This window comes from Vibrio sp. CCB-PB317, from assembly GCF_022808245.1.
In the GTDB taxonomy this organism is placed as follows: Bacteria; Pseudomonadota; Gammaproteobacteria; order Enterobacterales; family Vibrionaceae; genus Vibrio; species Vibrio diabolicus.
Genome location: NZ_JALGNU010000001.1, coordinates 1,038,089 through 1,153,431, shown reverse-complemented (window position 1 = coordinate 1,153,431; position 115,343 = coordinate 1,038,089). Strand labels below are relative to the sequence as shown.

At 45.3% G+C, this 115,343-nt stretch carries 103 protein-coding genes, 7 tRNA genes and 1 pseudogene (2 of these 111 running past the window's edge); 49 read left to right on the top strand and 62 right to left on the bottom strand.

Going from position 1 to position 115,343, the window contains the following annotated elements; translation table 11 throughout:
- A protein-coding gene (locus MTR11_RS05445; protein WP_005390576.1) for a PLP-dependent cysteine synthase family protein crosses the window boundary here: on the top strand, positions 1–440 show its 3' end. Its footprint begins 655 nt before the window's first position; only the last 440 of its 1,095 coding nucleotides appear in the window; its start codon lies off the left edge, out of view; it ends in the stop codon at positions 438–440.
- A 64-nt stretch (positions 441–504) separates the two neighbouring features.
- Here the strand turns inward: MTR11_RS05445 and MTR11_RS05440 are convergent, their stop codons facing one another.
- Complete coding sequence (locus tag MTR11_RS05440; RefSeq protein ID WP_005390574.1) at positions 505–822, bottom strand: DUF1244 domain-containing protein; 318 nt, start codon at positions 820–822, stop codon at positions 505–507.
- 213 nt (positions 823–1,035) lie between these two features.
- On the opposite strand from MTR11_RS05440, the gene MTR11_RS05435 reads away from it, so the two are divergent.
- Complete coding sequence (locus tag MTR11_RS05435; RefSeq protein WP_243327104.1) at positions 1,036–1,611, top strand: porin family protein; 576 nt, start codon at positions 1,036–1,038, stop codon at positions 1,609–1,611.
- 73 nt (positions 1,612–1,684) lie between these two features.
- Here the strand turns inward: MTR11_RS05435 and MTR11_RS05430 are convergent, their stop codons facing one another.
- From MTR11_RS05430 to MTR11_RS05420, 3 genes are all read right to left on the bottom strand, one after another.
- Positions 1,685–1,885: a type II secretion system protein gene (locus MTR11_RS05430; RefSeq protein ID WP_170902309.1), complete on the bottom strand. Its 201-nt coding sequence runs from the start codon at positions 1,883–1,885 to the stop codon at positions 1,685–1,687.
- 222 nt (positions 1,886–2,107) lie between these two features.
- Positions 2,108–5,221, bottom strand: coding sequence for a multidrug efflux RND transporter permease subunit VmeF (gene vmeF, locus MTR11_RS05425; RefSeq protein WP_046874696.1), 3,114 nt, complete (start codon positions 5,219–5,221; stop codon positions 2,108–2,110).
- A complete protein-coding gene (locus MTR11_RS05420; RefSeq protein ID WP_243327103.1) occupies positions 5,221–6,330 on the bottom strand; it encodes an efflux RND transporter periplasmic adaptor subunit in 1,110 nt (369 codons plus the stop codon). Before MTR11_RS05420 ends, vmeF begins: the two co-directional genes overlap by 1 nt.
- 284 nt (positions 6,331–6,614) lie before the next feature.
- Here MTR11_RS05420 and MTR11_RS05415 point away from each other — a divergent pair.
- From MTR11_RS05415 to MTR11_RS05390, 6 genes are all read left to right on the top strand, one after another.
- A tRNA-Tyr gene (locus MTR11_RS05415) sits at positions 6,615–6,699 on the top strand.
- An 84-nt stretch (positions 6,700–6,783) separates the two neighbouring features.
- Positions 6,784–6,868: transfer RNA gene (locus MTR11_RS05410), tRNA-Tyr, on the top strand.
- A gap of 84 nt (positions 6,869–6,952) precedes the next feature.
- Positions 6,953–7,037 (top strand) — tRNA-Tyr (locus tag MTR11_RS05405).
- Positions 7,038–7,121: 84 nt separating this feature from the next.
- Positions 7,122–7,206: transfer RNA gene (locus tag MTR11_RS05400), tRNA-Tyr, on the top strand.
- Between the two features lie 84 nt (positions 7,207–7,290).
- A tRNA-Tyr gene (locus MTR11_RS05395) sits at positions 7,291–7,375 on the top strand.
- An 84-nt stretch (positions 7,376–7,459) separates the two neighbouring features.
- Positions 7,460–7,544, top strand: a tRNA-Tyr gene (locus tag MTR11_RS05390).
- Positions 7,545–7,975: 431 nt separating this feature from the next.
- Here MTR11_RS05390 and MTR11_RS05385 read toward each other — a convergent pair.
- The gene (locus MTR11_RS05385) at positions 7,976–8,848 is read right to left on the bottom strand and encodes a Tim44 domain-containing protein (protein WP_046874203.1); all 873 of its coding nucleotides are present in this window, start codon (positions 8,846–8,848) and stop codon (positions 7,976–7,978) included.
- Between the two features lie 378 nt (positions 8,849–9,226).
- Between MTR11_RS05385 and MTR11_RS05380 the strand changes: the two genes are divergently transcribed.
- The 3 genes from MTR11_RS05380 to MTR11_RS05370 all read left to right on the top strand — a co-directional run bounded on the left by MTR11_RS05380 (position 9,227) and on the right by MTR11_RS05370 (position 12,757).
- Entirely contained in the window at positions 9,227–9,817 is a 591-nt protein-coding gene (locus MTR11_RS05380) for a TetR/AcrR family transcriptional regulator (RefSeq protein ID WP_006743255.1), read from the top strand.
- A gap of 13 nt (positions 9,818–9,830) precedes the next feature.
- A complete protein-coding gene (locus MTR11_RS05375; protein WP_046874204.1) occupies positions 9,831–11,705 on the top strand; it encodes an MFS transporter in 1,875 nt (624 codons plus the stop codon).
- Between the two features lie 116 nt (positions 11,706–11,821).
- On the top strand, positions 11,822–12,757 hold the full coding sequence (locus MTR11_RS05370) for a YeiH family protein (protein WP_006743254.1): 936 nt from the start codon (positions 11,822–11,824) through the stop codon (positions 12,755–12,757).
- Here MTR11_RS05370 and MTR11_RS05365 read toward each other — a convergent pair.
- The 7 genes from MTR11_RS05365 to MTR11_RS05335 form a co-directional block, all read right to left on the bottom strand.
- Positions 12,747–12,935 carry a hypothetical protein gene (locus tag MTR11_RS05365; protein WP_012842016.1) on the bottom strand — a complete coding sequence of 63 codons (189 nt, stop codon included), beginning with the start codon at positions 12,933–12,935 and terminating at the stop codon, positions 12,747–12,749. The two genes, MTR11_RS05370 and MTR11_RS05365, sit on opposite strands and share 11 nt — an antisense overlap.
- 100 nt (positions 12,936–13,035) lie before the next feature.
- Positions 13,036–14,463, bottom strand: coding sequence for an o-succinylbenzoate--CoA ligase (gene menE / locus MTR11_RS05360; protein WP_243327102.1), 1,428 nt, complete (start codon positions 14,461–14,463; stop codon positions 13,036–13,038).
- A complete protein-coding gene (gene menC, locus MTR11_RS05355; protein ID WP_005390552.1) occupies positions 14,448–15,437 on the bottom strand; it encodes an o-succinylbenzoate synthase in 990 nt (329 codons plus the stop codon). Before menC ends, menE begins: the two co-directional genes overlap by 16 nt.
- Before the next feature lie 126 nt (positions 15,438–15,563).
- Entirely contained in the window at positions 15,564–16,430 is an 867-nt protein-coding gene (gene menB, locus MTR11_RS05350) for a 1,4-dihydroxy-2-naphthoyl-CoA synthase (protein ID WP_005390550.1), read from the bottom strand.
- Positions 16,423–17,250: a 2-succinyl-6-hydroxy-2,4-cyclohexadiene-1-carboxylate synthase gene (gene menH / locus MTR11_RS05345; protein ID WP_243327101.1), complete on the bottom strand. Its 828-nt coding sequence runs from the start codon at positions 17,248–17,250 to the stop codon at positions 16,423–16,425. Before menH ends, menB begins: the two co-directional genes overlap by 8 nt.
- Positions 17,237–18,955 carry a 2-succinyl-5-enolpyruvyl-6-hydroxy-3-cyclohexene-1-carboxylic-acid synthase gene (gene menD / locus MTR11_RS05340; RefSeq protein ID WP_006743249.1) on the bottom strand — a complete coding sequence of 573 codons (1,719 nt, stop codon included), beginning with the start codon at positions 18,953–18,955 and terminating at the stop codon, positions 17,237–17,239. Before menD ends, menH begins: the two co-directional genes overlap by 14 nt.
- On the bottom strand, positions 18,952–20,259 hold the full coding sequence (locus MTR11_RS05335) for an isochorismate synthase MenF (protein ID WP_243327100.1): 1,308 nt from the start codon (positions 20,257–20,259) through the stop codon (positions 18,952–18,954). The genes menD and MTR11_RS05335 overlap by 4 nt, the downstream gene beginning before the upstream one ends.
- A gap of 217 nt (positions 20,260–20,476) precedes the next feature.
- On the opposite strand from MTR11_RS05335, the gene MTR11_RS05330 reads away from it, so the two are divergent.
- The 3 genes from MTR11_RS05330 to MTR11_RS05320 all read left to right on the top strand — a co-directional run bounded on the left by MTR11_RS05330 (position 20,477) and on the right by MTR11_RS05320 (position 23,704).
- Positions 20,477–21,691: a pyridoxal phosphate-dependent aminotransferase gene (locus MTR11_RS05330; protein WP_005390543.1), complete on the top strand. Its 1,215-nt coding sequence runs from the start codon at positions 20,477–20,479 to the stop codon at positions 21,689–21,691.
- Between the two features lie 90 nt (positions 21,692–21,781).
- Positions 21,782–22,366, top strand: a complete 585-nt coding sequence (yfbR, locus tag MTR11_RS05325; RefSeq protein WP_031780152.1) for a 5'-deoxynucleotidase — start codon at positions 21,782–21,784, stop codon at positions 22,364–22,366.
- Positions 22,367–22,381: 15 nt separating this feature from the next.
- A complete protein-coding gene (locus tag MTR11_RS05320) occupies positions 22,382–23,704 on the top strand; it encodes an anti-phage deoxyguanosine triphosphatase (RefSeq protein ID WP_243327099.1) in 1,323 nt (440 codons plus the stop codon).
- A 6-nt stretch (positions 23,705–23,710) separates the two neighbouring features.
- Here MTR11_RS05320 and MTR11_RS05315 read toward each other — a convergent pair whose 3' ends face one another.
- The gene (locus tag MTR11_RS05315; protein WP_005390535.1) at positions 23,711–24,325 is read right to left on the bottom strand and encodes a tRNA-uridine aminocarboxypropyltransferase; all 615 of its coding nucleotides are present in this window, start codon (positions 24,323–24,325) and stop codon (positions 23,711–23,713) included.
- A gap of 3 nt (positions 24,326–24,328) precedes the next feature.
- Here MTR11_RS05315 and rrtA point away from each other — a divergent pair, with 3 nt between their 5' ends.
- On the top strand, positions 24,329–24,880 hold the full coding sequence (gene rrtA / locus MTR11_RS05310) for a rhombosortase (protein WP_005390532.1): 552 nt from the start codon (positions 24,329–24,331) through the stop codon (positions 24,878–24,880).
- 98 nt (positions 24,881–24,978) lie between these two features.
- Here rrtA and MTR11_RS05305 read toward each other — a convergent pair whose 3' ends face one another.
- The 8 genes and pseudogenes from MTR11_RS05305 to MTR11_RS05270 form a co-directional block, all read right to left on the bottom strand.
- Positions 24,979–25,263, bottom strand: coding sequence for a ComEA family DNA-binding protein (locus tag MTR11_RS05305; RefSeq protein WP_031780151.1), 285 nt, complete (start codon positions 25,261–25,263; stop codon positions 24,979–24,981).
- A gap of 255 nt (positions 25,264–25,518) precedes the next feature.
- Positions 25,519–27,378 (bottom strand): peptidylprolyl isomerase, encoded by a 1,860-nt coding sequence (gene ppiD, locus MTR11_RS05300; RefSeq protein WP_243327098.1) that lies wholly within the window; start codon positions 27,376–27,378, stop codon positions 25,519–25,521.
- 201 nt (positions 27,379–27,579) lie between these two features.
- On the bottom strand, positions 27,580–27,852 hold the full coding sequence (locus MTR11_RS05295; protein ID WP_005382341.1) for an HU family DNA-binding protein: 273 nt from the start codon (positions 27,850–27,852) through the stop codon (positions 27,580–27,582).
- A 191-nt stretch (positions 27,853–28,043) separates the two neighbouring features.
- Positions 28,044–30,395 carry an endopeptidase La gene (lon, locus tag MTR11_RS05290; RefSeq protein ID WP_005390529.1) on the bottom strand — a complete coding sequence of 784 codons (2,352 nt, stop codon included), beginning with the start codon at positions 30,393–30,395 and terminating at the stop codon, positions 28,044–28,046.
- A 129-nt stretch (positions 30,396–30,524) separates the two neighbouring features.
- A complete protein-coding gene (gene clpX, locus MTR11_RS05285) occupies positions 30,525–31,805 on the bottom strand; it encodes an ATP-dependent protease ATP-binding subunit ClpX (RefSeq protein ID WP_005390528.1) in 1,281 nt (426 codons plus the stop codon).
- A 70-nt stretch (positions 31,806–31,875) separates the two neighbouring features.
- Entirely contained in the window at positions 31,876–32,502 is a 627-nt protein-coding gene (gene clpP / locus MTR11_RS05280; RefSeq protein WP_005382347.1) for an ATP-dependent Clp endopeptidase proteolytic subunit ClpP, read from the bottom strand.
- Between the two features lie 105 nt (positions 32,503–32,607).
- Positions 32,608–33,915: a trigger factor gene (gene tig / locus MTR11_RS05275; protein ID WP_005390526.1), complete on the bottom strand. Its 1,308-nt coding sequence runs from the start codon at positions 33,913–33,915 to the stop codon at positions 32,608–32,610.
- 273 nt (positions 33,916–34,188) lie between these two features.
- A pseudogene (locus MTR11_RS05270) lies at positions 34,189–34,401 on the bottom strand (hypothetical protein).
- A 40-nt stretch (positions 34,402–34,441) separates the two neighbouring features.
- Between MTR11_RS05270 and MTR11_RS05265 the strand changes: the two are divergent.
- The 3 genes from MTR11_RS05265 (at position 34,442) to MTR11_RS05255 (ending at position 37,850) form a co-directional block, all read left to right on the top strand.
- Positions 34,442–36,247 carry a sensor histidine kinase gene (locus tag MTR11_RS05265; RefSeq protein ID WP_243327097.1) on the top strand — a complete coding sequence of 602 codons (1,806 nt, stop codon included), beginning with the start codon at positions 34,442–34,444 and terminating at the stop codon, positions 36,245–36,247.
- A gap of 4 nt (positions 36,248–36,251) precedes the next feature.
- Positions 36,252–37,589 (top strand): sigma-54-dependent transcriptional regulator, encoded by a 1,338-nt coding sequence (locus MTR11_RS05260; protein ID WP_005390512.1) that lies wholly within the window; start codon positions 36,252–36,254, stop codon positions 37,587–37,589.
- Positions 37,590–37,667: 78 nt separating this feature from the next.
- A complete protein-coding gene (locus MTR11_RS05255; RefSeq protein ID WP_041853050.1) occupies positions 37,668–37,850 on the top strand; it encodes a hypothetical protein in 183 nt (60 codons plus the stop codon).
- Positions 37,851–37,892: 42 nt separating this feature from the next.
- On the opposite strand, the gene MTR11_RS05250 is transcribed toward MTR11_RS05255, so the two are convergent.
- From MTR11_RS05250 to MTR11_RS05210, 9 genes are all read right to left on the bottom strand, one after another.
- The gene (locus MTR11_RS05250) at positions 37,893–39,254 is read right to left on the bottom strand and encodes a TRAP transporter large permease (RefSeq protein ID WP_114322558.1); all 1,362 of its coding nucleotides are present in this window, start codon (positions 39,252–39,254) and stop codon (positions 37,893–37,895) included.
- A 3-nt stretch (positions 39,255–39,257) separates the two neighbouring features.
- The gene (locus MTR11_RS05245; protein ID WP_243327096.1) at positions 39,258–39,932 is read right to left on the bottom strand and encodes a TRAP transporter small permease; all 675 of its coding nucleotides are present in this window, start codon (positions 39,930–39,932) and stop codon (positions 39,258–39,260) included.
- A 70-nt stretch (positions 39,933–40,002) separates the two neighbouring features.
- A complete protein-coding gene (locus MTR11_RS05240) occupies positions 40,003–41,001 on the bottom strand; it encodes a TRAP transporter substrate-binding protein (RefSeq protein WP_005390503.1) in 999 nt (332 codons plus the stop codon).
- 212 nt (positions 41,002–41,213) lie between these two features.
- Entirely contained in the window at positions 41,214–42,683 is a 1,470-nt protein-coding gene (locus tag MTR11_RS05235; protein WP_243327095.1) for a protein adenylyltransferase SelO, read from the bottom strand.
- A 176-nt stretch (positions 42,684–42,859) separates the two neighbouring features.
- Positions 42,860–43,672: a hypothetical protein gene (locus tag MTR11_RS05230; RefSeq protein WP_005390499.1), complete on the bottom strand. Its 813-nt coding sequence runs from the start codon at positions 43,670–43,672 to the stop codon at positions 42,860–42,862.
- Positions 43,673–43,846: 174 nt separating this feature from the next.
- Positions 43,847–46,831 carry a M6 family metalloprotease domain-containing protein gene (locus MTR11_RS05225; protein ID WP_243327094.1) on the bottom strand — a complete coding sequence of 995 codons (2,985 nt, stop codon included), beginning with the start codon at positions 46,829–46,831 and terminating at the stop codon, positions 43,847–43,849.
- A 356-nt stretch (positions 46,832–47,187) separates the two neighbouring features.
- Positions 47,188–48,555 carry a TrkH family potassium uptake protein gene (locus tag MTR11_RS05220; protein ID WP_182019042.1) on the bottom strand — a complete coding sequence of 456 codons (1,368 nt, stop codon included), beginning with the start codon at positions 48,553–48,555 and terminating at the stop codon, positions 47,188–47,190.
- Complete coding sequence (locus MTR11_RS05215; RefSeq protein WP_104974339.1) at positions 48,552–49,214, bottom strand: potassium channel family protein; 663 nt, start codon at positions 49,212–49,214, stop codon at positions 48,552–48,554. The genes MTR11_RS05220 and MTR11_RS05215 overlap by 4 nt, the downstream gene beginning before the upstream one ends.
- 253 nt (positions 49,215–49,467) lie before the next feature.
- Positions 49,468–50,676 carry a DEAD/DEAH box helicase gene (locus tag MTR11_RS05210; RefSeq protein ID WP_243327093.1) on the bottom strand — a complete coding sequence of 403 codons (1,209 nt, stop codon included), beginning with the start codon at positions 50,674–50,676 and terminating at the stop codon, positions 49,468–49,470.
- A 176-nt stretch (positions 50,677–50,852) separates the two neighbouring features.
- On the opposite strand from MTR11_RS05210, the gene MTR11_RS05205 reads away from it, so the two are divergent.
- Entirely contained in the window at positions 50,853–52,157 is a 1,305-nt protein-coding gene (locus MTR11_RS05205; protein WP_164666897.1) for a hemolysin family protein, read from the top strand.
- Positions 52,158–52,166: 9 nt separating this feature from the next.
- On the opposite strand, the gene MTR11_RS05200 is transcribed toward MTR11_RS05205, so the two are convergent.
- The 4 genes from MTR11_RS05200 to MTR11_RS05185 form a co-directional block, all read right to left on the bottom strand.
- On the bottom strand, positions 52,167–52,907 hold the full coding sequence (locus tag MTR11_RS05200) for a transglycosylase SLT domain-containing protein (protein ID WP_079855598.1): 741 nt from the start codon (positions 52,905–52,907) through the stop codon (positions 52,167–52,169).
- Positions 52,908–53,127: 220 nt separating this feature from the next.
- A complete protein-coding gene (locus MTR11_RS05195) occupies positions 53,128–54,372 on the bottom strand; it encodes an NAD(P)/FAD-dependent oxidoreductase (RefSeq protein ID WP_243327092.1) in 1,245 nt (414 codons plus the stop codon).
- A gap of 7 nt (positions 54,373–54,379) precedes the next feature.
- Positions 54,380–55,447 carry a methyltransferase gene (locus MTR11_RS05190; protein WP_243327091.1) on the bottom strand — a complete coding sequence of 356 codons (1,068 nt, stop codon included), beginning with the start codon at positions 55,445–55,447 and terminating at the stop codon, positions 54,380–54,382.
- Positions 55,448–55,474: 27 nt separating this feature from the next.
- Positions 55,475–55,873 carry a hypothetical protein gene (locus MTR11_RS05185; RefSeq protein WP_005390458.1) on the bottom strand — a complete coding sequence of 133 codons (399 nt, stop codon included), beginning with the start codon at positions 55,871–55,873 and terminating at the stop codon, positions 55,475–55,477.
- Between the two features lie 77 nt (positions 55,874–55,950).
- Here MTR11_RS05185 and MTR11_RS05180 point away from each other — a divergent pair, with 77 nt between their 5' ends.
- From MTR11_RS05180 to MTR11_RS05100, 17 genes are read left to right on the top strand one after another with little or no spacing between them, the layout of a single operon-like run.
- Positions 55,951–56,679 (top strand): beta-ketoacyl synthase chain length factor, encoded by a 729-nt coding sequence (locus tag MTR11_RS05180; protein ID WP_167426786.1) that lies wholly within the window; start codon positions 55,951–55,953, stop codon positions 56,677–56,679.
- Positions 56,676–57,443 (top strand): lysophospholipid acyltransferase family protein, encoded by a 768-nt coding sequence (locus MTR11_RS05175; protein ID WP_047009495.1) that lies wholly within the window; start codon positions 56,676–56,678, stop codon positions 57,441–57,443. The genes MTR11_RS05180 and MTR11_RS05175 overlap by 4 nt, the downstream gene beginning before the upstream one ends.
- Positions 57,444–57,456: 13 nt before the next feature.
- Positions 57,457–57,717 (top strand): phosphopantetheine-binding protein, encoded by a 261-nt coding sequence (locus MTR11_RS05170; RefSeq protein ID WP_005382278.1) that lies wholly within the window; start codon positions 57,457–57,459, stop codon positions 57,715–57,717.
- Between the two features lie 15 nt (positions 57,718–57,732).
- A complete protein-coding gene (locus MTR11_RS05165; RefSeq protein ID WP_005382279.1) occupies positions 57,733–57,990 on the top strand; it encodes an acyl carrier protein in 258 nt (85 codons plus the stop codon).
- Complete coding sequence (locus MTR11_RS05160) at positions 57,990–58,550, top strand: hypothetical protein (RefSeq protein WP_203346531.1); 561 nt, start codon at positions 57,990–57,992, stop codon at positions 58,548–58,550. The genes MTR11_RS05165 and MTR11_RS05160 overlap by 1 nt, the downstream gene beginning before the upstream one ends.
- A 4-nt stretch (positions 58,551–58,554) precedes the next feature.
- A complete protein-coding gene (locus tag MTR11_RS05155; protein ID WP_243327090.1) occupies positions 58,555–59,955 on the top strand; it encodes an AMP-binding protein in 1,401 nt (466 codons plus the stop codon).
- 10 nt (positions 59,956–59,965) lie between these two features.
- The gene (locus tag MTR11_RS05150; RefSeq protein ID WP_021449611.1) at positions 59,966–60,334 is read left to right on the top strand and encodes a hypothetical protein; all 369 of its coding nucleotides are present in this window, start codon (positions 59,966–59,968) and stop codon (positions 60,332–60,334) included.
- Positions 60,327–62,033, top strand: coding sequence for a glycosyltransferase family 2 protein (locus tag MTR11_RS05145; protein ID WP_243327089.1), 1,707 nt, complete (start codon positions 60,327–60,329; stop codon positions 62,031–62,033). The genes MTR11_RS05150 and MTR11_RS05145 overlap by 8 nt, the downstream gene beginning before the upstream one ends.
- Positions 62,017–63,570, top strand: coding sequence for an HAL/PAL/TAL family ammonia-lyase (locus MTR11_RS05140; protein ID WP_017448720.1), 1,554 nt, complete (start codon positions 62,017–62,019; stop codon positions 63,568–63,570). The genes MTR11_RS05145 and MTR11_RS05140 overlap by 17 nt, the downstream gene beginning before the upstream one ends.
- Positions 63,570–64,016, top strand: coding sequence for an acyl-CoA thioesterase (locus MTR11_RS05135; RefSeq protein WP_152812733.1), 447 nt, complete (start codon positions 63,570–63,572; stop codon positions 64,014–64,016). The genes MTR11_RS05140 and MTR11_RS05135 overlap by 1 nt, the downstream gene beginning before the upstream one ends.
- Complete coding sequence (locus MTR11_RS05130; RefSeq protein ID WP_243327088.1) at positions 64,016–64,636, top strand: LolA family protein; 621 nt, start codon at positions 64,016–64,018, stop codon at positions 64,634–64,636. Before MTR11_RS05135 ends, MTR11_RS05130 begins: the two co-directional genes overlap by 1 nt.
- Positions 64,608–66,950, top strand: coding sequence for an MMPL family transporter (locus tag MTR11_RS05125; protein ID WP_243327087.1), 2,343 nt, complete (start codon positions 64,608–64,610; stop codon positions 66,948–66,950). Before MTR11_RS05130 ends, MTR11_RS05125 begins: the two co-directional genes overlap by 29 nt.
- Positions 66,947–67,558 (top strand): DUF3261 domain-containing protein, encoded by a 612-nt coding sequence (locus MTR11_RS05120; protein ID WP_243327086.1) that lies wholly within the window; start codon positions 66,947–66,949, stop codon positions 67,556–67,558. Before MTR11_RS05125 ends, MTR11_RS05120 begins: the two co-directional genes overlap by 4 nt.
- Positions 67,559–67,578: 20 nt before the next feature.
- Entirely contained in the window at positions 67,579–68,766 is a 1,188-nt protein-coding gene (locus MTR11_RS05115; RefSeq protein ID WP_243327085.1) for a beta-ketoacyl-[acyl-carrier-protein] synthase family protein, read from the top strand.
- Complete coding sequence (locus tag MTR11_RS05110) at positions 68,759–69,223, top strand: hotdog family protein (protein ID WP_047009504.1); 465 nt, start codon at positions 68,759–68,761, stop codon at positions 69,221–69,223. The genes MTR11_RS05115 and MTR11_RS05110 overlap by 8 nt, the downstream gene beginning before the upstream one ends.
- A complete protein-coding gene (gene fabG / locus MTR11_RS05105; protein WP_167426793.1) occupies positions 69,220–69,945 on the top strand; it encodes a 3-oxoacyl-ACP reductase FabG in 726 nt (241 codons plus the stop codon). Before MTR11_RS05110 ends, fabG begins: the two co-directional genes overlap by 4 nt.
- Entirely contained in the window at positions 69,942–71,165 is a 1,224-nt protein-coding gene (locus MTR11_RS05100) for a beta-ketoacyl-ACP synthase (RefSeq protein ID WP_021452981.1), read from the top strand. Before fabG ends, MTR11_RS05100 begins: the two co-directional genes overlap by 4 nt.
- Positions 71,166–71,210: 45 nt before the next feature.
- Here MTR11_RS05100 and MTR11_RS05095 read toward each other — a convergent pair whose 3' ends face one another.
- Both MTR11_RS05095 and MTR11_RS05090 read right to left on the bottom strand, forming a co-directional pair.
- Positions 71,211–71,801: a DUF1471 domain-containing protein gene (locus MTR11_RS05095; RefSeq protein WP_243327084.1), complete on the bottom strand. Its 591-nt coding sequence runs from the start codon at positions 71,799–71,801 to the stop codon at positions 71,211–71,213.
- A gap of 109 nt (positions 71,802–71,910) precedes the next feature.
- Positions 71,911–71,987: transfer RNA gene (locus MTR11_RS05090), tRNA-Arg, on the bottom strand.
- 203 nt (positions 71,988–72,190) lie between these two features.
- Here MTR11_RS05090 and folD point away from each other — a divergent pair.
- On the top strand, positions 72,191–73,051 hold the full coding sequence (gene folD / locus MTR11_RS05085; RefSeq protein WP_005396027.1) for a bifunctional methylenetetrahydrofolate dehydrogenase/methenyltetrahydrofolate cyclohydrolase FolD: 861 nt from the start codon (positions 72,191–72,193) through the stop codon (positions 73,049–73,051).
- Positions 73,052–73,118: 67 nt separating this feature from the next.
- On the opposite strand, the gene MTR11_RS05080 is transcribed toward folD, so the two are convergent.
- The 4 genes from MTR11_RS05080 to MTR11_RS05065 all read right to left on the bottom strand — a co-directional run bounded on the left by MTR11_RS05080 (position 73,119) and on the right by MTR11_RS05065 (position 76,913).
- The gene (locus tag MTR11_RS05080) at positions 73,119–74,318 is read right to left on the bottom strand and encodes a NupC/NupG family nucleoside CNT transporter (RefSeq protein ID WP_031780514.1); all 1,200 of its coding nucleotides are present in this window, start codon (positions 74,316–74,318) and stop codon (positions 73,119–73,121) included.
- A 257-nt stretch (positions 74,319–74,575) separates the two neighbouring features.
- Positions 74,576–75,520, bottom strand: coding sequence for a LysR family transcriptional regulator (locus tag MTR11_RS05075; protein WP_005396032.1), 945 nt, complete (start codon positions 75,518–75,520; stop codon positions 74,576–74,578).
- A gap of 91 nt (positions 75,521–75,611) precedes the next feature.
- Complete coding sequence (locus MTR11_RS05070) at positions 75,612–76,583, bottom strand: lytic transglycosylase domain-containing protein (protein ID WP_047009509.1); 972 nt, start codon at positions 76,581–76,583, stop codon at positions 75,612–75,614.
- A gap of 48 nt (positions 76,584–76,631) precedes the next feature.
- Positions 76,632–76,913, bottom strand: a complete 282-nt coding sequence (locus tag MTR11_RS05065) for a YcgL domain-containing protein (RefSeq protein ID WP_005382303.1) — start codon at positions 76,911–76,913, stop codon at positions 76,632–76,634.
- 197 nt (positions 76,914–77,110) lie between these two features.
- Between MTR11_RS05065 and minC the strand changes: the two genes are divergently transcribed.
- Genes minC through minE form a run of 3 tightly spaced genes read left to right on the top strand, consistent with a single transcriptional unit; the run spans position 77,111 to position 78,869 of the window.
- Entirely contained in the window at positions 77,111–77,773 is a 663-nt protein-coding gene (minC, locus tag MTR11_RS05060) for a septum site-determining protein MinC (RefSeq protein WP_243327083.1), read from the top strand.
- Between the two features lie 17 nt (positions 77,774–77,790).
- Positions 77,791–78,603, top strand: a complete 813-nt coding sequence (gene minD, locus MTR11_RS05055; protein ID WP_005388331.1) for a septum site-determining protein MinD — start codon at positions 77,791–77,793, stop codon at positions 78,601–78,603.
- A gap of 2 nt (positions 78,604–78,605) precedes the next feature.
- On the top strand, positions 78,606–78,869 hold the full coding sequence (gene minE, locus MTR11_RS05050; protein WP_005396037.1) for a cell division topological specificity factor MinE: 264 nt from the start codon (positions 78,606–78,608) through the stop codon (positions 78,867–78,869).
- A 76-nt stretch (positions 78,870–78,945) separates the two neighbouring features.
- Here the strand turns inward: minE and rnd are convergent, their stop codons facing one another.
- The 7 genes from rnd to MTR11_RS05015 form a co-directional block, all read right to left on the bottom strand.
- Positions 78,946–80,064, bottom strand: a complete 1,119-nt coding sequence (rnd, locus tag MTR11_RS05045; protein WP_082244853.1) for a ribonuclease D — start codon at positions 80,062–80,064, stop codon at positions 78,946–78,948.
- 79 nt (positions 80,065–80,143) lie between these two features.
- Complete coding sequence (fadD, locus tag MTR11_RS05040; RefSeq protein WP_006743343.1) at positions 80,144–81,835, bottom strand: long-chain-fatty-acid--CoA ligase FadD; 1,692 nt, start codon at positions 81,833–81,835, stop codon at positions 80,144–80,146.
- Positions 81,836–81,941: 106 nt separating this feature from the next.
- Positions 81,942–82,796, bottom strand: a complete 855-nt coding sequence (locus MTR11_RS05035; RefSeq protein WP_006743344.1) for an alpha/beta fold hydrolase — start codon at positions 82,794–82,796, stop codon at positions 81,942–81,944.
- A 6-nt stretch (positions 82,797–82,802) separates the two neighbouring features.
- Positions 82,803–83,360 carry a Slp family lipoprotein gene (locus tag MTR11_RS05030; protein ID WP_048626136.1) on the bottom strand — a complete coding sequence of 186 codons (558 nt, stop codon included), beginning with the start codon at positions 83,358–83,360 and terminating at the stop codon, positions 82,803–82,805.
- A gap of 41 nt (positions 83,361–83,401) precedes the next feature.
- Positions 83,402–83,707, bottom strand: coding sequence for a hypothetical protein (locus MTR11_RS05025; RefSeq protein ID WP_005396047.1), 306 nt, complete (start codon positions 83,705–83,707; stop codon positions 83,402–83,404).
- A gap of 60 nt (positions 83,708–83,767) precedes the next feature.
- The gene (gene tsaB / locus MTR11_RS05020) at positions 83,768–84,469 is read right to left on the bottom strand and encodes a tRNA (adenosine(37)-N6)-threonylcarbamoyltransferase complex dimerization subunit type 1 TsaB (protein WP_005396049.1); all 702 of its coding nucleotides are present in this window, start codon (positions 84,467–84,469) and stop codon (positions 83,768–83,770) included.
- Positions 84,470–84,498: 29 nt separating this feature from the next.
- Positions 84,499–86,439, bottom strand: coding sequence for an ATP-dependent DNA helicase (locus tag MTR11_RS05015; RefSeq protein ID WP_243327082.1), 1,941 nt, complete (start codon positions 86,437–86,439; stop codon positions 84,499–84,501).
- A gap of 218 nt (positions 86,440–86,657) precedes the next feature.
- Here MTR11_RS05015 and purU point away from each other — a divergent pair, with 218 nt between their 5' ends.
- The 3 genes from purU (at position 86,658) to MTR11_RS05000 (ending at position 89,687) form a co-directional block, all read left to right on the top strand.
- Positions 86,658–87,491, top strand: a complete 834-nt coding sequence (purU, locus tag MTR11_RS05010; protein WP_005382206.1) for a formyltetrahydrofolate deformylase — start codon at positions 86,658–86,660, stop codon at positions 87,489–87,491.
- 206 nt (positions 87,492–87,697) lie between these two features.
- Positions 87,698–89,314, top strand: coding sequence for a serine protease (locus tag MTR11_RS05005; protein WP_243327081.1), 1,617 nt, complete (start codon positions 87,698–87,700; stop codon positions 89,312–89,314).
- Between the two features lie 4 nt (positions 89,315–89,318).
- The gene (locus tag MTR11_RS05000; RefSeq protein ID WP_243327080.1) at positions 89,319–89,687 is read left to right on the top strand and encodes a hypothetical protein; all 369 of its coding nucleotides are present in this window, start codon (positions 89,319–89,321) and stop codon (positions 89,685–89,687) included.
- A gap of 72 nt (positions 89,688–89,759) precedes the next feature.
- Here MTR11_RS05000 and MTR11_RS04995 read toward each other — a convergent pair whose 3' ends face one another.
- The gene (locus MTR11_RS04995) at positions 89,760–90,356 is read right to left on the bottom strand and encodes a VOC family protein (protein WP_243327079.1); all 597 of its coding nucleotides are present in this window, start codon (positions 90,354–90,356) and stop codon (positions 89,760–89,762) included.
- A gap of 220 nt (positions 90,357–90,576) precedes the next feature.
- Between MTR11_RS04995 and argS the strand changes: the two genes are divergently transcribed.
- Together argS and MTR11_RS04985 are read left to right on the top strand one after the other, a co-directional pair.
- The gene (gene argS, locus MTR11_RS04990) at positions 90,577–92,310 is read left to right on the top strand and encodes an arginine--tRNA ligase (RefSeq protein WP_046874243.1); all 1,734 of its coding nucleotides are present in this window, start codon (positions 90,577–90,579) and stop codon (positions 92,308–92,310) included.
- A gap of 126 nt (positions 92,311–92,436) precedes the next feature.
- Positions 92,437–92,865: an HIT family protein gene (locus tag MTR11_RS04985; protein WP_046874244.1), complete on the top strand. Its 429-nt coding sequence runs from the start codon at positions 92,437–92,439 to the stop codon at positions 92,863–92,865.
- 93 nt (positions 92,866–92,958) lie between these two features.
- On the opposite strand, the gene MTR11_RS04980 is transcribed toward MTR11_RS04985, so the two are convergent.
- From MTR11_RS04980 to znuA, 5 genes are all read right to left on the bottom strand, one after another.
- Positions 92,959–93,189, bottom strand: coding sequence for a FeoC-like transcriptional regulator (locus tag MTR11_RS04980; protein ID WP_005396058.1), 231 nt, complete (start codon positions 93,187–93,189; stop codon positions 92,959–92,961).
- Positions 93,186–95,462, bottom strand: coding sequence for a Fe(2+) transporter permease subunit FeoB (feoB, locus tag MTR11_RS04975; protein ID WP_243327078.1), 2,277 nt, complete (start codon positions 95,460–95,462; stop codon positions 93,186–93,188). The genes MTR11_RS04980 and feoB overlap by 4 nt, the downstream gene beginning before the upstream one ends.
- Positions 95,462–95,689, bottom strand: a complete 228-nt coding sequence (locus MTR11_RS04970; RefSeq protein WP_005382190.1) for a FeoA family protein — start codon at positions 95,687–95,689, stop codon at positions 95,462–95,464. The genes feoB and MTR11_RS04970 overlap by 1 nt, the downstream gene beginning before the upstream one ends.
- 828 nt (positions 95,690–96,517) lie before the next feature.
- The gene (locus MTR11_RS04965) at positions 96,518–99,895 is read right to left on the bottom strand and encodes an AraC family transcriptional regulator (RefSeq protein WP_243327077.1); all 3,378 of its coding nucleotides are present in this window, start codon (positions 99,893–99,895) and stop codon (positions 96,518–96,520) included.
- A 201-nt stretch (positions 99,896–100,096) separates the two neighbouring features.
- Positions 100,097–100,984 (bottom strand): zinc ABC transporter substrate-binding protein ZnuA, encoded by an 888-nt coding sequence (znuA, locus tag MTR11_RS04960; RefSeq protein WP_243327076.1) that lies wholly within the window; start codon positions 100,982–100,984, stop codon positions 100,097–100,099.
- 78 nt (positions 100,985–101,062) lie between these two features.
- Between znuA and znuC the strand changes: the two genes are divergently transcribed.
- Together znuC and znuB are read left to right on the top strand one after the other, a co-directional pair.
- The gene (gene znuC, locus MTR11_RS04955; protein WP_006742704.1) at positions 101,063–101,851 is read left to right on the top strand and encodes a zinc ABC transporter ATP-binding protein ZnuC; all 789 of its coding nucleotides are present in this window, start codon (positions 101,063–101,065) and stop codon (positions 101,849–101,851) included.
- Positions 101,844–102,629, top strand: a complete 786-nt coding sequence (gene znuB, locus MTR11_RS04950; protein WP_005396067.1) for a zinc ABC transporter permease subunit ZnuB — start codon at positions 101,844–101,846, stop codon at positions 102,627–102,629. The genes znuC and znuB overlap by 8 nt, the downstream gene beginning before the upstream one ends.
- Before the next feature lie 71 nt (positions 102,630–102,700).
- Here znuB and sucD read toward each other — a convergent pair whose 3' ends face one another.
- The 8 genes from sucD to sdhC all read right to left on the bottom strand — a co-directional run bounded on the left by sucD (position 102,701) and on the right by sdhC (position 112,409).
- On the bottom strand, positions 102,701–103,573 hold the full coding sequence (sucD, locus tag MTR11_RS04945; protein WP_005382181.1) for a succinate--CoA ligase subunit alpha: 873 nt from the start codon (positions 103,571–103,573) through the stop codon (positions 102,701–102,703).
- Positions 103,573–104,739: an ADP-forming succinate--CoA ligase subunit beta gene (sucC, locus tag MTR11_RS04940; protein ID WP_005393009.1), complete on the bottom strand. Its 1,167-nt coding sequence runs from the start codon at positions 104,737–104,739 to the stop codon at positions 103,573–103,575. Before sucC ends, sucD begins: the two co-directional genes overlap by 1 nt.
- Before the next feature lie 213 nt (positions 104,740–104,952).
- Positions 104,953–106,161 (bottom strand): 2-oxoglutarate dehydrogenase complex dihydrolipoyllysine-residue succinyltransferase, encoded by a 1,209-nt coding sequence (gene odhB / locus MTR11_RS04935; protein WP_243327075.1) that lies wholly within the window; start codon positions 106,159–106,161, stop codon positions 104,953–104,955.
- A 28-nt stretch (positions 106,162–106,189) separates the two neighbouring features.
- Positions 106,190–109,015, bottom strand: a complete 2,826-nt coding sequence (gene sucA / locus MTR11_RS04930) for a 2-oxoglutarate dehydrogenase E1 component (RefSeq protein ID WP_005393014.1) — start codon at positions 109,013–109,015, stop codon at positions 106,190–106,192.
- A 170-nt stretch (positions 109,016–109,185) separates the two neighbouring features.
- Positions 109,186–109,896, bottom strand: a complete 711-nt coding sequence (locus MTR11_RS04925; protein ID WP_005382174.1) for a succinate dehydrogenase iron-sulfur subunit — start codon at positions 109,894–109,896, stop codon at positions 109,186–109,188.
- 15 nt (positions 109,897–109,911) lie between these two features.
- Complete coding sequence (gene sdhA, locus MTR11_RS04920) at positions 109,912–111,678, bottom strand: succinate dehydrogenase flavoprotein subunit (protein ID WP_005393016.1); 1,767 nt, start codon at positions 111,676–111,678, stop codon at positions 109,912–109,914.
- Positions 111,679–112,023, bottom strand: a complete 345-nt coding sequence (sdhD, locus tag MTR11_RS04915) for a succinate dehydrogenase, hydrophobic membrane anchor protein (protein ID WP_005382169.1) — start codon at positions 112,021–112,023, stop codon at positions 111,679–111,681.
- Positions 112,017–112,409: a succinate dehydrogenase cytochrome b556 subunit gene (sdhC, locus tag MTR11_RS04910; protein ID WP_017634811.1), complete on the bottom strand. Its 393-nt coding sequence runs from the start codon at positions 112,407–112,409 to the stop codon at positions 112,017–112,019. Before sdhC ends, sdhD begins: the two co-directional genes overlap by 7 nt.
- Positions 112,410–112,805: 396 nt before the next feature.
- Here sdhC and MTR11_RS04905 point away from each other — a divergent pair, with 396 nt between their 5' ends.
- Positions 112,806–114,095: a citrate synthase gene (locus tag MTR11_RS04905; RefSeq protein ID WP_005382163.1), complete on the top strand. Its 1,290-nt coding sequence runs from the start codon at positions 112,806–112,808 to the stop codon at positions 114,093–114,095.
- A gap of 92 nt (positions 114,096–114,187) precedes the next feature.
- Here MTR11_RS04905 and MTR11_RS04900 read toward each other — a convergent pair whose 3' ends face one another.
- A complete protein-coding gene (locus tag MTR11_RS04900) occupies positions 114,188–114,946 on the bottom strand; it encodes a Nif3-like dinuclear metal center hexameric protein (protein WP_104971392.1) in 759 nt (252 codons plus the stop codon).
- A gap of 232 nt (positions 114,947–115,178) precedes the next feature.
- Between MTR11_RS04900 and MTR11_RS04895 the strand changes: the two genes are divergently transcribed.
- A protein-coding gene (locus MTR11_RS04895) for a DUF1853 family protein (protein ID WP_243327074.1) crosses the window boundary here: on the top strand, positions 115,179–115,343 show its beginning. Its footprint extends 609 nt past the window's final position; the window shows 165 of its 774 coding nt (coding positions 1–165); its start codon is at positions 115,179–115,181; the stop codon falls past the right edge of the window.

The window sequence follows — 115,343 nt, the reverse complement described above, 5'->3', positions numbered from 1 at the left end:
CGGTGTTTTACGACGCTTTCCAGTCAGGTAATCACTCATTAAAAGGTGAGACCGGCAGCAAAATTGAAGGCATTGGTCGACCACGTGTCGAGCCAAGCTTTATTGCAGGTGTCATTGATGAAATGCGCAAAATTCCAGACGCTGCCAGTGTGGCAACTGCACATTGGGTTTCTCAACTCATTGGGCGTAAAGTCGGTGCATCAACGGGGACGAACCTCTACGGTGTGCTTCAGCTGGCCTGCGAAATGAAACAACGCGGTGAAACAGGCTCTATCGTGACACTTTTATGTGACTCTGGTGAGCGTTACTTAGATACGTATTACGACTTAGCATGGGTAAAAGAGAACATCGGTGATATTCAACCTTACCTCGCGCAACTTGAAGTCATTCAAGCGAAAGGCTGTGTCGAACCTGCATGTTGCGGTCCAATTACCGCTTAATATGTAAATTCGAATGTAAAAAAACAGCCCGCTGATGTGCGGGCTGTTTTTTTGGAAATGAGTATTACTTTTTCTGACGCGCTTCAAACGCCGCCAATTGTTCTGGCGTTGCCGCTGGCTGATGATTTTGTTTCCATTCATCGTAAGTCATGCCGTAAACACGTTCGCGAGCGTCATCAATATCTAAATCCACACCGAGATTTTCCGCTTCAGCTTTGTACCATTTGCTAAAGCAGTTGCGACAGAAGCCCGCAAGGATCATGAGGTCGATGTTCTGCACGTCTTTATTCGCGTCTAAATGCGCCAATAAACGACGAAATGTCGCCGCGTCTAACTTATCTTGTTCTTCTTGAGTCAGATTTTTATATTTGAATTCAGCCACTTTCCTTTCCTTCTCTCTTATTTGATTGACGTTAGTCACCATACTGAATAGTAAGTTTTCCAGTCTAGGAAGTCTGCTTTAGCGCAACAATTCCCAGTCTAAATGACTACCTTTGCGCAAAAGCTGATATGATAAACGCCATCTATCTTATTGATTAAATTAATATTAACACAACTCATTACAACGGTCTTTTACAAAGGTTATCGTCAAGTTATGAAAAACGCCATTCTATTATTGTCTGCCTTGACCATCAGTGTGCCGACTTTTGCTGCTCAAGAACAAACTCATCAATCTTATTTTTATCTGGGTACTGGTAACGTCGGTTTTGATACACCCTATTTTGGCTCAGACAGAGACAATGAGTGGTCCACACCACATATCACTGTTGGTTGGGGCTATCATGTCAATCAATACCTTGCGTTTGAAGGTATGCTTCGCTATTCCCAAAACGAACTTAAGAACGACACACTGAAAACAGATTTGGATTTGCACTATTACCAAGCGGGTATGTCAGCAGTATTGACCAGTGATAACCTTGGCGATACGCCACTTTCTTTGTTTGGCCGCGTGACCGCGTTAGGGACTCAGGCAGAAATGTACGTTCCAAACCAACAAAAAGTCACCGATGATTCTGGAGCACTATTCAATATCGGTGCTGGTGTCCATTGGGATATGAGCAAAGACATCTGGTTGCGCGCAGAGTACATCTATAATGTCGCAGATATGGGCTTTGAAGATTTTTACGACAGCTACGAAGGTGTGCAAGTTAGCTTAGGGAAACGCTTCTAACATTAGATAGCACCAAGTTACCAGAATTGAAATACAAACAAGCCGAGGTTTTTACCTCGGCTTGTTTTACAATCTACGGTGTGTCGGAGAACTTTTCTGTTGTCTCTTGATTCACATGGCTACTTGGTTGCCCGGCATCGAGAGAGTGTAAAATGCCATCTTGACGATCTTTTAGTGCATTCGTTAACGTCGGAAGTGCAGTGGTCGCTAACAACGCCATAACACCCGCAACTAAAACCATTTCTACCATGTAACTACCACGTACTTTTTTCAAGAGAACACCTCAAATAATAATAGGTATATGCTGCTTTCCCGGCATGACACCTAACAAGACCCGACATTCAGTCAATACGATGAGCGAGTCCTGTGCCCCTCGAAGAAGTGGCGAAATAATAAACAAAAATAATCATTAGATCTATAAGTAATCACGCTCAATATAAAAAAACACCGAACAACTTTTGTTCGATGTTTTCAATCAAAGCTTTACGTACAGCGGCTAAGGATGAGCAATACGGCCTTTTGTATCGTGGCTGAGTGCTTTGTTCAATTCTGCTTCTACATGACCTGGCGCCTGTGTTTTCGCCGAAATCAATCGGTACATAGCCGGGATGACAAACAAGGTCACCAATGTCGCAAATCCCATCCCGAAAAAGATCACGGTACCCACGGCAATACGGCTCTCATAACCTGCCCCTGTCGATACAATCAACGGGATAGCACCAGCAAGCGTGGTAAATGCTGTCATCAAGATCGGGCGTAGACGTCGCGCAGCTGCATCAATAACCGCTTTTTCGAATTCAACACCGCGGTCTCGCAACTGGTTGGCAAACTCAACAATCAAAATGCCGTTTTTCGTCACCATGCCGATCAACATGATCATGCCAATCTGGCTGTAAATGTTCATGCCTTGCCCCATCACAACCAAGCCAAGGAAGCCACCAAATACGCCCATCGGCACCGTAAACATCACCACTAACGGGTTCACGAAGCTTTCAAACTGAGCCGCTAACACGAGATACGCCACAAGCAATGCCAACGCAAACACGACAGCAACACTCGCCTGGTTCTCTTTAAAGTCTTTTGACTCGCCAGAATAACTCACCGAGATGTCACCTGGTAAGTTGTCTATCGCTTGTTGATCAAGGTAATTCAGCGCGTCTCCTAATGTGTAGCCTTCTGACAGATTAGCCGTAATAGTGATGGATTTCTGTTTGTTGTAGTGAGATAGACGAATAGAAGCTGCCACTTCTTCAATTTTAGTGACCGCGTCTAACGTCACTAACTGCCCACTATTGGTTCGCAGATAAATCTGGCTTAAATCCGCAGCATTATTAAAGCTGTTTTCATCACCACGAAGATACACATCATACTCTTCGCCACGCTCAACATAAGTCGTCTCACTTTTACCACCAAGCATGATTTCTAGCGTATCAGAGATGTCTTTGACACTGACCCCTAGTTCTGCGGCACGCTGTCTGTCGACCGTAACCAATAGCTCTGGCGTTTTCTCTGAGTAATCGATCTCAGCGCCTTCCATCATTGGCGATTCTTCTGCTTTGTTTTTCAACATTTCAGCCCAGACGAGAAGTTCATCGTAATCAGAGCCACCTAATACAAACTGAACAGGCTCACTCGAACCACCTTGGAAACCAGGCATGAATGGGAACACTCTAACATCAGGTATGCCAGCCAGTGCGCCACGCACTTTGTTAAGCGCTTCCTGAGCTGTTACATCTCGCTCGTTCCAGTCTTCTAGAATCATGATAACAAAGCCGGTTTGATCGCCTGCCTGTCCACCAAATGCAGGCGTTTGGATACTAAACGACTTCAGATACCCTTGCCCGAGTAATGGCATCAATCGGTCTTCAACAATGTCCATATTGGCTGACATACGATTGTATGACGTGGCATCAGCCCCGCGCACAAACGCAAACATCACGCCGCGATCTTCTTGAGGGGTCAACTGGGCTGGCACTTGGTTCATCAAGAAGTAACTGCCGCCCAAACACGCCAGAATCACCAGCGGTGCAGCCCAACGCATTTTCAATGCGCCTTTCAATAATGAGCGGTAACCACTCTCCAGTTTACTAAATAGGCGATCGACCACTTGATTAAATCGATTTGGTTTTACATTCGCCTTCAAAATCTGACTACCCAATACAGGAGTTAATGTTAGGGCGATCAAAGACGAGAAAATCACAGACATCGCCAACAAGACAGAAAACTCAGTAAATAGCAGACCTACCATGCCATCCATAAAAGAAATCGGCAGGAATACCATCACCAGCACTAGCGTTGTCGCGATAACGGCAAAACCTACTTCCCGCGTGCCTTTATAGGCCGCAAGCAAAGGTGATTCACCACGTTCTATATGGTGGAAGATGTTTTCAACAACCACAATCGCGTCATCCACTACCAATCCGATAGACAGGATCAACGCCATCAAGGTGATTAAATTGATAGAAAAGCCAAAGTAATAAGCGGCAATGAATGAGGAAATCAGCGATACAGGAACCGTAACAGCTGGGATCAAGGTTGCACGAGCTTGACCAATGAAGATGTACAACACCAAAATAACCAAACCGCCCGTAATAAATAGCGTGCTATATACCTCTTCTATCGAGCGCTCGATAAACACCGTCGCATCGTAGTCGATAGCAAGCCGCGTTCCTTCCGGCAAGAACTTCTGGATGTTATCAACTTCAGCTCGAACTAATTTTGCTACTTCTAACGGGTTCGCATCAGACTGAGGAACAACCCCCAAACTAACATTGACAACGCCATCGCTTTTAAAGGTCGAGTTTTCGTTTTCTGCACCGATAAAAACATCAGCGACATCTTTCAAATAGATAGGCGTGTTGTCGCTTGCCCTTTTAATCACGAGGTACTGAAAATCTTCCGGCGTGTTATAGCTACGCGCTGTCCGTACCGACATGACTGTCGAGTCATTACGAACTTCACCACCCGGACTTTCTAAGTTTTCACTTCGCAGTGCCGATGTAATGTCCGAAGCCGTGACTGATCGCCCCGCCATCAGCTCTGGCTTAAGCTTCACGTACATCACCTTGTACAAACCACCAGAGAGATCAATGGAGCTCACCCCTGAGATCAAGCTAAAGCGATCCATCAGTACACGTTCTGCATAATCCGTCAATTGAGTGCGGTCCATCTCTGCAGAGCTGAGGTTAATATAGAGGGAGGCCTGACCTGAACCGTTATTCTTGTAGACAATTGGATCGTCCGCTTCATCAGGTAGTGAACGTTGAGCGCGAGCCACCGCGTCGCGAACATCACTAACACCCGTATTGAGATCGTAACCTAGCTCAAAAGTGATCGTGATACGCGAACTGCTGTTTCGCGTCGTCGAACTGATCTCATCGATTCCGCTGATACCTGAAAGCTGATCTTCTAATACAGAAGTAATTTGACTCTCGATAATCGTCGCGGAAGCGCCCTCGTAACGCGTACTAATGGAAACGACCGGACTTTCAATGTCCGGCATTTCTCGCACCGCTAGTTTCGTAAAGGATACAAAGCCAAATACACACAGCAGCATACTCAATACCAACGCTGCGACTGGGCGTTTTACAGAAACGTCAGAAAGTAACATTAGTTTGCTTCCTTAGCCGCTTCGTCTTGCGTGCTTTGAACACCTTGATTACCAGTTGCGCTAGCTGTTTCTGACTTTCCTGGTGCGACAATTTCCTTAACTTCAACACCATCTCGCATATTAACGATGCCCTGTACAACAATTTTGTCGCCAACTTCAACGCCTGATTCAATAACGACTTCGTTATCGACACGAGCACCGAGAATGACTTCTTGTCGAGTCGCTTTATTGTTGCCATCGATGACGTATACGTAACGCTTGGTGCCAGAGTATTCTAGTGCTTGAACCGGGATAATTGGCGCTTCAATCGCAGGGAAGGCCAATGATGCATTCATTAACATGCCCGGCTTTAAGCGGTTTTCAGGGTTCTCAAACTCAATACGTACACGCAGGTTCAGCGTTTCTGAGCTAATCCGCGTATCAATGCCTGTGACTTGACCAGTAAACGTCTGTTCACCCCATGCACTGGTTTTGGCAATGACTTCCATACCAATAGAAAGCATCGATAAATAGCGCTCCGGTACTTGTAGATCCAGCTCCATGACGGAAAGGTCATCCAAGGTCAACAGCTCTGTACCCGCGCTAACCATTTTACCGCGACTAAAATCGATGAAACCAACAGTGCCAGAGAATGGAGCCGTAATATGAAGATCGGCCAAATTTGCTTGAGCGGCGTCCAGCCTTGCTTGTGCAATTTCAACGCTTGCTTTTTGTGCGTCGATCTCAGTTTGGGTGATAGCATTTCGCTTAACCAAACGTTGAAACTCTTTTAGCTTACGTTGTTCATCTTTAAGGTACGCCTTTGCCTCAATCAAAGCGGCTTGAGCCTTATCATCATCCAACTTGATTAACAGCTGACCTTGTTGGACATTTTGATTCGCTTTAACAGCGATTTGATTCACTTTGCCGGCGACTTCCGATGCAACAACCACAGACTCCGCCGCTTCTAATTTACCGATAAGCGATAAGGATTGATTGATCTCGTGCGTTTCTACTTGCTCAGTTACGACGGTAACTGCTGAGCCTCGCATAGCTGCGAAAGCTGATGGAGAACTCATTAATATAGAAAGCGTTAAAACAGATAACGATAACGTGGCTTTCATGCTCATGATATTGACTTCTAAACGAATAAACTTATGTCATTAAACTGCTTACATTTTATCAGTAGATACGTGGTTTAACGTCAAGTAGTGTAAATTCAAGTAAAAAGAGCGTTTCTCTTCTGTTCAAAGGACACACAAAACGCTGACTTTCTACCATCTTTGCCCAAAAAGACAGCATTCAACGTAAAAACGCAAGAAAAACGCTTTACAGCCTGAGCGAGTTTGCTATGATTCGCTCCGCACTTGGGAGATGAGTTGGGAAAACATCTTGCTAAGTATAAAAATCCTCTGGAGGGGTTCCCGAGTGGCCAAAGGGAGCAGACTGTAAATCTGCCGGCACTGCCTTCGATGGTTCGAATCCGTCCCCCTCCACCATATTCTTTCTTGTGTTTTTCCTTTAAACATAAGAACAACTTGGAAGTTAGGTTGGGAAACTATCTTTTAAGTATAAAACACCCTGGAGGGGTTCCCGAGTGGCCAAAGGGAGCAGACTGTAAATCTGCCGGCACTGCCTTCGATGGTTCGAATCCGTCCCCCTCCACCATATTCTTTCTTGTGTTTTTCCTTTAAACATAAGAACAACTTGGAAGTTAGGTTGGGAAACTATCTTTTAAGTATAAAACACCCTGGAGGGGTTCCCGAGTGGCCAAAGGGAGCAGACTGTAAATCTGCCGGCACTGCCTTCGATGGTTCGAATCCGTCCCCCTCCACCATATTCTTTCTTGTGTTTTTCCTTTAAACATAAGAACAACTTGGAAGTTAGGTTGGGAAACTATCTTTTAAGTATAAAACACCCTGGAGGGGTTCCCGAGTGGCCAAAGGGAGCAGACTGTAAATCTGCCGGCACTGCCTTCGATGGTTCGAATCCGTCCCCCTCCACCATATTCTTTCTTGTGTTTTTCCTTTAAACATAAGAACAACTTGGAAGTTAGGTTGGGAAACTATCTTTTAAGTATAAAACACCCTGGAGGGGTTCCCGAGTGGCCAAAGGGAGCAGACTGTAAATCTGCCGGCACTGCCTTCGATGGTTCGAATCCGTCCCCCTCCACCATATTCTTTCTTGTGTTTTTCCTTTAAACATAAGAACAACTTGGAAGTTAGGTTGGGAAACTATCTTTTAAGTATAAAACACCCTGGAGGGGTTCCCGAGTGGCCAAAGGGAGCAGACTGTAAATCTGCCGGCACTGCCTTCGATGGTTCGAATCCGTCCCCCTCCACCATATTGAAAAAGCCAGCTCATTGAGCTGGCTTTTTTCGTTTCGGACTCTTGATAAAGTAAAGTAACAAGCCCTTCCTTATTTAACCCAACTTCTTCGCTATTCTACCTCTGTTTGGATCCTACTTTAACAACTGGGCCGAAGCGAATCTCCGATGGCCAAAGTTCGGATCTGGTCGTTGTAATACAAACAATGAACTAGCACTTTGTCCTTGTTTTATCGCAATGACCATAATGTGAATGCTAAAAACATTCAGTAAAACACTTGAGGACTGACTAGCAAAAAGATATTCGGCAGAGTTAAGCGCGAGCCATGATGAAGTCTCCATCTGGCAGGTTTTATAAAAACACCTTTCGTAAATACAAACGACAGATACAAAAAATCCCGCAGGGGGGGCGGGATTTTTATTAGTGACTAAATTGGTTTAAAGGTGACTAGCCTTGAATACCAACGATTAACCATGGTGCATTAGGCACAGTCAGGTCACGCTCTAGGTGCCAGATATCTTCGATTTCTTCTTCAACACCTTCTACTGTGTCACGGTAACGACCGCTAAACTGCAGGCTAAGCTGTGCTTTATTTGCATCGTAATCGGCACGGACGATCTCTGCATCAACGTACATTACATCAGTATGCTGCTCACCGTCGAGCTTCGCGCGCTCTGCTTTCAGATCTTCAAACAAGCTTGGAGAAACATATTCTTCAATGGTTTCCAGTTGATTGTGATTCCACGCTCCTTGCAGGATTCGGTAGTGTTCACGAGAGCCGTTAATGAACGCTGCTTGGTCAAAGCCCGGTGGGTAGTTATGTGGTACGTCCGTTTGAGCGCCGAAACCACCAAAGCCACCATTATTTGTGTTTGGCTGTTGCTCAAAGTTTTGCATGTTTGGTTGCTCAAACTTAGATGCGTTACCACCAAATGCAGGTTGCTGGCGATGCTGGTTCATACTGCCTTGCTTCGCACCTAGCATACCGCGCATTAATTTAAAGATGACAAAGGCAATCAAACCAATAATTAAGATATCCATAAACTGGATACCTTCAAAAGCACCGCCAAAGAATGCAGCAAGTAGACCACCAGCAAGAAGTCCGCCTAGCAGACCACCCATTAAGCCTTTTTTACTTGAAGACTTCGCCGTCTGATCTTTGCCGACCGTATTGGTGTTTTGTTGCTGTTGTTTTGGTGCTGGCGCTGTTTTGTAGCTCTTACCGAAAGACTTACTGCCACCAAACTTCTTCGCTTCCGCGATAGGCGTTACAGCAACGGTAAACATCAACAGAGCAACAATAGAAAATAAACGTTTCATCGTTATCCTTAAAGTTAGCTATCTAAGATTGTGCTCTATCAGACGAAACAACGATTGTTTCAAACAGTAGCACGCCAAAGATGATTGTTACGTCATCATACTCTGTATGCCTGTTGATGAAAACAGCTTACAGAAGCTGACATGTATCAGAATATTGCCAAAGATACAGACTGCTCTCGGTTAACTTCGAGATATTTGGTTCGTTTAGAAATGCTGGGAATGAACTCGCTACTACTCGGGGATGTTTTACTTGAATTAGAATCAGTGACACAGCTCAGAATCCTGGACCTTGACGTCACTTGAGTATATTGCCTTGTTGACGGTTAATAGGTAGCTGACTATCATATTGAACGATGTTCAATAAAGCAGTTTGAGAGTATGGCGCGCAGAAACGATCACACCAGAGAAGAGTTAGTGAATTTGACTTTAACAACAGTCAAAAACTTTTTAGATGAGAATTCTTACCACGAACTCAGTCTTCGTAAAATCGCTAACATGATTGGTTACGTGCCAAGCACATTAGTCAACATTTTTGGCAACTATAACCTGTTACTTTTACACGTAGTCGCGCAAACTTTAGACGAACTCTCCCAAGAAGCACTGAAGGCGACCAATAGCAGTAAAGACGCTCATCAAGCTCTATTTGAGCTGGCTTATTGCTACCACGATTTCGCTCAAAAGCACCCTTACCGTTGGCAGTTAGTGTTCGAGCACAACATGAATGGTGCAGAACTTCCAGAATGGCATGCCAAACGTATCGACGGGATGACAGGAATGCTGGAGTCACTATTGGCTCAAATCGCACCACATCGTACCGAGTCCGAAGTGATTCAAGCAAGTCGAGTGCTTTGGTCTGGCGTACACGGTATTACTTTACTCAGTGTTGATGATAAATTTTTCTCTAGTGAACCAATTGATGGTAAAGAATTAATCAGTAACCTGCTTTCTAACTACCTCACAAACTGGTAACAAAGGATTATCCATGTCGTCCGACAGACAGCCGTCCTTACTTACACAAAGAAAGTTCCTACCCTATTTCATTACTCAGTTTTTTGGCGCTTTCAACGACAATATTTTTAAAAACGTTTTGCTGCTGTTTGTCGCCTTCGCGGGATCCAGCGCACTACCTATTTCGAGCAACTTGTTCATCAATTTAGCGGCTGGCTTGTTCATTCTACCGTTCTTTCTATTCTCCGCTTCAGCTGGCGTATTAGCCGATAAATATGAAAAATCATGGTTTATTCGCAAGGTAAAGCTGTTTGAAATCGCCATCATGCTTTTGGGCGCCATTGGTTTTATAACCGAAAGTTATGGTGTGCTTTTGCTGCTACTGTTCTTAATGGGCACACAGTCAGCATTCTTTGGACCGGTTAAATATGCCCTTTTGCCCCAAAAATTAAACGCAAAAGAGTTAGTGCCAGGCAACGCCCTTGTTGAAGCTGGTACCTTTATCGCCATCCTTATTGGTACCCTAGGTGCTGGAATTATCGCCTCAGCAGACAACGCAAAATACCTTGCCGCATTTTGTGTCGTACTCTTTGCATTATTGGGATATTTGTCGAGCCGCTCAATACCCTTTGCAGCCGCCAGCGCACCTAATCTTTCTTTTCGTTGGCAACCGTACAAACAAACTAAACACACGCTATCCATCGCAAAATCAGATCGTGTTGTTTTTCAATGTATTATGGCGATAAGCTGGTTTTGGTTTTTAGGCGCCGCCTATCTAACCCAGTTCCCGAATTTCACCAAGATTTACTTAAATGGCACCGAGAGTGCGGTGTCTTTCTTGCTAGCTCTGTTTTCCATTGGTATCGCGCTGGGGTCGCTACTTTGCAATTGGATCTCAAATCATCGTATCGAAGTCGGTATTGTGCCTATTGGCGCACTTGGCATTACGGTATTTGGGTACTTGATGGCAACCTCCATTCCAAGTGACCTACCTATCTTCCATAACTTTGTAGACTTCTTTAGATATGAGCCTTTTTGGCCATTATTTTTCTATCTATTGATGATTGGCGCCTCTGGCGGGCTGTTTATCGTACCGCTTTACGCATTAATGCAACATAGAGCAAAGGAAACCGAGCGCGCACAAGTCATCGCAGGGCTCAACATCTTTAACTCTCTGTTTATGGTCGGCAGTGCTGTCTTAGGTATTGTGTGCCTGAGTGTCATCAAGATGACAATTCCTCAGTTGTTTGCATTGTTAGCCATTTTGAATTTCTTGGTCGCTGCTTACATTTTTTTGCAAATACCGATATTCGTTGTCCGTTTTGTGGTTTGGATGCTAACTCACACTATTTATCGAGTGAAACATAAAAACCTACATAACTTGCCAGAACAAGGCGGTGCATTAATCGTATGTAATCACGTGAGCTATATGGACGCCTTGCTACTTAGCGCAGTATGCCCAAGGTTGATTCGTTTTGTGATGGAGGAAGATTACGCCAACCTACCTCCACTAAGACGCTTTTTACGCAGAACTGGGGTAATTCCAATTTCAGCGAGTAACAGAAACTCCATCAGGCGTGCATTTAATGATGTAGAAACCGCATTAAGCGAAGGACATATTGTCTGTATTTTCCCTGAGGGGAAATTAACCTCAGACGGTGAAATGAATGAATTCATGCGTGGCATTGATATTATTCTGCGTCGCAGCCCGGTACCTGTCATACCCGTGGCACTCAAAGGCTTATGGGGAAGCTATTTCAGCCGCGCGAAAGGCCGAGCATGTTGTGGCTTACCAACTCGATTTTGGTCAAAGCTAGAAATTGAAGCCGGACAGCCGGTTCCACCAAATGAAGCAACGGCAAAAACGATGTTCGATAGAGTGCATCAACTCAGAGGCGACTGGCGATAAAAATACATTTGAACACATGTTTAGAATAACTGAACATGTGTTCAAATCATTAAGACAAACTGACCACACTCAGTGCGATATACTCGCGCTTTCATTCACAACAGCGAATAAAAACCTTGAATAGAAACTACCTCTTGTTTGGATTGGCGTTACTCTTTTGCTTAACCCCTTTTGTCTCCTCTCCTATTGCCCTAGTTATTGGTTTTCTACTCGCAAGTTTTGGTTTTGTGCCTTCAGAACTGCCCATTGCTTCTTTTACTAAAAAGCTGTTGTCCTACTCGATTATTGGTTTAGGCTTTGGCATCAACTTTGAGCAAGCACTCTCTGTTACATCGGATGGTATCGGTCTGATTATCGCCACGATTACGGGCACACTGATCATAGGCACTATCATTGCCAGAATAATTAAGTTGGAGCGAGTAACCGCATACTTAATCTCGTCAGGTACAGCAATTTGTGGTGGTAGTGCAATTGCCGCGGTGGCACCAGCGATTAAAGCAAAAGACGAACAGATTGGATTAGCACTGGCAACGGTATTTGTCCTAAACTCCATCGCACTATTCGTGTTTCCTGTGGTTGGGCATGCTTTAGGGCTAGATCAACACACATTTGGTACATGGGCCGCGATTGCTATTCATGACACTTCTTCTGTTGTTGGGGCTGCCTCAGCGTACGGTGAAGAAGCACTAACTACAGCAACAACGTTAAAACTCGCACGAGCTTTGTGGATCATCCCTGTTGCACTGATCAGTGCCGTGATCTTTTCGAGAGACCAGAAAGAGAATGGAACGAAAAAGTTAGTTATTCCTTATTTCATTTTTTGGTACTGTGCAGCCATCGCGTTTAGCGACTTCTTCCCTCAATTTGAAATGGTCTATCACGGTATTTTCGTTGGAGCGAAACAAGCTTTGGTGGTGTGTCTGTTCCTGATTGGTTGCAGCATTTCAATTTCGAAGCTGAGGTCTGCTGGAGCTAAGCCACTGTTGTTTGGTGTAACTCTGTGGGTGTTAATTTCAACCACTTCTCTAAGTTGGTTATTGTTTAGATATTAGTGGTCTTCTCATCGTGTTGAGATGACGACGGCTCAAGTTTGCTGTTTTTGTATGTAACAACCAATGCGATAGCGATCAAAAAGGCCGTCAGCTCTGCAAGAGAGCGGGCGAGCCCTTCACTGCTTATTGCAATACCAATTTGTAGTGCTACCGCCGTAATTAATACTAGCTTTACCATCCTGAACTTTATGCCTTTTCTCTCTTCGAAGAAGCATAATTATGATTCAGAGTTATAAGGATACGAAATTCCCTTTCTGACTAATACATAGCAAAATTGACTAATGCTGAATTGATGGCAATAGCCACTCCTTCACTGCCTTCCGAGAAACCTTGATCCCACTTTCTAGTAGCACTTGTGGCATTAAATGGTATTCCACTGGCCATTTAAACTTCTCTAATTTGGGTTGCAAATGCAGGTCATATTCCGCTTTGCTGCGCAAATCATTGGTCTGAATCACAGCAACAGGGCGATGACCAAATTCCGCATCTTCGACTGGAACCACTATGCTCTGCACCACGCCATCAATTTGGTTCAATGCTGCCTCAATCTCTTCACAATGAATGTTCTCACCACCAGAGATAAATTGATTGTCGGCACGGCCGATGATCTTTAACTCGTCACCTTGCCACTCACCGAGATCCTTGCTATCGAACCAGCCTTTCTCATCCAGAAACGGAGTAACATGACCTTGATGAAAATACCCTGCCGCTAATGTTTTACCACCGACAAAAATGCGTTGGTCAACCAACTTTATCTTACGATGATTCAATACGTGTCCAGCATTACTGATACTGTCAATTCTCTTTGCGGTAACGGTAGAGGCTGCTTCCGTCATCCCATAACCTAACCACGCCTCAATCCCTCGTCCTGTTGCTCGCAACGCCAACTCGTGAGCAACGTGGCTGCCGCCCAATAGCACATGCGTCAATGACAAGTGAGCATCATCATCCAATAGCCGTTTGAGCTGCGTGGCAACCAAAGATGCGTGTGACACGCCCTGAATATCTTCGACAAGTTTTCCTGTACCGATTTTCAATGTCGCTCCGACATATAGCCAACGATATACAATCGCCAATCCAGAGACGTGATAAAGCGGAAGCGACAATAGCCAAGAATCTTGCTGAGTGAAAATGAACTCTTGCAACAAGCCTTCTGCGGATGCAAGGTGTTGTCGATGTGTATGAACCACAGCTTTAGGCTCCCCTGTAGAGCCAGAAGTAAATACTACTGAAGCGAGCCGGTCATGATGATAGCTATCTTCAGTCAACGAGTCACTCTCTTGCTGTGATACTACAGGCGGTGAAAGCAATGTTGCCTTGAGTTTTTGTATATCATGTTCAGAAAAGGTCGAAGCGCACTCCTGAGCAAACCAGATAAACCGAGTTTGTTCAGGTTTATAAAGGGTCGCAAGTTTACTCTGTAGCGTATCGAGTGGTTGTACCATGGTCAGCGCAGCAAGTGCGCCTAACTGCTTGGAAGCAAGATAAAACAGCAGAGTTTCGACTTGGTTTTTACCTACCAAAGTCAGCACATCTCCCCGCGTTACGCCCAAGTCATTCAAATAGTGAGCGTATTGGTCAATACGTACTGAGAGTTGTTGCCAGTTTAATGTTTCTGTTGGTGTCTTGAGTGCAATAGAAAAAGGGCTCGTTTGAGCCCAATATTTCCACGGTGCCTTCGCAACATTATCTATGCAGAATGCCACACAATCTCCTGATCTTTCAGAGGAAGAACGGGAAGTTCACACTTAGGCCAGCCTTGCTCTAACTGAGCTTTGAATAGGCCAATCGTATCCAAACCTGGAACTTCATCAGGCAGCTGCCATTGGGCAAAGCGCGCTAATTGCGTTAAACCGAGACTGGATTCAATGCTCGAGCTAATAACCGCTTTCATCCCCAGTGACTTCGCCTTCTCTATCAGTGTAATACAAAAATCGACCGAACCAATGAGTGTGGGTTTGATGATGATCGTTTTCACACCAGTTAGATCTTCAAGACGGAAATCCTCTCGACGAACCGCATCTTGCAACGTTTCATCCCAAGCAATCGCAATACCAGTATTGATAGCAAAAGAGAGACTATCGCCAGGAGAGCGGCACGGCTCTTCCAAAAAGGTAATGCGCTGACGCAGAGACGGAGTAATGTATTTAGCAAACTGTTGCGCTTTTTCTGGTGTCCAAGCGCGGTTTGCATCAAGTCGAAGCGTTAATTGAGGGATAGATTCAAGGAAAAGGTTCACAAGCATGCCATCGCGAATTGGCTCATAAAGCCCGACTTTTACTTTCGCGACTTTCTCGCCTTCCATTTCGTTCAGCTTTGGAATGAGCTCGTCTGGGTCACCAGTACACAGCGGCGCTGTTTGATACTTACCTTGTTGGGGTAAGCCACCAGCTAACTCTAACTGTGCCATCGATAAACCAAACGCGACCGATGGATACATGTTGGCGTAATCCACATCCAATCCTGCTACCCAACGCTCCGCTTGTTCTTGTAGCTGAATACCAGCATCTTCGGTGCTCTCTAAACTAAAACCAGGAAGAGGAGCGACTTCTCCAAGCCCTATTTGGTCACCTTCAGAAAGCGCGACAACATAACCAACACGTTCTGTTAGCTTATTGTCTCGCAGGATGACACCACTATCCATGGGCAAGCTATAACGATAAATTTTCGCTTCACGCATAATTCGAGTCCTATGTAATGCCGTATATTTGAGCGTTCTGGCGAGCAATCCCACCAGCCTCCCAGAGGGCGAGGCGCTCAGGAAAAATGGAACAGAGGAGCTGAAACACTCCTCTTTTTATACGGATTATGGGTTACGAGGGAATTTGTCGAAGTCTGGGCGACGTTTCTCGTTGAATGCGTTACGACCTTCTTGGCCTTCATCGGTCATGTAGAACATCATCGTTGCGTTACCCGCAAGCTCTTGAAGACCTGCTTGACCATCACAGTCCGCATTCAATGCAGCTTTCAGGCAGCGTAGCGCCATTGGACTATGCTGAAGAACTTCACGACACCAACGAACAGTTTCTTTCTCTAGCTCTTCTAGCGGCACAACCGTGTTGACCAAGCCCATGTCTAACGCTTCTTGCGCGTTATAGAAACGACATAGGAACCAGATTTCGCGAGCTTTCTTCTGGCCTACGATACGAGCCATGTAAGACGCGCCCCAACCACCATCAAATGAACCTACTTTAGGGCCCGTTTGACCAAACTGTGCGTTGTCCGCTGCAATTGTTAGGTCACACATCATGTGCAGTACATGACCGCCGCCAACAGCCCAGCCGGCAACTGATGCGATCACAGGTTTTGGACAAGTTCGAATATCGCGTTGGAAGTCCAATACGTTTAGGTGGTGTGTACCTTGCTCATCTTTATAGCCGCCGTAGTCGCCACGGATCTTCTGGTCGCCGCCAGAACAGAATGCGTCTTCACCTAGACCTGTCAGAATGATCACGCCAACACCAGAGTCATAACGCGCATCTGCCAACGCATCAATCATCTCTTTTACTGTTTGAGGGCGGAATGCATTACGCACTTGTGGGCGTGCAATGGTAATTTTCGCGATACCATCTTCAGATTTATGGTAGTGAATATCCTCGTATTTCTCGCTGCAATCTTTCCATTGAACCGGAGCGTAAAGTTCTTCTTCAGAAATGCCTACTGTTTTAGCCATGGTGATTCCCATTGTTCTCGTTACTCTCACCAAAGTGAGATTGAATTATTTGCTTAATATGCATCGCAAATTGTTGGGGCTGCTCTTGATGAACGTTATGTCCTGCGCCTTCAACTTGTCGATACGCCAACCCGCTACGTTGTGCCAGTTGGCTAAATTTTTGGTCTTTCGCGCCACACAAGTAATACATCGGTATATTCTGCTTTTTCAGTGTGGGCAACAAATACGCCTGCTTGGCTAACGATGTTGCCATCAGCATGCTCGCGACCGCCGAGCCAAGATTATCACTTCGCTTCGCAATTAATGTTTGTCTTTGCTCATGGTTTAGTGAAGAAAACACCGCTTGCTGATACCAATCGTTCAAAACACGTTCAAGTGGTTCTGTTTTGAAACGCTTTGCCCAGCGAGCATCATTCTCCAATCTCACCTGTTTCTCTGACTCAGTTTGAAGCCCGAAGTTTCCCCCTTCAACAATTGCGCCCACAATATTGAGATCTGAGAAGCATTGATTGGCAATACCATGCATCGCAATACGGCCGCCCATCGAGTAACCAATCAAAATAAGTGGTTGTTGCGGAGGAAATAATAAAGATAGTGTGGAATTAAGAAGTTTGCAGCAATCATCGAGATCGTTGCACTTTGTAAACTGGCTACGACCATGACCAGGAAGGTCTATAACAATTCGTTCAAACCGAGTCAGCTCATCCAAACAAGCTTGCCAATCAGCACCACTTCCTAAAAAGCCATGCAAAAACACCAGAGTGGGAAGATCACCACTTTGGTGTTTTTCAGTTGAAGAGAGACGCTCAGAGTGAAGCATGCAGGCTCTTATTAAATGCCTTTATCAACTCTGCGGCTTGACTTGGTGGGGTTTGAACTTCCACCAGCAGTGTGCCTTGACCGCTCGACAGGTGCTCGGCAACCATTGCTTGATACATTTCTAACGTAGTTGGCTTCTCATACTTTAAACCAAACTGTTTGGCTGCATGTTCAAACTGATAACCGTGGGGCATTTGGTAGTACGCAGTGCGATGCTCCTGAGGCACCGGTAACATATCGAAAATTGCGCCACCATCATTGTTTGTGACCACAAGTACCGTCGGCAATTTATTGTGAGAAAACAGCGCTAGTGAATTGAGATCATACAGTGCTGATGTGTCACCAATATACATCAGTAACGGATTACCTCTTGCTCGCTGCACACCTGATGCGGTAGCAAACAAACCGTCAATTCCTGACGCGCCTCGGTTAGTGAACACTTCTACATCATCAAGTTTGCCGTACATATCGACAAGTCGAACAAACAAACTGTTACCCAAAAAGACATCAGCGTTTTTAGTGCGCTCGTTGATGTCTGCTGCCAACGCAATTTCGTCAATGGCAGACGCTGAATCAGATAGGAAAGCTTCTTCGATACGTTGATGAACTCGCTTAACTCCATTCGCTAACCTATCAGCCCACCCAGCAAATATTGGCTTCTCAAAGCTAATGCGAGAAATCCAAGTTTGAGGAAGCTCGACCCAGTGCATTTGCGCCAGATGATTTTGGTTATTACGGTCCATACGCGGCGAGATATACCAGTATTGAACGTCTTTATCTTGTTGACTCTGCGAAACTTGTTTATCAATCCACTGGTTCAAACGTTTGGAGATGATTCGGCTACCAAATTGGATAATAAGTTCACAAGATTCAAGCTCGTTTGCGAACTCGGGAAGTTGAAGCCATACATCGTAATGCGCCCAATCCGAACTGAGACCACTTTGCGGGTCTGCAAGTACTGGCCATCCCATCTTTTGTGCAAATGCCTGCGCCGACTTCGCTTGTTCAAGCGGTAAGCTGCCAATCACAACCAAGCCTTTTTTATCCGCACAAGACGGGATTTTCGCCTGTGACAAGTGGCTAAAACGCTGGGTATAACTACCACTTCCTTTTCGCCATCCGGCTACCGAGTCTAAGTAGGTTTGATAATCCGCTTTTGCACCATTGGAATACAAAGGTTCTGGAAATGCACAGTTAATATGAACAGCACTGCCTTGCAGCTGCTGAGTAAACATCACTTCGTCAACAGAGGTCAGCAACCAATTAAGCGATGTTGTTAAAGTTGGGCTTGGTAAATTCAAGCTGGCCGAGACATGATGTGAAAAAATACCCAACTGGTTAATCGCTTGGTTTGCGCCACAGCCAACGAGCTCCATCGGACGATCCGCAGTGAGCAGCACCAGCTTTTCACCAGTAAGCCTAGCCTCCGCAACGGCTGGTAATAAGTTCGCCACTGCCGTACCAGAGGTAACGATGATTGCCACTGGCTCTTGAGTAGCTTTCGCTAAACCAAGAGCCATAAAGCCGAGACCACGCTCATCAAAGTGAGTATGAATAGAAACATTGGACCGTTCTGCCACCTCTAAAGTTAAAGGAGTAGAACGAGAGCCAGGAGCGATACAAACATGCTTAACGCCAAATCGCTGAAGCTCAATCAATATGGTTTCTGACCAAATTCGATTGAGCACCGCTTGGTCATGATTCATGATGCGACTCCCAACGGGGGGTGATCAGAAATCAGCGTGAGCAACGTCGACATTTTCTTATCAAGTTCCGCCCACTCATGCTCTGCCACAGAACCTGGCACAATACCTGCGCCCGCAAACAGTTGTACTTGGTCACCGAGAACAAGCGCGCTTCTGATCGCGACACAAAACTCTGCTCGTTCATGGCTTATGTAACCCATTGACCCCGCGTACCAGCCGCGTGCAAAGGGCTCATTATCAAGAATAAACTGCATGGACTCTTGTCGGGGTAAGCCAGCAACCGCCGCTGTTGGCTGAAGCGCCGATAACAACTGAACACCATTTATCCCCGCTCTTAGACTAGCGTGAATATTTCGCTTAAGGTGCTGCACTTTTCGTAGTCTGACCAAACTCGGTTCAGCTTCCACTTCAACCATTTCAGAATGCGGTGATAGACGGTCAATGATGTCGTCCACCACATACTGGTTTTCGTTCAGGTTCTTTTGGTCTTGGGATAACCAATTCGCCAACTCCATATCTTGAGTGGCATTGTCTCCCCGACCAATCGTACCTGCTAACGCTTCGGTATGTAGCTCATGCCCTACGCGAGAATACAAACGTTCTGGCGTAGACCCCATAAAACTGTGCTTACTGTCTAAGCTCAGCATGAAATGGAAGCTATGATGGTTATTTAAGTAACTTGCTTTAAGTAGCTGTGCAGCACTTAATGTGTTATCAAGCTGCACGGTAGAGCGACGCGCTAAAACCACTTTCTTAAAATCATCATTCTCTATACCAGTCAGAACCTTATGAACTAACTCATTCCATTGAGGCTGACTTGGCGTATGAACAATAGAGCAGATGTGAGACGAAATTGGAGCTAAGGTCGCGACCTCACAAACCAGTTTATTCAACCCAGCTAGAGTTCGCGCTTTGTCTTCTGAAATATTAACTGCGAGAGACCACTGTTGGTCAAAACGAATTAACTCAATTTGAGGCAAAAAGAAGAAAGAAGGCATACAGCGACTATTCTTCTCATGCTGGCCGTCAAAAGAGCGCCCGCCCCAAACTCGTTGCCCTTCACCTAGAATGGTATAAGCAGGGCCTGGCTCAACAAAGGCGTGTAATTGCCCTAATGCAACGACCTCTTCACGAGTATCGCGGGACTGCCAGTAGAATTTAGGGAAAAGTGGTTGTGCATCAAGCCAATCAATAAATGAGAAATTAGGTTTCTCGCTCAGGGGCTCGACCAGACGTGTTTGATTGCCTTCCGCTTGCTGAACTCGCTCGATAATTCTCTTTACGGCTTGATGGAACTGTGACAAATCAACCTCGTAGTATGTGAGGATAAATGGTAACTGACGGCTACTCTAAGTTTAGACCCAAAGCAAATCAAGGTCGTATGCGATCTTTTGCAAAATCCTGTGATAGCAAACGAGCAAAACTTAGCCAGCAAACAGATAATTTACAGATATATATTCTAATAAAAAACAAATTATTGTATTTTAATAAAGAAATTAACGAATTTTTAGGAATTATACAATGCAAAATATCGGGATGTCGTCAAAACTCGATAATGTCTGCTACGACATTAGGGGTCCTGTACTCAAACATGCTAAGCGCATGGAGGAAGAAGGGCATAAAATCCTAAAGCTAAACATTGGTAACCCTGCCCCATTTGGTTTTGACGCCCCTGATGAGATTTTAGTCGACGTGATTCGTAATCTGCCAACTTCTCAAGGCTATTGTGATTCCAAAGGCATTTACTCTGCTCGTAAAGCCGTGGTCCAACACTATCAACGTAAAGGTATCCGCTCGCTAGATGTCGAAGATGTGTATGTGGGTAACGGCGTGTCTGAGCTGATCGTGATGGCCATGCAAGCGCTATTAAACAATGGCGACGAAATGCTGATCCCAGCACCTGATTACCCGTTGTGGACAGCTTCAGTTGCACTATCAGGCGGTAAGCCGGTTCATTACCTATGTGATGAAGGTGCAGACTGGTACCCAGACCTTGAAGACATCAAAAAGAAAATCACACCAAAGACACGTGGCATTGTTCTGATCAACCCGAACAACCCGACAGGTGCGGTATACAGCCGTGACTTCCTACTTGAAGTGATTGAGATAGCACGCCAGCACAAACTGATCATTTTCGCAGATGAGATCTACGACAAAGTGTTGTACGACGGTGCAACACATACCTCAGTCGCCACACTCACTGAAGATGTGCTAGTCATGACATTCAATGGCCTTTCAAAAGCCTACCGTGTTTGTGGTTTCCGTGGTGGCTGGATGTTCCTAACGGGACCTAAACACCTAGCTCAAGGGTACGTGAATGGCTTGGAGCTGCTTTCATCGATGCGTTTATGTGCAAACGTACCAATGCAACATGCGATTCAAACTGCGCTAGGTGGATACCAGAGTATCAATGAACTGATTTTACCTGGCGGACGCTTATTAGAGCAGCGCAATAGAGCGTATGAACTGATCAATCAGATTCCTGGTGTTTCTTGTGTCAAACCTAAGGGTGCGATGTACCTCTTCCCGAAAATCGACACAAAAATGTACAACATCAAGAACGATCAGCAGATGGTTTTAGATTTCTTAAAACAAGAGAAGGTCTTACTGGTGCAAGGTTCCGGTTTCAACTGGCCAAAACCAGACCATTTCCGCATCGTGACACTGCCACACGTTGAAGATCTAGAAATCGCCATTGGACGTTTTGAGCGATTCCTATCAACCTACAGCCAGTAATGAATCACTGGTAGTAATTAGTGCTGATCTCTCATATGCTTAGAGGAACTCCTAGTGAGTTCCTTTTTTACACCAGAAACGGAGAAAGCCATGAAAGAAAGCCATTTTTTCGCCCACCTGGCTCGAATGAAGCTGATCCAACGCTGGCCTTTAATGCGGTCCGTCTCACCAGAAAACGTTTCAGAGCATAGCTTACAAGTTGCTTTTGTCGCTCATGCCCTTGCCCTAATTAAAAACAAAAAGTTCGGCGGCAACCTTAACCCAGAACGCATCGCGATTCTTGCCATGTACCATGACTCCAGCGAAGTATTAACGGGGGACCTTCCAACCCCAGTGAAGTATTACAATCCTGAAATTGCCAAAGAATATAAGAAGATAGAATCGGCAGCGGAACAAAAATTACTCTCAATGTTACCGGAAGAGTTCCAAGATGAATTTGCCCCCTACCTTCTTTCTCACTCTGCACACGAAGAGGACGCAAAAATCGTCAAGCAAGCCGACTCCATCTGTGCCTATTTAAAATGTCTCGAAGAACTAAGCGCAGGCAATCATGAGTTCGCTCTGGCAAAAAAACGCTTAGACATCACTTTGCAAGAACGTAGAACGCCTGAAATGGATTACTTCCTCAATACCTTTGCCCCAAGTTTCGAATTATCGTTAGATGAAATCAGTTAGCTTACGGAGATAATCGTGTCGTTTGAATTACACCCGCAATGGCAAGAGCGCCATGATGATGAGCATAAAATACGTCGTGACGACCATCGGAGCCCGTACCAACGAGACCGAGCGCGCATTCTTCACTCGGCTGCATTTCGACGCTTACAAGCAAAAACCCAAGTACACGGCAATAGCTTGGAAGACTTTCACCGCAGCCGGTTAACACACTCCTTAGAAGCGTCGCAACTCGGGACCGGTATCGTCGCCCAGTTAAAGAAAAAACAACCAGAGTTCCGTGATCTATTACCATCAGACAGCTTAATTGATTCATTATGTTTGGCGCACGATATCGGGCATCCTCCATACGGTCATGGGGGAGAAGTCGCTCTAAACTACGTAATGCGCGAACATGGCGGCTTCGAGGGGAACGCCCAAACCTTTCGTATCGTCACTAAGTTAGAGCCTTATACCGAGCATTTCGGAATGAATTTATCACGCCGCACACTGCTTGGTTTGATTAAGTACCCTGCCCTCATTAGTCAAACACGCTCCGTCAAGTTGCCTCAACCAGCTGAGCATCAACGTAAACTAAAAGCAAAAGATTGGAGCCCAGCTAAAGGCATTTATGATTGTGACAAAGACTTATTTGATTGGGTAATTGCGCCGCTTTCTGACAACGACAAGGCATTGCTTAGCTTAATGCGCTCAAAACCAGAATCGGAGTTTGAGCACAGTAAAACGCGCTTTAAATCACTCGATTGCTCAATCATGGAGCTAGCGGACGATATCGCCTACGGCGTTCATGATTTAGAAGATGCAATCGTGCTTGGTATGGTGACACGTCAGCAATGGCAAGAAGGCGCAGCAAGTCAATTAGCGGACTGTGGCGACCCGTGGTTTGAAGCACATATCGATTCCATCGGACAGATGCTATTTAGTGGTAAGCATCATGAGCGGAAAGATGCCATCGGTGGTATGGTTAACGCCCTGCTGACCAGTATTTCAATTAAGGCGGTGGATGAGCCTTTCAATAATCCATTACTGTCTTGGAATGCGTGTTTAGAGCCACAAATGGCACGTGCACTTGACGTACTCAAGCACTTTGTCAGTGCCTTTGTTATCCAAGTCCCGCAGGTCCAGATCGTTGAATATAAAGGTCAGCAAATTATTATGGACATTTTTGAAGCGTTAACAGCGGACCCAGAGCGCTTGCTGCCTGTTCATACAAAAGAACTGTGGTGCCAAGCGAAAAGCGAGAGCAATAAGATGAGAGTCATCACCGATTACATTTCTGCAATGACCGATGGTCACACACAAAAGCTACACCGCCAACTTTTCTCTTCCATCGTTCTTTAGTAACACTCAACCTTTCAAGTAATTCTTTTCAAATACGCCCGGCGGCATCTGGGCGATTTGGAATTCGATCATCTTTTCAAAGGCATGCATAAGCGGTGTAAAGTCTCTCTCGGGTTCAAGCAAGCGAAGCGAATGATAACCTGCCTCGACTGTCGATAAGCTATTCTCAGAGGGCGCTTTACGAATGGTGTAATGCCCTTGTAATTGCTTCGGTAATTGCACGGTTGGGAGTGGATGTAAATTGCTAGAAAGCTGCCACATTTTGTACGCTTTTTTCCACGTCCCATCGAGCAAAATCAAACGTATTTTCTTAGATACACTACGGCTCGCTTGATTAATTTCAGAGATGCATCGTGACTGTTCCGATGGGTAAAGAACAAAATGTTGATATGATTCATCCGCCAACAAGTGATTTAAGACATCATCACCAGAAAAGTCCTCTCCTATCAGACAAATACAGTTATCTAAACTCAAATTGAGAATCCGTGCCGTACCAAGCGGACGATGTTCTTCACTCGTGTGCTGAAGAATGATAAGTTCTACCTCGCTTGCCAACGGTACAATCCATTGGCAAATACACGCTTTTTGCGATTTTCCACAACGAGAACAATAACGAGACATAGAGTGAACCTTTATACCTTGCTGAGTATTATCAGCGTGATCTGTTTGATACTTCAATTCGAACCAATGGCAAGCCTAACCGAGTGGCACAGCTACAATATACGCCATGGCGAATGGTGGCGAATCGTAACAGGAAATCTCACACATACCAACTTTGCGCACTTAGGGATGAACCTGGCAGGATTGTGGATCATTACTTTTATTTTTCGTCCAAGCACTCGCAACTTCCTTATCGTTTTCTCACTCTTGTGCGCATTTGTTGGCGCAATGAATTTGTTTACCAACATGTCGGTGTACGTGGGATTATCTGGCGTACTACACGGACTATTTGGATTCTGGGCACTCAGAGAAGTCTTTGAAAGCAGAAGAAGCAGCTTGTTGTTGGTCGGCGGGCTTATTGCCAAAGTAGCATGGGAGCAGATCTATGGTCCATCAAGCAGCACTGCTGCGCTTATCGGCGCAAACGTTGCTATTGATGCTCATTTATTTGGCGCACTCGGTGGGTTAACAATGGCTCTAATGGAAAAAGGCTTTCGCCGTCGTTTATTCGGTTAAAAAATCCCGAACCACGAAAGAGGGGTTGGTTCGGGAAAGCAGTAATAGGGAAACAGATATTGTTCTGAATTCAGACTCAATATCTGAAATACATCAAGCTACAGTAAAATGCGGTCTTCGTTTTTCTTAACTGTCGCTTCACCAATGCCTTTTACGCTCTTCAAATCTGCTGCCGTTTTAAAAGGGCCATGCTCCTCGCGGTAGTCCACGATACTCTGCGCTTTCTTCTCACCAATACCTTTCAACATGGTCGCTATTTCTTCAGCAGAGGCCGTGTTGATATTTACGGTAATTTCAATTCCTTCATATTTGTCAGTGGCTGAATCCGCAGCCATGCTAAAAGGCGCAAAAACAAATAAGCACAATGTCAAAATCCATTTCATATTGAACATACAATCTCCAAAATAGTAGGCTAAAACCAGTCATCGGGAGCAAGTAACTACCAAGTTCGTAGTGAAAAGCAACGTGATTATGCATTTAACAAACTTAGATGACCCGATATTCGCAATGACTGGTATCACTTAAACGCGCACTAATTTAAGTAATGCTTATTGATGATTGAAGTTAATAAAGACAAAAATAAAACGGACCGCTTATGCGGTCCGTTTTAGTTAACATGCAAATTACACTAATTGTGCTTAGTTGCTCACAATAAAGTACTCAATGTCAGTGTTTGCGCGCAGTACAGCTAGCACAGATGATAGGTCTTGCTGAGAAGATGCTCGCTGCATTTGCATCGCAACTTGCTCTTCTAAATCACTATCTAGCTCAGCATTTACAGCATCAAGCTCGATGATAACAATGTTACCTTCAAGATCTTTAGACTGACCATATACTGGCTTACCATCGACTGGTTTTGCCATCGCGAATACCGTTGTTGCCAACGGAGAACGGCGATCTACTGTCTCTTGTTCACCAAATGCAAGGTTGTTTTCAGTAAGCACATCTGTCTTACCTTCTTTCAATGCAGCAACAACCTGTGTACCAAGTTCCATCGCATCTTGCTCACCCTTAACGCGAGAAAGCTCTGCAATAACCTGATCTTTCACTTCTTCTAGTGGAAGAACCGTCTCATCACGTGCATCTTCAACACGAACAACAATAATATGTTCAGGTGCAACTTCGATAGCTTCAGAGTTTAAGCCATCTTCTTTTACTTCAGGGCTAAGGATTGCTTGCATTACCGCAGGGTTACGAAGCACTTCAGGTGCGTCAACCTGAGAAATAAAGTCCGTTGTCTTCACTTCTTGGTTAACGGCTTGAGAAGCGTCATACAATGAGTCTGGGTATTCAAACGCTACGCGCTCAAGTTCGCTTTGTAGCTCGTAGAATTGATCAACCGCTTGTTGGTCAACCATTTCTTGTTTGATTTCAGCGGCTACTTCTTCAAATGGCTTCGCCACAGAGTCTTTTAGCTCTTCAAGCTTGATAATATGGTAACCAAAGTCCGACTTTACTAGACCCGACGTATCGCCTGGATTCTTCAACGCGAATGCCGCATCTTCAAAAGCAGGGTCCATCACATCACGCTCTATCCAACCTAAGTCACCACCGTTTTCAGCGCTGCCAAAATCGTCAGATTTCTCTTGAGCAAGCGTCGCAAAATCTGCACCCGCATTTAGCTCATCTAGGATAGCCTGCGCTTTTGCTTCATCGTCCCCTTCTACAAGAATATGAGCGACACGACGCTGCTCTTCTGAAGAGTATTTGTTTAAGTGCTCTTCGTAGTACTTTTTCACCTCAGCATCAGAAACATTAACTTGTTCCTTTAGCGCTTCAGCAGACAGTTCGATATACGCGACTTTAACCTGCTCTGGGCGAGTAAAGTTGTCAGGGTTTGCTTTGTAGTACTGTTGAATTTCTTCGTCAGTCAATTCAATGTTTTTCGCAAACTCTGCTAAGTCGATTTTAATCGTGCGAATATCACGAGTTTGAGTGAACAGCTTACCTTCTGCCTGTACTTCACCTGGCAGAATAAATTCACTGTTTTGTAGTGCATTCAGCAGTTGTTCACGAACCAATTCACGACGCATGTACTCAGCAAAAGAGTCTGGCGAAAAGCCTGCACGACGCAGAGAAGCTTGATAGATCTCTTGATCGAACTGACCATTAGATTGGAATTGAGGCATGTCTAGAATCATGCTACGAACTTGGGTGTCGCTGATTCGCAGACCTAAAGCTTCTGCTTGTTGGTCAAGCAACACGTCATTGATCATTCGATCTAAAACGGATTTGCGGAAAGATTCAACATATGCAGGGTCAGCCAGCATTTGAGAGAAGTAGTCACCCAACTGAGCTTGCATACGGTTACGCTCATTTTGGTATGCCATCTCGAACTCACCACGAGGAATCTCAGTGTTACCGACTTTCGCTGCAGAGTTGTTGTTACCACTAACGATGTAGCTACCTACACCTGCAAATACGAAAGACAGGATGATAAGCCCAAGGATAATTTTGACCGCGATGCTATTCACGCCTTCGCGTAGTCGATCCATCATAATTTAACTGCTCTCCACAATTGAAGCCTACTGCTTCTATCTAATAGAAATAATGGCGCAATAATATCAGAAAAAGAAATGCGCATCAGTATGATGCGCATAATTTAAGAAAGTTCGGCTCGAAGTTTGTAAATTTTTGTTCGAAACTTATTGTTTGAGCAAAAGTTAAGCAAATGGCCGGTTACAGAATTAACGCTGTGATTAGTTACAAGCGTCTTTCAGTGCTTTACCAGCTTTAAAAGCTGGTACTTTTGCTTCTGCGATTTGGATTTCTTCACCAGTTTTTGGGTTACGACCAGTACGTGCAGCACGAGTACGAACGCTAAATGTACCAAAGCCAACTAGAGCAACTTGATCACCAGACTGAAGAGTACCGCTTACTGCTTCGATGAATGCATCTAGAGCACGACCCGCTGACGCTTTAGAAATGTCTGCATTTTCTGCGATTTGTTCTACTAACTGAGTTTTATTCACTGTAATTTCCCCTTTGTGTCATCTGTGATTATTTTTGTGATGACTTTCGTTCCATTGTTAAGAAAATATGCTCCATCCCTTATTCGTCAAGGGCTGGCAGCTATCGAAACTAACTTAGCGCCCAAAAAAAACGCTGACAAGCCTTTTTAGACTTATCAGCGTAAACTTTTACTTATTTTTGCTGCACATCACTATTTTTGAGACTCAAACTCAACGCCCGTCGGGTCTCGCTCTAGTGCGACTTTCAGTACTTCATCAATCCACTGTACAGGGATGACTTCCAGATCAGCGATAACATTATCAGGAATCTCTTCCAAATCACGCTCGTTGTCTTTTGGAATTAGCACAGTCTTAATGCCGCCACGGTGTGCCGCAAGTAACTTCTCTTTTAGGCCACCGATAGGTAGGACTTCACCACGCAGTGTGATTTCACCCGTCATCGCTACCTCTGCTTTCACAGGGTTACCTGTCAGAGCTGAAACCAAAGCAGTACACATTGCAGTACCCGCACTTGGGCCATCTTTTGGCGTCGCGCCTTCCGGTACGTGCACGTGAATATCTTTCTTCTCGTAGAAGTCAGTGTTGATACCCAGTTTTTCTGCACGAGAGCGAACGACTGTCATTGCGGCTTGGATAGACTCTTGCATCACGTCACCAAGAGAACCCGTTTGCGTCAGCTTACCTTTACCTGGCATGGATTGAGTTTCAATCGTTAGCAGATCGCCACCCACTTCTGTCCAAGCTAGACCTGTCACTTGACCAATTCGGTTACTTTCATCCGCTTTACCGTAATCGAAACGTTGAACACCCAAGTACTCTTTTAGGTTGTCCATCGTTACCGTTACTGACTTGATGTCTTTATCCAACAAGATGTTCTTCACGGCTTTACGGCAGATCTTAGAAATCTCACGCTCTAAGTTACGAACACCCGCTTCACGAGTGTAGTAACGGATGATGCCAATAATCGCAGAGTCTTCAATGATGATTTCATCCGGTTTTAGACCATTGCGCTTCACTTGCTTATCAACAAGGTGACGTTTTGCAATGTTCAGCTTCTCGTCTTCGGTGTAACCAGATAAACGAATAACTTCCATACGGTCTAACAATGGACCTGGAATGTTCATTGAGTTCGAGGTTGCAACGAACATAACGTCAGAAAGGTCGTAATCCACTTCTAAGTAGTGATCGTTGAACGAGTTATTCTGTTCAGGATCAAGTACCTCTAGTAGCGCTGATGCCGGATCGCCGCGCATATCTGAAGACATTTTGTCGATTTCGTCCAATAAGAACAATGGGTTCTTCACGCCAACTTTCGACATCTTCTGGATTAATTTACCTGGCAATGAGCCAATGTAAGTACGGCGGTGACCGCGAATTTCTGCTTCATCACGTACACCACCCAGCGCCATACGAACGTACTTACGACCTGTAGCAGAAGCAATTGAACGACCAAGAGACGTTTTACCCACACCTGGAGGACCAACAAGACAAAGGATTGGACCTTTTAACTTATTGATTCGGTTTTGAACCGCCAAGTATTCAAGAATACGCTCTTTTACGCGCTCTAGACCGTAGTGGTCTTCATTAAGAATCTCTTCTGCTTTCGCTAAATTTTTCTTAACTTTTGAGCGTTTAGCCCAAGGCACGCTGACCATCCAATCGATGTAGCTACGAACCACTGTTGCTTCGGCAGACATTGGAGACATCATCTTAAGCTTTTGCAGCTCTTGCTCAGTCTTTTCACGTGCCTCTTGAGGCATTTTTGATTCGTCAATCTTCTTCTGCAGCGTTTCGAACTCGTCTGGTGCGTCTTCCATCTCACCAAGTTCTTTCTGAATCGCTTTCATTTGCTCATTCAGATAGTACTCACGCTGAGATTTTTCCATTTGCTTTTTAACGCGACCACGAATGCGTTTTTCAACTTGCAGCAAATCGATCTCTGATTCCATCTGGCCCATTAGGAATTCCAGACGCTCAGTGACATCAACAATTTCAAGTACTTGCTGCTTATCCACCAGCTTCAACGGCATATGAGCTGCAATAGTATCCGCTAAGCGAGCCGCTTCGTCGATACCGTTGAGTGAGGTGAGAACTTCTGGTGGAATCTTCTTGTTTAGCTTAATAAAGCCTTCAAACTGATTGATCGCACTGCGAACAATCACTTCTTGCTCACGCTCATCCAATTCTGGCGTAACCACAAATTCCGCTTCCGCTAGGAAGAAGTCACTCTCTTTAAAGTGATTGATTTTCGCACGTTGCTGGCCTTCAACCAGTACTTTTACTGTGCCATCCGGAAGCTTCAGTAGCTGGAGAATGGTGGCTACCGTACCTACTTCAAATAGGTCGTCAACCGTAGGCTCATCAGTATCAGCTTGCTTTTGTGCCACAAGAAGAACTTGTTTGTTGGTTTCCATCGCCGTTTCTAAACAGCTAATCGATTTCTCACGACCAACAAACAATGGAATAACCATGTGCGGGTAGACCACTACGTCACGTAGAGGTAGTACCGGGATCTCGATACGCTCGGAACGTTCCAAGTTCATATAATTCTCTCTTCCGCTTTCACGTTTACGTATTACTTATCGATTTATATGGGGGCTAATTGTTTGGATTCAATAAGAGAAATAAAAAAAGGAGGTAATTACTTACCTCCTTTTTCATTACGGCTGAATTTATTCTGCTCCAGCGGCCTGATTGTCTGAGTTGCTATAAATAAGCAATGGCTCTGACTCACCATTGATGACGGACTCATCAATCACGACCTTACTTACGTCTGTCGCAGATGGCAGTTCGTACATGGTTTCCAGTAATACGCCTTCAAGGATCGAGCGTAAACCACGAGCACCTGTTTTACGCTCCATTGCTTTCTTAGCGATAGCGCGCAGCGCATCTTCTCGGAACTCAAGTTCGGCGTTTTCAAGCTCAAACAATGCTGCGTATTGCTTGGTTAATGCGTTCTTCGGTTCACATAGGATCTGAATCAACGCTTCTTCATCAAGCTCAGTCAGTGTTGTTGTCACAGGAAGACGACCAATGAATTCTGGAATGAGTCCGTACTTCACTAAATCCTCAGGCTCAACCTGAGTAAATAGCTCACCCACGGTCTTCGATTCGTTTTTAGAACGAACTTCAGCACCGAAGCCAATACCTGTACCTGTTGCAACACGCTGCTCAATCACCTTATCTAGGCCAGCAAATGCACCACCACAGATGAACAGGATCTTCGACGTGTCCACTTGTAGGAATTCTTGCTGAGGGTGCTTACGACCACCTTGAGGTGGAACCGAAGCAACCGTACCTTCGATAAGTTTTAGTAGCGCCTGCTGAACACCTTCACCAGATACGTCACGCGTAATAGATGGGTTTTCAGCTTTGCGTGAAATTTTATCAATTTCATCAATGTAAACGATGCCGCGTTCAGCTTTAGCTACATCGTAATCACATTTTTGCAGAAGCTTTTGGATGATGTTTTCAACGTCTTCACCCACATAACCAGCCTCGGTTAGTGTGGTTGCGTCTGCCATTGTAAATGGCACATCCAAGAATCGAGCTAATGTCTCAGCAAGTAGTGTTTTACCGCTACCTGTTGGGCCAATTAGAAGGATGTTACTTTTACCAAGCTCCACACCTTCACTCGTTGTATCACCATTGCGTAAACGCTTGTAGTGGTTATATACCGCAACTGCGAGCACTTTTTTCGCGTAATCTTGCCCGATCACATAGTCATCAAGGTGTTCACGGATCTGTTTTGGCGTTGGTAACGCTTCAGATTCTTTCTTAGGGAGAACATCCTTGATTTCTTCGCGAATAATATCGTTACATAAGTCGACACACTCGTCGCAAATGTACACTGACGGACCTGCGATTAGCTTGCGAACTTCGTGCTGACTTTTGCCGCAGAAAGAACAGTACAGCAATTTACCGCTGCCACTTTCTTTGCTTTTATCTGTCATTCGCTAACCTCTTAGCCTTTACTCTTCATGAATGAGTGTATATCAATTTTTGCCAAAATGCGCTGGCTAATTACTCGCCGCGGTGGCTTAACACTGCATCCACGATACCGTATTCCACAGCCTGCTCTGATGACATGAAGTTATCACGATCAGTATCGCGCTCAATGACTTCAAGAGGTTGGCCAGTATGTTCTGCTAACAACTTGTTTAGCTTCTGCTTAATGGTCAGGATTTCCTGAGCATGGATTTGGATATCAGAAGCTTGACCCTGGAAACCACCCAATGGTTGGTGGATCATTACACGAGAGTTAGGCAGTACGTAACGCTTACCTGGCGCACCACCTGCTAACAGGAAGGCACCCATTGAACATGCTTGACCCATACATACAGTGCTCACATTTGGCTTAATAAACTGCATGGTATCGTAGATAGACATACCAGCTGTTACGCTGCCACCTGGCGAGTTGATGTATAGGAAAATATCTTTATCTGGATTTTCAGATTCTAGGAAAAGTAGCTGAGCCACGACAAGGTTTGCCATGTGGTCTTCCACTTGACCCGTTAAAAAAATCACGCGCTCTTTCAGCAGACGTGAGTAGATGTCGTAAGAGCGTTCGCCGCGGGAAGTTTGTTCAACCACCATTGGTACTAGCGCGTCCATAATTGGCGACATTGCATTTTTTTCTTGGTAGCTCATATTCTTATGTCCCTAAAATAAATGGCCCGGATGATGACTATCATACGGACCATTGTTAGCAGAATAGTTAACGTTAAGTCAACCTTCTACGCAAGATATTGCTTATTAAGCAGCAGGTTGTTGTTGGTTAAGTAGCTCGTTGAAGCCTACTTCTTTCTCAGAAACCTGTGCTTTAGCGATGATCGCGTCGATTGCTTGCTCTTCTAGAGCTACATTGCGCATGTTGTTCATCATTTCTTCGTTTTGCTCGTAGTAAGCAATAACTTCTGATGGGTCTTCGTATGCAGTAGCCATTTCTTCAATTAGAGCTTTAACTTTCTCGTCGTCCGCTTTTAGCTCTTCAGACTTGATTACTTCACCTAGTAGAAGACCAACTACTACGCGACGTTTAGCTTGCTCTTCGAACAGCTCACGTGGAAGCTGAGCAGCAGCTTCTGGGTTACCACCGAAGCGTTGTGCAGCTTGTTGACGTAGAACTTGGATTTCTTGCTCGATAAGCGCTGATGGTACGTTGATGTCGTTTTGCTCAACTAGACCGTCAATCGCTTGCTCTTTGATGCGGTTCTTAACAGCTTGCTTAAGCTCGCGTTCCATGTTTTTACGAACTTCAGCTTTAAGTGCTTCAACACCGCCTTCAACAACACCGAACTTAGCAACGAACTCGTCGTTTAGTTCTGGTAGTTCACGAGCTTCAACTTTGTTCACTTTGATTGCGAACTTAGCTGCTTTACCTTTTAGGTTTTCAGCGTGGTAATCTTCTGGGAAAGTCACATCGATGTCGAATTCCATACCTGCAGTTTTACCTGCGATACCGTCTTCGAAACCAGGAATCATGCGACCAGCGCCCATTTCTAGTGGGAAGTTCTCAGCTTTACCGCCCTCGAATTCTTCACCGTCGATAGAACCAACGAAGTCAATGCTTACGCGTTTGCCATCTTCTGCTGCTTCTTCAACTTCAACCCAAGTAGCTTGTTGCTTACGTAGAGTATCGATCATCTCTTCTACGTCTGCGTCTTTAACTTCAGTTAGCGGTTTTTCAACAGTGATGTTTTCTAGGCCTTTAAGCTCAACTTCTGGGTAAACTTCAAAAGTTGCAGTGAAAACTAGGTCTGAACCTTCTTTGTTTTCTACAGGAGCGAAAGTTGGAGCGCCAGCTGGGTTGATTTTCTCTTTAACGATAGCTTCGATGAAGTGGCGTTGCATAACTTCACCAAGAACGTCTTGACGTACTGCTTTGCCGTACATCTTAGCAACCATTTTTAGAGGCACTTTACCCTTACGGAAACCATCGAAACGACGGTTTTTAGCGATGTTGCGTAGTTCAGCTGTTACAGCGTCTTCGATGTTTGCAGCTGGAACAGTAATGTTTAGACGGCGCTCTAGGCCCTCTAGCGTTTCAACAGTAACTTGCATTATATATAAACCTCTAAAGTGGCTCGGTTTTCCGAGCGTATGAGCGAAACTCAGCGGAGCTTACGCTTCATCCTTGTGTAGTGTTCTGTCCGAACACCTAATTTAAATCGAGTATCGATACTGTTTGTCAGTACCGGACTAATCAGTGATATCTTCGATAAAATTACCAAAGGTATCTCCTATTAGCCTCAGGACAGAATTTTTAGACGCGACATTCTAGCGATCTGTCGCAACCCTGTCGAGCCAATAGCCACTATGTGGACATTGTCTGCGCTAAATTCTCGAATGCTGACCCATTTTTTCTTCAAAAATGCGATTCAAACACCATCTAAGTATCGTCAGCATATCTAGAATGGGGACAATAGCGACTTTTTCAAGAGAATCGACCGGTTTTTTTATCGAAAAGCCTAAAAAGAGATCTTGCTCTTGTTTTACTCCACAGAGTTGAAAACTAAATCCCTAATCCTCCCTACAAACTATTAACATTTTCTTACGTGACCAAAGGAAAGGTTTAAGGAGTGTAAGGATGTCGCAAAAAAACCGGATTCTGCTGACTTTTTTTGCCTTCTATTTCCTTTGCGCAATCATAGGTGGTCATTGGGTTTGGCAGACTAGTTATCAATCATTGCTTGATAAACACCAGTCCCAACTTGAGCAATTTTCTAGTCATATTAAAAACAAACTCGATAAATACGCCCATATCCCTAACCTTCTGGCCAAAGATGACCCTCTCCATCAAGCGTTACTGCATCCAAATAACAGTGCCCAACTGGAACTCACCAATCGGTATTTAGAATCCGTTAATGACGTGATTGAAGCGGCAGATACCTATTTAATCGATCAATGGGGTACGACGGTCGCGGCCAGCAACTGGCGTAAAGAGCGATCTTTTATTGGACGAAATTTTGCGTTCCGCCCTTATTTCAAACAAGCAATCGTTGGGGAACGAAGCCAATACTACGCGCTTGGTTCGACTTCGGGTAAGCGTGGCTACTACTATTCTTATCCGATCATATACGCGGGCGGCGTCCTTGGTGTGGTCGTGGTTAAGATGGACTTGAGTAAGATAGAAGACAACTGGCAGCAGCCAAATAGTGTGTTCGTCGCGAGCGATCCGCACGGGATTGTTTTCATGAGTAGCCGAAGTGATTGGCTACTCAAAAGCTTACAACCACTGACTGAGAATGAAAGAAAACAAGTTTGGGCAAGCCGACAATACCTTGATGAGCCAATTGAAACTCTAGGATTGGTGGGCAATGTGGAGGAAACGCATTCTGAGCTAAAACAAGGTTACCCATATAACAAAGGGACCTTGGTGGTCTCTTCGTTGCCCCTACCAGAGCTCAAGCTGACCATCCGTGTACTATCTCCTAAGCAGTCTATCGTCTGGCTCACAATGGGTTACATTTTTGTACTTACTCTTGCATTCACCGTGTTGTTTTTAATTGGCCAGCTCATCTATCACCGTCAACAACGCCACTTACAACTTGAGAGAATTCAACAAGAGGCCAATCAAAAACTTGAATATCAAGTCATGGCTCGCACCGCAGAATTGCAAGCAGAAATCGCCCAGAGAATAGAAACCGAACAAACACTTCGCCTAACGCAAGACGAACTCGTTCAAGCTGCGAAACTAGCAGTATTAGGGCAAATGTCAGCCAGTATCAGTCATGAACTGAATAATCCACTTGCGGCCATTCGCAGCTTTGCTGAAAACGGCAAGCTGTTCCTCCAAAAAGAAAAATATGAGCGAGTGGAAGATAATCTAACTCGCATCTCAGCCCTCACTGATCGTATGGCAAACATCAGTCAGCAGCTTCGTTCTTTCGCTAAAAAAACCAGTGGAAACGAGCTGGCTCAATCTCGTTTGTTTCCAGTAATTGCCTCAGTCAAAGAACTGATGAAACCCGCACTTAAATCTGCACGTGTCACACTAGAAATGCAGGTACCAGAGCACGATGTTGAAGTTCAGATCAATATCATTCAACTTGAACAAGTGTTGGTTAATCTGCTGACCAATGCGATAGAGGCTCTCAAAGAGCAACAAGACAAACAAGTACAGTTATCCGTAGAGCAAGACGAACATGCCGGTTTGATTTGGATTCATGTAGATGACAATGGTCCAGGGCTTGGAGATTTCTCACTTTCGGACTTATGTGAGCCTTTCCTAACTACCAAACAAAATGGGTTAGGTTTAGGGCTCTCTATCTCGCAACAAATCTTAGCCAGTATGAACGGAAGATTATGTGCCCAAAATCGAGAACAAGGCGGAGCTCGATTTTCATTGTGTTTACCTATCGCTCCTAACAACACAGAACAATCAAAAGGATGAGATCATGTGTCAGGTGTTTTTTATTGATGATGAAGCCGATCTTAGACTGGCAATAGAACAAACGTTTGAATTGGCAGATATCGATGCCACATTCTTTCCAGACGCTGAATCTGCCTTACTCGCCATTAAGCAGGGAGCCGAGCCAGGTGTGGTGATTACCGATATTTGCTTACCCGGTATTTCAGGGATGGATTTACTGAATACCCTTGTACGAAAAGACACCCATCTTCCCGTGATTATGATTACTGGTCATGGCGATATCTCAATGGCGGTTAATGCGTTACACCAAGGAGCGTATGATTTTATCGAAAAGCCATTCCCACCAGAGCACCTAGTTGAAACCGTCAAGCGCGCCATTGAGAAGCGCCAATTAACGGTTGAAAACGAGAAGTTACGCCTGTCTCTCAAGGCAAGTAAAACGCTCGGACCTCGTGTTATCGGAGAAACGTCTAGCATTCAAATGTTACGCGAAACCATTGCTCACATCGCCGATACTGATGCAGATATCTTATTGTTTGGCGAGACTGGTACAGGTAAAGAGTTAATCGCCCGCTCTTTGCATGAGCAAAGCTCTCGGCGGAACCAAAACTTTGTCGCAGTAAATTGTGGTGCAGTACCAGAGAATTTGATTGAGAGCGAACTCTACGGGCATGAAAAAGGCGCATTTACTGGCGCAGAAAGCCGCCGTATCGGTAAGTTTGAATTTGCTCAAGGCGGTACACTTTTCTTGGATGAAATCGAGTCAATGCCAATCCAAGCCCAAATCCGTTTACTGAGAGTACTGCAAGAGCGTGTGATTGAGCGTGTCGGCTCGAATGAACTCTTGCCCTTAGATATTCGAGTAATTGCCGCAACCAAAGTCGATTTGAAACGCGCTGCTGAAGAGGGAACCTTTCGCCAAGATCTTTACTATCGACTGAATGTGGTTACCTTAGATCTCCCGCCACTGCGTGAACGGAAAGAAGACATCCCTGCCCTCTTCCATCATTTCCTATTGGTAGCGGCTTCACGTTACGGTAAAAGCTCTCCTAGCTTGTCATCCCACGACCTCGCCCAACTGATGAACCATGACTGGCCAGGCAATGTTCGCGAGCTAAGAAATGCAGCAGAGCGTTTCGTGCTATTGGGTAAATTAATTCAGTTAGGAGAATCGACTCCGGTTGCCAAGCCTTCTTCAAGTCTTGCAGAACAAGTAGCAGAGTTCGAGAGAGCAGCCATTGAAGGCGCATTACTGGAAAATAACGGCAGCATTAAACAGACAATGGCACAATTGAATGTGCCTAGAAAAACTCTGTATGACAAAATGCAACGCTATCAAATAGATAAAGAGCTCTATAAATAAAACGATTCTCAAGGATTGGTATTATATCCAACTTGAATCATAATTTTTAATAATTGATTCATCATGGTTGTTACGGATATGAACGAGAAAGTGAGAATACCGATCATTACAGATACCGTGATGGTAGACGGGCAATATCAAGAAGAGAGACGTTCAGGCGAGGAGCGGCGCAAGAATAAAAAGAAGTGGCGAAGCTACGAGCGGCGAGTCCACCCAGACCCTCGTAGGCCTAGCTACAAACCCATAGACGAAGAGGTGTGAATCATCACACCTCTTTTGTTTTTCTTCAAATATCTGGTGCCATTACTTAGTAATGATTTCTGGCCCCATCAAGGTGGTTGGTAACCAAGTCGACACCCATGGCACGTACGTTACAATAATGAGGAATAGGAACATCACCGCCACCCATGGCAGTGCGGCTTTTACTACATTCATCATCGACATTTTGGCGACACCTGCAGTAACAAACAAGTTAAGCCCAACAGGTGGTGTTATCATACCTATCTCCATATTCACCACCATCATAATACCTAAGTGAATTGGGTCGATCCCCAGTGCTATCGCAATCGGGAACACCAGTGGTGCAACAATGATCAATAAGCCTGATGGTTCCATAAACTGACCACCAATCAACAGCAATACGTTCACCACAATCAAGAAGGTGATTGGTCCTAGACCAGCTGACATCATCGACTCTGTGATCATTTGCGGGATGCGTTCTTCCGTGAGAACGTGCTTCAAAATTAACGCATTGGCAATAATGAAAAGCAGCATGATGGTGAGTTTACCCGCTTCATAAAGCGTGTGTTTGGTGTCTTTATGAACGAAGGTTTGGAAGATTTTGACTAACGCAGGCTTAGTATTTTGCTTATCAGCAAATGGCCCCATGTCTTTGTATACAAAGTTGGCAATAAAGAACGAGTACACAGCAGCAACTGCAGCGGCTTCTGTTGGGGTGAAAATACCGCCATAAATACCACCGAGAATGATCACCACCAGCAACAAGCCCCAGCTTGCATCCTTAGCTGCATCAAACGTCTCTTTCCAACCGACAAATGGTTGTTTTGGCAGGTTCTTAATACGGGCAGCAATATAGATCGCTATCATCAGCATGACGCCAGCCAACAAACCCGGTATCACACCACCGAGGAACATACGTCCAACTGATACATCAGTCGCGGCAGCGTAAACTACCATAACGATAGACGGCGGAATCAGAATCCCTAGTGTACCTGCGTTACAAATTACGCCGGCCGCAAACTCTTTTGAGTAGCCGTTTTTGATCATACCTGCGATAACGATGCTACCTATGGCAACAACCGTTGCTGGAGATGAACCTGACAGCGCGGCAAACATCATACACGCGACAACCGAAGCCATCGCTAAACCACCACGGAACCAGCCTACAATCGCAATCGCGAAACGAATGATCCGTTTCGCTACACCACCTGTCGACATAAAGCTTGAAGCTAAAATGAAGAATGGAATTGCTAATAGAGTGTAGTGTCCAGCAAATGCATTAAACAACGTTTGAGCAACAGACGCCAAAGACGCATCCGAATGAATCAAAAGGAAAAGAATACTGGAAAGACCCAGAGAAACTGCGATTGGCACGCCGACGAGCATGAAGCCAATCACCATCAAAAATAGAAATAAGATATCCATGGCTTATTGCTCCTTGCTCTTAGAATTGTCTGAGGCCTTTGGAGCCATAAGATCACCGGCATCACTCATCTCTTCTTGAAGCGCCTCTAGCTCTTCTTCCGCTTCATGCCCTGCAATCAGTCGGTCGTGCTTTCCGGTAGCAATTTGCCATGTTGCCTGAGCAAATCTCAGCGTTAGCAACGCCATACCAAGTGGCAAAGCGAAATAAGGAATAAAACGTGGCAGCTTTTCGTAACGCTCTCCCTCGTTTAACCAATCCGCCATAAACTGAAGCATTTCCGGCATGGGAATATCATCCGTTTCATACCACGCTCGGTCTGTGGCGAACGGATACCAGTAGTTCCAAGAGCCAATTAAAAGCAAAATAGAGAAGGCTAAACAGCATATTGCAGCAAATAACGCTAAGGCTTTTCGTTTGCCCTCTGGCACTATGTTGATGATCACATCAACACCAATATGAAAGTGTTTTTTTACACCATAAGAAGCGCCGACCAACACCATCCATGCGAACATAAAGACGGTGAGCTCAAGCGCCCAAAGAATATTGTCGTTAAAGACATAACGAAAGATGACATTGGCAAAGGTTAACAAGGTCATGGCACCTAAGAAGAAAGCAATCAAAGTCTCTTCAATGGCATCGGTGATTCGTCCAGCCTTGGCAAAAAAAGTCTGTTCCATAATTACATCACGTCGTCTGTAGGGGAAAAGAGCCCCCTCTAATCGAGAGGGCTAAGCGTGCTAGGCGTTATTATTTTTGGTTAGAAGCCAAAGCGGCTTCAATTAGGTCAGAACCAATGTCTTTTTCAAACTTCTTCCATACTGGCTGAAGTGCAGTGACCCATTCTTGGCGCTGTTCTGGCGTTAACGTGCGAACCACACCACCAGCTTCGATGATGTTGTTTTTGTTCGCAAGGTTCACTTTGGTCGACTCAGCATTACGCTGCGCTGTCACCTCTTGGATGATTGTGTTTAGCTGCTCGCGCTGATCGTCTGGTAAGTTTTTCCAGAAGTCGTTTGACGTCACTACTAGGTAATCCAGAATCCCGTGGTTCGTTTCCGTAATGCCATCTTGAACTTCGAAGAACTTTTTGCCGTAGATGTTTGACCAAGTATTTTCTTGACCATCAATAACCTTAGTTTGCAGGCCACCGTACACTTCTTTGAATGACATTTTTTGCGGGTTTGCGCCTAGCTGTTCAAACTGAGCAACGAGAACGTCCGAAGCTTGAACACGGAACTTAAGCCCTTCAGCATCGGCTGGAGAAATGAGCGGCTTGTTGGCTGACATTTGCTTCATGCCATTATGCCAAAACGCAATACCTTGTAGACCACGTCGTTTCATTGAGTTTTTCAGCTTTTCACCGGCTTCAGAGTTTTGGAAGCGGTCAACAGCGTCGACATCGTCGAATAAGAAAGGCAGATCGAAAAGGCGGTACTTTTTGGTGAATTTCTCAAACTTAGAAAGAGAAGGGGCAGCGAGTTGAACATCACCATTTAGTAGTGCTTCCAACACCTTATCATCATCGTAAAGCGTTGAGTTCGGAAACACCTGCATACAGACTTTACCGTTCATCTCTTCGTTAACGCGTTTTTCAAGTAACGAAGCCGCAATACCTTTTGGGTGTTTGTCCGCGTTCGTTACATGGCTGAACTTGATGACCGTTTCACCTGGGTCACAATTCGCGGCAGCGTTAAAGCTCGTTACAGCAAGCGCAGAGACAGATAGTAGAGTTAGAGGCTTAAACATTATTATTCTCCTTGTTGAATCACATCCCATCCCGTCCATGAATAACTAGGTATTAGGCGATGGGTACGGATGTTCAACAAAGAGCAATTAATGGACCATGTTAAAATTCATATGCATTTCAATAAATTAACAAAGCCCATTAACATGAACACAGAGTATAACGAGTGAATTCCACCCAAGAAAAAGATTCAAATGGGTGGGAAATGACCCATTTATGAAGAACAGCTTATCTCCATTTTCTTCCCCCATTCCGGTGGCAATTTCGCGTAATCATCAAACTCGGGTTGCTCATCAAATGGGCGCTTTAACAGTTCGGCCAATCGGTGTAATTCACTAAAGTCCCCTTCTTCCGCTTTATCAATCGCCAACTGAGCCAAGTAGTTACGCAAGATGTATTTGGGATTGGCTTGACGCATCTGTTCGCACCGCTGTTCGGCTGAAATCAGCTCCCCTAGTTCATCAACCTCTAGCTCACATCGAGCTAAGTACAGATCAAGCCAAGCTCGCGCAGCTTCTCGGTCGAGAAACAAGTCGATTACGGCTTGAGAAGAATCAGTATCAAGATTTGAAAGCGTTCTAAAGAAGCGAGTGTAATCCGTGTTATTTTGGTGAAGGAGCTCAAACATTGCTTCAAATAAACGTCCATCTTCCGCGATCTTGGTTTTTAAACCCAACTTCTCACGCATTAGGCGGCTGAACTGCTGACTCAACCGGACTTCAAATTGGCTCAACGACGCTTCTAAATCTTCTCGCTCAACGAGTGGCGATAGCGCATGCGCGAGTGCTGAGAGGTTCCAAAGCGCAATTCTTGGCTGTTGGTCAAATGCATAACGGCCTTGGTAGTCGGAACGATTACAAATATATCCCGGCTCATAATCATCAAGAAAACCAAACGGGCCGTAATCAAACGTTTGACCAAGGATCGACATATTGTCGGTGTTCATTACCCCATGAGCAAACCCATACGCTTGCCAATAAGCAATCATGTCCGCTGTTTTCTGAACAATTTCACCAAACATTGCAGCGTATGGCTTCTCTGCCGATGCACAATCAGCAAAGTGCCACTCGATCACTTTGTCCGCCAGCAACTTCTGCTCTGCCAATTGATTGGTATAGAAAAAATGCTCGAAATGGCCAAAACGCACGTGGGTCTCCGCCATACGAATCAACATTGCGCCGAATTCTGTTTTCTCGCGATAAACCTGCGTGTCACTAACCATCATGCCAAGAGCACGAGTCGTCGGGATCCCAAGCCCCACCATGGCTTCACTACATAAATACTCACGAATGGTTGAGCGCAACACCGCCCTGCCGTCCCCCATTCGCGAGTAGGGGGTTAGCCCCGCGCCTTTAAGGTGAAGATCAAACCAAGTGCCATCTTGATGCTCAATTTCCGCCAACAGCAATCCACGTCCATCGCCCAAGTCTGGGTTGTAAACGCCAAACTGATGTCCTGCGTATTTCATCGCCAAAGGACGAAACGGTTCGAATTCGCTTTGCCCAGAAAAAACCGCCAATAGCTCATCGCTTTGCTCTGCTGGTAAACCAAACTGCTGCGCAAACTCACTATTCCAAGCGACCCAACGAGTATTATCCAAGGGTTGCGGCTCGACCAAAGTATAGAAAGCTGACGGTAATTGACTAAAGCGATGGGTGAAACTGACCCGTTGCCAAATGGACATGTGGGGTTCCTTAATAAAAAGAAGTACTGCTGTCAGTATACGTGTGAACGTCACTGTCATTCAGCCATGAAATGGGCATGGGTATTTTGCGTGAATAACGCGAAGGCGATAGGAAGGTATTAACCCGCTGCATACCACCTCACAAACGGAAGTGGTATGTAAAAGCGATCAAATGATTAAGCGGAAAACTCTTCACCCGTTTTTGGTGGCTCTGATGGTGTATCAAAACGAGCGCGTTCAATGTCCACGACCGTTTTATAGCTCAACGATAACAAAGCCAACTGGTACGCACCGAAAATACCATAGGCAACACCCACAAGACTCAGCATGAAGAGGTTAGTAAAGTGACTAAAGATAAGCTGACTGAGCAATCCCGCGCCCAATGGAATTAAGCCCATCAAAATGAATACTTGTTTGTTGTATGGTCTGCTTTGGTTCCACGAACGACGCAAGCTGCGCGGCTGATGATCCATTGCGGTCGCTGGCAACACGAACGACCAGCGCGCCATCACCCAATAGCCCGGAATGCTTGCAACCGTTGTGATAAACGCCATGGCGACAAAATCAGGTTCACCACTTTCTGCAATATAGAGAAACGACAACACAAAGATTGGGATACCAATGACGAGCATCATCATCAACCCAAATAATATCCACCAGCCAATGAAACGGAATTCTCTGGCTGACAAGCGAAATACATCCAACGCTGAGTGCATGTAATCGCCAACCAAATAAATTCGGTGTACACGCACAGCCGCCATCGCGGCAACAAGTGGGTATAAAATGATTGTGACGAAATAAAATCCCGCGATGTTTCCTTCTTGAGCGTTCGCTTGATCTTGCCCCGTCATTTCAGGATACATAAACACAAAAATTGAGTGCACGATGATCAATGGAATACAAGCAATGACAATTGCGAGTAGGTTCCTTCTAACCATCACTGCTGCTTCTCGGCATATTGCCGAAACAGAAAAGTCCTCGGTTGACATACAACATCCTTAATTTATAAAAATCTGCCCATAGGGTAACCGCTGAATAGAAAAATCGCTTTAAAAATAATGAGAAACACATCTCATAAGATAATGAGAGATACTAGGAAGTAAAACAGGCACAAAAAATAAGCCACTCAATGTGAGTGGCTTATACCGTAATTCGATATCGTTTTAGACGCGGCGTCGCCAGCCCAATGCAACGAGTAACATCAGAGCCCAATAAGAAACACTGCCGCTACCTTCAGAGTTCTTGAATGTCGTTGTTTTCAAGGAAGCGACAACCGTAACGGTCACTTCACCTATTGCGGTAGCACCGTTGCCATCTGAAACCGTGTATTGCAGCTTGATGTTATCAACCGCACTATCCGGAGCTTGAAAACGAATTTTACCATTCTCTACACTCGCACTTCCCACGCCCGTTAGGTTCTGTACGCTTTCTACAACCAGTTTATCGCCATTCACATCCGAATCATTGCCAGCAGCATCAATCACAATGCTTTCACCAACGGCAACGGTCGCCGTATCTGCTAACGTGACTGGCGCTGCGTTTTGCATGGTTAAATTGACGGTAGCACTGGAGGTTTCATTACTTGGATCAGTAACAGTTAGACGGAATGTCAGAACCTCACCCGCTTTTATACCTTGAGGCACTGTAAAGCTTGCCGTAGCACTGGTCGAATTTCCGATAGAAACTGAAGTACCAGCCAATTGCTCCCATCGGTAGTTCAACACATCGCCATCCGCATCTGTGCTGTTTGCCGCCGACAATGTTACTTTCTGTCCAGCAGTAATCTTTTGGCTATCCACATCGATGAGCGCTTTTGGTGCTTCATTACTACCAAGTACTTCGACCTGCACGCTCACAACCGAAGACGAATACACGCCGTCCGTAGACAGCAAACGATATTGGAAGCTGTCCAAACCAACGAAGTTAGCTTCAGGTTGGTATTGGTTGCCAGAAATGGTGCCGTGCTCAGGCTTCTGCACAATGTCCACATTGAACTGATATCCTATGGCCATGAAATCATTGTCCATCAGGTTCAGATCGATTGGCGTATTCTTATCGGTTTGCAGTGAATCAGCTTTCGCTTCAACAATGTTGTTCGCCTCCACATTCAAGAGTGCTGCGAACGGAACATAAGAGAATCCGGCTTGCTCTAAACCAAACGTACCTATCTCGTTGTAATTACCAGTCCACATTACAGGCAGGGATGATTTTTCAGTTTTTAGTAAGCGGCCAAAGTCAAAGTTCGATTCAAATTCACCGCCTTCTAATTCCACTACTAACAGGTGCTGACCCGCACTTAATTGGCTTGGTTGAGGGAATAAAATTCGGGATGGCTTTTGGAAGCTACCTTGCTGTAAAAGTTCAGCATTGTTCTGATCCAATATTAATCGGTAGCCCACGTTACCTGAGAATGGGAATCGCCATACTCGATAAGTCATGTCACTTTGAGCGCTATTGCTTTGCGCGTAAAGTTGAAGACCATCAAGCTTTGTCTCAGCATTCAAATCCAATGATACCGCCAGAGTGTTACTGCCACTTGCGTACACATAACCTTGGTGAAGAGAGTTCAACCATGCCGATTTATTTGGCTCGTTTATATGCTCAAGAGAAAAACTGCCGCCGTTGGTATTGCTGGCAATGTTGGAAATACGAACCCCAGTATCAAACCCGGCGATCGCTCTCAGACTTGGGGTCGATGTATCTGAAATGACATTGCCACCATTAGGATACAAATCGCCGGCATCACTGCTTCCATCATGTTCTAACTCATTCAGACCATCGGCCTGCATGATTTGAACCTGCATCGCGCCAACATCGTTAAAGCGATTCTGGACATTAACCGACGTCGCTAGTATGCCTTCTGCCGCCAATGCTCGGTCGTAACCGCTAAAGGTACGGTTTTCCAAATAAACGCGTGGGCCAAACTCTTTCAAGTACGGGTCGAGATACACCAGTTTGACATCGTCGTTGTTCACGGAAATAGGCATCGGGCTTTCATGAGTGATCGTTGGTACTACGAAACCAGCGGCGTGTTTGCTCCACGCACTCATGTTCACTGGCGTGTCTCCTGCGTATGAGTCTCCCGGTTTCTGTGCCCATGAACCACCGCCCATCACGCCCCAAGAACCGATCGAGGCATCACTGTTCCTTGCGTACAAATCCGGCAAGCCAAGCATTAAATGGCCAAGCTCATGTACGATCACGCCTAACGTCGCTTGATGATCAACTTGGTAGTCAGCAAACACACAATAATCGGCAATTTTTTTGCCATCTAATGTCACATCGTCGTGAGAGAATTTATGAGGCCAAATAGAAGGACGATCAAGGAATCCGGTTGAACGGTCGCCACCCGCAAAAATAAACATAACTGAGAGTTCTGACGGTTCTACGGTACCATTTTGATTGCTGTCGTAAGCCGAAAGATTAAAGTACGGATCCAGTTTTTGATACGCTTCGGTGAAGACCGCATTCAACTTGGCAGTACAAGTCTTGTCAGTTGAGCTAGAGTGGCAATTTGGGTGGCTTTGCGCCACGGTCACATTGATCACACCATCATTCGCGGTACCATAACTCTCAATCGCAGGGACAACTTTGAATTTCCCTTGAGAGTTTTTATCAAAATAATCGACAACGCTTTGGCCATCGGTATTAAACACACGTTGTTCGAAGTCATGCACCATCGCTTGATCATCAAAGGAGACTTGCACAACCAACAGTGGTTGCTGCTTCACCGATGAGCTACTCATCGCCTGATAACCTTGCGCCGAACGCAATAGATTTTGGCGCGCCATCGGTTCAATGGTTTTTAGAGAAGATAACTGCGGCTTAACTTGTAGATCCGGGCGAAACTTCGCCGATTCAGGCGCATCACTCGATTGAGTTTTAGCAACACCCGTCGAGCGTAACGTTGGGATGTCTGACTCGCGCTGAATCTGTGCAAAAAACCAAATGCCATCTTCATGAACCAAGGCATTACCTTGTTTATCTTCAAACCAGTGGAAATCGGCAGTGCCGCGTAAAATTGCCTCACTAGAGGTACCATCGCTCAACGCAATAGTATGCCAAACTGGTGATGGCGGAGTAGTTGCCATGCTCTTACCTGCAAGAAGCGCAGTTAGCATAGTCAAGGCGAGTGTGTTGAATTTCAAAGTACGGCTCCATCTTTTCGATTCGTTTAATACCAAGCACAGCCAGTACACAGTAACCCATAAACATAGAATGAGGTTGAGTGGCTAACGACTAAGGCTGGTATCAATTCGCTCAGATAACACAATATTATTTAGCATCACGTTACAAAAGCGTCGGATGCCCAAATACTTTTGTAAGTGTGGCTTCCGAGGGTATAAATTGAGTGAATGAATAGTATCGAAACAAAAGGAAGAAGAAATAAACTTCTGCGACTTTGTAGATAAAATTGGGCAACGTCCCACATATTTTATAAATGTACGAGCACTGCTATTAATCAGTGCTCGTTATGGTCGGTGGGGTGCAGATAAACGCTACTTTAACCTGTAAGAACGGCGTCTTCTGGGTACTTGATTAAGGTAGGTTCAGGGCGGGCTAACATGTAGGCAAGCGTGAGTGGCCCGATACGACCAATGATCATCACCACGATCATAATGTACTTGCCAGGTTCAGAAAGCTCTGCCGTCAAACCAGCGGTAAGTCCTACCGTCGCAAATGCGGAAATGGTTTCAAACATGACCTTATCAAAGCTTGCCTTCTCTGTGAGCATCAATAAAAACATCGCGCTTGTCAGAATGGCGCCGCTCACAACGATAATGGCGAGTGACTTAGTCACGGTTTGCCAGTTTACGGTTCGTTTAAACATAACCACGTGTTTCTTTTGGCGCAAAAAGGTCCACGTAGCCATAAACGCAACGGCAAATGTGGAAACCTTAATACCGCCCCCCGTTGAGGTGGAGCCAGCACCAATCAACATCAAAACAATCATGATCAATAACGCAGGCTGGGTAAACTGCGCCAAGTCGACACTGTTGAATCCGGCCGTCCGAGCACTAGCGGATTGGAAGAATGCCGCCAACCATTGACCAGCCAAAGGTAACGATTCCATTGTATTTGGATTACTCCGCTCGAGTAACCAAAACATCACCGTCCCAACAAAGAGCAATATCGGTGTCGCGATAAGCATGATTTTGGTATGAAGATGCAAAAAGTGGAAACCTTTACGCCAGTTCAGCCAGATGTCTCCGACAACAGTAAAACCAAGCCCACCAAAAATGAATAACCCGGCCAGGGTAAAAATAACCAGCGGGTCATTCACAAAGCTCATCATACTGTCTGAAAACAGAGCAAACCCTGCGTTGTTAAACGCAGAAATCGCATGAAATAACGCGTAAAACATGCCAGTTTGCCAGCCCATTTCAGGAACCCAACGAACGGAAAGGAAAATAAACCCAATAGATTCCGCGACAAGCGCAAAAATCACAATCCGCTTCACCAGTCGGTTTAAATTGACCTGTCGGTCTTGCCCTAGCGCTTCTTTCGCTAACGCTTGCTGGCGTAAGCTTAAACGCACACCAAACATATAGAGTAAAACCGCCGACAACGTCATCTGCCCCAATCCACCGATTTGCATTAAAAACATCAGCAAGATCTTCCCGGCTAACGTAAAGTGCTGCCCGGTATCGACAACACCAAGTCCTGTCACACTGATGGCGGATGTTGCGGTAAACAAAGCGTCCGTTATCGAAAGGCCTGTAACAGAAAAAACTGGCAAGGTTAACAGCACGGCAGAAGGCAGCAACACACCGAGAAAACTCAGCAATATAATCCGCGGCTCGTTACCCTTGGCTTTTTCTCGTTTACCATCTGGCGCGTAAAAAACGCCTTTTTGATGAAACTGCGTCATAGTGATTTTAATTTATTTGCCAGCGCATCTTGCGGGCCAACCACAATAATGAGATCGCCAATTTCTAGCTTGGTATTAAGGTCTGGCGCCTTGGTAATTTCTGGCCCCCGTTTAAACCCGAGTACTTGCACACCGCCGACTTTGCACAGTGCGAGGTCACTTAATGTCTTACCCATCCAACGAGATCCAATCACAAACTCCGTCATGGCTAAGCCACTACCTAAAGGGTGGAACTCAAGAACCCGTTTATCGAGCATTTTACGCGCGACACGTATCCCCATGTCACGTTCAGGCATGATAATGTGGTCCGCACCAATCTTTTGCAGGACACGCGCTTGAAATCGATCGTTGGCTTTAACCCATACTGACTTCACTCCTGCTTCTTTGGCGATCAGTGTGGCGAGAATACTGGCGTTAACGTCCGCTCCGATAGCAATCATCACCATGTCGTAATCATCAAGCTTAAGCTCAGCAACCGTCTCTTCGTGAGTACAATTAGCCACAATTGCCTGACTAACAAAACTGGCAGCTTCTTTAACTCTGTCTTCGTTGATATCAACCGCTAAAACTTGAGCTCCTGAATCTTGTAGCTCTTTACACACTGCCAAACCAAATCGGCCAAGACCAATAACGGCGAATTGCTTATCACCTGTTTTCATTTATGCCTCATCTTATGCATTCACTAGCAAGCAAAAAAGTCTGCGCCCATTCCTAACCTTGTGCAAACCTGAGGACAGAGAATTGACAAAAGCTTTACGAAAGCTGACTCACTTTGAGTGTTAAGCGTATGACATAAATTAACTTTTTTCCTCATTACGGCATAAAAGCCAACACTGTCAACCCATGAGTGAGTCTCCCTAAAACGCAAAAAGCCGCAACAATGCGGCTTTTGGATCGTAGAGATAAAACAGGCTATTTTGATTCGCGCTTATCGTGCGGTTTACGCTTGTTCTTAGGTACGTAATTTAAAATAGAAATCGGCACTGGCTTTCTTGGTGCAAAGCCGTCAATTTCCACTCGATCTAGCAAGTGCCCTAAACGGCTCTCGATCATACAAAGGTTTTTAAAGTCATCTTTTGAGACTAATGAGATCGCTTCACCTTGTGCGCCAGCACGACCAGTACGACCAATACGGTGTACATATTCATCTGCTGGATACGGCAAGTCATAGTTAATAACAACGGGCAAGTTATCGATATCAATACCGCGCGCTGCAACACCAGTTGCGACTAGGTACTGGATTTCACCTGCTTTGAACTTTTCTATTAATTCCTGGCGAACACGCTGATTACGGCCACTGTGAAACGCTTCAGCCACAATGCCGCGCTTTTCAAGTTGGCTAACAAGCTTGGCAGCACCGTGTTTGGTTTCAATAAATACCAGTACTTGCGACCAGTCGTTTTCTTTGAGCATGTGACTTAGCAGTGACGACTTCATGTCCTTATCGACGGTGGTTATCCACTGCTTGATGTTCGACTTAGATGCACTGTGCTTTGCAATCGTGATCTCTTCAGGATCAATAATCGCGTTTTTCGCCAAATCACGAACAGGGTTAGATAGCGTTGCCGAGAACAGCAGGCTTTGAACATGTTCTGGCATGCAATCAACGATCTTATCGATCGCATCAATGAATCCCATGTCCAACATTTTGTCCGCTTCATCAAGCACTAGCATTTCCACTTCATCAAAGTGAATGGCGCGTTGACCGTACAGGTCAATCAAACGTCCCGGCGTACTTACCACAATATCGACACCTTCGATCAAGGCTTGTTTTTGTGGCGCATAATCCACACCACCAAACATCGCCATTGAGCGCAGCGGTAAGTTTTTACCATAAGCTTCAATGCTTTGATGAACCTGAAGCGCAAGTTCGCGTGTGGGCGTAAGAATAATAGCGCGAGCGCGTTTTTTACGTTGCGTTTCGCCTTGACTAAGCTTTTCTAAGATTGGTAGAACAAAACTGGCCGTTTTACCTGTCCCCGTTTGTGCTGCGGCAATTAAGTTACTACCACGCAGTACGATTGGAATGGCTTTTTGTTGGATAGAGGTCGGTTTTTCATAACCTAGCGCTTTTACTGCATCAGTAATCGATGCGCTTAAACCAAGCTTAGAAAATGGCATAGAAACGTCTCAACAGAGGAAATGGGCGCGTAGTGTATCAGAATCCCAGTGAAGTAACAGAAGGATTCATGCACGTAGAGCCCGATAATAGAGCGCTGCATGATTTACTCGCAACATCACATTTCTTGCGCGTGAATCTAGTTATGCTGCTAACGTGTACATTACTGGGAAACGTTATGGACGTATTACTGCTGGTTGGATTAATCGCACTCAATGGCGCGTTTGCTATGTCAGAGATCGCTCTAGTCGCAGCCAAAAGCGGAAGGCTAAAATTAATTGCAGAACACAACGCCTCTGCCGCTTTAGCGCTCGAACTTAAAAACAATCCGACTCAGTTTCTTTCCACGATCCAAATAGGCATTACCGTCATCGGGCTATTAAGTGGTATTTTTGGTGAAGCAACGCTTTCAGTACCATTCGAAAATTGGTTAGTAACCCAAGGGCTAGAAAGAGAGATAGCAACGGTACTTTCAACGACGAGCGTCGTGCTCATGATCACCTACTTCGCGATTGTGGTGGGAGAACTCGTTCCCAAGCGCTTTGCACAAAACAACGCAGAAACTATCGCTATTATCGTAGCTTATCCGATCCACTGGCTCGCCAAGCTCACCACTCCTTTTGTCTTCTTATTGACATTTTCAACCGATACTTTTCTCCGATTATTGCGCCAAAACGACAGCAACGGTGAGATTGTTACCGAGGAGGATATTTTTGCTATTGTTAGCGAAGGCTCTGAGTCCGGTGCGATTGAGCCACAAGAGCAATTGATGATTCGCAACTTACTCCACCTTAACGATCGTTTAGCATTATCGTTAATGACACCACGGTGCGATATCCATTACCTGGATGCCAACCAACCTATTGATGTCATCCTTACTGACCTTCGCCAAACCCAACACTCCGTATGGCCAGTCTGTAAGGGTAGTTTGGACAATATTATTGGCACCATTTCATCCAAAGTCCTGCTCGATGAATATGACGAATTGTCTATCAGTAAACTTGCTAAACAGCTCAAGCGCCCACGTTTTGTACCCGAGTCCATGAAAGGGTTACCTCTCCTTAACTACATGCAACAAACCAGTGCGGAAATGGTCTTTATTGTCGATGAGTATGGTGATGTACAAGGCCTAGTAACCCTATACGACTTGTTAAAGTCGATTGCTGGAGAACTGGGCATGGCGCCACAGCAAGTGTGGGCCAAGCAACAAAAAGATGGCAGCTGGTTGATGGACGCGTTGATCCCGCTCAATGAGCTCAAGAATAAACTCGAACTGAGCAGCATAGAAGGCGAAGAGCGAGAAGGCTTTCAAACATTAAATGGGCTTTTGACATGGCTTTATGGTCGAGTCCCAAATGTTGGGGAGCACATTCACTACCAAGGTTGGCGATTTGACATACTCCTCGTTAAAAAACATCGCATTATGCAAGTCAGAGTCACCAAAGACACCGATACACCAACCAACAATAGCGAAGTGGAATAAAGCACGGCCCTATCCCATCAAATTGGGCTGTAAACCTTTTTCTAGTTTTTTCCTCACTTTATAGGAAACATCATTAAGCGTGATTTTTCCTGTATTGTGACGATCGATACCCGCATTTTGTCGGTATGCAATCGAGCCTTGCTTGAACAAAACGAAAGAAGACGGTTTGCCAATCGCAGCAGGATAGAGAATTGCCATATACGCATCTTCCAGACTATTGATTTTATGGCGATATGGCCAGTAATAGGCTTTTACATAGTCAAGTTGCTCGACCGCGCTCATCCTCGCAAGAGTTTTCGTACTCACTCCTAATGACTCAGCGGTAGAGGGCATAAATTGAATTAACCCTGTCGCCCCACTTCCTGAACCATTTTTGATGCTTGGACTGAAGGTTTCAGCGGTTTCAAATGCCATGCAGGCCATCAGATGATTAGGGTTGATCTCCAGCTCTTCACTAATACGGATGACTTTGCATTTGAACTCTGGAGAAACTTTGCCTCCCCACGCCACCGCGTTCTCGGGATCAACAACCGAAGAGACCGTTGACGCGTCGTGTTCTTTGACAATTCGAGAAAGTAAAGGAAGTGTTTGGCGCAGTCGATGGTTCGAACTCACCAAGCGAATTGATTTGGCAAGAAACTTATCTTTTTTTTGGTGCAGTTTTTGGAACTTTACTAATTTATACAGTTGCTTATAAACCGTTTTCACAACGAAGCCGGATTTAGGGAACACTCCCAAAATGTAATCCATTTCCTACACGTTTAATATAAATATCAGCAACAATGAGTATGTATGTGATCATAATCACTATAAATTTTCTCAAATTCGATACGCCTCGAAACAAGTGGTCAAGATGTCTCCAGTAAGCTCGAAGTACAAATAAAAAGGTATTGTCGAGAATAAAAAAGGTCTTACCAATTTCTCGGTAAGACCTAGGTTTACGCATCCTCAGCTAAGAGAATTTATACTCTTACAGTTCCGCTTCTCGAACCAGCTCAGCGAGCGTCGACAAACGTTGTTCGCTTTGTTTTACGTAAGGGTTGTTTGTATCCCAAGCGTACCCAGCCAAAATCGCGCTAATCATCTGCTTAATACGTGGATTCGGGTTTTGGTAGAAAATCACATCTTGCAATGTGCCGTTGTACCACCCCTCCACATAAGTACGGAATGTGTTCACCCCCACCATCAAGCGTTCCGAATACTCTTCTTGCCAGTCAACCACTTCACCATTTAATTGACGAGCTACGCAATCGGCCGCAAATTCCGCTGACTTCATGGCAATAGTAACGCCAGATGAAAACACAGGATCAAGAAACTCCCCGGCATTACCAAGCAGTGCGTAGTTTTCTGTCGCTAAACGTTTGACGTTCGCTGAATAGCCACCCAACTCGCCTGCTGGATTTGGGTACTTCGCGTTTCGCAACACAGAAGCCAACCCCGGCTCTTCATTCGCCAACTGCTGCAAAGCTGCAAGCTTATCCTCTGGGTATCGCTCAAAAAACTCAGGCTCACCCACCACACCAAACGAACACGTACCATTCGAGAATGGAATCAGCCAGTACCACACATCGTGATTTTCAGGATGTACGGAAATCAGAATTTTATTGCGATCGTAATCTGGCTCTTGTGGAGAGATACGATCTTCAATATGAGTAAATATCGCTTTTCTTGGAGGAAGACAAGAAGGCTCTTCAAGATCCAACAAGCGTGGCAAAACACGGCCAAAACCACTCGCATCCAAAACAAAATCTGCTTCGATTTGATAGGCCTGTTTATCCGGTCCAACAACTTCTAAGCGCGATTTTTTGCCTTCAAACGCCAAGCTAACTAGCTCATGTTGATAACGAATATCGACGCCCTGCTCTGCAGCACTGTCGGCGAGCACTTTATCAAAACTGGCACGTTGCACCTGAAACGTCGTACCCGGCCCTGGAGTATATTTGTCCGTAAAATCGAACTGGGTGTAAACACCATTGCGACGAAATGCAGCGCCATCTTTATATTGGAAGCCAAACTGCTTTACCGCATTGGTCATTCCGGCTTGCTCGACAACTTCCATACATGCAGGAAGCAGGCTTTCTCCGATAGAGAAACGTGGAAAGGTGGCTTTTTCTATGACAACGACATCTATGCCACGCGATTTTAATAACGCAGAAACGGTGGAGCCAGATGGGCCCGCTCCTACGACGACAACTTGCTTGAGCTCTGTTTTCATTCTGAATTTAGTTTGCTTGTAATTTTAATAAGGTGTGACCAAGGCCAATGTTGTCGGTTCTTTCGACGACAGATAAACCTGCCGCTTCGACAATTTCTAAGAAATCATCACTGCGATAAAAACGACTATTGCCGTTGGCTAAACAGGTAAAGTAGAGAGAGGTTGCATTAAGACTATAGGAAGCACCCGCGTATTTTTGGGCATCCCAAAATAGCTCTAATACGTAAATAGTATCTCCCTTCGTTAACTGGGCTTTGACTTTTTTAAGGATATTTAGGATCTCAATTGGTGAAAAGCAATCCAAGAACTGGCTCATCCACCATACGTCAGCATGCTCAGGCAATGTTTGTGCTTTATCAAGCATGTTGGCAGGGTATGGACGTACACGCTCGGCGAACTGGTTTTCTGATACATTTGACATCGCCACTTCTAATTGCTGCGGCAAATCGACAATGGTAACTTCAACATCAGGATCATGCTTACAACACTGAATAGCCCATTTCCCGGTATTTCCGCCAATATCTACGAGGTGCTTTGGCTTGCTTGCAAACACTTCTTTAAGCAGTAATGGAAACGAGCGATCCGAATAGAAGTGATCGAACTTAAACCAACTCTGCTTAGCTTGGTCTGGCAGCGTCGACAGACCTTGATAAATCGTCTCCCAATTGCCCAACTCTTTCAAACCTGAAGGCTTACCTTCTTGAATCGCTTCCGTCAGATGCATCATCGCGGCGTAACAGACATCAGCCGTAAAATCCATGTTTGCGTTCGTCATACCATCGTGAAGAAGGTAAAAACCAAGGTTCGCAAGCGAATAGTTAGGTCTTTCCCATAAAACAATATGTGCGCTAATCGCCATATCCAACAATACTTTGACACCATATTCTGACACGCCCGTTTTCTTGGCAATGTCCGTGGCACTCATGCCTTGTGAACCGGCGCTGTCTAGCGCGGCTAAAATACCTAAATCTCGGAGCGTTCTGGCGGTCTGGAACACGATTGGTGCAAAAGATAACTTCTGAGCTTCTGTTTTTGCTTCAAAAGCATTAAAAGGGTCATTATTTTGATTTAACACGGAAAAACCTAACTGCAATTAATATTTTTATTGTTTAGACTGAGAGCCTAACAATGCAATAGCTCGTTGAATATCAACATTCAAGTTGTTTATCCAACGATTGTAATTGCGATGGATTTTGCCATCACTGGCTTTTAGATTTACTGAGTTGAGATAAATAATTGAGTAATATTTGTTGTTATATGGAATTTTTACTTCTGCAAAGTGTTTACGAACGTGAATTTTTGCAATAAGAACGCCTGGGCTTACTTCTTCAATCGTCCAACCTCGGTTGGTTGCCGATTGCACAATGGCCATTTTTACTTGTTTATTTTGAAGATCATAAGCAACTGGAGTATCCTCCACATTCATTACAGGTTGTACTCGTCCACAACCGACAAGAAGCAAAGTTAATAATAACGAGACATACAGCTTAAAACGCGACATGATAATTTCCTTTTTTATTATGACTTTGGGTAAAGCCCAATTTGTATCGAGCTGTAAAATAAACAATTTAACCCAATATGCCAAACTCGAAGATCAACATTTCGTTCAATATTGATGCGTGGACAGCGAATTCATTCGGTTTATCCGAATCCAATGAATGGAAACAATGGGCAACAGAGATAAAATGGCCAGAAGATGGCAAAATCAATGTTGCGGATATTCCTGCGATGATGCGCAGAAGAATGAGTCCACTTAGCAAACTGGCAGTGCAAACGGCAATCGAATTACTTAATCAACATCAGGTTGATTACCTCGTATTTTCGAGTCGTCATGGCGAATTGCATCGCAGTGTTGCGTTAGTTAAAGATATTATTAACGGAGAAGAAGCGTCTCCGATGGCTTTTTCTCAGTCCGTGCATAATACCGCCGCAGGGCTTGCCACTATTGCAACCAAACAGCCCATCCCCCTAACTTCGATCGCTGCGGCAGAAAACACATTCCAAAGTGCAATATTAGAAGCATGGCTGTTTTTGTCCGACAATCCTGATAAAAAAGTGCTGCTTGTTGATTTTGATGAGCCTATGCCTGACTCTTATTTAGAATATGAAAACCAACAATACCAAGGGTTTGGACTCGGTTTGATACTTTCTCATGGAGATGGCTTCACGGTGCAAAGCGGCATCAGTGCAAAATGCTCAAACCACCCGTTGCCACAAGGCCTAGCGTTTTTGCAACACTACTTGTTAGATGAAAATCAGTGGACTATTCACGCTCCGAAACAAATTTGGGAATGGCACAAGCAATGAGTCGCTTAAATCAGTATTGGCGTGTGCTAGCAACCGGCTTTTGTTTTTCAGTATTTGGGTTAGGTGGTTTAACACTGAGCTTCATTGTTATTCCGACCATTCGTATTTTCGTTTCGGATCAAACCGAACGTGAATATAAAGTTCAAGGTGCCATTCGATATTCATTCAACACCTTTTGTAAATTGATGAAGTTAAGTGGAGCAATCGATTACGAAATTATTGGTGCCGATATTCTTCAACAAGATCGTAATTGTTTAATTGTTGCCAACCATCCTAGTTTAATCGATTACGTTCTCATTGCTTCACAATTAAATCGCTGCGACTGTTTAGTAAAATCGGCGATATGGTCGAATCCTTTTATGAAGCACATCGTAAAAGCAGCCGGATATATTCCCAATGAAGCGCCGGATGATTTATTAGCACTTTGTGATGAACGATTTAACAAAGGCAACGTGTTGCTTATATTTCCTGAAGGGACAAGAACAACACCAGGTGTAGAACCAAAATTACAACGCGGCGCAGCACAAATTGCGGTAAGAACAGAACGAGATTTAAGGGTTGTCCATATTACGGTAACGCCAAGTTTCCTCACAAAAGAGAAAAAATGGTATCAAGTACCGGCAACAAAGCCTTTTTTCAGGGTTGAAGTTAAGGATAAAGTTGAGATTGACCCTTTTATAAAGCAAACTACGTCGCCGACAATAGCGGCGCGACGCTTACAACAGCACCTAGCTGAAAACATTTTTCCAGAAAACTTTTATTAATAAGCAGGTCCCAGTGGAACAGTTACACAACGACATTAAGCAACTTATTATTGATGCTTTAAACCTTGAAGATTTAACCGTAGATGATATTGAAACGGATGCACCACTTTTTGGTGATGGACTTGGCTTAGATTCTATCGATGCACTTGAGCTTGGACTCGCAATTAAAAAACAATACAACATCGTTATTGATGCCGACGACTCAAACACGCGCGAACACTTTGCTTCTGTAGCAAACCTAGCGAAATACGTTTCTTCTCAAACTAATGAATAAGTTGTAGGTATATTCATGACTGATGTAAATAAAGATCAAGTATTTGAACAAGTTAAAGATGCGCTTGTTGAGCTGTTCGAAATTGACGCAGCCGACATTCAGTCAGATGCGCACTTATACCAAGATCTCGACCTTGATAGCATTGACGCCGTTGATTTGGTCGTACACCTACAGAATGTCACTGGCAAAAAAATCAAGCCAGCAGAGTTTAGTGCTGTAAGAACCGTTGACGATGTGGTTAACGCCGTCACTGAGTTATTGAAGGAAAGTTAATGCGCCAATTGCTGACTGGTCTGTCTGCAATTGTACTGTTTGCCTACCCCTTCGCCGTCTATTTCGGTATAGATAAATTTGGCTTGAACTTAGTCGGGGGCTTGTTAATTGCTGCGTTACTTTTGCGTGTTTTCGTCGCAAATAAGACCCCACTAAAAGAGTTTAAATTCTTGGCGCTCGCTACGGGCGCTGTTGGCATTGTTCTAATTACACTTGGCATGGTGTTTAAACAACACGGGTGGCTTCAGTTTTACCCTGTGGTTGTCAATGTATGTATGCTGTGTGTCTTTGGACTGAGCTTAAAACAGCCGCAATCAATCATTGAAAGGCTTGCTCGCTTGCAAGAGCCTGACCTTCCGGCTAGTGGCGTGGCTTACACACGCAAAGTGACGATAGTTTGGTGCGTTTTTTTTACGCTCAATGCTGCCGTTGCGCTCTATACCTGTTTCCTACCAGTAAAAATATGGACGCTTTATAACGGCCTCATCAGCTACTTACTTGCTGGTGGCTTGTTCGCTGGAGAATGGATCGTGCGTCAATTTGTTCGAAAGGAACACTAATCGTATGAATACAACGTATTCGAGCTTTACCTCCCTAGCGACCTTGTTCGTCGCAGAGAGGCCTGAACAATCCCCTGTCTCTTACGATCGCGACACAGTTATCACTTGGGGTGATTTCCAGCAGCACGTCGCAACGCTTGCTCAGCAGTTAGAAACCCAACCAACGCAAAACATTGTGTTGTGTTTTGGCAACAGCTACCTGTTTGCCGTTGGCTTTTTCGCTTGTTGTTATGCAGGAAAATCCATTGTATTGCCTGGTAATTACCAACCAGAAGCACTCAAAGAGCTCAGTGATCACTACGATTTGTTGCTGCATGATGCCGATGTCTCTGTTCCAGAACTGGTGAGCTCGCTTTTGATCGAAGCTCAATCATTGCTAGAAATCACTGTGATTAACGAGCCAAAAGCCAAACAACCTTATGTTTGGCGTGAATTAAACCTGGCAGAAATACCGGTAACGCTATTCACTTCTGGCTCAAGCGGCAAACCAAAAGCCATTGCAAAAACGCTGAAACAGCTCGATATCGAAGTTGCTATTCTAGACAACCTGTGGGGCGACACGGTTGCCAACACACGCGTTGAAAGCACCGTTTCTCATCAACACATTTACGGCTTGCTGTTTCGCGTATTGTGGCCTTTGTGTTCTGCACGTCCATTTTCAGCACGCAACCTCGAATTCCCTGAGCAAATTGTCCATCACGCCGATGCTGACACCATGCTAGTAAGCAGCCCTGCGTTACTAAAACGACTCAATGAAGAGCATAATCCGGTTGCGATTCGGTGCGTATTTTCTTCTGGTGGCCCCCTGCCAAACCAAGCCGCGCAACACAGCCAACTGTTGTTTGGGTCACTTCCTATTGAAGTTTTTGGCAGCACAGAAACCGGCGGCATCGCCTACCGTCAGCAACACGTAGCCAGCACTCCTTGGACGTTATTCCCTGGTGTTGAAGCCGAGCTTAACCATGAGAATTGTTTAAAGCTCCGCTCGCCACACATTGATGAAAACACTTGGTACCAAACTGCGGATGAATGCTATTTCCATGATAGTATTTCTTTTGAATTGCGTGGACGCACTGACCGAATCGTCAAAGTCGAAGAAAAGCGTATTTCCCTTGTCGAAGTGGAAAAACGTTTAGAGCAATTGCCGTGGGTTCAAGAAAGCGTGGTGATCCCAATGGAAGAATCTGGTCGCCTCACGTTAGTCTCGATCATCGTACTTAACGATAAAGGCAGCGATGTGCTTAATGAACTTGGTAAAGGCAAATTTTGGCTTGAGCTTCGCAAGGCACTGCGCAATTGGCTAGAACCGATCGCTATCCCGAGAAAATTCCGAGTGGTCGACGAAATTCCATTGAACAGCCAAGGCAAACGCCAAGTTGCTGAAATTGAAAAACTATTCCAATAAAGCTAGTAACATGGATAAAAGAAAACCAACCATTCAGAATATTGAAGTGAGTGACCACACCGCGGAGCTTTCGCTGCGTGTGGATGCTGACATCTTAGATTTCCAAGGTCATTTCAGTCACTTTCCTCTTTTACCCGGCGTCACTCAAATTGACTGGGCGTTGTTCTACGCCGTTCAATATTTGAACACTCCCAAGGTATTTAAAGGAATGGAAGTCATCAAATTTCAAGAGCCGATTCTGCCAAACGCCGACGTTTGTCTCTCACTCTCTTGGGACAATGAGCGCGAGAAATTGACCTTTAAGTACACATCGAAAAACGGTGAAACCTTGGTGACTCACTCTTCAGGCAAAATGAAACTGGGTGAGTCACGTGAGTGATTACCGTCCCTGCTTTTTAATTCCTTGCTACAACCACGGCAGCACAATTGCAGACGTGGTTGCGTCGTTATCCTCTTTCGATTTGCCAGTGCTTGTCGTGGACGACGGCAGCAATGAAGACACCAAACAAGCACTTTCAGCGTTGAGTGAGCAAGGGCTGATAAAACTGATTAGTTTGAGTGAAAACCAAGGCAAAGGTGGCGCGGTGATGGCTGGCCTACATCAAGCTCACCAACTTGGTTTTACGCACACCATTCAAATCGACGCAGACGGTCAACACGACCTCGAAGCATTGCCGAAGTTGCTCAGCGCCAGCAAAACAAAACCAGATAACCTGATTTCGGGCCAACCGATATACGACGAGAGCGTACCTAAATCCCGTTTGTATGGTCGCTACGCTACGCACGTTTGGGTGTGGATAGAAACCTTGTCACTGTCTATCAAAGACAGCATGTGCGGTTTTCGCGCCTACCCAGTGGCGAAAACGGTCGCCGTGTTGAACAAGTACAACATCGGCAAACGCATGGATTTTGATATCGAAATTCTGGTGCGAATGTACTGGGAAGGCGTCGATATTGATTTTGTTCCAACGCGCGTGATCTATCCTGAAGGTGGCATTTCCCACTTCGACGCATTGTGGGATAACGTCAAGATAAGCTGGATGCACACTCGCCTATTTTTTGGCATGTTGCCGCGCATCCCTTCGCTACTCGCCAGAAAGCGCCGTCATACAGACGACAGCAATGCCCACTGGTCGAAACGAAAAGAACAAGGCACGATTTTAGGCATCAAAACCTTGCTCGCGGTTTACCGCTTGTTCGGTAGAAAAGCGTTCGACCTGATTTTAAAACTAGTCATGCGCTACTACCACTTCACGGGTAAATCTGCCCGCGAAGCGTCTGAGATTTACCTGCAAAACTTGCAGTGCTACGCAGCGAAGCAGAACATCGCACTGCCAAAACAGTTGGACAGCTATCATCATCTGCTTTCCTTTGGGCGTACTATGCTCGACAAACTGGCAGCATGGCAAGGTGACTTTAATGTCGACAACCTAACCATTCACGGCCAACATCATTTCGAAGAGATGGCGCAGAAAAAACAAGGCGTGGTCATTTTGGGCTCGCACCTTGGCAACATCGAACTCTGCCGCGCGCTTGGTCGTCGACATTCTCATGTCAAAATCAATGCCTTGGTATTTACCCAACACGCTGAACAATTTAATGCGGTAATGAAGGCGGTAAACCCAAACTCGGAACTGAATCTGATTCAAGTCAGCTCAATGGGACCAGACACCGCGATTCTGCTTCAACAAAAAATCGAGCAAGGCGAATGGGTGGTGATCGTTGGCGATCGCACTTCCACCAGCAAAGAAAATCGTGTCGTTTGGGCAGATTTTCTTGGTAAACCTGCACCATTCCCGCAAGGCCCATTCATGCTGGCCTCGGTATTAAAAGCGCCGGTTTACCTACTCTTCGGCCTACGCGACGACGAAGCAAACACTCCGCATTTTAATGTGTACTTTGAACACTTTAGTGACCAAATCACGCTACCACGCAAGGAGCGTCAGCAGGCACTAGAACACGTTGTTCAACAGTACGCACAAAGATTAGAACACCACACACTGCAAGCGCCGTTACAGTGGTACAACTTTTTTAACTTCTGGACTTTAAGTAATCAGCCACATGACAAACAACAATAATCACAACATCACTTTTGGTGCCCAATCTTTAACCATCGAAGATGTCGTTGCCATTGCTCAAGGTGCAAAGGCAAACATGAACACCTCGCCAGAATTTACCGCGAAAATCGATCGTGGCGTGGCGTTTCTGGAACGATTACTGAAAGAAGAAGGCGTTATTTACGGCGTGACCACGGGTTACGGCGATTCATGCACTGTGGCGATTCCACCCGCGCTTGTAGATGAACTTCCGTTGCACCTTACACGCTTCCATGGCTGTGGCTTAGGTCAAATCCTTTCTCATGAACAAGCTCGCGCGGTGTTGGCGACACGTTTGTGTTCATTGTCGCAAGGCGTATCTGGCGTGTCTCACGATCTGTTGAACCAAATCGTTACGCTTATTAATCACGATATTGCGCCGCGTATTCCACAAGAAGGCTCGGTGGGCGCAAGTGGCGATTTAACGCCTCTGTCTTACCTAGCAGCGACCTTAATTGGCGAGCGTGAAGTGCTTTACAAAGGCGATGTGCGACCAACACAAGAAGTGTTTGCAGAGCTGGGCATTGAGCCAATTCGCCTAAAACCAAAAGAAGGTTTGGCGTTAATGAACGGTACATCCGTGATGACTGCCCTCGCCTGTCTTGCCTACAAACGCGCAGAATACCTAGCGCAGCTATGCACCAAGATTACCGCGATGGTCTCTGTGGGTATGCAAGGTAATGACTTCCACTTTGATGAAGCGCTGTTTGCGGTAAAACCTCACCCTGGTCAACAGCAAGTTGCGGCTTGGCTACGTGATGATCTCAATGCTGAGCGTCCGCCACGCAATAGCGACCGACTGCAAGATCGCTACTCGCTGCGTTGTGCGCCACACGTGATTGGCATGGTGCAAGACTCCCTGCCTTGGCTACGTCAATTGATTGAGAATGAACTAAATAGTGCCAACGACAATCCAATTATCGATGGCGACAACGAGCGCGTTCTCCACGGCGGTCACTTCTACGGTGGTCATATCGCAATGGCGATGGATACGTTGAAAGTGAACATTGCCAACTTGGCTGATTTGCTGGACCGTCAGATGGCGCAACTGATGGATTACAAGTTCAATAACGGCCTGCCGTTTAACTTAACCGGTGCAGAAGGCGAGCGTAAACCGATCAACCACGGCTTTAAAGCGGTTCAGATTGGTATCTCAGCTTGGACGGCAGAAGCGTTGAAAAACACCATGCCAGCGAGCGTTTTTTCTCGCTCAACCGAATGTCACAACCAAGACAAAGTGAGCATGGGCACCATTGCGGCTCGTGACTGCCTACGCGTACTTGAGTTAACAGAGCAAGTTGCTGCGGCTTCACTCCTAGCAAGCGTTCAAGCGGTTGAGATTCGTCGTCGTCATAACGAATTGGACGAACACCACATGAGTCAGAGTTTGCGAGTAATTCGTGACGCCGTGCTGAGCGAGTTTGAGTTTGTGATTGAAGATCGCCCATTGGAACAAGATTTGCGTCATTTCATTGAACGCATTCAGCAACGTCATTGGCCACTCTACGCGGAGGTATAATGCAAGAGCAGGTTCTCTACCCATTAGAAGCGGAGGTGACTATGGTCACCTCATTCCAAGATGCTGACCCGATGGGCGTGATTTATCACGGCAACTTCTTTCGGTATTTTGAAGAAGCGCGTCGTGTGCTGATGGAGAAGATCCAATACAGCTATCGCGATATGCAAGACTCTGGGTATATGTGGCCGATCATCGACACGCGCGTTAAATACGTGAAGGCGATTCCGTTTAATCACACCATTCGTATTACCGCGCAACTCACTGAGTGGGAAAACCGCTTACGTGTGGATTACGTGATTTACGACGCCGAAACGAATCAACGTATGTGCAAAGCGCACACGACCCAAGTCGCCGTATCCATTGAAAAGCAAGAGATGTGCTTTGTTTCTCCAGCAATCTTTTTAGATAAAGTAGAGCAATGGCATCACCATGGGAGCCTGAACTAATGCAAAAGTGGTTACTCTCTTTTTTGCTGATATTGTCTGTTTCAGCACTGGCCACACCGGCAGCAAACGTAACGGATTTGGCATCGCTTCAGCAGCAGTTGTCTCAGCATGAAATCGTGCGCGGAGATTTTACGCAGCAGCGTCATCTGGAAATGTTCAGTCAACCTTTAACCTCTAAAGGTCAGTTCACACTGAGCAAAACACATGGCTTATTGTGGCAACAAGCAGAACCTTTCGCAGTCAATTTGGTATTGACGGAAAACAAACTTCGTCAGACTTTTGCCGACCAAGCTCCGAAAACGATCTCTGCAGAAGAAAACCCAATGGCGTTCTACTTTAGCCATGTGTTTTTATCCGTGTTCCACGGGGATACTTCTGCACTGCAAGAACAATTCACACTCGATTTTTCAGTTGAGAACAATCAATGGCAGCTCATTTTAGAGCCAAAACAGTCGCCATTAAATGCAGTGTTTAAAGCCATCACCCTTTCAGGTAAAACGCACATTGATCGCCTAACCCTACAAGAGCTGCGTGGCGATAAAACCGAAATTACGTTTACGAACCAGACCTCTCTACCTCAGGAACTCACGGATGCCGAAGTCGCTCAATTCCGTTTCTAAACTCAGTCTCGGCACTCATACCTTTGCTCTGGTTTGGCTCAATCTCGTTGTTTTAGCGGGCGCGTTGCTACTCAAACAATGGGTTTGGAGTGCAGAATCTCCGATTGAGACCAACATTTTAAAACTGCTGCCGAAGAATCAGCAAAACCCGGTGGCTGAGCAAGCCTTTGAGTCGGTCTCGGCAAGTATGAGCGACAAAGTCATTTTCGTGATCACAGCGCCGGACAAAAATGCCCTTTTTGCAGCGGCCGCTGAATTTGATAAGGGGTTACGCCAAAGTAATCATTTTCGCGATGTGGTAGGAAAAATCTCACCTCAAGAACAGCAAGCTTGGGCGAGTTACTACTTTAAGCACCGATTCCAATTGCTGACGTCTGAACAACGAGAACGTTTAAGCCGAAACCCAGAACAGCAAGTGCAGCATGTGATTCAGTCGCTGTACAACCCGTTTTCTGGAGTGACCGGACAAGAGTTACAAAATGACCCTTTCTTGCTATTTCGTGATTATTTAAGCCAAGTTACCCAGCAATCGTCCTCTTTCCGATTGGATAACGGCTATCTGTCCGTCGAAAAAGACGGTGCTCAATACTTGCTTATTACTGCCGAACTAAAAGACTCGCCTTATAGCCTAACTGGGCAGCTTGCAGTCCCTGATATTCAAGCGCTAGAACACAGCGTCGCGCAGAAATATGGCGCTGAAGTCGCACATACTGGCGTTCTATTTTACGCCGACTTTGGTACGCAAAGTGCAAAATCGGAGATCAGCACCATCGGTGTATTCTCTCTACTCGGTATCATTGCATTGTTCTTGCTGGTCTTTCGTAGTGTGATGCCTCTGTCTCTCGCACTGCTTTCCATCACCATTGGTTTGCTCGTTGCATTGTCCGTTACGACGTGGATTTTTGGAAAAGTCCATCTGTTCAGCTTAGTGTTTGGCGCAAGTTTAATCGGCGTGTCTATCGACTACGCATTCCACTACCTAACCGAACGCCTTGCGGCGGGAAATGAATGGGATAGCGAGCAAGGGTTAAAGCATATTTTCATAGCGATCACACTTGGCTTAATCACCAGTTTGATCGGCTATTTGGGCATGTTAGTGGCACCGTTTCCTGGTTTGCAGCAGCTTGCGCTGTTTTCATCCATTGGTCTGATTGCGGCTTACATCACCGTGGTGGCTTGGTATCCGATACTGGCTCGTAACCCATCGCGCACCATTTCGACTTTACCGGGACAATCACTGCTGGCGAAATGGTTAACGCTTTGGAATCAACCTCGAATTAAAGTCGGATTGCCGATGTTATGTGTGGTTGCGAGTGGCTTTTTCTTGCAGCAATTGAACTACGATGACGACATTCGTCTGCTGCAAACGATGCCGAACGATCTCAAGCAGCAAGAAACCTTGATTACGACGCTCAGTGGCATGCAATCTTCGCAGCAAATGTTGGTCGTTACCGCCGACGATGACGAAAACCTAATGAAAAAGCTGGAGTCTTTGACGCCAACATTAGAAGCGTGGAAAGCGGACAGCACCATCGAAAGCTATCAGAGCCTGAGCCGCTACTTGAGCTCAGTGGAACGTCAGCAACAAGACTATCAATTGATTCACGATCTTTACGCGACACAATCCAGCCCACTTGCATCCGGACTGCGCTTAAATAAAAAGCCGAAAATGGACGCCGACTTTATCCCTGTCACGGTTGATCAGTACTTGCAAAACCCGGTATCAGCACCTGTGCGTTTTCTCCATTTGGGGAAGATCAAAGGAAAATCGGCAACGGTTGTGGTGTTAAACCAATTGCAAGACTCCGCCGTTGTTAAGGCATTTACCAAATCACAGTCTGATGTTGTCTACCTAAACAAAGCTGAAGAAATATCCGCCCTATTTGGTGAATACCGAATCAAAATCATGGAGCTATTGGTAGCCGCCAGTGCTGTGATCTTTCTGGTGTTAATCAAGCGGTATGGTCTGCAACACAGTTGGCGAGTTTTACTGCCATCATTGATTGCTTGCGCCTGCGGTCTGGCAACTGCTGTCGCGATTGGAACAACGTTAAACCTGTTCAACTTGCTTGGCTTGGTGCTCATTCTTGGTATCGGAATCGATTACACTCTGTTCTTTGCCGAGAAAGCCCGCAGCGTGAGCACACTATTGGCGATCACCCTTTCGGCAATAACCACTGTGCTGTCATTTGGGTTGCTGTCACTAAGCCAAACTCACGCGATTCACAGTTTCGGCATTACGGTGTTAAGTGGTATTTTTGTCGCTTGGCTGCTCTCTCCGATTGCGATTAAAACAGAGGAAACGACGTCATGATTTTTAACCATGCTTTTCGCTGCGCGGCGTTAATCGTACTGAGTCTGTTTTTAAGTGCATGCAGCTTGGTACCTCACCAATCGACGCCTCAAGTCGATATTGCTGAGAACACCCAAGTTAACTTACCGACTCCAGCCAGCTTGGGCTATCAGTTGACGGCCAGCCAATTGATTACGGCCTCTTGGGTAATTGACGGCAAACCCACATCTGAGCAACTTCCGGTGCAACTGCAAGTGACTAGCAACGAAGTGGTACTGGCAGGCTTCTCATCTTGGGGGACGCGAGTGCTCTCGTTGTCTTACGATGGAGAACAAATCCAAACCGAAGTACTCAACGGTTTGCAAGGTACGCTACCGCAGCCAGAACAGGTATTATTTAACCTGATGATCACGCTCTGGCCGAGTTCCGCTTGGGAAGGATCGTTAAATGAGGTAAGGTGGCAAATGATTGATAAAAATAATTCTCGCGCCATCTTTGATAGCGACGGTGAAAAGATCATTGAGATTCAATACAGTTCTTCTAACAAATTAGAGGGTAAGATTGATTTTCATCACCTCAAACATCAGTTTTCAATTTCTATTCAAACACTGCAACATCAGATTAATTAAGAACAATTTAGAATAACAATATGCCTATTCGCTCTTCTCAACCTTTGTATATTCAGGCCAGTGGCTTTCACTCTGCCATGGGGCAAGATGACGCGCTCATCCACCAGTGTTTATCGGGAGCGAAGCCATCCAACATGGTGGTTGACCAAGATATTTTAAATTCAGGCCGCCAAACAGTAATCGGTCGAATTGCACAGACGTTACCGCAATTACCGACCGCACTCAGCCAGTTTGATACGAGAAACAACCGCCTCGCACTGTCGGCTTTGCAGCAAATCGAAAGCGACGTGCATGAAGCCATTGCTAAATATGGTCGTGACCGTATCGCAGTCGTGATCGGCACCAGCACATCTGGCATTTCAGATGGCGAAATCGCATTTGGCGAAAAGCTGGCAAATGGTGAGTTTCCTGCCGACTACCATTACACCAAACAAGAACTTGGCAACTGCAGCGATTTTATTGCCACCTACTTTGATTTGAGCGGCCCACATTACTCAGTTTCCACCGCTTGCTCTTCTAGTGGTCGTGTCTTTTTAACCGCGCAGCGCCTGATTCGCTCTGGCATTGTTGATGCGGTCATTGTAGGTGGTGTGGATACCATTTGTCGCCTAACTCTAAACGGCTTTAACGGTTTAGAAGCTCTATCCGATACCCTTTGTAAGCCGTTTGACCAACATCGCAACGGCATCAATATCGGCGAAGCCGCAGCATTAATGTTGCTAAGCAAAACACCTGCGCCCGTTGCTCTTCTCGGAGCTGGCGACAGCTCAGACGCACACCATATTTCCGCACCACATCCAGAAGGGTTAGGCGCAGAAGAAGCGATGAAAAAAGCGTTGGCCAATGCAGGACTTACAGCGCAAGACATTGGTTACATCAACGCGCATGGCACAGCAACGCCGTTAAACGATGCGATGGAAAGCAAAGCCATTCATCGCTGCTTTGGAGACTCCGTTCCCGTAAGCTCGACAAAGCCACTCACCGGACACACATTAGGCGCAGCAAGTGCAACGGAAGCCGCGATCGCTTGGCATATTCTCAAGTACAACCTTGATTTGCCAATACAACACTGCGAAACCAAGGCAGACGATATCCATATATCGTTAGTTGAGACGCCAACCAAACTGGGTAACAAAGCGATTCTCAGCAACTCTTTTGCTTTTGGTGGCAATAATATTAGTCTTATTTTTGGTTACGCTCATGACTAAACTTCCTCCCATCGAACAACTTTTGCCACACGACAAACCAATGATCTTGGTTGATCGTGCTTTGGATGTTCAACAAGATACGATTCACTGCCAGGTTGATATCGTAGAACACAACCCGTTCTTCGACTCAGCCTCTCAAACTGTGCCAGCTTACGTTGGCATTGAGTTTATGGCGCAATCTGTCGCGGCGTGGTCTGGTTACCACGCATTAATGAAAGAACAAGCGCCACCGATTGGCTTTTTGCTTGGTAGCCGTCGATACACGTCTGAATGCGATGCGTTTTCTCGCGGACAGGTGCTCGATGTGTATGCTGAAAAAGTTATGGAAGATAACGGTATGGCGGTTTTTTCAGCCCGTATTGAGCTACAAGGAACTGTTGTAGCGACTTGCCAATTGAACGTTTACGTTCCATCAGAAGAAAAATTACAAGAAATGAAAATCAGGAGTCAACAATGACCCGACAAGTCCTCGTTACAGGTGCCAGCAAAGGCATCGGTAAAGCCATTGCCGTTCAATTAGCCAAAGATGGTTTCCAAGTCATTGTCCATTACATGGGCGATCAACAAGGCGCGCAAGACACCCTAAACACCATCGAACAGCATGGTGGTAGCGGTCGTCTTATCCAATTCGACATCAGTGACCGCGCAGATTGCCGAGAGAAACTAGAGGCCGATATCGCCGCACACGGCGCTTACTATGGCGTCGTGAACAACGCTGGCATCACAAAAGATACCGCTTTCCCTGCGATGACCGAAGAAGAATGGGATGGCGTGATCCATACCAACCTAGATAGCTTCTACAACGTTCTTCACCCTTGTGTTATGCCTATGGTGCAAAAGCGCAAAGGTGGTCGAATTGTTACGCTTGCATCAGTCTCTGGCCTAATGGGTAATCGTGGTCAAACTAACTACAGCGCAGCAAAAGCGGGCGTAATTGGTGCAACAAAATCACTCGCTCTTGAACTGGCAAAACGCAAAATTACCGTCAACTGCGTTGCACCGGGACTTATCGACACAGGCATGGTAGACGAACACGTAAAAGAACACGCGATGCCGCAAATTCCTTTGCGCCGCATGGGAGAACCAGAAGAAGTCGCTGGTTTAGTCAGTTACCTTATGTCTGACATCGCAGGCTATGTAACTCGCCAAGTCATTTCAGTAAACGGAGGCCTAGTATGAACCGTCGAGTCGTTGTAACCGGAATGTCGGGCGTGACTGCGTTTGGTAACGATTGGCAATCTGTCGAGCCGAAACTGCGTGACTGCCAGAACGCGACGCAATACATGCCTTCTTACGAACAGTATGATGGTTTGAACACCAAGCTCGCGGCACCAATTTTAGATTTTGAACTGCCAAAGCACTACAAGCGCAAGCAAGTACGCGGCATGGGGCGTGTTTCTAAATTGGCGACCGTCGCAACAGAAAACGCACTGAGCCAAGCAGGTTTGATTGGTAACGACGTACTCACCAATGGCCAAACGGGTATCGCATACGGCTCATCAACAGGCAGTACTGACGCAATCGGTGCATTTGGTGTCATGCTGAATGAGAAAACCACCAAAGCGATCACCGCAACGACTTACGTGCAGATGATGCCGCATACCACGGCAGTGAACGTTGGTCTATTTTTCGGTTTGAAAGGACGAGTGATCCCAACCAGCAGTGCATGTACCTCTGGCAGCCAAGCAATCGGCTACGCCTACGAAGCGATCAAACACGGCTACCAAACGGTCATGGTTGCTGGTGGCGCTGAAGAATTGTGCCCAACGGAATCCGCTGTCTTCGATACCCTTTTTGCCACCAGTCTGAAGAATGAAGACCCGAAAAGCACACCAAGACCTTATGACTCCGATCGCGATGGTTTGGTGATTGGTGAAGGTGCGGGAACGCTGGTTCTGGAAGAGTACGAACACGCCGTCGCTCGTGGCGCGAAAATCTATGCAGAAATCATCGGTTTTGCCAGCAACTGTGATGCCGCACACGTCACTCAACCACAGATGGAAACCATGCAAATCTGTATGGAAATGGCTTTGCAAAACGCGGGCATTCCTGCGGAGAAGATCGACTATGTATCTGCTCACGGCACTGCCACCGACCGCGGTGATATTGCAGAAAGCAACGCAACAGCGAATGCTCTGGGCAAAGTGCCAATCAGTTCACTCAAGAGCTACTTTGGCCACACACTAGGCGCGTGTGGCGCAATTGAAGCGTGGCTAGGTTTAGAAATGATGCACACGGGTTGGTTCAACCCAACACTCAACCTAGAAAACCTCGACGAGCAATGTGGCGATTTAGACTACATCGCCGGACAAGGCCGAGAACTGGACGTGAAATATTTGATGAGTAACAACTTCGCCTTTGGCGGCATCAACACCTCCATCATCTTTAAAAAGATGTAATGCCCTTAGTAAATGCAAAAGCGCTGGTTAACCAGCGCTTTTTTGTTAGTTGAAGGCAACTGAACGGTGCTTGCAACGATAGATATCAGCAGAAACAGATGTTGGAGTTTGTCCTTCAGACTCAATAATATTAGTCACATGATATCGATTACCACCCGCCATGTAGACTTGGTTAGACAACTCATCAAAAAGAGAGCCTTTCTGGCTTTCTGATACAACTTTGTTTCCAATCACTTTGCACTCATTGTTTTCGACTTCTGCAAACGAGATGGGTTGAACTTCATTTGCACCAGGTAGTAATTTAACTTTCTCAGCTTCTAAACTGATTTTGGCAACCTGGCAGTCATAAAGCTCCGCAACAACACTAGATGGGCGTCCACGGCTAGTATCTAGAACAGTTGCGATATGGTATCGGTTTCCACCAGATGCGTAAGTTTGATTCTTAAGTATACGATCTACATTGTTTGGATGAACATCCTCGATCGTGTAAGAGTCAACCATTCTGCAATTAAGGTTTTTAATTGCAATATCAGTAATTGGGGTAATATTTATAGCTTGGGGTAAAACACGAACTTTGCGTGTGACACACCCACTTAAAAGACCAACAATCAATGCAGTCAAAATTATTTTTTTCATGAGTTTAAGCATCAAAATAAAGCTCATGTAACAGAGCTAAGTTAATACATTTGAGACAAGATCGACAAAGCCCCGACAACTCAAAGAGTTATCGGGGCTTTTGAATAAATGGCACGCCCTATTGGATTCGAACCAATGACCACATCCTTAGAAGGGACGTGCTCTATCCAGCTGAGCTAAGGGCGCGCTACAGGGACAGGATTATACGAGTTCAAACGGGTAAATCAACGGGTTTTCATAACATTCTGATCTGAATGCCTAAAAAAAGTCCATCAAAACGCTTAATGTTCAAAAACACCACAAAGCAAACGTTTGCGTATGGATGTTAATAAGAAATTCTGCGACAATGCGCCGCAGATAATTTGCCTTCTTAATTTATAAGGAAAGTCATGACTGCTCAAAATATAGACGGAACTCTCATTTCCCAAACTGTTCGCTCCGAAGTGGCTGCACGTGTTAAAGCGCGCGTTGAAGCTGGGCTACGTGCTCCTGGTTTAGCAGTGGTTCTAGTTGGTGAAGATCCTGCTTCTCAGGTTTATGTCGGTAGCAAACGCCGCGCATGTGAAGAAGTTGGGTTTGTTTCTAAGTCTTTTGACCTTCCTGCGTCTAGCTCAGAAGAAGAGTTACTAGCGCTGATTGATGAATTAAACAACGATGATGAAATTGACGGCATTCTAGTGCAATTACCCCTTCCTGCGGGCATCGACACAACACATGTTTTAGAGCGCATTCACCCAGAGAAAGACGTGGATGGCTTCCACCCTTATAACGTTGGTCGTCTTGCGCAACGTATTCCAAAGCTTCGCTCTTGCACGCCAAAGGGCATCATTACCCTACTAGACCGTTACAACATAGAGCTTCGTGGCAAACATGCTGTTGTGGTCGGTGCATCAAACATTGTTGGTCGTCCTATGACACTTGAGCTGCTGCTTGCGGGCTGCACGACAACAACATGTCACCGTTTTACCAAAGACCTAGAGAGTCATGTGCGTCAAGCTGACGTTGTCGTGGTTGCGGTTGGTAAGCCAAACTTCATCCCTGGAGAGTGGATTAAGAAAGGTGCAGTGGTTATCGATGTCGGCATTAACCGTCTTGATTCAGGCAAGCTAGTTGGCGACGTGGAATACGATAAAGCACGTGAAAGTGCGAGCTTTATTACTCCTGTCCCTGGTGGTGTTGGCCCAATGACCGTCGCAAGCTTAATTGAGAACACGATGCTCGCTTGCGAGCAGTTCCACACAGACAAATAACGTAAACTTCAGATACGAAAAAGGCTCCGCAAGGAGCCTTTTTGCTAATTTTAGGTATCTCTTTCAGTCACAGACTTAAAATCACGCCCGCAATTGAAGCGCTCATTAAGTTCGCCATCACACCAGCGATAATCGCACGGAAACCATGTTTAGAAACAAATGCACGCTTTTCAGGTACCAATGAGCCCAACCCACCAATCAGCATCGCCATGCTTGAGATGTTTGCAAAACCACACAAAGCAAACGTCACGATTGCTTGTGAGTGTTCACTGAGTTGAGACTTCACTTCAGCAAGCTGGATGAAAGCAACGAACTCATTCACCACAATCTTATTACCAATCAGCGAGCCTGCTGTGGTTGCTTCTTGCCATGGCACACCTAATAACCAAGCGACAGGTGCGAATACATAACCTAGGATCAGCTCGAAGCTTAGTGGCGTCCCAACAAGGTCACCAATCCAACCTAGCATGCCGTTTAACATTGCAATGACACTGATGAACGCCAATAGCGTACCACCTACCGATACAGCAATGCGTACACCCGCCATTGCACCATCGGCTAATGCTTCTACTACGTTGGTTGCACGTGGAATTTCAACTTGGCTAATGTCGATATCTGCTGCTTTATCCGTATCTTCTGGCATTAAGATTTTTGCCATTAACAAGCCCGCAGGTGCCGACATAAATGCGGCAGCGATCAGGTAGTTAAGGTCAACGCCCAGTGACGCGTAACCGACCAACGTTCCACCAGCAACAGAAGCCAAACCACCTGTCATCACCGCAAAGAACTGCGAGTCGGTCATGTGCTTTAGGTATGGCTTTACCATCAATGGCGCTTCAATGGTGCCAACAAAAATATTCGCCGTTGCAGACAAAGACTCCGCGCGACCGATACCCAGCAGCTTTTGAATACCGCCACCGATAAAGTTGATGATTTTTGGCATCACACCAATGTGATAAAGACCGGAGATAAGAGAGGAGAAGAAAACGATGATACCCAGAACATTGATCGCAAAGGTGAAGCCCCCTGTCGCCAAATTACCGAATAAAAACGCAATGCCCTCTTGACCATAGTTGATCAAATTCGACACAACGCTGCTCACTGAATTCAGCGCATCTCGTCCTGCTGGTACATATAAAACCAACAACGCAAACAGTACCTGCAAAGCAAACGCAAACGACACTGTTCTCAGCTTTATATTTTTTCTATTTGTAGAAAGTAGCCATGCTACGAATAGTATGGCTACGATACCAATAATTGAGTTCATAAAATGAATCCGACAGAAGGGGGATATGGAAGGCACCGGATTGTATAGCGGACTCAAAATGCTGCAAGTTGAGGATGTTAACAGTGTGAAAAGTTTCAGCGCCCAATAATTGACCTTAATTATAAGGCATTGAATTATATAAATATAAACGTTTGCTTATTTTTATTGTTTCCATATGGAAAAGATGTTTCTAGTTCTGGAAAAATTTTTGTGAAGTGAATCACCTTATGTGCCATTCAATAACGTCATTGATCCTGTTACTTAGGAATAGAGATGTAAGGCGCTAGACGTTGATCCCAATGACACGGGTTACCGATCTTCTGTTTGATGAAGTTAATCACTGCGGATATTTTTTTGGGCATATGTTGGCGGCTTGGATACACCGCATAAAACGGCATCGACTGGCTTGCTTTCCAGTCCGGTAACAACTGTATTAACTTACCCGTTCTAAACTCATCACCCAGTAAGTAAGTGGCAAGGTAGGCAATGCCCCAACCTGCAATAGCGGCATCCCGAACGGCTTCTGCCAGATCCACTGAATAGTTACCCGAGACTTTTACGTTCAATTCTTGCTGATCTTTGGTAAATGCCCACCCCGTATAGTCACGCTCCCAGCTTCTGTATATAAGACAGTTATGAGAAGACAAATCATCCGGCTCTGTTGGCGTATCATGTTTCAATAAGTAATCTGGTGATGCCGCTACAACAAACTGGCAATCCGTCAAACGCTGCGCAATGTAGCCTTCAGGCAAATGCTCGTTGTTGGTTACCCATAAATCGAGCCCTTCGGCTAACATATCGACCTTATAGTCAAACAGATGTACTTCCACTTGAAGTTGAGGATACAGTTCGCGTAACTCTTGAATCGCTGGGATAATGTGTAAGGTACCAAATGATTGCGACAATCCAAGACGTACCAAACCTGCCACTTCATCCCGCTGGGTTTCCATCTCTAATGTGGCGCTGCTCACCGCTTGTACCACTTGCTCACAGTGATGAAAAAAGGTTTTTCCTGCTTCAGTCGGCGTAAAGCTTCGCGTAGTGCGTTGAACAAGCTTGATACCAAGAGACGCTTCCAGCTGGCTCAACTGCTTACTCACATGAGACACCGACACGCCTAAGCTCTTTGCAGCAGCAGTGAAACTTTTATGTTTAAGAAGAGCGGAGAAGATCACCATTTGTGCAGCACGTTCAGATAACACGCTTTACCTCGATTTGATTATAGGAAAAACAAAGGACTCCGAAGAGCCCTCATATTGAATACTGGATGCCAAGTGATTATTTGATAACCGCTCAGTATTTAATTCGGTCAGCCAAGTGACTCACGGCGAGTGCGAAGTAGTAAGAGCGGTTCCACTTCATCAGTACGTTGTAGTTATTGTAAACCAGATACGTACGACCATTTTCGTCGTCCGGCATGATCAACCATGCTTTGATGTCTTCATCCAATTTTGGCAACGGACTACCATCGTATTTTGTGATACCAAGTTTGCTCCACTCCTGAAGGTATTTACCTTTTTCAGCTGTGCGCCCTTCTAAGCTGCGATCAATGCCTTTAGGAACTTTCACTTGGCGACCCCAAGTGTATTTGTCATCCCAGCCGGACTTGCTCAAATAGTTAGCCGTTGATGCAAACACGTCGGCTTCAGATTGCCAAATGTCTTTTTTACCATCCCCGTTGCCGTCAGCGGCAAAACGAAGAAAAGAGCTTGGCATAAACTGACATTGCCCCATCGCACCAGCCCATGAACCCTTAAAGTTTTCCAGTTCAATATGGCCTTGATCGAGGATCTGCAATGCCGACATGGTCTCTTTACGGAAAAACTCTTCACGACGACCTTCAAATGCCATTGTCGATAGCGCGTCAATCACTTTGAAGTTACCCGTAAATTTACCAAAGTTACTTTCTACACCCCACAGCGCCACGATAAAGCGAGGCTGCACACCGTACTCATCGCCTATGCGCTTTAGCTCGGTGTAATGCTCTTTATAGAGCTGTCTGGCTTGCTTCACCTTCCATTCGGGCACCGCGCGAGGAATGTATTCATCCAACGTCAGTTTCTTCTCTGGTTGGTTTCGGTCCGCTTTTACGGCTCGAGGCTTGTACTCAACATTCGCAAAAGCAGCACTAATGACCTGCTCTGAGATACCTTTATCACGCGCTTCAGCACGCAGCTTATTCAAGTATTCATCGAAACCCTCGCTACTTGCAAAAGCCGAGGTACACACACCAACGCTAAGCATGGTAGCCAGTATTTTTTTCATATTGCCCTCCTTGAGCAAGGCAGAAATCCCAGATGAAAAACGATGACGTTATTCGCCTTTCTGCTGGGCTTTTTGTTCTTTGTACTTTTCTAGTAGGTTCTCCGGCGGAGGCGGAACCTGCAAAAAGAAGCCATCATTTTGCAATGAAGCCTTCACTTTTTCGATATCAACTTGTGCCAATTTACGGCCATCAAGTTTAATCGTCATAACAGCGATAGGCTTACCGAACATCTGCATTAAGGTGTCAGGAACCTGTGAAAAATCATCCTTTTTCGGAATATAGAGATAAGTACCTTCTTTTTTCGAGCTTTTATAAATAGAACAAAGCATGACACGCCTTTTATGCTGATTTAGCCGCGTTGAGTGCGGATTAGGTTGAAAACGTCAAATTCTCGCAAACTTAATAGCAAATTTGAGATTAATTCACCTATTTGCCCACGAGAGAACTTGCTGCGTCAAAGGATGAAATATAACATGACAGACCTAGTTTAAGGCAACGCTCTTTCAATAAAGGCAAGAAGTCCACGATGACCCATTCACCAGACCTTAAAGGTAGCAGTTTTACATTGTCAGTTTTACACCTTTCTGACAATGAGATCGCAAAGACTGTCGAATTTTTGCAAGAAAAAGTTTCTCAAGCACCTTCTTTTTTTGCATCCGCGCCTTTGGTAATCAATATAGCAAAAGTACAAGGCGACATTGATTTCCCTAAGCTTAAACAAGGCATCTCAGATGCTGGTTTTATTCCGGTCGGTGTAACGGGCTGTAAAGACAAGCGTGTACAAAATCTTGCTTCCGAAGCTGGATTCGCCATTATGTCGGCAAGCAAATCACCAAGCCAGGCGCCAGCCAAAATGGCACCAACGAAAGTAGTTCGCACGCCTGTTCGATCAGGACAACAGATCTACGCGAAAGATGGTGATTTGGTGGTGTTAGCGCACGTAAGTGCTGGTGCTGAAGTCATCGCTGACGGCTCTATTCATATCCATGGCACACTTCGAGGCCGTGCGATTGCAGGCGCAAGTGGTCAGCAGGAAGCGCGTATTATTTGCCACGATATACAAGCAGAACTGGTATCCATTGCGGGTGACTACTGGTTAAGCGATCAAATTGAAAGCGAGTACTGGCAAAAGAAAGTAATGATCAGTAAAGCCGATGAATCATTGCATTTAGAAGTTCTCGCGATTTAATCTAAAAAGGAAAAAAAATGGCACGCATTATTGTAGTAACGTCTGGTAAAGGTGGCGTTGGTAAAACCACTTCAAGCGCAGCCATCGCCTCTGGTCTAGCTCTGAAGGGAAAAAAGACCGCGGTGATCGATTTTGATATCGGTTTGCGTAACCTCGACCTAATCATGGGCTGTGAGCGCCGTGTCGTGTATGACTTTGTAAACGTCATTAACGGCGAAGCGACATTAAACCAAGCGCTGATCAAAGATAAGCGCACGGACAACCTATTCATTCTTCCTGCTTCTCAAACTCGTGATAAAGACGCACTGACAAAAGATGGTGTTCAGCGCGTATTCGGCGAACTTGATGAAATGGGCTTTGATTTCATTATTTGTGATTCACCAGCAGGTATCGAACAAGGCGCATTGATGGCCTTGTACTACGCCGATGAAGCCATTGTCACAACGAATCCAGAAGTCTCTTCTGTGCGTGACTCTGACCGCATTCTAGGTATTTTAGATTCTAAGTCCCTGCGCGCAGAACAAGGGCTAGAGCCAGTAAAACAGCACCTGCTACTGACTCGCTACAACCCATCTCGCGTCACTCAAGGCGAAATGCTAAGCGTTGAGGACGTAGAGGAGATCTTACATATTCCACTACTGGGCGTGATTCCAGAAAGCCAAGCCGTGCTTAACGCGTCAAACAAAGGTGTACCGGTTACTTTTGACGATAACACCGATGCGGGCATGGCTTATTCTGACACCGTTGATCGCTTATTAGGCAATCAGGTTGAATTTCGTTTCCTTACTGAGGAGAAGAAAGGACTCTTTAAACGACTCTTTGGAGGCTAGACATGTCATTATTAGAATTTTTCCGCCCACAGAAGAAAACTTCTGCGAATCTAGCTAAAGAGCGTTTGCAAATCATTGTTGCTGAGCGCCGCAGCCAAAATGATCCTGCGCCTTCTTACTTGCCTCAATTGAAAGAAGACATCCTGAAAGTGATCAGTAAGTACGTGGCAATTGATCCAAATATGGTTGACTTAACATTTGAGCACAAAGACGACGATATCTCAGTTCTTGAGCTCAATGTGAAGCTACCAGACGACGAGAAGTAATCAGTTTCTCTCGCGAGACGAATACTCTAATTAGAACGAAAAAGGTTGGCATCGAGGCCAACCTTTTAATCATTCATTACTTTAACGCTTTATTCATCTTATCGCCCAGCAGGTCCAAACGCCAGCCCTGCATCAAGTCAGGCAACACTTCTGGATCGCGATCTTTTTTCCACACCCAACTGATCAGCTGATTAATCTGCTTTTTAGAAGCAAGGAACTCCGTCGCTAAGCCAGACTTCTGCGACGCCGATTTCACTATGTCTTTCATATTTTTGAAGACTTGTTTGTAACCTGGATAATCCATTAAGCGTTCAATTTTTGCTGGATACTCTTCAGAAGGTGTTTGCTTCGCTTGTTTAACAATCGCGGCAATCTTCGCGCCATGGCGGTTAATCGCTCGGATATCAATATCTTCTGCTTCCATCTTCTTAAAGTTCGTTAAGCCAAGACGAGCGACTGTTAATAGGTCACCTTCTTTGAAGATAAAGTTCAGCGCTAAATCTCGTTTGATTGCTTCACGATAACGCCACGTCGCCAATGGCTTTAAAATCGCCAGTTCAGAAGGTTTTAACTGCCAAGCACCTTTAATATCAAGGTAGGCATTCTCCTCATTAGTGACGCGAATGCGTTTTGAAACCAACAAATCACTTTCTTGTTGTACGGCTTCCCACCAACCTGCTTGCGTCACCTTATCGAACAGCTTTTCGTATAACGGTAATAAGTAATGCACGTCTGCAGCAGCATAATCTAATTGCTTTTGCGTCAACGGTCGAGCCATCCAGTCAGTACGTGATTCACTTTTGTCGAGCTCTACGCCTAAATATTCTTCCACCAGCGATGCGAAGCCTGTTGATAGACCGTGACCAAGAAAGGCCGCCATCAACTGTGTATCTACCATAGGGAATGGAGTGCAACCAAATGCGTTTTGGAAAACTTCTAAATCTTCACCACATGCGTGCAGCACTTTTAGCACAGAAGTATCTTTTAATAGCGCTACGAACGGCGTCATATCCGTTAATTCGGTCGGATCAATCAGCGAGAGGCGATTACCATCGAAAAGCTGAATCAGACCTAACTGCGGGTAGAAAGTGCGAATACGGACGAATTCGGTATCCAGCATCACTACATCTGCCTCTCGGGCGTGAATGCAAACTTCTTCTAGGTCTTTGTTTTTGGTAATAATTTGATAATTCACATACTTCTCGCTATAAAAAATGCCAGCAAAACGCTGGCATTCTATCATTTTTTAAATCTCTCGACTCGACGAAATCGGCTTATGCGCTTTTCTTCGCGAGTTCAGCGTCGTTCTCTTCACGCAGAACACGACGCAAGATCTTACCGACATTGGTTTTAGGGAGGTCTTCACGGAACTCAACCAACTTAGGTACTTTGTAGCCAGTTAAGTGCTGACGACAATGCGTAATAACTTCATCTTTGGTCAAGCTCGGGTCGCGCTTCACGACGTAGATCTTCACTAATTCACCAGAGACTTCGTGCGGTTGACCAATAGCAGCCACTTCAAGGACTTTGCCGTGTAGCGCTACAACGTCTTCGATTTCGTTCGGGTAAACATTAAAGCCTGATACCAAGATCATGTCTTTCTTACGGTCAACGATGTGCAGGAAGCCTTCGTCATCGAACTTAACAATGTCGCCGGTTGATAGCCAACCGTCTTCGTTGATCGTATCTTTCGTTGCTTCAGGTCGTTGCCAGTAGCCTTGCATAACCTGAGGGCCACGGACTTGAAGCTCACCAGTTTCAGTATTCGGAAGCGCATTGCCTTCTTCGTCCACAATGCGAACTTCCGTTGATGGCACAGGCAGACCAATCGATCCATTGTATTCAACAAGGTCATGCGGGTATGCCGCAACCAATGGAGAACACTCGGTTAGGCCGTAACCTTCTAGTAGGTAACAACCCGTGGTCTTCTGCCATCTTTCTGCCACTGAGCGCTGCACTGCCATGCCGCCGCCAACGGCTAAACGTAGGTTACTGAAATCCAACTCGTGGAAGTCTTCGTTGTTGATCAAAGCATTAAATAAGGTGTTCACGCCCGTAATCGCAGTAAACGGATGCTTTTGTAGCTCTTTCACGAACCCTGGAATATCTCTAGGGTTGGTAATAAGTAGGTTACGGCCCCCCATTTCGACAAACAGTAAACAGTTTACGGTAAGAGCAAATACGTGATACAGCGGTAACGCTGTCACGACTAACTCGCGCCCCGGAGATAAAACCGGTCCGTACGCGCCTTTTGCCTGTAGAACGTTCGCAATCATGTTGCGGTGAGTCAGAATGGCACCTTTCGCGACGCCTGTCGTCCCCCCCGTATATTGCAGGAATGCAATGTCATCCCCAGACATAAACGGTTTAACGTATTGTAGACGACGACCTTTACGTAGAGCCTGACGCATTGAGATCGCACCAGGTAAATCGTACTTAGGCACCATGCCCTTAACGTACTTCACAACAAAATCGACAATCGTACCTTTCGCTCGTGGCAGCATTTGACCAAGGCTGGTTAACACCACGTGTTTAACTGGTGTTTTATCGACGATTTGTTCTAGCGTGTTCGCAAAGTTAGATACAATCACAATCGTCGTCGCACCTGAGTCATTCAATTGGTGTTCAAGTTCACGAGGAGTGTAAAGTGGGTTAACGTTTACGGCGATACAACCTGCACGCAAAATACCAAACAACGCCACTGGGTATTGCAGTAGGTTTGGCATCATCAGAGCAACACGGTCACCCTTTTGCAGTTTTAACTCGTTTTGCAGATACGCTGCGAATGCGCGACTACGCTCTTCCAATTTACGGAAGGTCATAACCGAGCCCATGTTCATGAATGCTGGTTGGTCTGCATATTTTTGTACAGACTGCTCAAACATTTCTACCAAAGACTCATATTGCTCTGGATTAATGGTTTCAGGTACGTCACTTGGATAACGTGAAAGCCATGGTTTATCCACGATGTTACTCCTCGTTTATAACTGGCTAAAAAATAGCGTCCTTTTTATTTTGAAAGCTATTACAGCACAGCGAACGTGCTTGAGCACGCAACTCTCAAACACTTGTTTAAATTTTGTTAACTACACCAAGAATTCGCGTTGCGACCTCGAGTATTTGCTCTAAATGACAGTGATGACCACCCTTGACAGAAACCACTTGCGGCGGGTTCTCTCCCCAATCAGCTTGGTTAGATGGTAAATTCTGAAATCCTTGATCGCCTAATACGATCAAATGAGGACAACGTATTTGGCTGGTAATCGAGTTAGCATGCGCTTGCGCCATTCGGTAAAGCGACGCACATTTTAACTTGGCGTCATGCCGCCAATACCATTTATCTCCTCGCTGCTCCGTTCCTCGCTCGACTATCGGCAGAAGCTGCTCAGCGGTTAATTGGTTGGCTTGCACGCGTAATTTTAACGCCAGATCGAAGGAGGCAATGGCTCGCTCTGGCTTGTTTTGCTGTCTTATTCGACTTAAAACGCCATCGCGAAGACGAGGCAAACTGTTAGTAGGATCTTCAGTAAGAGGTCCTGCTCCCTCAATTTGCACAAGAGCTTCGACCTGCTCTGGAAACGCAGCACTATAGCAACTTGCGATTAAAGCACCAAGTGAATGCCCTACTAATATCAGTCTGTTTGGCGATAATTCGTCCAACAACTGATATAAATCGGCAATATAGTCGTGAAAGGGGTAATAGTTATCGTGAGATTTATGACTCGATAAACCGTGACCAAAATGATCGATGGCGAGGAGGTGTAAGTGAGGATTAAGTTGGTTCAACTGCTCCATGAGCGCTTTAAAGCTGCCCGCATTATCTAACCACCCATGAAGAAAAACGACTGACAAGTCAGCCGTTTTCTCGTTCCCTATCTCAAGGGCTGCCATTTTGCCGGCAGGAAGCTCGAATTGACGCTCATGCATCGCAGATTATTTGACCTGTTTTATCACTTTACCGTCTTGTGGGAAATCATTACGCCACATGCGGCAGTTAATCGAGTAACATGGGTAAAAGTAGGTTGGCGAGTCATACATGCGTACACGTTCTTCAATTTTCCACAAACGGTAGCCTTGCCCCTTAATGATCGGGAATACGTATTCGTGCTCACCAATCTTTCCTTCTTCTTCTCCGGCGCCTTTACCTACAACCGTCAACAAGCGGCCTTCACTAAAGGCGACGGGCTCTAAATAGCCATCAAAATAGGCGACAAAACGTCCCGTTGGCTCTTCATCAATATCCGGTTTACCAGATTTACTGATTGGTAGGTTTACGATTTCTAGACGGGTTTTATCTTTGAAGTTATCCACTTTAGCGATGATTCCACCAAGACGAACATCTTCACTCACTTGCCCCTGAGACTCAGCGAAAGCTTTATAATCAGTAACGACTTGTTCTGTGCTGGCATTTAACTCCTCTGGCAACGAGCTACACGCAGACAAACCAACCGTAGCAAATAATGCGAGAAAAAACCGTCCAAAAACCTTCATAAACCACCTTTCAATATTAGTAACCCCAAGCTGGGGAGATCTCACACGTAAATATCGACACCAAGTAATTGAGCCAGTTCCTCTTTTTTAGTTCGATTCATGACATCCATGTACTGCTCCATTGCTTTACGTGCGCTCCCTTCAGGAAGGTCATATTGCACTTGAGCTCGGTGAATTTGGGACTCATCCACGTGTTTTATGGAGTGCGCCACAGCGTTAGCAACCTTTGAAGGCTGACCTACAGGCTGCTTTGTTTGTGATTTATCTACCTGCTTCTTTTTGCTGACTTTATTAGTGCGATTTGCACCGGGAATCAAAGAAGGAGGCAAGCCATTAATCGACGCCATAGCACTCCATAAAAATACAGGGCAAACGCCCTGCTTTTTGTCAGGTTAATGAAAAACGGACTATTCGCGACCAGGAAGTTTTTTCCATGTCACATTATCGCGTAGATAAACTGGGCTAGAATCTTCTACCGGCACAGTATTACCCTTTTTAAATTCTTGTTCAGCAAGAATCACGATGTCTTGTGAATCAGGGTACAGAACCTCGCCATGCGTCAAATTAAATGGTAGGTCTGCTAATACTTCTTGGTATGCATCCCAACCAGTACCTGCTGTCGTCCACATTTTGTCGTCTGCCTGTGCTTCTTCAGTTAGACGTGCTGGTGGAATAACACACTCTTCATCAATACCAACCCATTCACCATTGTCTTGACGAGAATAGCGCGCCCAATAAACTTCACTCATACGTGCATCAATGGCAACAGCGACATTGGTCACACCATGTAAACGATGGCTACCTTGAGCCATCGCAGCCAGCGTTGAAACGCCGATCATAGGCAAGTCAGCGCCGAACGCCAAACCTTGTGCGATACCAATACCGATACGAACGCCAGTAAAGCTACCTGGACCACGTCCAAACGCTAACGCATCTAGCTCTTGTAGAGTCAGGCCAGCTTCTTTTAGTACTTCATCAACCATTGGCAGTACTTTTTTGGTGTGATCGCGTGGTGCAACCGCGCTACGTGAAATCACTTGATCATTAGCCAACAACGCAACTGAACAGTTTTCAGTCGCTGTATCGATAGCAAGAATTTTTGCGCTCATTTAACTCTCTACAACTCTAATTTATTGGGTTATGCCTCAGCACTTGCGTCTGTGACAGATTGTTCTGCTTTCAGGAATGCTTTGATTCCATCTAAGTCTCGCGTCCTTGGGATAGGTGGTAGGCTTCCGAGGAAAATACCACCATAGTCTCGCGTGACGAGGCGGTTATCACAAATGATCAACGCACCGTGATCCTTCTGATCTCGAATTAATCGCCCTACTCCCTGCTTTAACGTAATCACTGCATCCGGGATTTGTACTTCAGCAAATGGTTCACCGCCACGTAATCGACAATCCTCGATACGGGCTTTGAGTAACGGATCGTCAGGGGCGGTAAACGGTAATTTGTCGATAATAACACAGCTCAGCGCATCACCTCTAACATCAATCCCTTCCCAGAAAGCGCCTGTCGCCACGAGTAAAGCGTTACCCAGTTCCATAAACTCCGCCAAGGTTTTCTGCTTACTCATCTCCCCTTGCATTAACACAGGCAGCTCAAGTACTTCTCGGAACTTCTCACCTAGTTCACGCATCATGCTGTGCGAGGTACATAAAAAGAAGCAGCGACCATCATTTTCTTCAATCACCGGAGCAAGCATTCGGACTAACTTATCCGCTAAGCCGTTACTGTTTGGCTCTGGCAGATACCTTGGCACACAAAGGCGCGCTTGTTTTTGATAATCAAAGGGGGACGGCAGAGAAAATTGCTTTGTAGGCTTGAGGCCAAGGCGCTCAATAAAGTGCTTGAAGTCGCCCGATACGGCTAGAGTTGCTGACGTGAAAATCCACGCGCCTTGTTTAATCTCTATTTGCTCATGGAACTTGTCCGCGACAGAAAGAGGCGTAATGTGCAGAGCGAAATGACGAGGCGAGGTATCGTACCAGTATGAGTAACCAGTAATATCGACATCACATACCCGGTCGATGCGGCCTTTGATCAAATTGGCTCGTTCAAAGGCGGTATCCAGTAATTGACTGCGCCCTAAGGCTATTTTGAGAACATCAATCGCCAATTCGAGGCTATCAGTTAAGCGCAATAATTCTCGCTTAATAGAGCCTGATTGCAACGCCTCACGCCAGTTGCCACGAAAGCCTGGCTCACCCAGTACAATCCGCATGTCCATTGCGCTTTGCATGAGTTTGTCGCCCACTTTTTGCAATTGACGCATATCTTTGGCTTCGGTGCGGTAGGCTATTTCAATGTCTTTGGCAAGATCGTGAATTTGGCGGCTTGAAACTGACTGGCCGAAATATTCGCTCGCAATATCTGGCAACTGATGAGCTTCATCAAAAATAAACACATCGGCTTCTGGGATCAGTTCACCAAATCCTGTTTCTTTGATCGCTAAGTCAGCAAGAAATAAGTGATGGTTCACCACAACAATGTCGGAATCCATGGCTCGCTTACGCGCTTTCAATACAAAGCAATCGGTGTAGCTCGGACACTCTTTACCTAAACAGTTATCATTGGTTGAAGTGATGGTCGGAATGATCATGCTGTCTTCTGGCAGATCATCACAATCACCAAGGTCACCTGTTTTGGTTTCTGATGACCAAGCACGCACTTTAACCAGTTGAGTTAATAACGTCGGGTCAGATTCATTAGTGTGGCTTTCGACCATTTGGCGGCTCAAACGATCCAAACACAGATAGTTAGAACGCCCTTTTAATAACGCCACTTGACCATAAAAACCAAGCGCATTGACCATGAGCGGTAAGTCACGATGGTACAACTGCTCTTGCAAGTTTTTCGAGCCTGTACTGATGATCACTTTTTTACCGCTCAACAGCGCTGGGACTAGGTAGGCGAAGGTCTTACCGGTTCCGGTTCCAGCCTCTACCACCAACTGGGTTTGATCTTTGATCGCACTGCTGACGGCTTCCGCCATATCGATTTGTGGCTGACGAGCTTGAAAGCCCGGAATGGCCTTACCTAATGCGCCATCAGAGGAAAAAGTTTTTGCGATCATGCTTGGTATTGAGTTTGAAAAATTATCGAGAGTATATCAGAGGAATAGGAGTGACATCAGCCCACAATCTGGCCAGCTTGCGGCGACGCACGGATATTTTGTTGAAACCAACGTAAGAATAGATTATTTATGGTGAAACATGGCAGTACAGTTACACCCGCCTGGGAATAATAACAAATTCGTACGCTAAAATATTAATGCATGGAAGTACCTGATTTATGGAAAAGAAAACACTGTTGACCCACTGTTCTGACGCCCCGGGTCTCATCTCGAAAATCACTAACATCTGTTACAAGCACCAACTCAACATCGTTCACAATAACGAATTTGTTGATAATACCAGTGGCCACTTTTTCATGAGAACGGAGCTGGAGGGGTACTTCAACGATCAAACGTTTCTTGCCGACTTGGACCAAGCCCTCCCGCAAGGCGCTAAGCGTAAATTGGTTGGCTCTCGCCGTAAGCGCATCGTCATTCTCGTCACAAAAGAAGCGCATTGTTTAGGCGATATTTTGATGAAAACCTACGATGGAAGCCTAGATGTTGAGATCGCTGCTGTGGTGGGGAATTACGACAAACTGCAAACTCTCACTGAGCGCTTCGACATTCCTTACCACCACGTGACCCATGAAAACCTTAGCCGTGAAGAACACGAGCAGAAGATGCTAGAAGTGATCGACCAATACGATGCTGACTTTTTGGTGTTAGCTAAATACATGCGCGTATTGACGCCTACGTTTGTTGAGAAATACCACCACAAAATCATTAATATTCATCACAGCTTCTTACCTGCTTTTATTGGCGCTAAGCCATATCAACAAGCTTACGATCGCGGTGTGAAAATCATCGGTGCAACGGCACACTTCGTGACTAATGATTTAGATGAAGGGCCGATCATCAAGCAAGACGTAATTCCTGTCGACCATACATTCAATGCCCAAGATATGGCACAAGCGGGACGCGATGTAGAAAAGAATGTGTTGAGCAAAGCGTTGAATAAAGTCATTAACGACCACGTCTTTGTTTATGGAAATAAAACAGTGATCCTGTAATCCCTCCGCACTAGTTACAACGAGAATGAAACCCGTCCAACTTGGCGGGTTTCATCTTTTCAGGGATATCCCCCCCGACTCTAACCATCAAAATTAAACCGATATATTATAATTTTTCATTTCACTACAACTATTTACTGAGAGAATGATTCTGTTTATCATTTGGCCCCCCTTATAATAAACCATGTTAATATTACGGAATTAAAATGAAAAAAACGTTAGTGGCTTTTCTGATTGGGCTGACTTTGCCAGCAACCACAATCGCAGATACTCTTAAGCCTGTTCAGAATGATGTATCCACTCGCATTATTGGCGGCGAGCCAGCTAATACTTCCGACTGGAAGTTTATTGCTTCACTGGTCCGTAAAGGACAGCCAACATCTATTGGTCACTTCTGTGGCGGTAGTTTCCTTGGTGGAAAATACGTATTAACTGCTGCGCACTGTGTGGAAGGTCTTAATGCGGACGATATTGATATCGCTCTTGGTCTTTATGATCAAAACAACGAGTCTCACGCGCAGCGCATCGCGGTTAACAATATCTACTCGCATACTGCATATAACAGTAATACAACGAACAATGACATCGCTCTTATCGAATTAGAACGCAATGTCGATAGCGCGACTATCGATCTGGCAACGCCAGAGCTTTTGGATAGTGTACGCGTAGGAGATAAGTTGCACGTGGCTGGATGGGGAAATACGTCCACGACAGACAGAATATACCCAACCGTTTTACAACAAGTAGATTTGGAATACGTAGATCGAGCTACCTGCCAAAACCTACCAGGAAACTACTCTAATGTATCAGATGACGGCATTTGCGCCGGATACTATTGGGGAGGTAAAGATAGCTGCCAAGGAGATAGCGGCGGTCCGCTCATCGTTGATGATAACGGCATCAACAAATTACTAGGCGTAGTCAGTTGGGGGGATGGATGTGCTCAACCAAATGCTTATGGTGTTTATGCAAACGTCGCTCATTTTCAGCATAACGGCTGGATAGATAGTCATCGTAATACTATCAGCTACACTCAGTATCGAGATCTTCATTTCGTTGAGCGAAAAGCGCAGCAAGAGACCTTTACTATTCGTAATGACGAGGTGAATACGCCAATCAACATCACGGGCGTTACCCTAACAAGCGGAATCAGCCTCGCCAAAAATACCTGTACTGCGACACTGGCACCATCTCAGAGCTGTCAAATTACGGTAGGCTACTACCCAAGCTACTCGCACTCAGTTGAAACGATTGAAGTCTCTACTGATCATCCGAAACTATCTAAACTTTCGACTACCTTAATATATAGTGGTATTGATAAAGCAAGCAGCTCATTGAGCAGTGCCGTTACGCTAGCTGGCGCAAACGTGTACACCAATGAACACGCTTGGACCGCTGAAAATGGCGTACTTCAGTCAGCAGACATGGGAACGTCTGCTGGCGCATCCATCTTGTATTTAACCGATCTTCCAAAAGGCAAACTATCAATGGACTTTAAAGTCTTGTCAGATGGTTTCGATGTTTTTGTCGTTTACGTCAATGGCCAAGAGTATGACTACACTCGCCAGCTTCTTGAGTACAATGAACTTTCTATCGATCTTTACCGGAAGTCAAACACGGTTACTTTTGCTTATCTGAAAAACTACGAGTTTAGCGGTGGTTACAACGCGCAAGCGTATATTCGCAATATCAAGATGTCAGTTAGTTCAGATAACACTAGCGAGAGCAGCGTAACAAAAACATCGAGTTCAGGCGGCAGCCTCTCAATTAGCCTATTAATGTTGCTAGCTGCAGGTCCTTTCCTGCGTCGCAAAAAAGGATAACAAGATGCAATATATACTCAAAACAATGCTGCTTGGTTTGAGCTCAATCAGCTTAGTCGCTTGCTCGGCAAATACAGAAATGCAGCAAGGTCTAGAGTCTGAACACCAAGCAATCATGGTTGAAGCGTACAGAACTAGCGATAGTCAAATTTCATTTATCGCCGAGTCTAATGGCTGCAGTAAGAACGATGACTTTAGCTTAAAAATAGAGCAAAACTCTTCAACGGAAGCCCTGCTCACAATCGTCAGGAACAAAGTGGATCATTGTAAACGAATGCCGTTTCCAAAGACTTTCACACTAACTCTAGATGAAGAGTTGAAAGGCAAAAAACTTTCCATTACCAACCCAAAAAGCAAGTCACCGGCTAAATAGTGATTCGCTTACGAAAGGGAGCCTCGGCTCCCTTTTTGCCTCTCGCAACTCAGCAATTTTCACTCTAGCGTTTTACGCCTGCTCAGACTCCACAATACGCTTAAGTGAATGCGGGTGCAGCTTGATACAAATGCCTTGGTACTTAAACGCCACGGTTGGGTTGTTCAAGCGTTCGCCTTCCCCTTTCGGGCTCGACAATTTGATCTTCACACCCAGCTCTTTTAACTCATCAAAACGCGCGCCAAACGCTGGGTAAGTGTGTTTCAAATCAGCAAGAAACTCATCTGCGGTTTCGGCATGAGACGGAATCACAAACTCCACATGTTCCCAGCTTTCATTTGGGTAGATTTTGCCTTCCGCAGGGTATGGCAGCTCCAGACACTCAATCTTCCAGCCACGGCTTTCCAACGCTTTGTCGAATTCGATAACGATGATCGGGCGACCGTTTATTTTCGCTTGTGAAATCACCTTACCGTATTGATTCCATGCTTCATGCGCGGCTTTCGCTGTTTCAGTATCATTAATACGCAGCGCAATATGGTCAGCTTGAGCAAAGCTCAGATCCAGTTTTAACAGGGTTGCAAGCTCTTCAATCTTCGCCATAAATGCGTCCAGATCTTGGATCATCAATTCAGGCGTTAGGCGCTTTTCAACTAGTTGAGTCGTCATTATGGCTCTCTTATGGGGCGATTTATCTCATTACTTTGAGCGCAATAGTAAACGCAAACTAAGCCACATTTCCATTCAATCGAAAAAGTAAAAATTTCGCCTATTCATCTCTGTATGAAAAGCAATAAAGTTGTTATGATTAGCCCCATTTTTGTGAACTCTAACAGAGCTCGGCGTACATTCTGCCGAGTTCTTTGTCCTTGAATTGAAGGAAACGCGTGTGAATATCCAAGCACTTATTAATGACAAAGTATCTCAGGCTCTAGAAGCCGCTGGCGCACCTGCAGGTAGTCCTGCAGCCGTTCGCCAATCAGCAAAGCCACAATTTGGTGATTACCAAGCAAACGGCGTAATGGGCGTTGCTAAAAAACTGGGTACTAACCCACGAGAATTTGCACAGAAAGTACTGGATGTTCTAGACCTAGATGGTATTGCGAGCAAAACAGAAATCGCTGGCCCTGGTTTCATCAACATTTTCCTAAGCGAAGAGTTCCTTGCGAAACAAGCCGACGCGGCGCTAGCAGACGAACGTCTTGGCGTAGCTAAAGAAGAAGCGCAAACCATCGTTGCCGACTACTCTGCACCAAACGTAGCAAAAGAAATGCACGTAGGTCACCTGCGTTCAACCATCATCGGTGATGCAGTGGTACGTACGCTTGAGTTCTTAGGTCACAAAGTGATCCGCGCGAACCACATCGGTGACTGGGGTACTCAGTTCGGTATGCTTATCGCAAACCTTGAGCGCGTACAACAAGAGTCTGGCGAAGTTTCTATGGAACTTGCGGACCTTGAAGGCTTCTACCGCGAATCGAAAAAGCTATACGATGAAGATGAAGAGTTCGCAGTAAAGGCGCGAAACTACGTGGTAAGACTGCAAAGCGGTGACGAGTACTGTGCAGAAATGTGGAAAAAACTCGTTGATGTAACCATGATCCAAAACCAGCGCAACTACGACCGTCTAAACGTGTCACTGACTCGTGACGACGTAATGGGCGAAAGCATGTACAACGACATGCTTCCTAAGATCGTTGCAGACCTAAAAGAACAAGGTCTTGCCGTTGAAGATGATGGCGCGCAAGTTGTATTCCTAGATGAATACAAGAACAAAGATGGCGAACCAATGGGCGTTATCGTTCAAAAACGCGATGGCGGTTTCCTATACACAACAACAGATATCGCATGTGCAAAATATCGTTATGAAGAGCTAAGCGCAGACCGTGTGCTTTACTTCATCGACTCACGTCAACACCAGCACCTAATGCAAGCTTGGACGATTGTTCGTAAAGCGGGCTATGTGCCTGAGTCTGTATCTCTTGAGCACCACGCGTTCGGCATGATGCTGGGTAAAGACGGAAAGCCATTCAAGACTCGTGCGGGTGGTACCGTTCGTTTGGCAGATCTTCTGGATGAAGCAGAAGTTCGCGCAGCACAGCTGATCGAATCTAAAAACCCTGAACTAGATGCGGAAGAAAAAGAGAAGATCTCTAAAACAGTTGCAATGGCAGCGGTTAAATACTCTGACTTATCTAAACACCGTACGACTGACTACGTGTTCGATTGGGACAACATGTTAGCGTTTGAAGGCAACACAGCACCATACATGCAATATGCATACACTCGTGTAGCTTCAATTTTCGCTAAAGCTGGTGTTGCTATGGATGCTCTCCAAGGTGACATCAAAATCACTGATGAGAAAGAGAAAGCACTTATTGCTAAACTTATGCAGTTCGAAGAAGCGGTGCAATCTGTTGCTCGCGAAGGCCAACCACACATCATGTGTAGCTACCTATTCGAACTAGCAGGTCAGTTCTCTAGCTTCTACGAAGCGTGCCCTATCCTAGTTGCTGAAGACGAAGCAGTGAAACAAAGCCGTCTGAAACTAGCTGCGCTAACAGCGAAGACCATCAAGCAAGGTCTGTCTCTACTGGGTATCGATACTCTAGAGCGTATGTAATCCGCTTTTACGTAGTTAGCTTAAGTAGCACAAGCTAAATGATGACGAAGGTTGACGTGAAAGCGTCAACCTTTTGTTTTATCTGTCGTATACTACTTCAAACTAAAAATTAATCGGACAGCAATAATGAGTTTTGAACTTCATCCTCAATTGGCAAAAGACACTTCGGTGATTGGTCACTTCCCACTTTGCGTCGCGCTTCTTCATAAAGATAATGCTGTGCCATGGGTTATCTTGGTGCCTAAACGCGAAAATTTGAAAGAGCTACACCACTTGCCAATGCAAGAGCAACAACAGTTTTTGCTCGAATCTCAAGCGGTAAGCCAAGCACTCGAAGCGACATTCCGCCCAGACAAGTTAAACCTTGGTGCCCTAGGTAACATGGTGCCACAGCTGCACATTCACCATGTTGCTCGCTTTAAAGACGATATGGCATGGCCGGGACCAGTTTGGGGTAACACCAAAGGTGAGTTTCGTACTGACGAAGAACAAGAAGAGATTCTTAACCGAATTCGTAATGTGTTGTCGTTAAGCTCTATCTTCCGTAAAGCGTAACCGTTATATAACTTTTAATTCAGGCAGAAAGTAAAAAGCCGCATCATTGCTGATGCGGCTTTGTTGTTTTTGCGCGATGGTTCATTGCTCTTACTACATGGTTACGGTAAGTGACAAACCATCGTGCTTTGTGACTGCATAGCGTATTCGCGTTATATGATGAGCTTTATTTGTATCTACCAAGCGAGAAATGCGACCTTTGTTAATCCATACACTTAACATGGCGTCTGCACCGTCTTCACTCATTCCGAACTGTTTTGCTAGCTCAGATTGGGAAACCGTTCCTTTTTCGGCAATATATTGATAAAGCTCTTTTAAAATCATACGACTTGCGCCTCAAACTCGCCTTGATGTTTCTTGCCTACGCGCTTGAAAACGCGGTACATGCCAAAGAAAATCGCAATAATTATGGCAATCCAAACGCCGCTGGTGATAGGGCTATCAGCGAAATGCATAAGCTGATGATAGAAAGTCGCACTCAAGTACGCGAGCCCCATTGTCCATACCGCTATAAAGCGCGCAAAGTTATTGCCGAATTCTCGAACATAGGCACCCATCGCAGCCACACAAGGAGTGTAAAGTAAGATAAAAACTAGGTACGCAAAAGCAGCATGACCAGAAACAAATTTCTCTTTTATGTTACCAAAGATCGATTCATCAATTTCTTGCTCCTCTGCGACTGCATGAGAATCTGCTAAATCACCGACGTCAATCCCCAGAGGATCAGAATAGCTCAGCCCTGCTAGGTTTTCAGGAATGCTCATCACCGCTTCTTCTAGGCTACCCATAAGATCAAATTCTGCATCCTCTCCATCGGTTGGCGTAGTATATAAGCTGTTCAATGTGCCCACGACTGCCTCTTTCGCGAAGATACCAGTAATAATACCAACCGTTGCTGGCCAGTTATCCTCTTGAATACCAATTGGTGCAAACACTGGCGTCACAACCTGAGCGGCTTTTGATAGAACCGATTTATCACTGTCTTCATTACCGAATGTACCGTCAGTTCCTAGCGAGTTGAGGAAGCTCAAGATAGCAACAACCACTACGATGGTTTTACCTGCACCCAATACAAACCGCTTAAGTTTTTGCCAAGTTTTGATCACGACGTTCTGCAATGTCGGAAGCTCATAGTCAGGCATTTCCATCACCAAGCTATCACTGCTGCCAGGATACAGCGTGTGCTTGAGGAACAAACCGGTAAACACCGCGGCGACAATACCAAGTAGGTAAAGTGCAAACACAATGTTTTGACCAGAGCCTGGGAAGAAAGCGGCAGCAAATAAAGCGTACACAGGTAAGCGAGCACCACATGACATAAACGGTGCCATCGACGCAGCCAACTTGCGCTCACGCTCTTGGTCTAGCGTGCGCGTTGCCATGATTGACGGAACGTTACAGCCAAAACCAAGAACCAAAGGGACAAACGCTTTACCCGGCAAGCCGATTTTCTGCATCACTTTATCAAGCACAAACGCAGCGCGTGCCATGTAACCCGAGCTCTCAAGCACAGCAAGGAATAAGTACAAACACGCTATGACCGGGATAAAGGTCGCAACTGTTTGAATACCGCCGCCTAAACCATCAGCAATCACCGTAACTAGCCATACGGGGAGGTGACCATCTAATAAGTGATGTCCACCATCAACCAGCAATGCGCCTACACCAATGTCAAAAAAGTCGATAAATGCACTACCGATGTTAATCGAGAACATAAACATCAAGTACATAACCACAAAGAAGAATGGGATCCCAATCCACTTGTTCAAAATAAACTGGTCGAGTTTTTCAGTCACGCTACGGCTTAATTTGCCTTCGCTTCGGCGAACTTTTTTACACTGTTCATGCAGGTATGTGTACTTGGTATCCGCGACATGCAAATCGATATCCAAGTCTAAAGTCGCAATGACTTCCAATACTTTGCTTCTATCAATATCGGAAAGGCTATTGAGAACCATCGTGTCTTTTTCAAGCGCACGAATCGCTAATGCACGATGGGCGACGGTTTGATCGTTAAAAAGTGCGGAAACAGTTTGAATCGCCGACTCCATCTTTTCACCGTAATGCAAAGATAGCTCTTTAAGCGCGACCCCTTGAACGATGGACTTATGAAGTTTTTCTTTAAACTCTGCAACTTGAGTTTTATTGGTTGCAGATAAACTTACTACAGGACAACCTAACGTTTTCTCAAGCTCTGAAACGTTAATCATTTGACGTTCACGTTTTAGCGCATCCATTTTGTTGAGAACAACAATCATAGGACGGCCAAGTTCGCGAAGTTGCAACGTCATATATAAGCTGCGCTCTAAACTCGTGGCATCAACCACGTTGATAATGAGATCAGCAGGATGAGTTAGAACCGCACGCGATGCAATGGATTCGTCAATACTATTGCTATCATTACCACTGTCTAACGAGTAAATGCCAGGGAGGTCAGTGAGCAAAAACTCGTCACCCGCATGTTTGAATTGTCCCGTTTTCTTTTCAACGGTGACGCCTGCCCAGTTACCAACTTGCTGTTTTGCGCCAGTCAAACCATTAAATAGCGTCGTTTTACCACTATTAGGATTACCTACGGTAAGCACTTGATATTGCATTACACTCGCTCCACTTCAATTTTCTGAGCAATGGTTTCTCGCAATGCGACAGACACACCACGGACTTCGACTTGTAAAGGATCGCCCATTGGAGCACGTCGAATCACTTTGACTTCTGTATTGGGAAGCAGCCCCATTACCATGAGTTTCTTTCTGATATCTGATGAAAGACCATCTAACAACCGAATCGTCACCGTATCGCCAGGATTAATCTCTGATAACTTCATAGTGGCCCTTAAGAGTATTGCTAATGAGAAATATTATTATTTAATAAGTTTAGGCTGCCAATATTACTCTTCTATAACCCTTCAATCCTTGTGTGAAATCAAAGATTTCATAAATGTTTTCATGCTTTCAAACGTCAACTCCGTAAATTTCCTCTCGTTATTTACGTCAAAATTAACAATTAAAAATCACGATCAATGAAATAAAAATGTCACAAACAAAGGGCAAAAATAAAAAATTAAATACAAAACAATAACTTAGTTGGAACTTAAAACTTTGTCGCTTTTCTCATATCAACATGGCGTTATTTTTATAAGAAAAATAAGTAACCTCTCGTATAGTTACTCCATCGAGAGGGCAACCTCTCAAATGAATTCCAGAGGTGGCATGGCAACATGTCACTCCGGCAGCAAGCGAAGGTGTCATTGACACCCGTGGTATAGTCCCCCCGGCTATACCACGATATTTTTTTTCATCTCTCTCTAAACTCTTTATCTTATCCACCTTTTCAGCACAGTTCTGTTTTCACGAATTTCGCATACCCCCACTACTCAAATGAACCAACGCACTCTAGATACAAAAATACAACCATTCATCTATTTGTCGCCGTAGGTAAATCCGTCCTCTTAAGCCATGTATGGTTATAGCTAAGAACAGCGCTACTAACAGATAGAGCGTGACCGTGCTTACGTATTGAGAATGGATTTGTAGGCTAGATGTGATGAAGAAGCAATGAGAATCACTGCATTGGTAGCTCTAGCAATAGTAGAGCACTATAAGCAGCTCCCCAGTCTTTTGAATATTCACTAGGGAGTGTGTAATGAGGTTTTTTAGTTGGTTTCTTGGCTTTCTTGAGTCAAAGCAAACTTGGAAGGAGGCAAACCAAAATGCAATTTAAACTTTTGGCTAAAGTAAGAAGGATCATTAAAGCCGCAGTTAAACGCTACTTCGCTGATTTTCTCGCCCGCTAATAACTGCTCACACGCCGTTTCTAAACGAACTTCGGTTACATAATCTTTTAACGTTCTTGACGAGGCTGATTTAAAGCGCCTCTGTAAAGAGCGTTCTGACATGAACAGCATTTTAGCCGCTAAAGCAGTACCAAACTCAGGGTCATGGTAATGCTCAGCCACCAGCTGATAGACTTTTTGCAACCATTCTTTCTCTGGGGTCACTTTATCTTCGACGATAGGTTCAGACTCAAATTCTTGCAAAGATTCATCCACATAACTCATTTCCTTCGCAGTTGGCCATGTAATTTCGATTTTATTTTGAGCGTCGGAAGTAAACACCGCCAAGTATCCTCCACTCGTTGTCACTAACTGGGCAAGATGATCAATACTCAATTCAGAGTGGTTCATATTAGATGGACGCCCGGTCGTGACTTTATTAGGCAGTTGCGTCCCATAATCAAGAAAACTCAATGAAACAATATCATTGCCCTCTTCTAGCATGATTCTCACCGTTTGGCCTCGGAAAGAACGCTTGATGATATTGGCAAAAATGCTGTTGAAGATAACATCAAGGTTAAAGCTTTCCAGAGCAATTCGACTTGTTTTTCTCTCATCTTCAAGCTCCACCATAATCCCAGCCTTCGCAAAATCATCTTGCCATACATCAACCACCGATTGAGTTATCTGACTCAAATTGTAATTGTGACTACCGCCGCTAGCTTCGCCAGGAACACTTTTTAACTCATTTAATTGCCATGTCGTTTTCGCCAGATGATCTTCCGTAGCTGCATCCAAAGGTATGGGTAATTTTGACGCTATAAAATCCACACTGGACTTAATAGATTGCGCCACGTGATCAACCAACAGGTTTCTGACTTGAATCTGTTTACGTAGCTGTTGGTTACTCGTCAACAACACTCGGCTTTGATGCCTCAACTGGTTAGTTTTGAGTGTCACTTGCGCAGCTAAATCACGGTTAGCCTGTACAACATAGCGAGAACGCCAGTACATAAGTAGTGCAACCATGGCAATACTCGCGACCACAAAACCTAAAATTGCGAGTTGCGATAAATACCAAGGATTAAGCACAATAAAATACGACTCGAGCCCAACCAATCCAGCAGCGACTTGAGACTCATTACTTACCTGTAAATGGTATTCACCGGAATTGAGATGCTCTAGAGTCAGTTGGCCTCCCTCTAGCGCTTGCCAAGGATCATCGCTATTCAATCGATAATACAAATTTTGGCTGTCTGGTTTTGGCATCACGCCAAATAAGAAACTTAGAGAAGAGCCATACGGTAATTTTATGCCATTCAAATCGGCGCTACCAACTTGTAGAACCTCGTTTTCAAGCACAACTTGGCTCACGATAAACTTCGACTCTGGAGGGTTGGACACAAGCAGCTTGGATGCTTCAGCTTTTACCAACCCGTATTTCGACCCTAGGACGAGCTCTCGCTCACCACCTTCTTTTTGCTGTATAACACTGCAAATTCCTGGTAGAAACTCGTTGTTCATTAAGCCAGACGCCGATGAATAATGTTTCACTAATTCACCCGAAAGGTGGTAATAGCTTAATCCGACAGAAGAGGCTAACCACACACCTTGCCTGTCTCTGATCAAGCAAGCAGGTCGCGCGTTGGGCACACTCATTTCAACAACATGTTTCTCGTCACTTCCTTTAATCGTTTTAAAAACGCCGTAAGATGACGCAAACCACTGACTGCCATCAACCGCCGTGACCATGTCTAATGATTCACCAAATTTTTCGGAATAGCGGATGAACTGGATGTTTTCATTGCTGTATTGATAAACCCCATGATCGGTCCCTATCAATAGAGAATCTTCAGTGTCGTATAAACGCGTAACCTTAGCTGGTAAGTACTGACTTACTAGCCACTCACTTCCAAAGTTTCTTACGCTTTGCTTGGTTATATCAACATTGTAAAGATGGTATCCACTTGATACCCAGAGACGATCATTACCATCTACAGTCACGTGCTCCACTGCGTGTCCAGCCATAACCTGTAAATAAGGAAATGTCACTTTGTTAAGACCATTCAACTCAAATATTTCGAGCCCTTTAGAGGTCGCAAGCCAAAGCATCCCACCTTGAAATGCAAATTCATTGATCTGCGAATCAAGCTCCAAGACTTTGATATTGCCACTCTCACCTGTCCGATAAAGCTTTCGGTCATCCGCGAACCAAAGCGCATCACCAGGTCCTGTGGAGCTTTGTCGAATTCGCCCTGATAAGGTTTGCGAGTCATAACTACTGAAGGTTACTCGTTCAAACTTTTTACTAAACAAGGAGTAATAACGAATGCCTTGGTTAGTCGCGATCCACATCCCTCCCATGTTGTCACTCAGTAGCGAATAGATCTTTGTATTATCCAGCTCCAGTTCAAGAAAGCTTGCAGGCTCGACTTCTGTCACTTCGCCTGACAAGAATGAGTATAAATACAGACCATGCTCAGTCCCCACCCAGTACTCTTGATTTGTCTCAGCGAAAGTCAATACATGAGAACCGCCAATCTTAATCACCTCTTTATCAGGTTGATAAATATTGAAAATTAATGCCCCACGCAACGTTCCTACCAGAATTTCTCTGCGCGTGTGTGAGTAGTAGATCTTTTCAATGTAGTTCTGACCTGAAGCGACTACATGATCAAACTTATCTCCTTCTGAAAGATAAAAGCCAGAAGTTGTAGCAAGTGCCCACTTCTCTTCGAGCAGAACCGCATCGTTAATATAAACATAGCTATTGTTGCTATGTTGATAGAGCTGCAACAAAGAAAAGGACTTTAACTCGCTAGTATCGATGTTGTAAGTATAAAAATGTGCGCCATCACTAACCCAAATATAATCTTCAGAAGAACCGATTTTTCTTATTTGCGACCCGGGGTTTAAGCTAAAGACTAAACGTCTTTCTTGATTTGGATAAGTTTGATACACCTCATTCTCAACAAAGTTCCAGAACGAGCCTTCATGATAAGCCAGTTGCTTGGCAGACGTTTGTAAAAAACTGCCTGATTTAGGTAGGATATTTTGGCCATCATAAAACAACACCCGCCCATGCACGTCGTGAATCCACAAGCCCCCTTGCTCACCCAAGAACAATTTTTTAGCCGCAATAAAAGTACCCTTAACCTGAGTCGGCAAAGGGTAAAAGATGGCATTCGCATTATGAAGAGCAAATGCTTGGAAAGATAGGAAAAAGCCCAACAAGACAAGGGCTAATTGGCGTAGCAAGACGAAAACCTTTTATATCAATTTGTGCTCGGCGCTCACCGTCCATATCTTCTACAGCATGGACTTATACGGTTATTTTGAGCTGCTAATTATTGATAATGATATCTCAATTACTGTTTGAGAAAAGGCTCGCCTTGCCAAAGGTTGTAATTCTTACTACTGGATCACGTTAAAAGGACTATTCCTACACAACAACACTACTTAATCCGTCTTTTGGCTCAAGCACTGCTCAAAATTATTCGCCATATTGTTGAGAAAAGTAAAGTAACTGCCCGGTTTTGCTTCAATTGTGCTCCCTAATGGGTCAAGTTCACCTTTGGCAACTTTGCTACCTCGCATCACGCTCTGAACGACAGCTGGAGTAAACTGAGGTTCAGAAAACACGCAGGCTACATCTCCTGAACTTAACTTTTGACGAATTTGGATTAAGGTTTTTGCTCCCGGCTTACGATCCGGGCTCACGGTGAAGTGGCCCATTTGATTTAACTCATAACGCTCTTCGAAATAACCATAAGCATCGTGAAACACAAAGTAACCTTTGTCTTTCACTGGCGATAATTTTTTCTTGATCTCTAGGTCCGTCTGGCTGAGCTCAGTTTCAAATTTTTTAAGGTTTTCTTGGTACTGTGCTGCATTTTCCGGATCAAGTGATCCTAGTTGATTTACGACAACCTTGGCAACTTGTTGTGCTTGACTTACACCTAACCAAAAGTGCGGATCATGTGAACCATGATCGTGGCCATCATGGTCATGGTTGTGCTCACTATCAAACTCACGCAAATCTAGATCTGGAATTTGACTAATAGTCAGAGTATTCGATCTGTCTGACACGACTTTTTCCAGAAACGGTTCGAGATCATGTCCGTACCAAATGACTAAATCAGCAGAAGCGATTTTCTTAACATCCGATGGGCGTAAAGCGTAATCATGGGGCGAAGTGTTAGACTGCAGTAATACATCTGGCGAAGTCACCCCTTGAGTAAGCTCTGTCACTAATAACTGAATAGGTTTGATACTCGTTAGTACCGTTACTGCGTGTGCTGGCAACGTTAGCATCGCTGACGCAGCAAGAATTAATGCTCTTTTCATAGTTTTACTTGGGATATGGTGTAGAAAGTGTGATAATGTTACATTATAACATTATTGATTTGCAAATGAGTTTCATTCATGTCTTCCTTAGTCCATCTTGAGCACTTATGCGTCGAGTTCGATGGCCGCAGAGTTCTCGATAACATTAGTATGGAATTACAAAAGGGCAAAATAACAACCCTAATTGGTCCCAATGGAGCGGGAAAATCAACGTTAGTCAAAGTCATTTTAGGCCTTCAAAAACCGACTAGCGGCAAATTAAACCGACAAAGAAAACTAAAAATTGGTTATGTTCCTCAAAAATTGAAACTCAATGACTCTCTTCCATTGAATGTCACCCGTTTTCTAAATTTAGCAGGAAAATACAGTAAACAAGAATGTATTGATGCATTAAGGCTTGTTGGCGCTGAGCATTTAATTAGTAGTAACATGCATCGCTTATCAGGTGGTGAAAACCAACGCGTATTACTTGCGCGTGCTTTGCTTCAACGCCCAGAGCTGTTAGTGCTAGATGAACCTGCGCAGGGTGTGGATATTCAAGGTCAAATCGATCTCTACGATCTAATTGAAAGCATTCGTCACCGATTCGATTGCGGTGTATTTATGGTGTCACACGACTTACATTTAGTAATGGCCAAAACAGATGATGTCATTTGTCTGCATCACCATGTTTGCTGCTCTGGTTCACCTGCCACGATTACTCAGCACCCTTCTTACATCGCGCTATTTGGCAATGCAGCGAGAGAATCGCTCGCGTTTTATCATCACGACCACGAGCATCATCATCACGATTTATCCGGAACGCCAGTAACTGGCGATGCGACATCATGCTCCAACCATAAACACGGACATCATCACCATGATTGAGTTTCTTCTACCTTCTATTCTTGCTGGTATTGGCATCGCGATCATTGCAGGTCCTCTTGGGTCATTCGTCGTTTGGCGCAAAATGGCTTACTTCGGTGATACCCTGGCACATGCTTCATTGATGGGTTTGGCATTAGGCTTTCTGCTCAACGTGAACCTTTATCTTGCACTACTCGTTTGCTGTTTAGCACTCGCCGTATTGCTCGTGACATTGCAGAAACAACAACTGGTCGCAACCGATACGCTTCTGGGTATACTCGCCCATAGCGCATTATCTGTTGGTCTAGTTTCTGTTAGTTTCTTGGATAATGTCCGTGTAGATCTGATGAGTTACTTGTTCGGTGACTTACTCGCAGTATCTCCGCAAGATCTGATGTTCATTTACGCAGGTGTCGTTGCTGTTAGTGTGTGTCTTTACGTTTTTTGGCGACCTTTATTGTCGAGCACAGTTAGTGAAGAGCTTGCTGCCGTCGAGGGCGTCAATACAGACTTAGTTAGATTGGTGTTAATGCTTATGGTAGGTGTTGTGATTGCCGTAGGAATGAAGTTTGTTGGGGCACTTATCATGACTTCTTTGCTGATAATCCCAGCAGCAACAGCACGTAAGGTCTCTTCATCACCAGAGCAAATGGCACTGTTCGCATCTATTATTGGCTCTGTGGCAGTACTAATGGGGCTTAGCCTATCATGGCACTTCGATACGCCGGCTGGCCCATCAGTAGTAATCAGCGCAACATCTCTGTTTATGCTTAGCCAATTTATTCGCCAAAAATCGTAAAAAGTACCTTGATACAAAAAAGCCTAGCAATAATTGCTAGGCTTTTTTAGCTTTAAGCTTCGAGTTGGAAATTACCAGCCCGTTACTTCACGTAGACCTTGGCCGATCTCTGCTAGAGATTTCACAGTCTTAACGCCCGCCGCTTCTAGTGCAGCAAATTTGTCTTCAGCAGTACCTTTACCGCCAGAGATAATCGCACCAGCGTGGCCCATACGTTTACCAGGAGGAGCAGTTACACCAGCAATGTAGGAAACCACTGGCTTCGTTACGTTTTCTTTAATGTATGCTGCTGCTTCTTCTTCTGCAGTACCACCGATTTCACCGATCATAACAATCGCTTCTGTTTCAGGGTCTTCTTGGAACAGTTTTAGAATATCAATGAAGTTTGAACCTGGGATTGGGTCACCACCAATACCAACACAAGTAGACTGGCCGAAACCTTCGTCTGTTGTTTGCTTAACTGCTTCGTAAGTTAGAGTACCGCTGCGAGATACGATACCTACTTTACCTTTCTTGTGGATGTGACCAGGCATGATACCGATCTTACACTCGTCAGGAGTGATAACACCCGGACAGTTAGGACCGATCATACGAACGCCAGTTTCTTCTAGCTTCACTTTCACGTCGATCATATCTGTTGTAGGGATGCCTTCCGTGATTGTTACGATTAGCTCGATGCCCGCATCAATCGCTTCTAGAATTGCATCTTTACAGAAAGGTGCTGGAACGTAGATTACTGTCGCTGTTGCGCCAGTTGCTTCTACTGCTTCGCGAACTGTGTTGAATACAGGTAGACCTAGGTGAGTTTGGCCACCTTTACCTGGAGACACACCACCAACCATCTGAGTGCCGTATGCGATAGCTTGCTCTGAGTGGAAAGTACCTTGACCACCAGTGAAACCCTGACAGATTACTTTAGTGTCTTTGTTAATTAATACAGACATTATTTAGCCTCCGCAGCAGCAACAACTTTCTGAGCAGCATCCGTTAGCGACTCAGCAGCAATGATATCAACATCAGAATTAGCAAGAACTTCGCGACCTAGGTCAGCGTTAGTACCTTCTAGACGAACAACAACAGGTACGCTTACACCTACTTCTTTAACCGCACCGATAATACCTTCTGCGATCATGTCACAACGTACGATACCACCGAAGATGTTAACAAGTACCGCTTTCACGTTGTCATCTGATAGGATGATCTTGAATGCTTCAGCAACACGCTCTTTCGTCGCGCCGCCACCTACGTCTAGGAAGTTAGCTGGTTTGCCGCCGTGTAGGTTTACGATATCCATCGTACCCATTGCTAGGCCTGCACCGTTAACCATACAGCCAACGTTACCGTCTAGTGCTACGTAGTTTAGTTCCCACTGAGCTGCGTGTGCTTCACGCTCATCTTCTTGTGATGGATCGTGCATTTCACGAAGCTTAGGCTGACGGTAAAGAGCGTTTGAATCGATGTTGATCTTACCATCAAGACATAGCAGGTTGCCTTCACCAGTAACCACAAGCGGGTTGATCTCAAGTAGAGCAAGATCGTACTGGGCGAACATCGTGCCAAGACCCATGAAGATCTTAACGAATTGTTTGATTTGGTCGCCTTCAAGACCAAGTTTGAACGCAAGCTCGCGACCTTGGTAAGCTTGTGGGCCTACTAGTGGATCGATTGCAGCTTTGTGGATAAGCTCCGGCGTTTCTTCCGCAACTTTTTCGATTTCAACACCACCTTCTGTTGAAGCCATGAAAACGATCTTACGGCTTGCACGGTCAACAACCGCACCTAGGTATAATTCGTTTGCAATGTTTGAAGCTTCTTCAACAAGGATTTTTGTAACTGGCTGACCGTTAGCGTCAGTTTGGTAAGTCACTAGGTTTTTACCTAACCACTTTTGTGCAAACTCTTTAACGCCTTCTTTTGTATCGTGCAGCTCTACACCGCCCGCTTTACCACGGCCACCAGCGTGAACCTGACATTTAACTACTTTCTTTTCTGTACTGATACGGCCTGCGGCTTCAAAAGCTTCTTGTGGTGTATCACACGCGTAGCCTTCTGGCACAGGCAAACCGAATTCTGCAAACAGCTGTTTGGCTTGGTATTCATGCAAATTCATTTCGATATTCCGTTTGTTTTTCCCTTAAGGGATTTATTATTTCCATAACGCTGCAGTCTTGGCTGCTTGTACGTCTGTAGGGTCTTCTCAAATCAATCCCTCATCACGAGTCCTCATGGTGTGGGATTCAAATGAAGGCCAGACGTTGAGCCAGTCTAGCCATTGAAATTTTTAACGTCTAGCTACCTACGATAACTAGACGTTTTAGCGATATTAAACGTCTAATAGGAGACGTGCTGGATCTTCTAGCAACTCTTTAATCGTCACTAGGAAGCCAACAGACTCGCGACCATCAATTAGGCGGTGATCGTAAGACAGCGCTAGGTACATCATCGGCAAGATTTCAACTTTGCCATCCACTGCCATCGGACGCTCTTGGATCTTATGCATACCAAGAATCGCTGATTGAGGTGGGTTGATGATTGGTGTAGACATTAGTGAACCGAACACACCACCGTTTGTGATAGTGAAGTTACCGCCCATTAGCTCGTCTACCGTTAGCTTGCCATCACGACCTTTGATAGCCAGTTCTTTGATGCCTTTTTCAACATCAGCGAAACCAAGCTTGTCACAGTCTTTTAGGACAGGTGTAACTAGACCACGTGGCGTTGATACCGCCATGCTAATGTCGAAGTAGTTGTGGTAAACAATGTCATCACCATCAATCGAAGCATTTACTTCTGGGTAACGCTTAAGCGCTTCTGTTACAGCTTTCACGTAGAAAGACATGAAGCCTAAACGAATACCGTGACGCTCTTCGAACTGATCTTTGTACTGCTTACGAAGGTCCATGATTGGTTTCATGTTCACTTCGTTAAACGTCGTTAGCATTGCCGTGTTGTTCTTCGCCTCTAGCAGACGGTTAGCGACTGTCTTACGCAGGCGAGTCATTGGAACACGTTTTTGGCTACGAGCCGCTGCCGGCACGTCAACCACTGCTGGTGCTTCTTCTTTTGGCGCAGTTTTAGCGTTCGCAAGATGCGCTTCAATATCTTCGCGCGTAATACGACCACCAACGCCAGTGCCTTTCACTTGGCTTGCTTCTAAGCCATGCTCAGCCAATAAACGACGTACTGCTGGGCTTAGTGCATCATTGCTTTCTTCGCTAAGCGCAGCTTTATGACGTTTATCAGGAGATGCTTCCGTACTTTCTGTTTTGTCTGCGGTAGGCTCACCTGCAACTGCACCTGGCTTCAATTTAGCAATGATTTGTTTAGAAAGTACTGTCGCACCTTCTTCTTCAACGATAGCTTCCAAAACGCCTGCTTCCGGAGCTGGCACTTCTAGCACGACTTTGTCTGTCTCGATGTCAACCAAAACCTCGTCACGCTCTACTGCGTCGCCTGGTTGTTTGTGCCATGTCGCTACGGTTGCATCAGCAACTGATTCAGGTAAATCTGGAACCAGAATTTCAATTGTCATATCTGTTTCTTCCTTTCACTTCTAGTTCTTAATTCGAAGTTTTTGAGTTCACGTTCAGAGCGTCTTCAACCAACGCTTTTTGTTGTTTCAAGTGCACCGACATGTAGCCAACTGCTGGCGAAGCAGAAGCTGGGCGACCTGCGTATTTAAGATCTGCACCTGCAGGAATAGCGGCACGGAAGTTGTGTTGGCTACAGTACCAAGCACCTTGGTTCTGAGGCTCTTCCTGACACCACACGAAATCTTCAACGTTAGTGTATTGAGCAATCGCTGCTTGTACTTCTTCCATCGGGAATGGATAAAGCTGCTCGATACGCACGATAGCGACATCGTCTTGCTCGTTGTTACGGCGCTGTTCCAGTAGGTCAAAATAAACCTTACCTGAACAGAACACGACGCGTTTTACTTTGCTTGGGTCTAAGTCATCTACTTCTGGAATTGCAGATTGGAATGTACCGTCCGCTAAGTCTTCAATTGTCGAAGTACATAGAGGATGGCGCAGCAAAGATTTTGGCGACATAACAATCAGAGGTCGACGCATTGGGCGTACAACTTGACGACGAATCATGTGGTATACCTGAGCCGGTGTTGAAGGAACTACAACCTGCATATTTTGCTCAGCACACAACTGAAGGTAACGCTCTAGACGTGCAGAGGAGTGCTCAGGGCCTTGACCTTCGTAACCGTGAGGTAGAAGCATTGTGAGACCACATAAGCGTGCCCATTTCTGCTCACCTGACGAGATGAATTGGTCAATCACAACCTGCGCGCCGTTGGCAAAGTCACCAAACTGCGCTTCCCAAATAGTCAAACCACCTGGCTCTGCTGTTGCGTAACCGTATTCAAATGCCAATACCGCTTCTTCTGACAGTACTGAGTCAAACACTTGGAATGGCCCCTGATTGTCATGAATATTCGCTAATGGAATGTACGTACTTGCATCTGTTTGGTTATGAAGAACCGAGTGACGGTGGAAGAAAGTACCACGACCCGAATCCTGACCAGAAAGGCGAATACGCTTGCCATCATCAACTAATGTTGCATACGCCAATGTTTCGGCCATACCCCAGTCGATTGCTTTTTCACCGGTCATCATTGCTAGGCGATCGTTGTAAAGCTTATTAACACGGCTTTGCAGTTTATGGCTTTCTGGATACTGACAAAGACGATTACCCAACTCGATAAGACGCGTCTTGTCATATTTTGAATCCCACTCCATATCCCATTCATGCCCTAAGTAAGGGGACCAGTCTACAGAGTGCAACGCCATTGGACGCCATTCTTTAACCACCACTTCACCGCGGTCTAATGCGTCGCGGTACTCATTGACTAACTGAGTCGCTGTCTCGATATCTGATTCGTTTTTATCGATCAGAATATCCGCATACAATTTGCGTGGTGTAGGGTGTTTTTTGATTTTTTGGTACATCAAAGGCTGAGTCGCGTTTGGCTCATCGGCCTCGTTGTGACCGTGGCGACGGTAACACACCAAATCAATCACGACATCGCGCTTGAACTCGTTGCGGTAATCCAAAGCAATACGAGTAACAAAAGCAACCGCTTCTGGGTCATCGGCATTCACGTGGAAAATTGGCGCCTGAACCATCTTCGCGATATCTGTACAGTACATCGTTGAACGCGTGTCACGAGGGTTAGACGTCGTAAAGCCAACTTGGTTGTTAATAACGATACGCACCGTACCACCGACTTGGAAACCACGAGCCAGTGACATGTTGAACGTTTCGGCAACCACACCCTGACCAGCGATTGCAGAGTCACCGTGGATAGTGATAGGAAGCACTTTGCTACCTTGATTATCACCCAAGCGATCTTGGCGTGCTCGCACCGACCCCATGACTACTGGGTTGACGATTTCTAGATGCGATGGGTTAAATGCAAGAGCTAAGTGAACATCACCACCTGGGGTAGCAAAGTCGGCAGAGAAACCTTGGTGATATTTCACATCACCCGTGCCCCAAGTTTCGTCGTGTTTACCGGCAAACTCATCGAACAGATCTTGAGGCTTCTTACCAAGCACGTTCACCAGCATGTTCAAACGACCACGGTGAGCCATACCGATAACCACTTCACGCATCCCACTTGTTCCCGCGTGACGGATCAACTCTTTCGTCATCGGAATCAGTGCGTCACCACCTTCTAGAGAGAAACGTTTTGCACCTGGGAATTTCGCCCCGAGGTAACGCTCCAAACCTTCAGCGGCTGTTAGCTCTTCTAGGAATGTGCGCTTCTCATCTTTGTTGAATGATGGCTGGCCTACGACAGACTCAAGACGTTGTTGGATCCAACGTTTTTGCTCTGTGTCAGTCATGTGCATGTATTCAGCACCGATGGAACCGCAGTAAGTTTTGTTGAGGGCTTCATAGATGTCTTTCAACTTCATGGTTTCTTGCCCAACAGCAAAAGAACCTACGTTGAAAGTTTCTTCGAAGTCATCTTCGGTAAGATTATGAAAAGCAGGGTCTAACTCCGCCACGGTTGGGCGTTGCCATAGACCTAGTGGGTCTAATTCTGCAGCTTCATGTCCGCGGAAACGGTATGCGTTGATTAGCTGTAGAACTTTTACTTGTTTTGCATCGACATCTGGGTCACTAACTTGGACATTGTAATGCTTTGTTTCTCTAGCGAGTCGACGGAAGTAGTCACGGACACGTGAATGTGGTTGTTCTGCCACTTCTTCTGACGGCTTAGGTAAGCCTTCAAAAACACGTTTCCACTCCTCACTTACCAGATCGGGATCACTTAGATACAGTTCGTAGAGGTCCTCTACATACGTTGCATTGGCGCCAGCCAAGTGTGAAGACTCGAGCCATGCCTTCATCACGCCGTTGTGCATATTTTCCCTTAACCAGTAGTTTTCACGTTTGCTTCGGTCTTTGCCGAGCTATAAGAGCCGACCAGAACTAGTCGGCAATTTTTGTATTCTTTACTCGAAATATTCTTGAAGCAGTGAAGCGGTCATATCGGGTGATCCGCAACACTGCGACATTCCTAAGAGCGAGTAAATTAAACCGAGCGATTAACCAGCATCGACTTAATATGGCCGATGGCTTTCGTCGGATTTAATCCCTTAGGACAAACACTTACACAATTCATGATGCCATGGCAACGAAAAACGCTAAATGCATCATCAAGATCAGACAAACGTTCATCTGTTGCCGTATCACGGCTATCAATTAGCCAGCGGTACGCCGCAAGAAGACCAGCTGGACCGATGAATTTGTCAGGGTTCCACCAGAATGATGGGCAAGACGTTGTACAACATGCACACATGATACATTCGTACAATCCATCTAAATGCGCACGATCATCAGGCGATTGTAGGTTCTCGCGTGATGGTGGTAATGCACCATCATCAATCAAGAATGGTTTAACTTTCGCATAGTTATCATAGAACTGCGTCATGTCAACGATAAGATCGCGCACGACAGGTAACCCTGGCAGTGGACGAATAACTATCTTATCGCCTTGTAGAGCAGATAACGGTGTGATACACGCTAGACCATTTTTACCATTCATGTTCAAACCATCAGAACCACATACCCCTTCACGGCATGAGCGACGGAACGCGATGCTTGGATCTTGCTCTTTTAGCAGAATCAATGCATCAAGCACCATCATGTCTGAGCCTTCGTCTACCTCAAGGGTATACTCTTTCATGTAAGGCTTGGTATCCACATCCGGATTGTAACGGTATAAAGAGAAGTTCAATTTCATAGTCGTATCCTCCCTTTAGTATGTACGTACTTTCGGCGGGAAAGCTTCACGATGCGTTGGCGTCATGTTCACATCACGCTTAGTCATCGCTTCTGTTTCCGGGTTGTAGATAGAGTGGCATAGCCAGTTCTCATCATCACGCTCAGGGAAATCGAAACGAGCATGTGCACCACGGCTTTCAGTACGGTAGTTCGCCGCTACGGCTGTAGAGAATGCTGTTTCCATCAAGTTGTCTAACTCTAGACACTCAATACGTTGCGTGTTGAATTCAGAAGACTTGTCCGCTAGATGCGCATCTTTCAGACGTTCGCGAATTACTTTCAACTCTTCTAGACCCGTTGCCATTGCATCGCCTTCACGGAATACCGAGAAGCTGTTTTGCATGCAAGCTTGTAGGTCTTTACGGATTTGAACTGGATCTTCACCGCCAGTACTATTTTCCCAACGCATGGTACGCGCTAGAGATGCTTCTATATCAGATTCAGTTGCAGGGCGTGCCTCAGCTTGCGCTGCGAGCGTTTCGCCAAGATGCAAGCCAGTCGCGCGACCAAATACGACTAAGTCTAGTAATGAATTGCCGCCTAGACGGTTTGCTCCGTGTACTGATACAGAAGCAATCTCACCACATGCATATAGACCTTGTACTTCCATCTCGCTGCCGTCAGCCTTTTGCTTGATTGCTTGGCCAGACACTTGAGTTGGTACACCACCCATCATGTAGTGACAGGTTGGAATTACTGGAATTGGCTCTTTCACTGGATCAACGTGCGCGAAAGTACGAGACAGCTCACAGATACCAGGCAGACGTGACTCAAGCACTTCTTTACCAAGGTGATCCAACTTCAGCTTAATGTGTGGACCCCAAGGACCATCACAACCACGGCCTTCACGAATTTCGATCATCATTGAACGTGCAACTACGTCACGACCTGCAAGGTCTTTCGCGTTAGGAGCATAGCGCTCCATGAAGCGTTCGCCATCTTTATTTAGAAGGTAACCACCTTCACCACGACAACCTTCTGTTACAAGAACACCTGCACCAGCGATACCCGTTGGGTGGAACTGCCACATTTCCATGTCTTGCATAGGTACACCCGCACGCAATGCCATACCTACACCGTCACCAGTGTTGATGTGTGCGTTAGTGGTCGATGCGTAAATACGACCTGCGCCACCTGTTGCTAGAATCGTTGCTTTTGATTTGAAGTAACAGATTTCGCCTGTTTCCATACAAATCGCAGTACAGCCCATTACGGCGCCGTCTTGGTTTTTCACCAAGTCTAGTGCATACCATTCCGAGAAAATGGTGGTTTTGTGTTTCACATTTTGTTGGTAAAGCGTATGAAGAAGCGCGTGACCTGTACGGTCCGCAGCTGCTGCTGTACGTGCAGCTTGCTCACCACCAAATTCTTTTGACTGACCACCGAATGGACGTTGGTAGATAGTACCATTATCAAAACGAGAGAATGGAAGACCCATTTTTTCTAGTTCGATAACGGACTCAGGGCCATTCTTACACATGTATTCAATCGCATTTTGGTCACCGATGTAATCGGAACCTTTAACGGTATCGTACATGTGCCATTGCCAATCGTCTTTGTGCGAGTTACCCAGAGCAACGGTAATACCGCCCTGTGCAGACACAGTATGAGAACGTGTTGGAAATACTTTTGACAACAAAGCACATGATAGGCCTTGTTCTGAAATTTGTAGTGCAGCGCGCATACCTGCACCACCAGCGCCGATTACTACGGCGTCAAACTCACGAACTGGAATAGACACTTACGCACCCCACAGAATAAATAGACCAGAGAAGACATAGCCGAATAGCACGGCAATAACACCAAGTTGCAGTGCGCCACGCAGTTTCGCGCACTTAATGTAATCCGTTAATACCTGCCACAAACCGACCCATGCGTGGATCAGGATCGAAACAAGTGCCAACATGGTGAATACTTTAGTGAAGGTACCACCAAAGAATTGGGTCCAAGATGCGTAAGAGATATCTGAAAATGCACAGAAGCTAATCAGATAAATCGTGTATAGCGTCATAATGATTGCAGTTGCACGAATCAGTAGGAAATCGTGTACACCATTACGACCAAATGAAGATACGTGTTTTACCATACCAAGATCCCCGCCAATAATGATAATACTGCTGTTGCACCAAACGCGACTTTAGCGCTCATCGTGCCAGAATCTAGCTCTTCAAAGTGACCTAGATCCATCAACAAGTGACGGATACCACCTGCAATGTGGTAGGCAAGTGCAGTAAGAATTCCCCACAGGATGAATTTTACGAAGAAGCTATCGACGATGTCAGCGGCTTCCATAAAACCCATTGGGGATGACAGAGAAATGGACAGTAACCACAGTAGTATACCCACCGCAACAAACGTAATTACCCCAGACACACGGTGTAGGATGGATGCGATTGCTGTGATAGGAAAGTGGATGGTCTGTAAATCTAAATTAACAGGTCTTGACTTTCTTTCTTTCACGGGCTTGCTCACTCAGCTCCATTGAGCATTTATTGTTATAACCAATTTCAGCTTCCAAACGTACAAAAGTTAACATCTATTTAACAAATATCGCGAGTAACCACCCAGATAATTGTAAACAACTTGTTAACAATCGGAGTCCAGCAACAAACCTCACTCTTTGTTTCTAGCCCCGAATTTATAAGGATTTAACTAAAATTTTCTTAGCCAATATACGGCGAGCAACATTCTAATACAATTGGTGTAACAAATTATGCTACATAGAACAGATTTTTAACGATTTTCATGAGAAAAATCATAACAAGTGCACACAAAGATGGAGAAAAATTGACTTTAAGCTTTAACAACAGTACAAAAATGGCACATAAACATCCTGGACGGATTAAATAATAAACAAAGGAGATTGTTATGGCGGATAAGAAAGCGACCCTTCATGTTGAAGGTCAAGCGCCAATCGAACTGCCGATTATGGACGGTACGCTAGGTACACCTGTAATTGACGTTCGTAAGCTGGGAGCCAATGGTTACTTTACTTTTGACCCAGGTTTTCTTGCCACTGCATCTTGTGAATCATCAATCACGTACATCGATGGCGGCAAAGGTATTCTTTTGCACCGCGGTTTCCCGATTGATCAATTAGCCAATAACGCAGATTACTTAGAAGTATGTTACATCCTTCTTTATGGTGAAGCCCCTACCCGAGAACAATACGAGCAATTCAAAACGACCGTTACTCGCCACACTATGGTCCACGAACAAATCGCAAGCTTTTTCCATGGCTTCCGACGTGATGCTCACCCAATGGCAGTAATGTGTGGTGTAGTCGGTGCACTTGCAGCCTTCTACCACGACTCTCTTGACATCAACAACGACGAGCACCGTGAGATCGCGGCGTACCGTCTGCTATCGAAGATGCCGACACTGGCTGCAATGTGTTACAAATACTCTATCGGTCAGCCATTTATCTACCCACGCAACGATTTGAGCTACGCAGAAAACTTCCTACACATGATGTTCGCAAACCCTTGCGAAGAGTATGAAGTAAATCCTGTCGTTGCGCGTGCGATGGATAAAATCTTCACGCTACACGCGGATCACGAACAGAATGCGTCGACGTCAACTGTACGTCTAGCTGGCTCTTCTGGTGCTAACCCATTTGCATGTATTGCCGCTGGTATTGCATCACTTTGGGGACCTGCTCACGGTGGTGCAAACGAAGCGTGCTTGAGAATGCTAGAAGAGATTGGCAGCGTCGATAACATCCCTGAGTATGTAGACCGCGCGAAAGACAAAGATGACCCATTCCGCTTAATGGGCTTTGGTCACCGCGTTTATAAAAACTACGATCCACGTGCGACAGTAATGCGCGAAACGTGTCATGAAGTTCTCAAAGAGCTAAACATTCAAGACCCTCTACTAGATGTAGCAATGGAACTTGAGCGCATTGCGCTTTCTGATGAGTACTTCGTTTCTAAGAAGCTGTACCCGAACGTAGACTTCTACTCAGGTATCATTCTTAAAGCGATTGGTATTCCAGTTTCTATGTTTACGGTTATCTTCGCGATTTCTCGTACCATCGGCTGGATTGCTCACTGGAACGAAATGCACAGCGATCCACTGAACCGCATCGGTCGTCCTCGTCAGCTATACACTGGTGAAACACAGCGTGAGTTTTCTCCACTTCACGAACGTGAATGATCTTTTTAGTTAGAAGATAAACAAACAAAAGGGTTGAGATTTTGTCTCAACCCTTTTTTCTTTTCAGCGTCTCACGTTATGAATAGCGAACACTAAACCGGATTATCAATATCGATAAACTCCACATGTAGGCCGTATTCATCCGCTAGCCATTTTCCTAAAGCCTGAACACCATAACGCTCAGTAGCATGATGACCTGCAGCAAAGTAATGAATGTCCATTTCACGAGCGGTATAAGTGGTACGCTCTGAAATTTCTCCAGAGATAAATGCATCCAGCCCGTGTTGTACAGCAAGTTCAATAAAATCCTGCCCTCCACCAGTGCACCAACCGACCGTCTCAATCATCTTATCGGTATTCTCTGGAGCAATATGCAGTGGTTGTCTATCAAGAGCTTGATTGATCTTGCTCGCAAACTCAGCACCAGACATCGGTTTTTTCAAGCGTCCAAACATGGCTACTGATTGAGGGTGTCCTTCAAGTCCACCTTCTACTTCGATTTCAAGTAAGCGAGCTAATTCTGCGTTGTTGCCTAGCTCTGGGTGAATATCCAGAGGAAGGTGATAACCATATAAGTTGATATCGTTTTTGATCAGACTACGAATTCGTTTACCTTTCATACCACGAATTGGCTCAGGTTCACCTTTCCAAAAATAACCGTGATGAACGAGTAATGCGTCTGCATTAAGCTCAATCGCTTTATCGATTAAGGCTTGAGAGGCAGTTACGCCAGTGATAATACGCTTTACGGCTGGCGTCCCTTCTACCTGTAACCCGTTTGGTGCGTAATCTTTAATTAACTGCGGTGACAGTTTGTCATTAAGAATCTGTTCTAGCTTTAAGTTATTCATTATTACTTCCAATTTCTAGCGCATGTAAACCTAAATAACCTCTCGATGAAATCAGACCGAGAGTGTGCAACCTAGTTGATACAACAACGTTTTGACATCTGGCACCTTGATATCATTTAGGTACTTAAAGTGTATCTCGAACCCTAATATCGATGCTAGCCACCCTACCCTCAAAAGCAAATTTAGTTACAATAACAAAGCTTGTCGCCTCACCATACATATAGGGATACGGATGAACCAACTGCAACGCTTTTACCAATGGATCGCCACTTCACCTCCTCTTTTCAAGTTACGCCCTCCGTTTACAACCTTAGAGGATCTTTCGGTAACGCCTTTAAATAACGCTGAGCAATACAATGGTAATCCAAGATTGGGCTTTTTATATCAGCACTTATGC

Bases quoted from the DNA above. Each gene is read 5' to 3' on its own strand.
- MTR11_RS05435 (WP_243327104.1), top strand. From the start codon at position 1,036: ATGAAAAACGCCATTCTATTATTGTCTGCCTTGACCATCAGTGTGCCG.
- vmeF (WP_046874696.1), bottom strand. From the start codon at position 5,221: ATGTTACTTTCTGACGTTTCTGTAAAACGCCCAGTCGCAGCGTTGGTA.
- MTR11_RS05420 (WP_243327103.1), bottom strand. From the start codon at position 6,330: ATGAGCATGAAAGCCACGTTATCGTTATCTGTTTTAACGCTTTCTATA.
- MTR11_RS05385 (WP_046874203.1), bottom strand. From the start codon at position 8,848: ATGAAACGTTTATTTTCTATTGTTGCTCTGTTGATGTTTACCGTTGCT.
- MTR11_RS05380 (WP_006743255.1), top strand. From the start codon at position 9,227: ATGGCGCGCAGAAACGATCACACCAGAGAAGAGTTAGTGAATTTGACT.
- MTR11_RS05375 (WP_046874204.1), top strand. From the start codon at position 9,831: ATGTCGTCCGACAGACAGCCGTCCTTACTTACACAAAGAAAGTTCCTA.
- MTR11_RS05365 (WP_012842016.1), bottom strand. From the start codon at position 12,935: ATGGTAAAGCTAGTATTAATTACGGCGGTAGCACTACAAATTGGTATT.
- menC (WP_005390552.1), bottom strand. From the start codon at position 15,437: ATGCGTGAAGCGAAAATTTATCGTTATAGCTTGCCCATGGATAGTGGT.
- menB (WP_005390550.1), bottom strand. From the start codon at position 16,430: ATGGCTAAAACAGTAGGCATTTCTGAAGAAGAACTTTACGCTCCGGTT.
- menH (WP_243327101.1), bottom strand. From the start codon at position 17,250: ATGCTTCACTCTGAGCGTCTCTCTTCAACTGAAAAACACCAAAGTGGT.
- menD (WP_006743249.1), bottom strand. From the start codon at position 18,955: ATGAATCATGACCAAGCGGTGCTCAATCGAATTTGGTCAGAAACCATA.
- MTR11_RS05330 (WP_005390543.1), top strand. From the start codon at position 20,477: ATGCAAAATATCGGGATGTCGTCAAAACTCGATAATGTCTGCTACGAC.
- yfbR (WP_031780152.1), top strand. From the start codon at position 21,782: ATGAAAGAAAGCCATTTTTTCGCCCACCTGGCTCGAATGAAGCTGATC.
- MTR11_RS05315 (WP_005390535.1), bottom strand. From the start codon at position 24,325: ATGTCTCGTTATTGTTCTCGTTGTGGAAAATCGCAAAAAGCGTGTATT.
- MTR11_RS05305 (WP_031780151.1), bottom strand. From the start codon at position 25,263: ATGAAATGGATTTTGACATTGTGCTTATTTGTTTTTGCGCCTTTTAGC.
- ppiD (WP_243327098.1), bottom strand. From the start codon at position 27,378: ATGATGGATCGACTACGCGAAGGCGTGAATAGCATCGCGGTCAAAATT.
- lon (WP_005390529.1), bottom strand. From the start codon at position 30,395: ATGAACTTGGAACGTTCCGAGCGTATCGAGATCCCGGTACTACCTCTA.
- clpX (WP_005390528.1), bottom strand. From the start codon at position 31,805: ATGACAGATAAAAGCAAAGAAAGTGGCAGCGGTAAATTGCTGTACTGT.
- clpP (WP_005382347.1), bottom strand. From the start codon at position 32,502: ATGAGCTACCAAGAAAAAAATGCAATGTCGCCAATTATGGACGCGCTA.
- tig (WP_005390526.1), bottom strand. From the start codon at position 33,915: ATGCAAGTTACTGTTGAAACGCTAGAGGGCCTAGAGCGCCGTCTAAAC.
- MTR11_RS05265 (WP_243327097.1), top strand. From the start codon at position 34,442: ATGTCGCAAAAAAACCGGATTCTGCTGACTTTTTTTGCCTTCTATTTC.
- MTR11_RS05260 (WP_005390512.1), top strand. From the start codon at position 36,252: ATGTGTCAGGTGTTTTTTATTGATGATGAAGCCGATCTTAGACTGGCA.
- MTR11_RS05255 (WP_041853050.1), top strand. From the start codon at position 37,668: ATGAACGAGAAAGTGAGAATACCGATCATTACAGATACCGTGATGGTA.
- MTR11_RS05250 (WP_114322558.1), bottom strand. From the start codon at position 39,254: ATGGATATCTTATTTCTATTTTTGATGGTGATTGGCTTCATGCTCGTC.
- MTR11_RS05245 (WP_243327096.1), bottom strand. From the start codon at position 39,932: ATGGAACAGACTTTTTTTGCCAAGGCTGGACGAATCACCGATGCCATT.
- MTR11_RS05240 (WP_005390503.1), bottom strand. From the start codon at position 41,001: ATGTTTAAGCCTCTAACTCTACTATCTGTCTCTGCGCTTGCTGTAACG.
- MTR11_RS05235 (WP_243327095.1), bottom strand. From the start codon at position 42,683: ATGTCCATTTGGCAACGGGTCAGTTTCACCCATCGCTTTAGTCAATTA.
- MTR11_RS05230 (WP_005390499.1), bottom strand. From the start codon at position 43,672: ATGTCAACCGAGGACTTTTCTGTTTCGGCAATATGCCGAGAAGCAGCA.
- MTR11_RS05220 (WP_182019042.1), bottom strand. From the start codon at position 48,555: ATGACGCAGTTTCATCAAAAAGGCGTTTTTTACGCGCCAGATGGTAAA.
- MTR11_RS05215 (WP_104974339.1), bottom strand. From the start codon at position 49,214: ATGAAAACAGGTGATAAGCAATTCGCCGTTATTGGTCTTGGCCGATTT.
- MTR11_RS05210 (WP_243327093.1), bottom strand. From the start codon at position 50,676: ATGCCATTTTCTAAGCTTGGTTTAAGCGCATCGATTACTGATGCAGTA.
- MTR11_RS05205 (WP_164666897.1), top strand. From the start codon at position 50,853: ATGGACGTATTACTGCTGGTTGGATTAATCGCACTCAATGGCGCGTTT.
- MTR11_RS05200 (WP_079855598.1), bottom strand. From the start codon at position 52,907: ATGGATTACATTTTGGGAGTGTTCCCTAAATCCGGCTTCGTTGTGAAA.
- MTR11_RS05195 (WP_243327092.1), bottom strand. From the start codon at position 54,372: ATGAAAACAGAGCTCAAGCAAGTTGTCGTCGTAGGAGCGGGCCCATCT.
- MTR11_RS05185 (WP_005390458.1), bottom strand. From the start codon at position 55,873: ATGTCGCGTTTTAAGCTGTATGTCTCGTTATTATTAACTTTGCTTCTT.
- MTR11_RS05180 (WP_167426786.1), top strand. From the start codon at position 55,951: ATGCCAAACTCGAAGATCAACATTTCGTTCAATATTGATGCGTGGACA.
- MTR11_RS05175 (WP_047009495.1), top strand. From the start codon at position 56,676: ATGAGTCGCTTAAATCAGTATTGGCGTGTGCTAGCAACCGGCTTTTGT.
- MTR11_RS05165 (WP_005382279.1), top strand. From the start codon at position 57,733: ATGACTGATGTAAATAAAGATCAAGTATTTGAACAAGTTAAAGATGCG.
- MTR11_RS05160 (WP_203346531.1), top strand. From the start codon at position 57,990: ATGCGCCAATTGCTGACTGGTCTGTCTGCAATTGTACTGTTTGCCTAC.
- MTR11_RS05155 (WP_243327090.1), top strand. From the start codon at position 58,555: ATGAATACAACGTATTCGAGCTTTACCTCCCTAGCGACCTTGTTCGTC.
- MTR11_RS05150 (WP_021449611.1), top strand. From the start codon at position 59,966: ATGGATAAAAGAAAACCAACCATTCAGAATATTGAAGTGAGTGACCAC.
- MTR11_RS05140 (WP_017448720.1), top strand. From the start codon at position 62,017: ATGACAAACAACAATAATCACAACATCACTTTTGGTGCCCAATCTTTA.
- MTR11_RS05135 (WP_152812733.1), top strand. From the start codon at position 63,570: ATGCAAGAGCAGGTTCTCTACCCATTAGAAGCGGAGGTGACTATGGTC.
- MTR11_RS05130 (WP_243327088.1), top strand. From the start codon at position 64,016: ATGCAAAAGTGGTTACTCTCTTTTTTGCTGATATTGTCTGTTTCAGCA.
- MTR11_RS05125 (WP_243327087.1), top strand. From the start codon at position 64,608: ATGCCGAAGTCGCTCAATTCCGTTTCTAAACTCAGTCTCGGCACTCAT.
- MTR11_RS05120 (WP_243327086.1), top strand. From the start codon at position 66,947: ATGATTTTTAACCATGCTTTTCGCTGCGCGGCGTTAATCGTACTGAGT.
- MTR11_RS05115 (WP_243327085.1), top strand. From the start codon at position 67,579: ATGCCTATTCGCTCTTCTCAACCTTTGTATATTCAGGCCAGTGGCTTT.
- MTR11_RS05110 (WP_047009504.1), top strand. From the start codon at position 68,759: ATGACTAAACTTCCTCCCATCGAACAACTTTTGCCACACGACAAACCA.
- fabG (WP_167426793.1), top strand. From the start codon at position 69,220: ATGACCCGACAAGTCCTCGTTACAGGTGCCAGCAAAGGCATCGGTAAA.
- MTR11_RS05100 (WP_021452981.1), top strand. From the start codon at position 69,942: ATGAACCGTCGAGTCGTTGTAACCGGAATGTCGGGCGTGACTGCGTTT.
- MTR11_RS05095 (WP_243327084.1), bottom strand. From the start codon at position 71,801: ATGAAAAAAATAATTTTGACTGCATTGATTGTTGGTCTTTTAAGTGGG.
- folD (WP_005396027.1), top strand. From the start codon at position 72,191: ATGACTGCTCAAAATATAGACGGAACTCTCATTTCCCAAACTGTTCGC.
- MTR11_RS05080 (WP_031780514.1), bottom strand. From the start codon at position 74,318: ATGAACTCAATTATTGGTATCGTAGCCATACTATTCGTAGCATGGCTA.
- MTR11_RS05070 (WP_047009509.1), bottom strand. From the start codon at position 76,583: ATGAAAAAAATACTGGCTACCATGCTTAGCGTTGGTGTGTGTACCTCG.
- MTR11_RS05065 (WP_005382303.1), bottom strand. From the start codon at position 76,913: ATGCTTTGTTCTATTTATAAAAGCTCGAAAAAAGAAGGTACTTATCTC.
- minC (WP_243327083.1), top strand. From the start codon at position 77,111: ATGACCCATTCACCAGACCTTAAAGGTAGCAGTTTTACATTGTCAGTT.
- minD (WP_005388331.1), top strand. From the start codon at position 77,791: ATGGCACGCATTATTGTAGTAACGTCTGGTAAAGGTGGCGTTGGTAAA.
- minE (WP_005396037.1), top strand. From the start codon at position 78,606: ATGTCATTATTAGAATTTTTCCGCCCACAGAAGAAAACTTCTGCGAAT.
- MTR11_RS05035 (WP_006743344.1), bottom strand. From the start codon at position 82,796: ATGCATGAGCGTCAATTCGAGCTTCCTGCCGGCAAAATGGCAGCCCTT.
- MTR11_RS05030 (WP_048626136.1), bottom strand. From the start codon at position 83,360: ATGAAGGTTTTTGGACGGTTTTTTCTCGCATTATTTGCTACGGTTGGT.
- MTR11_RS05025 (WP_005396047.1), bottom strand. From the start codon at position 83,707: ATGGCGTCGATTAATGGCTTGCCTCCTTCTTTGATTCCCGGTGCAAAT.
- tsaB (WP_005396049.1), bottom strand. From the start codon at position 84,469: ATGAGCGCAAAAATTCTTGCTATCGATACAGCGACTGAAAACTGTTCA.
- MTR11_RS05015 (WP_243327082.1), bottom strand. From the start codon at position 86,439: ATGATCGCAAAAACTTTTTCCTCTGATGGCGCATTAGGTAAGGCCATT.
- purU (WP_005382206.1), top strand. From the start codon at position 86,658: ATGGAAAAGAAAACACTGTTGACCCACTGTTCTGACGCCCCGGGTCTC.
- MTR11_RS05005 (WP_243327081.1), top strand. From the start codon at position 87,698: ATGAAAAAAACGTTAGTGGCTTTTCTGATTGGGCTGACTTTGCCAGCA.
- MTR11_RS05000 (WP_243327080.1), top strand. From the start codon at position 89,319: ATGCAATATATACTCAAAACAATGCTGCTTGGTTTGAGCTCAATCAGC.
- MTR11_RS04995 (WP_243327079.1), bottom strand. From the start codon at position 90,356: ATGACGACTCAACTAGTTGAAAAGCGCCTAACGCCTGAATTGATGATC.
- MTR11_RS04985 (WP_046874244.1), top strand. From the start codon at position 92,437: ATGAGTTTTGAACTTCATCCTCAATTGGCAAAAGACACTTCGGTGATT.
- MTR11_RS04980 (WP_005396058.1), bottom strand. From the start codon at position 93,189: ATGATTTTAAAAGAGCTTTATCAATATATTGCCGAAAAAGGAACGGTT.
- feoB (WP_243327078.1), bottom strand. From the start codon at position 95,462: ATGCAATATCAAGTGCTTACCGTAGGTAATCCTAATAGTGGTAAAACG.
- MTR11_RS04970 (WP_005382190.1), bottom strand. From the start codon at position 95,689: ATGAAGTTATCAGAGATTAATCCTGGCGATACGGTGACGATTCGGTTG.
- znuA (WP_243327076.1), bottom strand. From the start codon at position 100,984: ATGAAAAGAGCATTAATTCTTGCTGCGTCAGCGATGCTAACGTTGCCA.
- znuC (WP_006742704.1), top strand. From the start codon at position 101,063: ATGTCTTCCTTAGTCCATCTTGAGCACTTATGCGTCGAGTTCGATGGC.
- znuB (WP_005396067.1), top strand. From the start codon at position 101,844: ATGATTGAGTTTCTTCTACCTTCTATTCTTGCTGGTATTGGCATCGCG.
- sucD (WP_005382181.1), bottom strand. From the start codon at position 103,573: ATGTCTGTATTAATTAACAAAGACACTAAAGTAATCTGTCAGGGTTTC.
- sucC (WP_005393009.1), bottom strand. From the start codon at position 104,739: ATGAATTTGCATGAATACCAAGCCAAACAGCTGTTTGCAGAATTCGGT.
- odhB (WP_243327075.1), bottom strand. From the start codon at position 106,161: ATGACAATTGAAATTCTGGTTCCAGATTTACCTGAATCAGTTGCTGAT.
- sucA (WP_005393014.1), bottom strand. From the start codon at position 109,015: ATGCACAACGGCGTGATGAAGGCATGGCTCGAGTCTTCACACTTGGCT.
- MTR11_RS04925 (WP_005382174.1), bottom strand. From the start codon at position 109,896: ATGAAATTGAACTTCTCTTTATACCGTTACAATCCGGATGTGGATACC.
- sdhD (WP_005382169.1), bottom strand. From the start codon at position 112,023: ATGGTAAAACACGTATCTTCATTTGGTCGTAATGGTGTACACGATTTC.
- MTR11_RS04905 (WP_005382163.1), top strand. From the start codon at position 112,806: ATGGCGGATAAGAAAGCGACCCTTCATGTTGAAGGTCAAGCGCCAATC.
- MTR11_RS04900 (WP_104971392.1), bottom strand. From the start codon at position 114,946: ATGAATAACTTAAAGCTAGAACAGATTCTTAATGACAAACTGTCACCG.